Annotated in this window: 106 protein-coding genes and 1 pseudogene (2 of these 107 only partly in view); 55 read left to right on the forward strand and 52 right to left on the reverse strand. The window is 70.5% G+C overall.

Annotated features, from left to right (window positions below):
- Positions 1-684 carry the 5' portion of an N-acetylglucosamine kinase gene (locus ABT294_RS11775; protein WP_350805305.1) on the reverse strand. The gene continues 303 nt to the left of window position 1, outside the view, so the window shows 684 of its 987 coding nt (coding positions 1-684); it begins with the start codon at positions 682-684; its stop codon lies off the left edge, out of view.
- 79 nt (positions 685-763) lie between these two features.
- Between ABT294_RS11775 and ABT294_RS11780 the strand changes: the two genes are divergently transcribed.
- Genes ABT294_RS11780 through ABT294_RS11805 form a run of 6 tightly spaced genes read left to right on the forward strand, consistent with a single transcriptional unit; the run spans position 764 to position 6,235 of the window.
- Complete coding sequence (locus ABT294_RS11780; protein ID WP_350805307.1) at positions 764-1,633, forward strand: MurR/RpiR family transcriptional regulator; 870 nt, start codon at positions 764-766, stop codon at positions 1,631-1,633.
- Positions 1,634-2,368, forward strand: a complete 735-nt coding sequence (locus ABT294_RS11785) for a sugar isomerase domain-containing protein (RefSeq protein WP_350805308.1) — start codon at positions 1,634-1,636, stop codon at positions 2,366-2,368.
- 21 nt (positions 2,369-2,389) lie between these two features.
- On the forward strand, positions 2,390-3,802 hold the full coding sequence (ngcE, locus tag ABT294_RS11790; RefSeq protein WP_350805309.1) for an N-acetylglucosamine/diacetylchitobiose ABC transporter substrate-binding protein: 1,413 nt from the start codon (positions 2,390-2,392) through the stop codon (positions 3,800-3,802).
- Positions 3,802-4,713 (forward strand): carbohydrate ABC transporter permease, encoded by a 912-nt coding sequence (locus tag ABT294_RS11795; protein WP_350805311.1) that lies wholly within the window; start codon positions 3,802-3,804, stop codon positions 4,711-4,713. Before ngcE ends, ABT294_RS11795 begins: the two co-directional genes overlap by 1 nt.
- Positions 4,713-5,630, forward strand: coding sequence for a carbohydrate ABC transporter permease (locus ABT294_RS11800; RefSeq protein WP_350805313.1), 918 nt, complete (start codon positions 4,713-4,715; stop codon positions 5,628-5,630). Before ABT294_RS11795 ends, ABT294_RS11800 begins: the two co-directional genes overlap by 1 nt.
- Positions 5,631-5,680: 50 nt before the next feature.
- Positions 5,681-6,235, forward strand: a complete 555-nt coding sequence (locus ABT294_RS11805) for a GNAT family N-acetyltransferase (RefSeq protein ID WP_350805315.1) — start codon at positions 5,681-5,683, stop codon at positions 6,233-6,235.
- On the opposite strand, the gene ABT294_RS11810 is transcribed toward ABT294_RS11805, so the two are convergent.
- Complete coding sequence (locus ABT294_RS11810) at positions 6,223-6,684, reverse strand: MarR family winged helix-turn-helix transcriptional regulator (protein ID WP_350805317.1); 462 nt, start codon at positions 6,682-6,684, stop codon at positions 6,223-6,225. The two genes, ABT294_RS11805 and ABT294_RS11810, sit on opposite strands and share 13 nt — an antisense overlap.
- A 98-nt stretch (positions 6,685-6,782) precedes the next feature.
- On the opposite strand from ABT294_RS11810, the gene ABT294_RS11815 reads away from it, so the two are divergent.
- Positions 6,783-8,219 (forward strand): MFS transporter, encoded by a 1,437-nt coding sequence (locus ABT294_RS11815; RefSeq protein WP_350805318.1) that lies wholly within the window; start codon positions 6,783-6,785, stop codon positions 8,217-8,219.
- A 5-nt stretch (positions 8,220-8,224) separates the two neighbouring features.
- Here ABT294_RS11815 and metE read toward each other — a convergent pair whose 3' ends face one another.
- The gene (gene metE, locus ABT294_RS11820) at positions 8,225-10,363 is read right to left on the reverse strand and encodes a 5-methyltetrahydropteroyltriglutamate--homocysteine S-methyltransferase (RefSeq protein WP_350805320.1); all 2,139 of its coding nucleotides are present in this window, start codon (positions 10,361-10,363) and stop codon (positions 8,225-8,227) included.
- A gap of 91 nt (positions 10,364-10,454) precedes the next feature.
- Between metE and ABT294_RS11825 the strand changes: the two genes are divergently transcribed.
- On the forward strand, positions 10,455-11,294 hold the full coding sequence (locus ABT294_RS11825; RefSeq protein ID WP_350805692.1) for a LysR family transcriptional regulator: 840 nt from the start codon (positions 10,455-10,457) through the stop codon (positions 11,292-11,294).
- 18 nt (positions 11,295-11,312) lie between these two features.
- On the opposite strand, the gene ABT294_RS11830 is transcribed toward ABT294_RS11825, so the two are convergent.
- Positions 11,313-11,993, reverse strand: coding sequence for a DNA alkylation repair protein (locus tag ABT294_RS11830; protein ID WP_350805321.1), 681 nt, complete (start codon positions 11,991-11,993; stop codon positions 11,313-11,315).
- Between the two features lie 10 nt (positions 11,994-12,003).
- Positions 12,004-12,669, reverse strand: a complete 666-nt coding sequence (locus ABT294_RS11835) for a TetR/AcrR family transcriptional regulator (protein ID WP_350805322.1) — start codon at positions 12,667-12,669, stop codon at positions 12,004-12,006.
- Between the two features lie 98 nt (positions 12,670-12,767).
- Here ABT294_RS11835 and ABT294_RS11840 point away from each other — a divergent pair, with 98 nt between their 5' ends.
- The 3 genes from ABT294_RS11840 (at position 12,768) to ABT294_RS11850 (ending at position 16,554) form a co-directional block, all read left to right on the forward strand.
- Positions 12,768-13,919, forward strand: coding sequence for an acetyl-CoA C-acetyltransferase (locus ABT294_RS11840; RefSeq protein WP_350805324.1), 1,152 nt, complete (start codon positions 12,768-12,770; stop codon positions 13,917-13,919).
- 480 nt (positions 13,920-14,399) lie between these two features.
- Positions 14,400-15,878 (forward strand): glycoside hydrolase family 3 protein, encoded by a 1,479-nt coding sequence (locus ABT294_RS11845; protein WP_350805325.1) that lies wholly within the window; start codon positions 14,400-14,402, stop codon positions 15,876-15,878.
- 4 nt (positions 15,879-15,882) lie between these two features.
- Positions 15,883-16,554: a pentapeptide repeat-containing protein gene (locus ABT294_RS11850; protein ID WP_350805326.1), complete on the forward strand. Its 672-nt coding sequence runs from the start codon at positions 15,883-15,885 to the stop codon at positions 16,552-16,554.
- A gap of 57 nt (positions 16,555-16,611) precedes the next feature.
- Here the strand turns inward: ABT294_RS11850 and ABT294_RS11855 are convergent, their stop codons facing one another.
- From ABT294_RS11855 to ABT294_RS11870, 4 genes are read right to left on the reverse strand one after another with little or no spacing between them, the layout of a single operon-like run.
- Positions 16,612-17,640 (reverse strand): NAD(P)H-dependent flavin oxidoreductase, encoded by a 1,029-nt coding sequence (locus tag ABT294_RS11855; RefSeq protein ID WP_350805328.1) that lies wholly within the window; start codon positions 17,638-17,640, stop codon positions 16,612-16,614.
- A 31-nt stretch (positions 17,641-17,671) separates the two neighbouring features.
- Entirely contained in the window at positions 17,672-18,394 is a 723-nt protein-coding gene (locus ABT294_RS11860) for a CoA-transferase subunit beta (protein WP_350805329.1), read from the reverse strand.
- On the reverse strand, positions 18,381-19,154 hold the full coding sequence (locus ABT294_RS11865) for a CoA transferase subunit A (RefSeq protein ID WP_350805693.1): 774 nt from the start codon (positions 19,152-19,154) through the stop codon (positions 18,381-18,383). Before ABT294_RS11865 ends, ABT294_RS11860 begins: the two co-directional genes overlap by 14 nt.
- An 8-nt stretch (positions 19,155-19,162) precedes the next feature.
- Entirely contained in the window at positions 19,163-19,918 is a 756-nt protein-coding gene (locus ABT294_RS11870) for an enoyl-CoA hydratase family protein (RefSeq protein WP_350805330.1), read from the reverse strand.
- A 46-nt stretch (positions 19,919-19,964) separates the two neighbouring features.
- On the opposite strand from ABT294_RS11870, the gene ABT294_RS11875 reads away from it, so the two are divergent.
- Together ABT294_RS11875 and ABT294_RS11880 are read left to right on the forward strand one after the other, a co-directional pair.
- Positions 19,965-20,705, forward strand: coding sequence for an SDR family oxidoreductase (locus ABT294_RS11875; RefSeq protein ID WP_350805332.1), 741 nt, complete (start codon positions 19,965-19,967; stop codon positions 20,703-20,705).
- A gap of 32 nt (positions 20,706-20,737) precedes the next feature.
- On the forward strand, positions 20,738-21,646 hold the full coding sequence (locus tag ABT294_RS11880) for an SDR family oxidoreductase (RefSeq protein ID WP_350805334.1): 909 nt from the start codon (positions 20,738-20,740) through the stop codon (positions 21,644-21,646).
- Here the strand turns inward: ABT294_RS11880 and ABT294_RS11885 are convergent.
- Both ABT294_RS11885 and ABT294_RS11890 read right to left on the reverse strand, forming a co-directional pair.
- Positions 21,628-22,140: an AAA family ATPase gene (locus ABT294_RS11885; protein ID WP_350805336.1), complete on the reverse strand. Its 513-nt coding sequence runs from the start codon at positions 22,138-22,140 to the stop codon at positions 21,628-21,630. The genes ABT294_RS11880 and ABT294_RS11885 overlap by 19 nt on opposite strands.
- Positions 22,141-22,225: 85 nt before the next feature.
- On the reverse strand, positions 22,226-22,924 hold the full coding sequence (locus ABT294_RS11890) for an NIPSNAP family protein (RefSeq protein ID WP_350805339.1): 699 nt from the start codon (positions 22,922-22,924) through the stop codon (positions 22,226-22,228).
- A 309-nt stretch (positions 22,925-23,233) separates the two neighbouring features.
- Between ABT294_RS11890 and ABT294_RS11895 the strand changes: the two genes are divergently transcribed.
- Positions 23,234-24,031 carry an ATP-grasp domain-containing protein gene (locus ABT294_RS11895; RefSeq protein WP_350805340.1) on the forward strand — a complete coding sequence of 266 codons (798 nt, stop codon included), beginning with the start codon at positions 23,234-23,236 and terminating at the stop codon, positions 24,029-24,031.
- A 230-nt stretch (positions 24,032-24,261) separates the two neighbouring features.
- Positions 24,262-24,603, forward strand: a complete 342-nt coding sequence (locus tag ABT294_RS11900; RefSeq protein ID WP_350805341.1) for an RNHCP domain-containing protein — start codon at positions 24,262-24,264, stop codon at positions 24,601-24,603.
- Positions 24,604-24,686: 83 nt separating this feature from the next.
- On the opposite strand, the gene ABT294_RS11905 is transcribed toward ABT294_RS11900, so the two are convergent.
- The 3 genes from ABT294_RS11905 to ABT294_RS11915 all read right to left on the reverse strand — a co-directional run bounded on the left by ABT294_RS11905 (position 24,687) and on the right by ABT294_RS11915 (position 31,676).
- Positions 24,687-26,285 carry an OmpL47-type beta-barrel domain-containing protein gene (locus tag ABT294_RS11905; RefSeq protein WP_350805343.1) on the reverse strand — a complete coding sequence of 533 codons (1,599 nt, stop codon included), beginning with the start codon at positions 26,283-26,285 and terminating at the stop codon, positions 24,687-24,689.
- A gap of 208 nt (positions 26,286-26,493) precedes the next feature.
- On the reverse strand, positions 26,494-30,453 hold the full coding sequence (locus ABT294_RS11910; protein ID WP_350805344.1) for a ThuA domain-containing protein: 3,960 nt from the start codon (positions 30,451-30,453) through the stop codon (positions 26,494-26,496).
- A gap of 230 nt (positions 30,454-30,683) precedes the next feature.
- Positions 30,684-31,676: a multicopper oxidase domain-containing protein gene (locus ABT294_RS11915; protein WP_350805345.1), complete on the reverse strand. Its 993-nt coding sequence runs from the start codon at positions 31,674-31,676 to the stop codon at positions 30,684-30,686.
- 775 nt (positions 31,677-32,451) lie between these two features.
- Here ABT294_RS11915 and ABT294_RS11920 point away from each other — a divergent pair.
- Genes ABT294_RS11920 through ABT294_RS11940 form a run of 5 tightly spaced genes read left to right on the forward strand, consistent with a single transcriptional unit; the run spans position 32,452 to position 37,196 of the window.
- Positions 32,452-33,108, forward strand: a complete 657-nt coding sequence (locus ABT294_RS11920) for an urease subunit gamma (protein ID WP_350805346.1) — start codon at positions 32,452-32,454, stop codon at positions 33,106-33,108.
- A complete protein-coding gene (locus tag ABT294_RS11925) occupies positions 33,105-34,940 on the forward strand; it encodes an urease subunit alpha (protein WP_350805347.1) in 1,836 nt (611 codons plus the stop codon). Before ABT294_RS11920 ends, ABT294_RS11925 begins: the two co-directional genes overlap by 4 nt.
- 21 nt (positions 34,941-34,961) lie before the next feature.
- The gene (locus ABT294_RS11930) at positions 34,962-35,636 is read left to right on the forward strand and encodes an urease accessory protein UreF (protein WP_350805348.1); all 675 of its coding nucleotides are present in this window, start codon (positions 34,962-34,964) and stop codon (positions 35,634-35,636) included.
- A 37-nt stretch (positions 35,637-35,673) separates the two neighbouring features.
- On the forward strand, positions 35,674-36,345 hold the full coding sequence (gene ureG / locus ABT294_RS11935) for an urease accessory protein UreG (protein WP_350805349.1): 672 nt from the start codon (positions 35,674-35,676) through the stop codon (positions 36,343-36,345).
- Positions 36,342-37,196, forward strand: a complete 855-nt coding sequence (locus tag ABT294_RS11940; RefSeq protein WP_350805350.1) for an urease accessory protein UreD — start codon at positions 36,342-36,344, stop codon at positions 37,194-37,196. The genes ureG and ABT294_RS11940 overlap by 4 nt, the downstream gene beginning before the upstream one ends.
- Positions 37,197-37,447: 251 nt before the next feature.
- Here ABT294_RS11940 and ABT294_RS11945 read toward each other — a convergent pair whose 3' ends face one another.
- The 7 genes from ABT294_RS11945 to ABT294_RS11975 all read right to left on the reverse strand — a co-directional run bounded on the left by ABT294_RS11945 (position 37,448) and on the right by ABT294_RS11975 (position 43,624).
- The gene (locus tag ABT294_RS11945; protein WP_350805351.1) at positions 37,448-38,194 is read right to left on the reverse strand and encodes an SDR family oxidoreductase; all 747 of its coding nucleotides are present in this window, start codon (positions 38,192-38,194) and stop codon (positions 37,448-37,450) included.
- 223 nt (positions 38,195-38,417) lie between these two features.
- Positions 38,418-39,713, reverse strand: coding sequence for a DUF2252 domain-containing protein (locus ABT294_RS11950; protein WP_350805353.1), 1,296 nt, complete (start codon positions 39,711-39,713; stop codon positions 38,418-38,420).
- 52 nt (positions 39,714-39,765) lie between these two features.
- Entirely contained in the window at positions 39,766-40,755 is a 990-nt protein-coding gene (locus ABT294_RS11955) for a hypothetical protein (RefSeq protein ID WP_350805354.1), read from the reverse strand.
- Positions 40,752-41,081, reverse strand: coding sequence for a PadR family transcriptional regulator (locus tag ABT294_RS11960; RefSeq protein ID WP_350805355.1), 330 nt, complete (start codon positions 41,079-41,081; stop codon positions 40,752-40,754). Before ABT294_RS11960 ends, ABT294_RS11955 begins: the two co-directional genes overlap by 4 nt.
- Before the next feature lie 38 nt (positions 41,082-41,119).
- Positions 41,120-41,893 carry an SDR family oxidoreductase gene (locus ABT294_RS11965; RefSeq protein ID WP_350805356.1) on the reverse strand — a complete coding sequence of 258 codons (774 nt, stop codon included), beginning with the start codon at positions 41,891-41,893 and terminating at the stop codon, positions 41,120-41,122.
- Positions 41,894-41,904: 11 nt separating this feature from the next.
- The gene (locus ABT294_RS11970; protein WP_350805358.1) at positions 41,905-43,035 is read right to left on the reverse strand and encodes an acyl-CoA dehydrogenase family protein; all 1,131 of its coding nucleotides are present in this window, start codon (positions 43,033-43,035) and stop codon (positions 41,905-41,907) included.
- Complete coding sequence (locus ABT294_RS11975; RefSeq protein ID WP_502912016.1) at positions 43,022-43,624, reverse strand: flavin reductase family protein; 603 nt, start codon at positions 43,622-43,624, stop codon at positions 43,022-43,024. The genes ABT294_RS11970 and ABT294_RS11975 overlap by 14 nt, the downstream gene beginning before the upstream one ends.
- 122 nt (positions 43,625-43,746) lie before the next feature.
- Between ABT294_RS11975 and ABT294_RS11980 the strand changes: the two genes are divergently transcribed.
- The 5 genes from ABT294_RS11980 to ABT294_RS12000 all read left to right on the forward strand — a co-directional run bounded on the left by ABT294_RS11980 (position 43,747) and on the right by ABT294_RS12000 (position 48,498).
- A complete protein-coding gene (locus ABT294_RS11980) occupies positions 43,747-44,910 on the forward strand; it encodes a thiolase C-terminal domain-containing protein (RefSeq protein WP_350805359.1) in 1,164 nt (387 codons plus the stop codon).
- A gap of 2 nt (positions 44,911-44,912) precedes the next feature.
- Positions 44,913-45,305, forward strand: a complete 393-nt coding sequence (locus ABT294_RS11985; RefSeq protein ID WP_350805361.1) for a Zn-ribbon domain-containing OB-fold protein — start codon at positions 44,913-44,915, stop codon at positions 45,303-45,305.
- A gap of 771 nt (positions 45,306-46,076) precedes the next feature.
- Positions 46,077-46,814 carry a GntR family transcriptional regulator gene (locus tag ABT294_RS11990; RefSeq protein ID WP_350805362.1) on the forward strand — a complete coding sequence of 246 codons (738 nt, stop codon included), beginning with the start codon at positions 46,077-46,079 and terminating at the stop codon, positions 46,812-46,814.
- Between the two features lie 200 nt (positions 46,815-47,014).
- Positions 47,015-47,617 (forward strand): GNAT family N-acetyltransferase, encoded by a 603-nt coding sequence (locus tag ABT294_RS11995; protein WP_350805363.1) that lies wholly within the window; start codon positions 47,015-47,017, stop codon positions 47,615-47,617.
- A 200-nt stretch (positions 47,618-47,817) separates the two neighbouring features.
- Positions 47,818-48,498, forward strand: a complete 681-nt coding sequence (locus ABT294_RS12000) for a copper homeostasis protein CutC (RefSeq protein WP_350805364.1) — start codon at positions 47,818-47,820, stop codon at positions 48,496-48,498.
- 58 nt (positions 48,499-48,556) lie between these two features.
- Here the strand turns inward: ABT294_RS12000 and ABT294_RS12005 are convergent, their stop codons facing one another.
- The 5 genes from ABT294_RS12005 to ABT294_RS12025 all read right to left on the reverse strand — a co-directional run bounded on the left by ABT294_RS12005 (position 48,557) and on the right by ABT294_RS12025 (position 55,150).
- Positions 48,557-49,714: a DUF6986 family protein gene (locus ABT294_RS12005; RefSeq protein WP_350805365.1), complete on the reverse strand. Its 1,158-nt coding sequence runs from the start codon at positions 49,712-49,714 to the stop codon at positions 48,557-48,559.
- Positions 49,715-49,718: 4 nt separating this feature from the next.
- On the reverse strand, positions 49,719-51,035 hold the full coding sequence (locus tag ABT294_RS12010; RefSeq protein WP_350805366.1) for an FAD-dependent oxidoreductase: 1,317 nt from the start codon (positions 51,033-51,035) through the stop codon (positions 49,719-49,721).
- Between the two features lie 400 nt (positions 51,036-51,435).
- Complete coding sequence (locus ABT294_RS12015; RefSeq protein WP_350805367.1) at positions 51,436-52,995, reverse strand: AMP-binding protein; 1,560 nt, start codon at positions 52,993-52,995, stop codon at positions 51,436-51,438.
- 29 nt (positions 52,996-53,024) lie between these two features.
- Complete coding sequence (locus ABT294_RS12020) at positions 53,025-54,083, reverse strand: phenylacetate--CoA ligase family protein (RefSeq protein WP_350805368.1); 1,059 nt, start codon at positions 54,081-54,083, stop codon at positions 53,025-53,027.
- Entirely contained in the window at positions 54,083-55,150 is a 1,068-nt protein-coding gene (locus tag ABT294_RS12025; protein WP_350805369.1) for an LLM class flavin-dependent oxidoreductase, read from the reverse strand. Before ABT294_RS12025 ends, ABT294_RS12020 begins: the two co-directional genes overlap by 1 nt.
- A gap of 151 nt (positions 55,151-55,301) precedes the next feature.
- Between ABT294_RS12025 and ABT294_RS12030 the strand changes: the two genes are divergently transcribed.
- Both ABT294_RS12030 and ABT294_RS12035 read left to right on the forward strand, forming a co-directional pair.
- Positions 55,302-55,724, forward strand: coding sequence for a hypothetical protein (locus ABT294_RS12030; protein ID WP_350805370.1), 423 nt, complete (start codon positions 55,302-55,304; stop codon positions 55,722-55,724).
- A 146-nt stretch (positions 55,725-55,870) separates the two neighbouring features.
- Positions 55,871-56,671, forward strand: a complete 801-nt coding sequence (locus tag ABT294_RS12035; protein ID WP_350805371.1) for a putative protein N(5)-glutamine methyltransferase — start codon at positions 55,871-55,873, stop codon at positions 56,669-56,671.
- Positions 56,672-56,698: 27 nt separating this feature from the next.
- On the opposite strand, the gene ABT294_RS12040 is transcribed toward ABT294_RS12035, so the two are convergent.
- On the reverse strand, positions 56,699-57,661 hold the full coding sequence (locus ABT294_RS12040) for an acyl-CoA dehydrogenase family protein (protein WP_350805373.1): 963 nt from the start codon (positions 57,659-57,661) through the stop codon (positions 56,699-56,701).
- Positions 57,662-57,785: 124 nt separating this feature from the next.
- Here ABT294_RS12040 and ABT294_RS12045 point away from each other — a divergent pair, with 124 nt between their 5' ends.
- The 4 genes from ABT294_RS12045 to ABT294_RS12060 all read left to right on the forward strand — a co-directional run bounded on the left by ABT294_RS12045 (position 57,786) and on the right by ABT294_RS12060 (position 61,698).
- Positions 57,786-58,457, forward strand: a complete 672-nt coding sequence (locus ABT294_RS12045) for a hypothetical protein (RefSeq protein WP_350805375.1) — start codon at positions 57,786-57,788, stop codon at positions 58,455-58,457.
- 70 nt (positions 58,458-58,527) lie between these two features.
- Positions 58,528-60,270 (forward strand): proline--tRNA ligase, encoded by a 1,743-nt coding sequence (locus tag ABT294_RS12050; RefSeq protein WP_350805377.1) that lies wholly within the window; start codon positions 58,528-58,530, stop codon positions 60,268-60,270.
- Between the two features lie 51 nt (positions 60,271-60,321).
- Positions 60,322-60,534 carry a hypothetical protein gene (locus ABT294_RS12055; RefSeq protein ID WP_350805379.1) on the forward strand — a complete coding sequence of 71 codons (213 nt, stop codon included), beginning with the start codon at positions 60,322-60,324 and terminating at the stop codon, positions 60,532-60,534.
- 120 nt (positions 60,535-60,654) lie between these two features.
- The gene (locus ABT294_RS12060; protein WP_350805380.1) at positions 60,655-61,698 is read left to right on the forward strand and encodes an ArsR/SmtB family transcription factor; all 1,044 of its coding nucleotides are present in this window, start codon (positions 60,655-60,657) and stop codon (positions 61,696-61,698) included.
- A 3-nt stretch (positions 61,699-61,701) separates the two neighbouring features.
- Here ABT294_RS12060 and ABT294_RS12065 read toward each other — a convergent pair whose 3' ends face one another.
- Together ABT294_RS12065 and ABT294_RS12070 are read right to left on the reverse strand one after the other, a co-directional pair.
- A complete protein-coding gene (locus tag ABT294_RS12065; protein ID WP_350805383.1) occupies positions 61,702-62,178 on the reverse strand; it encodes a ferritin-like domain-containing protein in 477 nt (158 codons plus the stop codon).
- An 11-nt stretch (positions 62,179-62,189) separates the two neighbouring features.
- Positions 62,190-62,675: a hypothetical protein gene (locus ABT294_RS12070; protein ID WP_350805385.1), complete on the reverse strand. Its 486-nt coding sequence runs from the start codon at positions 62,673-62,675 to the stop codon at positions 62,190-62,192.
- Positions 62,676-62,897: 222 nt separating this feature from the next.
- Here ABT294_RS12070 and rimP point away from each other — a divergent pair, with 222 nt between their 5' ends.
- From rimP to truB, 8 genes are all read left to right on the forward strand, one after another.
- Positions 62,898-63,392 carry a ribosome maturation factor RimP gene (gene rimP, locus ABT294_RS12075; RefSeq protein WP_350805386.1) on the forward strand — a complete coding sequence of 165 codons (495 nt, stop codon included), beginning with the start codon at positions 62,898-62,900 and terminating at the stop codon, positions 63,390-63,392.
- 11 nt (positions 63,393-63,403) lie between these two features.
- Positions 63,404-64,408, forward strand: coding sequence for a transcription termination factor NusA (nusA, locus tag ABT294_RS12080; protein ID WP_350805387.1), 1,005 nt, complete (start codon positions 63,404-63,406; stop codon positions 64,406-64,408).
- Positions 64,392-64,703: a YlxR family protein gene (locus ABT294_RS12085; RefSeq protein WP_350805388.1), complete on the forward strand. Its 312-nt coding sequence runs from the start codon at positions 64,392-64,394 to the stop codon at positions 64,701-64,703. Before nusA ends, ABT294_RS12085 begins: the two co-directional genes overlap by 17 nt.
- A gap of 112 nt (positions 64,704-64,815) precedes the next feature.
- On the forward strand, positions 64,816-67,893 hold the full coding sequence (gene infB, locus ABT294_RS12090) for a translation initiation factor IF-2 (protein ID WP_350805389.1): 3,078 nt from the start codon (positions 64,816-64,818) through the stop codon (positions 67,891-67,893).
- A gap of 124 nt (positions 67,894-68,017) precedes the next feature.
- Complete coding sequence (locus tag ABT294_RS12095) at positions 68,018-68,314, forward strand: DUF503 domain-containing protein (RefSeq protein ID WP_350805390.1); 297 nt, start codon at positions 68,018-68,020, stop codon at positions 68,312-68,314.
- A 41-nt stretch (positions 68,315-68,355) separates the two neighbouring features.
- On the forward strand, positions 68,356-68,793 hold the full coding sequence (rbfA, locus tag ABT294_RS12100) for a 30S ribosome-binding factor RbfA (RefSeq protein ID WP_350805391.1): 438 nt from the start codon (positions 68,356-68,358) through the stop codon (positions 68,791-68,793).
- On the forward strand, positions 68,790-69,833 hold the full coding sequence (locus ABT294_RS12105; protein WP_350805392.1) for a DHH family phosphoesterase: 1,044 nt from the start codon (positions 68,790-68,792) through the stop codon (positions 69,831-69,833). The genes rbfA and ABT294_RS12105 overlap by 4 nt, the downstream gene beginning before the upstream one ends.
- Entirely contained in the window at positions 69,833-70,702 is an 870-nt protein-coding gene (truB, locus tag ABT294_RS12110; RefSeq protein ID WP_350805393.1) for a tRNA pseudouridine(55) synthase TruB, read from the forward strand. Before ABT294_RS12105 ends, truB begins: the two co-directional genes overlap by 1 nt.
- Positions 70,703-70,792: 90 nt before the next feature.
- Here the strand turns inward: truB and ABT294_RS12115 are convergent, their stop codons facing one another.
- Complete coding sequence (locus tag ABT294_RS12115) at positions 70,793-71,803, reverse strand: TRM11 family SAM-dependent methyltransferase (RefSeq protein ID WP_350805394.1); 1,011 nt, start codon at positions 71,801-71,803, stop codon at positions 70,793-70,795.
- Between the two features lie 97 nt (positions 71,804-71,900).
- Here ABT294_RS12115 and ABT294_RS12120 point away from each other — a divergent pair, with 97 nt between their 5' ends.
- From ABT294_RS12120 to ABT294_RS12145, 6 genes are all read left to right on the forward strand, one after another.
- Positions 71,901-72,818, forward strand: a complete 918-nt coding sequence (locus tag ABT294_RS12120; RefSeq protein WP_350805395.1) for a bifunctional riboflavin kinase/FAD synthetase — start codon at positions 71,901-71,903, stop codon at positions 72,816-72,818.
- A 177-nt stretch (positions 72,819-72,995) separates the two neighbouring features.
- Positions 72,996-73,265 carry a 30S ribosomal protein S15 gene (rpsO, locus tag ABT294_RS12125; protein WP_219471539.1) on the forward strand — a complete coding sequence of 90 codons (270 nt, stop codon included), beginning with the start codon at positions 72,996-72,998 and terminating at the stop codon, positions 73,263-73,265.
- Between the two features lie 280 nt (positions 73,266-73,545).
- Positions 73,546-75,882, forward strand: coding sequence for a polyribonucleotide nucleotidyltransferase (locus ABT294_RS12130; RefSeq protein ID WP_350805397.1), 2,337 nt, complete (start codon positions 73,546-73,548; stop codon positions 75,880-75,882).
- Complete coding sequence (locus ABT294_RS12135; RefSeq protein ID WP_350805398.1) at positions 75,879-77,189, forward strand: M16 family metallopeptidase; 1,311 nt, start codon at positions 75,879-75,881, stop codon at positions 77,187-77,189. The genes ABT294_RS12130 and ABT294_RS12135 overlap by 4 nt, the downstream gene beginning before the upstream one ends.
- Before the next feature lie 21 nt (positions 77,190-77,210).
- Positions 77,211-77,948, forward strand: coding sequence for a 4-hydroxy-tetrahydrodipicolinate reductase (gene dapB / locus ABT294_RS12140; RefSeq protein ID WP_350805399.1), 738 nt, complete (start codon positions 77,211-77,213; stop codon positions 77,946-77,948).
- Positions 77,949-78,090: 142 nt separating this feature from the next.
- Positions 78,091-78,576 (forward strand): GNAT family N-acetyltransferase, encoded by a 486-nt coding sequence (locus ABT294_RS12145; RefSeq protein ID WP_350805402.1) that lies wholly within the window; start codon positions 78,091-78,093, stop codon positions 78,574-78,576.
- Positions 78,577-78,618: 42 nt separating this feature from the next.
- Here the strand turns inward: ABT294_RS12145 and ABT294_RS12150 are convergent, their stop codons facing one another.
- From ABT294_RS12150 to ABT294_RS12165, 4 genes are all read right to left on the reverse strand, one after another.
- A complete protein-coding gene (locus tag ABT294_RS12150) occupies positions 78,619-79,620 on the reverse strand; it encodes an adenosine deaminase (RefSeq protein ID WP_350805403.1) in 1,002 nt (333 codons plus the stop codon).
- 70 nt (positions 79,621-79,690) lie between these two features.
- A complete protein-coding gene (locus ABT294_RS12155; protein ID WP_350805404.1) occupies positions 79,691-80,566 on the reverse strand; it encodes a 1,4-dihydroxy-2-naphthoate polyprenyltransferase in 876 nt (291 codons plus the stop codon).
- A 12-nt stretch (positions 80,567-80,578) separates the two neighbouring features.
- Positions 80,579-81,187, reverse strand: a complete 609-nt coding sequence (locus tag ABT294_RS12160) for a GNAT family N-acetyltransferase (RefSeq protein WP_350805406.1) — start codon at positions 81,185-81,187, stop codon at positions 80,579-80,581.
- A 187-nt stretch (positions 81,188-81,374) separates the two neighbouring features.
- Entirely contained in the window at positions 81,375-82,775 is a 1,401-nt protein-coding gene (locus ABT294_RS12165; RefSeq protein ID WP_350805407.1) for an aminotransferase-like domain-containing protein, read from the reverse strand.
- A 262-nt stretch (positions 82,776-83,037) separates the two neighbouring features.
- Between ABT294_RS12165 and ABT294_RS12170 the strand changes: the two genes are divergently transcribed.
- Together ABT294_RS12170 and ABT294_RS12175 are read left to right on the forward strand one after the other, a co-directional pair.
- Positions 83,038-83,949, forward strand: coding sequence for a DMT family transporter (locus ABT294_RS12170; RefSeq protein ID WP_350805410.1), 912 nt, complete (start codon positions 83,038-83,040; stop codon positions 83,947-83,949).
- 43 nt (positions 83,950-83,992) lie between these two features.
- Entirely contained in the window at positions 83,993-85,015 is a 1,023-nt protein-coding gene (locus ABT294_RS12175; protein WP_350805411.1) for a hypothetical protein, read from the forward strand.
- A gap of 353 nt (positions 85,016-85,368) precedes the next feature.
- Here the strand turns inward: ABT294_RS12175 and ABT294_RS12180 are convergent, their stop codons facing one another.
- From ABT294_RS12180 to ABT294_RS12195, 4 genes are all read right to left on the reverse strand, one after another.
- Positions 85,369-85,848, reverse strand: a complete 480-nt coding sequence (locus ABT294_RS12180) for a GntR family transcriptional regulator (RefSeq protein WP_350805412.1) — start codon at positions 85,846-85,848, stop codon at positions 85,369-85,371.
- A 40-nt stretch (positions 85,849-85,888) separates the two neighbouring features.
- Positions 85,889-86,374: a GntR family transcriptional regulator gene (locus tag ABT294_RS12185; protein ID WP_350805413.1), complete on the reverse strand. Its 486-nt coding sequence runs from the start codon at positions 86,372-86,374 to the stop codon at positions 85,889-85,891.
- A 1,275-nt stretch (positions 86,375-87,649) separates the two neighbouring features.
- A complete protein-coding gene (locus ABT294_RS12190) occupies positions 87,650-88,306 on the reverse strand; it encodes a JAB domain-containing protein (protein ID WP_350805414.1) in 657 nt (218 codons plus the stop codon).
- Between the two features lie 730 nt (positions 88,307-89,036).
- Positions 89,037-89,753: a GntR family transcriptional regulator gene (locus ABT294_RS12195; RefSeq protein ID WP_350805415.1), complete on the reverse strand. Its 717-nt coding sequence runs from the start codon at positions 89,751-89,753 to the stop codon at positions 89,037-89,039.
- A gap of 1,179 nt (positions 89,754-90,932) precedes the next feature.
- Here ABT294_RS12195 and dapA point away from each other — a divergent pair.
- Together dapA and ABT294_RS12205 are read left to right on the forward strand one after the other, a co-directional pair.
- Positions 90,933-91,850, forward strand: a complete 918-nt coding sequence (gene dapA, locus ABT294_RS12200; RefSeq protein WP_350805695.1) for a 4-hydroxy-tetrahydrodipicolinate synthase — start codon at positions 90,933-90,935, stop codon at positions 91,848-91,850.
- Positions 91,851-91,904: 54 nt separating this feature from the next.
- Positions 91,905-93,590 (forward strand): ribonuclease J, encoded by a 1,686-nt coding sequence (locus ABT294_RS12205; protein ID WP_350805416.1) that lies wholly within the window; start codon positions 91,905-91,907, stop codon positions 93,588-93,590.
- Positions 93,591-93,699: 109 nt separating this feature from the next.
- On the opposite strand, the gene ABT294_RS12210 is transcribed toward ABT294_RS12205, so the two are convergent.
- The 3 genes and pseudogenes from ABT294_RS12210 to ABT294_RS12220 form a co-directional block, all read right to left on the reverse strand.
- Positions 93,700-94,476: an ABC transporter permease subunit gene (locus ABT294_RS12210; protein WP_350805417.1), complete on the reverse strand. Its 777-nt coding sequence runs from the start codon at positions 94,474-94,476 to the stop codon at positions 93,700-93,702.
- Positions 94,473-95,240, reverse strand: a complete 768-nt coding sequence (locus ABT294_RS12215) for a DUF2705 family protein (protein ID WP_350805419.1) — start codon at positions 95,238-95,240, stop codon at positions 94,473-94,475. Before ABT294_RS12215 ends, ABT294_RS12210 begins: the two co-directional genes overlap by 4 nt.
- Positions 95,241-95,314: 74 nt before the next feature.
- Positions 95,315-95,956: pseudogene (locus tag ABT294_RS12220) on the reverse strand (ABC transporter ATP-binding protein); the annotation flags it as partial.
- Positions 95,957-96,069: 113 nt separating this feature from the next.
- Here ABT294_RS12220 and ABT294_RS12225 point away from each other — a divergent pair.
- Together ABT294_RS12225 and ABT294_RS12230 are read left to right on the forward strand one after the other, a co-directional pair.
- Positions 96,070-97,557: a sensor histidine kinase gene (locus tag ABT294_RS12225; RefSeq protein ID WP_350805422.1), complete on the forward strand. Its 1,488-nt coding sequence runs from the start codon at positions 96,070-96,072 to the stop codon at positions 97,555-97,557.
- Entirely contained in the window at positions 97,554-98,195 is a 642-nt protein-coding gene (locus ABT294_RS12230) for a response regulator (RefSeq protein ID WP_350805424.1), read from the forward strand. The genes ABT294_RS12225 and ABT294_RS12230 overlap by 4 nt, the downstream gene beginning before the upstream one ends.
- Before the next feature lie 961 nt (positions 98,196-99,156).
- On the opposite strand, the gene ABT294_RS12235 is transcribed toward ABT294_RS12230, so the two are convergent.
- Positions 99,157-99,696 carry a P-loop nucleotide/nucleoside kinase family protein gene (locus ABT294_RS12235; protein WP_350805425.1) on the reverse strand — a complete coding sequence of 180 codons (540 nt, stop codon included), beginning with the start codon at positions 99,694-99,696 and terminating at the stop codon, positions 99,157-99,159.
- A 10-nt stretch (positions 99,697-99,706) separates the two neighbouring features.
- Complete coding sequence (locus tag ABT294_RS12240; protein ID WP_350805426.1) at positions 99,707-100,483, reverse strand: hypothetical protein; 777 nt, start codon at positions 100,481-100,483, stop codon at positions 99,707-99,709.
- Positions 100,484-100,567: 84 nt separating this feature from the next.
- Here ABT294_RS12240 and ABT294_RS12245 point away from each other — a divergent pair, with 84 nt between their 5' ends.
- Entirely contained in the window at positions 100,568-101,065 is a 498-nt protein-coding gene (locus ABT294_RS12245) for a DUF402 domain-containing protein (protein WP_350805428.1), read from the forward strand.
- Between the two features lie 108 nt (positions 101,066-101,173).
- On the opposite strand, the gene ABT294_RS12250 is transcribed toward ABT294_RS12245, so the two are convergent.
- Positions 101,174-102,289 carry a hypothetical protein gene (locus tag ABT294_RS12250; RefSeq protein ID WP_350805429.1) on the reverse strand — a complete coding sequence of 372 codons (1,116 nt, stop codon included), beginning with the start codon at positions 102,287-102,289 and terminating at the stop codon, positions 101,174-101,176.
- On the reverse strand, positions 102,286-103,542 hold the full coding sequence (locus ABT294_RS12255) for a glucarate dehydratase family protein (RefSeq protein ID WP_350805430.1): 1,257 nt from the start codon (positions 103,540-103,542) through the stop codon (positions 102,286-102,288). The genes ABT294_RS12250 and ABT294_RS12255 overlap by 4 nt, the downstream gene beginning before the upstream one ends.
- 104 nt (positions 103,543-103,646) lie before the next feature.
- On the opposite strand from ABT294_RS12255, the gene ABT294_RS12260 reads away from it, so the two are divergent.
- Positions 103,647-105,119, forward strand: coding sequence for an aldehyde dehydrogenase (NADP(+)) (locus ABT294_RS12260; RefSeq protein WP_350805431.1), 1,473 nt, complete (start codon positions 103,647-103,649; stop codon positions 105,117-105,119).
- A gap of 71 nt (positions 105,120-105,190) precedes the next feature.
- On the opposite strand, the gene ABT294_RS12265 is transcribed toward ABT294_RS12260, so the two are convergent.
- From ABT294_RS12265 to ABT294_RS12285, 5 genes are read right to left on the reverse strand one after another with little or no spacing between them, the layout of a single operon-like run.
- Positions 105,191-106,150 (reverse strand): 5-dehydro-4-deoxyglucarate dehydratase, encoded by a 960-nt coding sequence (locus ABT294_RS12265; RefSeq protein ID WP_350805697.1) that lies wholly within the window; start codon positions 106,148-106,150, stop codon positions 105,191-105,193.
- Complete coding sequence (locus ABT294_RS12270; protein ID WP_350805432.1) at positions 106,119-106,886, reverse strand: IclR family transcriptional regulator; 768 nt, start codon at positions 106,884-106,886, stop codon at positions 106,119-106,121. Before ABT294_RS12270 ends, ABT294_RS12265 begins: the two co-directional genes overlap by 32 nt.
- Before the next feature lie 60 nt (positions 106,887-106,946).
- Complete coding sequence (locus ABT294_RS12275) at positions 106,947-107,807, reverse strand: carbohydrate ABC transporter permease (protein WP_350805433.1); 861 nt, start codon at positions 107,805-107,807, stop codon at positions 106,947-106,949.
- The gene (locus tag ABT294_RS12280) at positions 107,804-108,730 is read right to left on the reverse strand and encodes a carbohydrate ABC transporter permease (protein WP_350805434.1); all 927 of its coding nucleotides are present in this window, start codon (positions 108,728-108,730) and stop codon (positions 107,804-107,806) included. The genes ABT294_RS12275 and ABT294_RS12280 overlap by 4 nt, the downstream gene beginning before the upstream one ends.
- Positions 108,727-110,034, reverse strand: a complete 1,308-nt coding sequence (locus ABT294_RS12285; RefSeq protein WP_350805435.1) for a sugar ABC transporter substrate-binding protein — start codon at positions 110,032-110,034, stop codon at positions 108,727-108,729. Before ABT294_RS12285 ends, ABT294_RS12280 begins: the two co-directional genes overlap by 4 nt.
- Before the next feature lie 136 nt (positions 110,035-110,170).
- Between ABT294_RS12285 and ABT294_RS12290 the strand changes: the two genes are divergently transcribed.
- On the forward strand, positions 110,171-110,965 hold the full coding sequence (locus ABT294_RS12290) for an NAD-dependent epimerase/dehydratase family protein (protein WP_350805436.1): 795 nt from the start codon (positions 110,171-110,173) through the stop codon (positions 110,963-110,965).
- Between the two features lie 79 nt (positions 110,966-111,044).
- Positions 111,045-112,325 carry a Gfo/Idh/MocA family protein gene (locus tag ABT294_RS12295; protein WP_350805437.1) on the forward strand — a complete coding sequence of 427 codons (1,281 nt, stop codon included), beginning with the start codon at positions 111,045-111,047 and terminating at the stop codon, positions 112,323-112,325.
- 148 nt (positions 112,326-112,473) lie between these two features.
- On the opposite strand, the gene ABT294_RS12300 is transcribed toward ABT294_RS12295, so the two are convergent.
- Together ABT294_RS12300 and ABT294_RS12305 are read right to left on the reverse strand one after the other, a co-directional pair.
- A complete protein-coding gene (locus ABT294_RS12300; protein ID WP_350805438.1) occupies positions 112,474-113,523 on the reverse strand; it encodes a mandelate racemase/muconate lactonizing enzyme family protein in 1,050 nt (349 codons plus the stop codon).
- Positions 113,523-113,572 carry the final stretch of an NAD-dependent epimerase/dehydratase family protein gene (locus tag ABT294_RS12305; RefSeq protein WP_350805439.1) on the reverse strand. Its footprint extends 838 nt past the window's final position, so only the last 50 of its 888 coding nucleotides appear in the window; its start codon lies off the right edge, out of view; its stop codon occupies positions 113,523-113,525. Before ABT294_RS12305 ends, ABT294_RS12300 begins: the two co-directional genes overlap by 1 nt.

Here is a 113,572-nt window from a genome sequence, read left to right on the forward strand (position 1 = left end):
GGCGGCCAGCCGCATGTGGTCGGCCTGCGCGAGCCGCACCACCCGGTCGGCGTCCTTGCGCGGGGTGGGGCCGCGCTCGGCGCCCAGGAAGTGGTCCACGACCAGCTCCACCAGTAGGCCCGCCGCAGCCCCTTCCGCGGCGATGCCACGGGGGCCGGTGGGGCCCGCAGCAGGGCCGCGGTCGAGCGCGGCGACGGCCGCCTTGGCCGCCTCCCGGCCGATCCAGAAGCCGGACCCCTCGTCGCCGAGCAGCCAGCCCAGCCCGTCGGCGATGGCGGCCAGCTGGAAGCCGGAGATCCTGGCGGCCACCGCGCCGGTGCCCGACAGCAGCAGCGACCCCTCCGGCGCGGGGGAGCCCGCGACGTACGCGATCGGCACGTCTTTCGTGACCCGGGGCCCCACGGCGATGCCATGCTCGCCCCAGACCTTGGCCAGCTCGGGTTCCAGCGCCTCGACCGTGCCCGCCACGCCCGCCAGGGACGCGACGACCCGCGACCCGTCGTGCGAGCCGAGCGCCTGCCCGAGAGCCTCGGCGATGGCGCCCACCGCCTTGGCCAGCCCGTGGGCGGTGGGATTGCCCGCGCCCGCGCGGGCGTAGCCGACCCGAGTGCCGTCGAGAGCGTGGACCGCGACGCGGGTGGAGGTCGCGCCGGCGTCAACTCCGACGACCAACGAGTTAGTCACGGTCCGATTTTGGGGGTTGACGTGACCAGGAAGCAAGAATAATTTTCGCCAGAAGACCGAGTATTCGGAAGGAATATTCGTGACTTCAGGAGCTCTCGGGCGCGTCGAGACGGAGTTGCCCGGCTTGCCGGAGGCGCTGCGCCGGGTAGGCGAGGTGATCCTCGGCGATCCCGCCGAAGCCGCCCGATCAACGATCATCGCGCTCGCCGAACGGGCGGGCAGCTCGCCCGCCACCGTGACCCGGTTCTGCCGGGCTTTCGGCTTCTCCGGCTACGCCGAGCTGCGGGTCGCGCTGGCGACCGAGACGGGCAGGGCCGCGCAGGCGGGCTGGGGCGCGGGCGTCGGGCACGAGATCGGCCCCGACGACCCGCTCGACTCCGCGATCGAGGTGATGGCCGCCGCCGACGCCAGGCTCATCCAGGACACCGCCGCCCAGCTCGACTCCGGCATCGTCGCCCAGGTGGCCGACGCCATCGTGGCCGCGCCCAGGGTGCTCCTGGTCGGCGTCTCCACCAGCGGGAACGTCGCCACCATGCTCGAAGGGCGGTTGCGCCGCATCGGCGTCCCCGGCTGGAGCGCGGGCGACGCGCACGTGGCGCTGTCGGAGGCCGCCCTGCTCGGCGCGGGCGACGTCGCGATCGGCATCAGCCACCGCGGACGCACCCGCGAGGTCATGGAGGCGATCGCCGAGGCGGGCAGCCACGGGGCGACCACGGTCGCGGTCACGTCCTTCGCCCGCTCTCCCCTCGCCGAGCTGGCCGACCTGGTGCTGACCACGGCCAGCAGGGAGACGACGTTCAGACTCGGCGGCCTGGCCGCCGTCCACTCGCAGCTGTTCGTGCTCGACGCGGTTTACGTGGCGGTCGCCCAACGCACATACGAGCGTACGAACGAGGCGTTCGAGCTCACGATCAGCGCCGTGGAGAGTCATCGGGTGGAGAGAGGCTGAATGACGTACGCATCCCAGGTGCTGCGGCTGGCCGGCGAGGTCGCGGAGACGCAGCGTGAGCAGGTGGGGCGGGCCGCGGCGCTGCTCGTCGAGTCGCTGAGGACGGGCGGCGTGGTGAACGCCTTCGGCTCCGGCCACTCCGAGGCCATCGCCATGGAGATCGCCGGACGGGCCGGCGGCCTCGTGCCGAGCAACCGGCTGTCGCCGCGCGACCTCGTCCTGTACGGGGGGCAGCCGCCGAGCGTGCTCACCCCGGAGCTGGAGCGCGACCCCGCGGTGGCCCAGCGGATCTACGACCTGGCGCCCGTCGAGCCGCAGGACCTGTTCGTGCTCATCTCCAGCTCGGGCGTGAACGGCACGGTCGTCGAGCTGGCCAGGATCGTCAAGGAGCGCGGCCACCCGCTGATCGCGCTGACCTCGGTCCAGCACAGCACCCAGATGACCTCGCGCCACCCGTCCGGCGCCAAGCTGCTCGACCTGGCCGACGTCGTGCTGGACAACGGCGCGCCGTACGGCGACGCGATCCTCGAGCTGCCGGGCGGCGGCAGTTACGGCGCGGTCTCGACGATCACTTCGGCGCTGCTCGCCCAGATGATGGTCACCGAGGCGGTCGACAGCCTCGTGGCGCTCGGCGAGACGCCGCCCATCTACCTGTCGGCCAACGTGGCCGGCGGCGACGAGCACAACAGAGCCCTGGAGAGCCGTTACGCAGGGCGGATCAGACGTGGAGCTTGACATAAGTCAGGAGTAGTCATAATGCCGAACACCCCCCGCATCACCCGTCGTGAGCTCCTTCGCGGAGCCGCGTTGGTCCCGGTGGCGGGCGCGCTGGCCGCGTGCGCCACCCCCGCCTCCAAGGCGCCCGCCTCGTCGTCGGCCGCGCCGGTCGCGACCAGCGCGGCCAACCCCTTCGGTGTCGCCGCCGACAAGCCGCTGGAGATCTGGATCTTCGACGGCGGCTTCGGCAACGCCTACGCCAAGGACATCCACGAGCCGCTGTTCAAGACCAAGTATCCGAAGGTGGAGATCAAGCACAACGCCACCAAGGAGATCACCAAGGTCCTGCAGCCGCGCTTCGCGGGCGGCAACCCGCCCGACGTGATCGACAACTCCGGCGCGAACGCCATGGACTTCGGCGCCCTCGCCCAGGACGGCCAGCTCCAGGACCTCGGCCCCCTCCTCGACGCGCCCACCTGGGACGATCCCAACGTCAAGGTCAGGGACACGCTCGACCCCATCGTCATCGAGTACGGGACCTACGACGGCAAGTTCGGGGTGCTCGGCTATGTGAACTACATCTTCGGCATCTGGTACTCGCAGAAAGTCTTCAAGGACAACGGCTGGACCGTGCCCAAGACCTGGGATGAGTTCCTCAAGCTCTGCGAGACGATCAAGAAGTCCGGCAAGATGGCGCCCTTCACCTACGCGGGGAAGTTCCCGCAGTATCTCTACGATCCGCTGCTGACGATGGCCGCGAAGATCGGCGGAGCCGAGGTGCTGGTCAACATCGACAACCTCGAGGACGGCGCCTGGACCACCGAGGCGATGAAGCAGTCGGCCACCGCCTGGGCCGAGGTCGGCGCCAAGTACCTCATGCAGGGCACCACTGGTCTCGACCACGTGCAGACTCAGACGGCGCAGAACAAGTACCAGGTCGCCATGCTGCCCAACGGCTCCTGGCTGGAGAACGAGCAGAAGACCACTACTCCGGCTGACTTCGAGTACGGCATGTTCCCGCTACCGGACTTCACCGGCTCGGACAAGATGCCCTACGGCACGCTGCGTTCCCAGCCCGGCGAGACGTTCATCGTCCCGGCGAAGGCCGCCAACCCGCAGGCGGGCATGGAGTACCTGCGTGCCATGCTGTCGAAGAAGGCGGCGGGCGACTTCAGCGAGCTGGTGCGGACCGTGTCGGTGGTCAAGGGCGCGGGCGAGGGGCGAACCCTGTCGCCTGGCGTCCAGAGCGCTACCAAGGCTCTGGCCGACGCGGGCACCAACACCGTGTACTTCCGCTGGGACAGGTGGTACCTCCAGATGAAGGACGAGGCCATCGCCGCCACGGGCGAGCTGATGACAGGCGGCCTCACGCCCGACAAGTACCTGGAGCGCCTGCAGAAGAAGGCCGACGAGGTCAAGAAGGACTCTTCGATCAAGAAGTTCAAGCGCTGATGTACAACCGCTACCGCCGTGGGCTGTTCATCACCGCGTTCCTGGCAGCCCCGGTGGCGCTCTACCTCATCTACGTGATCTCGCCGTACGTCCAGGCGTTCTACATCGCGACGACCAACTGGCGCGGCGTCACCGCCACCCCCGAGTTCATCGGCCTGGAGAACTTCCAGCGGCTGTTCGGCGACGGGATCTTCTGGAAGGCCGTCACGCACAACGCCGCGCTGCTCGTGCTCCTGCCGCTGCTGACGATCGTGATCGCCCTGTTCTTCGCCTACCTCCTCAACGTGGGTGGCGCCGGGCAGGGCGTGCGCGGGATCAGGGGTTCCAAGTTCTACCGGGTGGTGTTCTTCTTCCCGCAGGTGCTGTCCGTCGCGGTGGTGGCCGTGCTGTTCCAGCAGGTGTTCCGTCCGGACGGCAGCGGCATGCTGAACGGGCCGCTGATGACGCTGGGCGTCAAGCCGATCGGGTTTCTGTCGAACCCGGACATCGCCTTCTGGTCGGTGCTCGGCGTGATGGTCTGGCAGGCGGTCGGCTTCTACGTGGTGCTGTTCTCGGCCGGGCTGGCGTCCATCCCGAAGGACATGTTCGAGGCGGCGCAGATCGACGGCGCGGGCCGGCTGAGCCTGTTCTTCCGCATCACGCTGCCCCTGCTCTGGGACACCGTCCAGGTGGCCTGGGTCTACCTCGGCATCATCGCCCTCGACGTCTTCGCGATCGTCTGGGTGATGACCGACCAGCACGGCGGGCCCGACTTCTCCACCACCGTGATGGCCGCCGAGATCTACCGCAACGCGTTCAGCTACTTCCGCTTCGGCTACGCCTCGGCCCTGGGCGTGGTGATGTTCCTGTTCACCGTCGGCTTCGCGATCCTCTCGCTGCGCCTCTCGCGGCGCGAACGAATCGAGTACTGATGACGACCACGACCTCCTGGACGGTGGCGAACTCGCGCAAGCTCGCCCGTGAGGAGCGCAGGAGGCGGCTCGGCCCCCTGTCGGTCCTCACGCACGTCGCGCTGCTGCTGTGGACCGTGCTGGTCGCGGTGCCGATCCTGTGGACGTTCCTGGCCTCGGTCAAGAGCGAGGACGAGATCTTCGGCGACGCCTGGTCGCTGCCGGCCACGCTGCGCTGGGACAACTTCGCCAGGGCCTGGAATCAGGCGCACATCGGGCAGTACACGCTCAACAGCGTCATCGTGGTCGCGTTCAGCGTGTCCGGAACGATGCTGGTCGGGTCGATGGCCGCCTACGTCCTGGCGCGCTACCCGTTCCGCGCGAACCGGGCGATCTACCTGATGTTCGTCTCCGGGCTGGCGTTCCCGGTCTACCTCGCCCTGACACCGCTCTTCTTCGTGGTGCAGAACATGGGCAACGTCCCGCTCATCGGGCCCTTCATCGGCCTGAACACCCACGCGGGCCTGGTGCTGGTCTACATCGCGTACTCGATGCCTTTCACCGTCTTCTTCCTGGCGGCCTTCTTCCGCACCCTGCCGACGGCGGTGGCGGAGGCGGCCATGGTCGACGGCGCCTCCCACACGCGGGTCTTCTTCCAGATCATGCTTCCCATGGCCAGGCCGGGCCTGATCAGCGTCACCATCTTCAACATCCTGGGCCAGTGGAACCAGTACCAGCTCCCGCTCGTGCTTCTCCAGGAACGCGACAAGTGGGTGCTCACGCAGGGCATCGCCGACATCTCCACAGCCGCGGGCTACGACCAGGACTGGTCGGCCCTCTTCGCCGCCCTCACCCTGGCGATCCTGCCCATGCTGGTCGTCTACTCGGTCTTCCAGCGGCAGATCCAGTCGGGGCTGACGGCGGGCGCGCTCAAGTAGCCGCGGAAAACCGTTCGCGGCCGGGGAAAGCGTCTGCTTTGCTGCTGGGCATGACGTCCGCATGGGTGGGGGAGCGGGTCCGGCTGCGGGCCGTGGAGCCGGAGGACTGGGAGGCGTTCCACTCCTTCGAGGAGTACTCCGACGACGTGCGGAACGGCCACCGGCTGCACCCGCCCACCTCGGCGGAGCGGGCCAGGAAGTGGGCGGCCGAGCTGGCCGCCGAGGATCCGGATCTCGACGAGGTCCGGCTGGCGATCGCCACCCGGGACGGTAACGCGGCCGTCGGGATGATCAACACGCACGAGGTCGACCGCCACGCCGGCACGTTCTGCTACGGCATCGCCGTCGGCAGGCCGCACCACCGCAAGGGGTACGCCGGCGAGGCCGTCGTGCTGCTGTTCCGCTACATGTTCGGTGAGCGGCGCTTCCAGAAGGCGGAGGCGTGGGTGTACGCGTCCAACGCCGCGTCGCTGGCGCTGCACCGCAGGCTCGGCTTCGTGCAGGAGGGCGTGCGCAGGCGCAGCCGCTTCGCCGCCGGACGCTACGACGACGAGGTGCTGTTCGGCATGACCGTCGAGGAGTTCGCCGCCCGCTACGGCGACTGATCGGCGGGCCGGCAGTCCTGCGGCGCGCCGATGCTGGCGTTGAAGTGGGCCAGGCCCTCGGCGAAGGAGGCCAGTTCCGCGGGAGTCCAGTCGGCGAGCACCTTGGCCAGGCCGTCGAGGATCAGGGCGCACTCCTGCCGCATATGCCGCAGCCCCTCGTCGGTGATGCGCAGCTTACGGGCCAGCCCTCCATCGGGGTCGGGGATGCGCTCGGCGAGCCCCGAGCGCAGCAGCACCGCGGTCTGCCGGTTGACGGTGGACGTGTCGAGGCCGAACGCCTGGGCCAGTTGCCCGATCGACATGGGCCCCTCGGCCTCCAGCCGCCTGAGGAGGATGTACGTGCTGCGTTCCAGCCGCCCCTCGTGCTGTTTCGCGCGCAGCGTCGCCATCGCCGAGTGACGGCCGATGAGCATGAGCTCGCGCTCGATGCCGACGATCTCTTCGCGCACGCGGGCCTCCTTCCGGCGTCAGCGTATCCCGCGAGAGCGATGTGTAAGATACATATCTTGTGCATGATACATACGGCCCGCGGGTGAACGGAGAGCGCATGGACGCCGCACCTCGCAGCGGGGCCATCGTCAGCGTGCTGGCAGCGGCGGGGATCCTCGTCTCGCTGATGCAGACCCTGATCGTCCCCCTGATCGCGAGCCTGCCGAAGCTGCTGAACACCAGCGCGGCCAACGCGTCGTGGGCCATCACCGCCACCCTCCTGGCGGGCGCGGTGGCCACCCCCGTCGCCGGGCGGCTCGGCGACCTCTACGGCAAGCGCCGGGTGATGGTGGCGAGCGCGCTGCTGCTCGCCCTCGGCTCCCTGGTGTGCGCCCCCGCCAACTCTCTGGCCCCCATGGTCGCCGGGCGCGCACTCCAGGGCTTCGGCATGGGCGTGATCCCGCTCGGCATCAGCATCATGCGGGACGTCCTCCCGCCACGGAAACTGGGGTCGGCCATCGGGCTGATGAGCTCCTCGCTCGGCGTCGGCGGCGCGCTCGGCCTGCCCGCCGCCGCGCTCGTCGCGCAGCACGCCAGCTGGCACGCGCTGTTCTGGGGCTCGGTCGGGCTCGGCCTGCTCATGACCGTCCTGCTGCTCGCGGTCGTCCCCGAATCCCCGGTCAGGGCGGCTGGACGCTTCGACGCCGTCGGCGCCCTCGGCCTGTCGACCGGCCTGATCCTGCTCCTGCTGCCCGTGTCCAAGGGCGGCAACTGGGGCTGGTCGAGCCCCGTCACCCTCGGCATGCTCGCCGCCTCGGCCGTCGTCCTGCTGCTGTGGGGGTGGTGGGAGCTGCGGGTCCCGGCCCCGCTGGTGGACCTGCGGACCAGCGCGCGCCGCCAGGTGCTGATGACCAACCTGGCCTCCGTGGTCATCGGCTTCGCCATGCTCGCCATGTCGCTGATCACGCCACAGCTCCTGCAACTGCCCGAGGCCACCGGTTACGGCCTGGGCAGGTCCATGGTCGAGGCCGGCCTGTGGATGGCCCCCGCCGGGCTGTTCATGATGGCCGTCTCGCCGCTGGCCGCGCGGCTGTCCGCCACGCGGGGTCCCAAGGTGTCGCTGCTGCTCGGCGCGGTCGTCATCGCCTGCGGCTACGCCCTGGCGCTCGTCCTGATGGGCAGCACGTGGGGCATCCTGATCTTCTCGGCCGTCGTCAGCGCCGGCATCGGGTTCGCCTACGCGGCCATGCCGGCCCTCATCATGAGCGCCGTGCCCCGCGCGGAGACGGCCGCGGCCAACGGCCTCAACAGCCTGATGCGCTCGATCGGCACCTCCACGGCCAGCGCCGTCATCGGCGTGGTGCTGGCCAACATGACCGTCCACCTCGGCCCGGTGACACTGCCGTCTGAGGACGGCTTCCGGGCCGGCTTCGTCATCGGCGGGGGCGTCGCGCTGCTGGCCGCGCTGCTGGTGCTGGCCATCCCGGGACGCCCCGCGTCCGACCGGCCGGCCCACGCGCAGAGCGCGCTGACCGAGGCCGAGGCGACGGGCTAGAACAGCTAGAGCTCGGCGCGCAGCCGTCGCGTCGCGGCGACCACGTTCGCCAGCGCCGACTCCACCTGCTCGTACGTGCGGGTCTTCAGGCCGCAGTCCGGGTTCACCCAGACGCGGTCCGCGGGCAGCGCCCCCAGCGTCCTGCGCAGCAGCCCCTCGACCTCGTCCGCGCCGGGCACCCGGGGCGAGTGGATGTCGTAGACGCCGGGCCCCAGGCCGCGCCCGAACGTGCCGACGGCGTCCAGGATGCGCGCCCCCGACCTGGCCGACTCGATCGTGGTCACGTCGGCGTCCAGGCCGTCGATGGCGGCCAGGATCTGGTCGGCGTCGGAGTAGCACAGGTGGGTGTGGATCTGGGTGCGGTCACCGGCGCCCGAGGTGGCCCTGCGGTAGGCGGCCACCGCCCAGTCCAGGTACGCGGCCTGCGACTCGCGGCGCAGCGGCAGCAGCTCGCGCAGCGCGGGCTCGTCCACCTGGATGATCGAGATGCCCGCGGCCTCCAGGTCGCGCACCTCGTCCCGCACCGCGTCGGCCACCTGGAGGACCACGTCCCGCAGCGGCAGGTCGTCGCGGACGAACGACCAGGCGACGATCGTGACAGGACCGGTGAGCATGCCCTTGACCGGCTTGTCCGTGAGCGACTGCGCGTAGCGGGCCCACCGGACGGTGATCGGCTCAGGACGTCCGACGTCGCCGTGCAGGATCGGCGGCCTGGTGCACCGCGACCCGTACGACTGGACCCAGCCGTTCCTCGTCACGGCGAAGCCGTCGAGGTGCTCGGCGAAGTACTGGACCATGTCGTTGCGCTCGGGCTCGCCGTGCACCAGGACGTCCAGGCCGAGCCGCTCCTGCAGCCTGATGACCTGTTCGATCTCGGCCTCGACCCGGCGCTCGTAGTCGGCCTCGGCGAGCGTTCCCGCCACCACCGCCGCGCGGGCCGCACGCAGCTCGCCGGTCTGCGGGAACGACCCGATCGTGGTGATCGGCAGCTTGGGCAGCCGCAGGTGCGCGGCCTGCGCGGCGGCCCGCTCCGCGTACGGGGCGCGCCACTCCGCCGCCACCGAGGACGGCGCCGTCGCCTGCGGCGCCGCGGGCGCGACGCCGTCCCAGTCGGCGCGCGCCAGCTCCACCACCTCGGCCACCTTCTGCTCCGCGAACGCCAGCCGCGCCCGCAGCGCGGGGTCGAGGCCCGGCTCCGCCTCCACGTCGTACGGCACGTGCAGCAGCGAGCAGGACGTGCTCACCACCACCTGCTCGGCCCGCACGGCCCGCAGCGCCGCCAGCGCCCGCTCGGGCGAGGTCCGCCACACGTCCCGCCCGGAGACCACGCCCGCCACCACGGTCTTGCCGGGCAGCGCGGGAACCGGCCCGCCGCGCACCAGGTCCACGCCGATCGCCTCGACCGGGGTGGCGGCCAGCACCGGCAGCGCCTCGCCCAGGCCGCCGAAGTAGGAGGCGACGAACAGTCCGGGCCGGTTCGCCGACGCCCCCAGCCGGTCGTAGGCGGTGGCGACCGCCGCGAGTTCCTCCGACGTCCTGTCGGCCACCAGCGCCGGCTCGTCGAGCTGCACCCAGGCGACGCCCTCGGCGGCCAGCGCCGCCAGCAGCTCCTCGTAGCAGCCGAGCACCTCGTCCAGCCGGTCCAGCGCCGACCCGAGCAGCAGGAACGTCACCGGCCCGAGCACCACCGGCCGGGTCTCGAACCCCAGCTCCCGCGCCTGCCGGACCTCGCCGAGCGGCTTGGACGCGTCCAGCTTGAACACCGTCTCTGAGGTGATCTCCGGCACGATGTAGTGGTAGTTCGTGTCGAACCACTTCGTCATCCGCAGCGGCGCCAGCCCGTCGGTGCCCCGGGCCATCGCGAAGTACGGGTCCGTGGCCTCCAGGTAGCGGGCGGGCACCGCGCCCAGCAGCACCGCCGTGTCCAGCACCTGGTCGTACAGCGAGAACGTGTTGCTCGGCAGCCCGTCCAGGCCCAGGGCGGCGAGCCGCCGCCAGGTCTGCTCGCGGAGCGAGGCGCCCACCGCCTCCAGCTCCTCGCGGGTCGAGTGGCCGTCCCAGTACGACTCCAGGGCCCGCTTCAGCTCCCTGCGCGGGCCGATCCTCGGGTATCCGAGCACGGTGGACTGGGGAAATCGGGACATCAGACTCTTGCTCCCTGCGTCAGCGGGCGGATCGAACGCAGGCATCCTGCCCAGCAGTCGTGATCTGGTGCACCATGTATTGGTGACGCTTATGCTCAAGGAGATCCAGTGCTTCGCGGGCGTGGCCGGGCGGCTCAGCTTCTCGCGGGCCGCGGCCGACCTGGGGATGTCCCAGCCCGCCATGAGCCAGGCCATCACCAGGCTGGAGCGCGCGGCCGGGGTCCGGCTCTTCGAGCGGAACGCGCACCGGGTGCGGCTCACCGCCGAGGGCAGGGCGCTGCTGCCGTACGCCGAGCAGGTGCTGGAGTCCGCCACCGCGTTCTCGGCGGAAGCTGCCCGGCTCGCCCGGCCGATCATTCACCTTGCTTATCCACCGCTCGTCGGCGCGCTCGCGGCACGGATCGCGCGGCGGCTGGCGGGCCGGACCCCGGCCATCGGAGTCGAGCTCACGGTGGCGGGGCGGAGCGCCGCGTCCAAGGCGCTGGCGGGCGGCGAGGTGTCGGCCGCGATCCTCGCCACCCCGGCACCCGCCGCGTTCGTCACCGCGGCCAGGTTCCACGTCACGGTGGACCACCTGGCCGTGCCCGCCGGCCACGCCCTGGAGGGCAGGCCCAGGGTCGGGCCGCCGGACCTGGCAGGGCAGGTGCTGCTGACCCCCGGCAGCCGCCCGTGGCCGGGGCTTCCAGGCCGGGCGCGGATGGTGGCCGACGACGACTTCGCCGCGGCGCTCGACCTGGTGGCGGCGGGTGCGGGCGTGCTGCCCATCCCGCAGCTCCTGGTCAGGACCGTGCGCCGCGACGACGTGCGGTTCGTCCCGCTCGACGCGGGCGGCCTGCGCATCACGTACGCGCTGGCCTGGTCGAAGGAGCGCGTCACGCCCGAGCTGATGGCGCTCGTCCAGGCCGTGCAGGACGCGCTGTGGACCAGATGAGCCGTGTGGCGCCCGTGCCTACGTGACGGGCAGGTTGCGCAGCGCCTCGCGGCGGCTCAGCCCCGAGATGCCCTTGGCCTGCACGTAGCGGACGACCTCGTCCGGGCTCACCTTCGCGTACTCGCGCAGCGCCCAGCCGATCGCCTTGCGGGCGAAGAAGTCGTTGTCGGACAGACTGGGCTCGATGCACGCGTACAGCAGCGCGGTGTCGGTGCGCTCCTTGAAGCGGTTCTGGCACAGGATCGCGGTACGGCGCTTCCACAGGTCGCCGTCGTGCGCCCACTCCAGCATCAGCGGGCGCATCGAGTCGGGGAAGGCCGTGAGCAGGCCGCCCACGCGGTGCGTGGCCAGCTCGTCGACGAGGTCCCACCAGGCGCCGGTGACGATCATCTCCTCGTACATCGGCACCGTGTAGAGCGTCTGGAACTCGCGGTAATGGTGGTAGCCGGTCAGCTCGATCGCCGCGTACCGCTCCTCGCGGTACTCGGCCTCGCGCCACAGTTCGAGCACCGCCCGCCGCCACTCGGGCGCGCTGGGGATGCGGTTGTCGGCGAACACCCGCCGCAGCGCCGCCCGCCGCGGGGCGGCCTGCACGCCGAGGAACGGCATCGCCGACTTCATGTACGCCTGCATCATGGCGGCCTTCTCGGGCTCGGCCGCCTCTCGCAGTGCCTGTCGCACCGCCTTGCCGAGGCTCATCCCTGTCGGCTCATCCCTGCTGGGTGGTCCGCTCGCCGGTGGCGAGGCCGTCGAAGAGCACGGTGATGTAGTGCTCGGCCAGCCCGGCCGTGTTCAGCCGGCCACCGGGACGGAACCAGCGCACCGCCACCCAGATCGTGTCGCGGATCATCCGGTAGGTCAGCTTCGGGTCGACGTCGGCGCGCAGCTGCCCGGCCGCCTGGCCCGCCTTGATCTGCGCGACCCAGAGCTGCTCGACCTCCTCCTCGGCCTTCACCAAGTAGTCGAAGCGCTCGATCTGGCGCAGGTAGTTCCAGTCGTTCTGCATCACGGTGATCGCGGCCCGGTGCGGTTCGAGGGTGCCGAACCCGATGCGCACCATCTCCGACAGCACGCCGCGGGGGTCGGTGCCGGAGTCGATCGCCGCACGGTAGCGGGCGACCAGGTCGTCGAGGAAGGTGGAGAGCACCTCGTCGACGATCGTCTCCTTGGAGTCGAAGTGGTGGTAGAGACTTCCGGAGAGAATGCCGGCCTCGGTGGCGATCTCACGTACCGTCGTCGCCTGGAAACCCTTGCGCGCGAAGATCTCCGCGGCGAGCTTGACGAGGTGGTCGCGGCGCTCAGATGCCGACTCTGAGGTCGCGCGCGGGCGCTTCGCCGGGGTGGCGGTTGCTCCGGAGTTCTTTCGCGTTGTCACGCCTCCCATTATGAGCCCTCGCACAATCGCTTGTTCGTCGAACAGGTCCTGCTCACCCGCCGTTCCGGACTCAACCAAGCGCTTGTTACGATACGAGGATGAACGAGGTGTACATCGTCGGCGCGGTCAGGACCCCGGTCGGGCGCAGGAACGGCGGCCTCGCCCGCGCGCACCCCGCCGACCTCGGCGCGCACGTGCTGAAAGAGCTGCTTGCCCGCACCGGAGCCGACCCCGCGGCCGTGGAAGACGTCCTGTTCGGCTGCGTCGACACGATCGGCCCGCAGGCCGGCGACATCGCGCGCACCTGCTGGCTGGCCGCCGGGCTGCCGGAGGAGGTGCCGGGCGTCACCGTGGACCGCCAGTGCGGCTCCTCGCAGCAGGCACTGCACTTCGCCGCCCAGGCCGTCCTGTCGGGGACCTGTGATCTGGTGGTGGCGGGCGGGGTGCAGAACATGAGCATGGTGCCGATCTCGTCGGCGATGCTCGCCGGGCGTCCGCTCGGCCACGACACGCCCTTCTCCGGCTCCAAGGGCTGGGTCGAGAGGTACGGGACGCAGGAGGTCTCCCAGTTCGCAGGGGCCGAGCAGATAGCCGCGAAGTGGGATATTTCCCGGGAAGATATGGAAGCGTTCGCCTACGAGTCCCACCAGCGGGCCATCGCGGCCATCGATTCCGGACGGTTCGCGCGCGAGCTCGTCCCGTACGAGGGGGTGGCGGCCGACGAGGGGCCGCGGCGTGACACCACGCGGGAGCGCATGGCGGGGCTGAAGACGCTGACCGACGGCGGGCGGCTGACCGCCGCGCTGGCCTCGCAGATCTCCGACGCCGCCGCCGCCCTGCTCGTCGCGTCACCGCGAGCCGTCCGCGAGCACGGCCTGACACCACGCGCCCGCGTGCACCACCTGTCGGCGCGCGGCGGCGACCCGATCATGATGCTCGCCGCCCCCATCGCCGCCACCGCGCACGCGCTGCGCAGGGCCGGGATGACGATCGGCGACATCGACACGGTGGAGATCAACGAGGCGTTCGCGTCGGTCGTGCTGGCCTGGCTCAAGGAGAGCGGGGCCGACCCCGCGCTCGTCAACCCGAACGGCGGCGCGATCGCCCTCGGCCACCCGCTCGGCGCGACCGGCGCCGTGCTCGCCGTGAAACTCCTGCACGAGCTGGAGCGGAGCGGCGGCAGGTACGGCCTGCAGACCATGTGCGAAGGAGGCGGCCAGGCGAACGTCACCATCATCGAACGCCTCTGACCCCCACGCCACCCACGCCACCCACGTCACCCAGTCACTTAGGCCACCCACGCTACGCCACCCACGGCACCCGCGCCGCTGGCGTTCGCGCTTAGGCCGCTCGCCCGCGCGTCCGTGCCGCTCGTGTGCTTGCCTGAGGGTGCGCGCGTCCGTGTGTCTGCGCTGTCCGCGTTCGCGGGTCTGCGCCGCCTACCCGTGTGACTGTGCCGCTCGTGTGCTTGCCTGAGGGCGCCCGAGTCGGCCCGCCCGTAGTGGCCCCTTCCGCGCCCGCGCCGTCCGCGTCTGCAGTCGCGCGCATGCGATCCCTGCGCCGTTCGCGACCGCTCGCCTGAGGCGCCCGCGTCCCGCGTGGTCGCGGCCCCTCGCGTTCGTTCGCCCGTGTCGCCCGGGGGCGCGGGGCTGCGGCCTCGGGGGGTGCGGGTGGTTGACGTTTTGAAATGCCTCTAGAAAATAGGAAACTTTCCTATTAGATTTCTGGTCATGCCCAAGAGCGCTGACCTGCTTCGCCTGGCCGACGCCGTCCTGCTTCCCGGATTCCAGGGAACCACGCCGCCCGACTGGCTACGCCGCCGTCTCGGCGAAGGGCTGGCCGGAGTCGTGCTGTTCTCCCGTAACATCACCGGACCTACCCAGCTGGCCGCCCTGACAGCGGCGCTACGCGCGGAGAACCCCGCGCTGCTGGTGGGCACCGACGAGGAGTCGGGCGAGGTGACCAGGCTGGAGGTCGCCACGGGCAGCAGCCGCCCCGGCGGTTACGCGCTCGGCGTCGTGGACGACGTGGCGCTGACCGAGGCCCTGGCCAAGGACCTCGGGGCGGACCTGGCAGCGGCCGGGATCACGATCGACTTCGCCCCCTCGGCGGACGTGAACTCCAACCCCGACAACCCGGTCATCGGCCTGCGGGCCTTCGGCGCCGACGCCGACCTGGTCTCCCGGCATACCAGGGCGTTCGTCCGGGGCCTGCAGTCCACCGGCGTGGCCGCCTGCGTCAAGCACTTCCCCGGCCACGGCGACACCGCGGTCGACTCCCACCACGGCGTCCCGGTGGTCGCGACCGCCGGGGTCGACCGCGCGCTGCGCCCGTTCCGTGAGGCGATCGCGGAGGGCGTCAAGGCGGTGATGACCGGGCACCTGCTGGTGCCCTCGTACGACCCCGGCCTGCCCGCCACGCTCAGCCCCAAGGTGCTGACCGGGCTGCTCCGCGAGGAGCTGGGGTTCGACGGCATGGTCATCACCGACGGCATCGAGATGGCCGCCGTCTCCGGCGTGTACGGCATCGGCGGGGCCTCCGCCCGCGCCATCGCCGCCGGAGCCGACGCCATCTGCATCGGCGGCGAGCGGTCCGACGAGGCGACCGCCGTGGAGGTGCGCGACGCGATCGCCGCCGCCGTCACCGAGGGCCTGCTGCCCGAGGAGCGCCTGGCAGACGCCGCTCGCAGGGTCCGCGAGCTGGCCGTCTGGACCACCTCCTCGGGCAGCACCACTTCGGCGGACGGCCACATCGGCCTCACCGCCGCCCGCCGCGCCCTCAGGATCACCCGCAGGTCCACCGTCCCCGTCCTGCCGCTGACCGCGGCTCCCCAGGTGATCGAGCTGTCGCCGGAGATGAACCTGGCCATCGACAAGGGCACCCCGTGGGGGGTCGGCGAGCCGCTGCGCGAGCTGCTGCCGGGAACCCGCGTGGCCCGGCTCGCGGCGAGTGAGGCGACCGGTCCCGCGATCGAGCGGCTGATCATGGAGGCGGGTCCGCGTCCGATCGTCGTGGCGGTCCGCGACGCGCACCGCCACCCCTGGCAGGGGGAGGCGCTGCGGCACCTGCTCAGCGCCCGGCCCGACGCCGTGGTCGTGGAGATGGGCCTGCCGGAGCGGTCCGACCTGGGCGCCGTCCACATCGCCACGTACGGGTCGGCCAGAGTCTGCGGGCAGGCCGCCGCGGAGGCGATCACCGGTAGCCTGTGACACCGTGAACTTCGACGGCGAGGACCTCTCCCACACGTCCCTGACCGACCGGCTCTCCGGCGACGAGTCGCACGTCTTCCGCGGCTGCGACCTCACCGAGGCCGAGCTGTGGGGAGCCTCGCTGGCGGGCGCCCGGTTCGAGTCGTGCGTGCTGGAGCAGACCGACTTCCGCAAGGCCGACCTCGACGGCGCCGTCTTCGCGGGCGGCGGCGGGATGCGTGTCAGGTTCAACGACGCCGACCTCGTCGACGCCGTGTTCACCGACGTGGACCTGTCCTCGGCGCAGTTCGGCGGGGCGTTGCTGACCGACACGTCCTTCACCGGCTGCCGCATGATCGGCGCCTCGCTGACCGCGTCGAGGGGCACCGGGTTCAAGGTCGCCCGCTCCAACCTGACCATGGCCAACCTCGGCGGCTGCTCGCTGCGCGGAGAGCTCATCGAGGGCGTCCGCTTCGACGAGGCCGACCTGTCGGGCTGCGACTTCACCGAGGCCACGTTCAGCGACTGCCGGCTGCGCGGCACCCGTATCGTCCGGGCCGTCTTCGCCAAGGCCGACCTGCGCGGCGCCGACCTGGGCGAGCCCGACGACGGCAAGCTGCGGGCCTTCGCGGGCGCGACCATCAACCAGGCGCAGGCCGCCGCCCTGCTCGCCGCCCGCGGCATCACTGTCCTCTGACCGTGTTCCGATAGGCGGTGTTCCGATGGGTGGCGTTCCGATGGGCGGCCCGAGGCGTCAGCCCGCTCCGAGCCGCTCCAGCGTCGTCTCGGCCTCGGCCATGATCCGGGTGATCAGCTCCTCGCACGAGGGCAGGTCGTCCAGCACCCCGACCACCTGGCCCGCCGCCATCACGCCCAGGTCGGCGCGGCCGTCCACCATGGCCGCCCTGAGCAGCACCGGCGTGTTCGCGGCCTGGAGCACCTGGGCCCAGGTCAGCTCGCGGCCGTGCCGCATCCGGCGGCCCTCGCGGATCAGTTCGCCCCACGACAGGCCCGACAGCCGCTTGAACCGCGCGCCGTTGACGACGGCCCGCAGCAGCCGTGAGCGCTCCAGCGACTCGACGAACGGCGTCCGCAGTACCCGGTGCGGAACCCCGTCGACCCTGGTGGTCACCAGCGTGTCGCGGGCCTCCAGGTAGACCTTCTTCACCTCGTCGGGCACGGGCGAGTCGCTGGTCAGCAGGAACCGGGTGCCCATCGCGACGCCGCACGCCCCGTACGCCAGCGCCGCCACCAGCCCGCGGCCGTCGAAGAAGCCGCCCGCCGCCACCACCGGGATGCCCACCGCGTCGACCACCTGCGGGAGCAGCAGCGTGGTCGCCACCGGCCCGGTGTGGCCGCCGCCCTCGCCGCCCTGCACGATCACCGCGTCCGCGCCCCAGCCGGCGACCTTCTCCGCGTGCCTGCGCGCCCCCACGGACGGGATCGTCACCACGCCCGCGTCCCGGAGCCTCGCGATCAGCTCCCGCCTGGGGGCCAGCGCGAACGACGCCACCCGGACGCCCTCGCGGACCATCACCTCGACCCGTTCGCGCGCGTCGTCGGCGTCGGAGCGGATGTTCACCCCGAACGGCGCGTCCGTGCGCTCCTTCACCTCCCGGATCGCGGCGGTCATCTCCGCGACCGACATCGTGGCGGCGGCGATCACGCCCAGCCCACCCGCCGTCGAGGTGGCCGCCGCCAGCCGGGCGCCCGCGACGTACCCCATCCCGGTCTGCACGATCGGATACCGGCAGCCGACCAGCTCGGTCAGGGCCGTCCGCACGCCGCCCCCTCGCGTCGCCGCGGCGCCGCGCTCACGCCGCCACCTCGCGTTCGCGCAGCCCGCCCGGGTCGAGAACCTCGTCGAGCAGCCGCCTCTCCTCGCCGGTGGGCGCCCGCGTCTCGGGGACGTCGTCCGGGACGTGCAACTCGAAGCCGGTCGCCGCCACCACCTCGGCCACGTCCACACCGGGATGCACCGAGACCAGCCGCATGGACCCGTCAGGTGTGCGGAAGTCCAGCACGGCCAGGTTCGTGACCACCCGCCGCAGCTCGTGGGCGCCCCTGTCGGTGCCGAGGCCGCTGACCATGTCCACCCGGGGCACGAACACCCTGGGGGAGTGCCGGGGGATCCAGTAGCTCGTCGGGCCGCATCGGGTGTTGCCCGGCGCCCCGCGCACCCCCAGGAGCTGCTTCTTCGGCCGCGCCCAGTCGCCGATGCAGGAGATGTTCGTGTTGCCGAACCTGTCGATCTGGCTCGCGCCCAGCATCACGTGCCGCCGGCCGTTCAGCACCAGCCACAGGTGGTCGCGGAACGGCAGCCACCCCTCGACCACCTCGGGCGCCTCACCCAGCGCGGGCACGTCGCCGGTCAGCAGGCAGACACCGTCGTGGGTCAGCAGGTCGGGCTCGAACGTCAGCCTGGCCAGCCGCGCGCCCAGCACGGTGACGGCCCCGCCGATCCCGGCCGCCAGGATCTCCCCGTCGCCTCTGAACGCCTCCGCGCACGCGACCACGCACACGTCAGCCCTGCTCATCGAAGTCCTCCCACGGCGTGCTCGCGTAGCGGCGCTGGAGCTCCTCGTCGCGGCCGTAGTCGGGCTCGCACGAGGTGAACCAGGCTCCGCCGGGGGTCTCGACCACGCCGGTCACCATCGACCGGCTGATCAGCAGCGACTGCACCGGGCCCTCCTTCAGCAGGTCGGCCGTGTCCACCAGCCGCTCGCACGAGACGTAGCAGCGGGTGGCGGCCTTGGCGTAGAGGTCGTCGAAGTACGGGTCGGGGCCGAGGTACTGGGCGTTGCCGCGGCGGTCGGCCCGGTTGAGGTGCACCAGCGCGACGTCCAGGGTCAGCGCGGGCACCGCCACCAGTTCCTCGCCGTCGCCGTACGGGGAGCGGACCGTCCGCAGGCCCGGGTTGACCCGCAGCACGTCGGACCCGAGGCCGGCGGGCGTCGGCAGGAACGGCAGCCGGTGCGCCGCCGCCAGCAGGCCGAACATGAACATGCCCTCGTCGTACTCGGTGAACTCGATCTCGCCACGCTGCCTGGCGGCTCTGAAGTGCGGTTCGAGCGGGATCGAGTCGAGCGTGACGAACGGGGCGACCACCCTGCGCACCTTCCCTGCCGCGCAGAGCATGCCCACGTCCGCGCCGCCGTAGGAGACGAGCGTGAGGTCGTCGATCGGCGAGCGCAGGATGCCGCGCACCAGCGCCAGCGGTTTGCGGCGGGAACCCCAGCCGCCGATGCCGATCGTCATCCCGCTCTCCAGGGAGCCGACGACCTCCTCGACGGACATCACCTTCGTCACGCGGACTCCTCCTCGCGGGTGTTCTCCAGGAAGTGGTCGCGGTGCGCGTCGCCCGCGCCCATCAGGTTCAGCTCGAAGGTGAAGCCCTGTTCGAAGCGGTAGCTGCGGTTGATGTCCACCGGGTCGATGCCGTTCAGCGACTCCTTGGCGCGGCGGATCACGTACGGGTCCTTGGCGGCGATCCGCTCCGCCACCTCCATGGCCGCGTCGCGCAGCTTGTCGCGCGGGACCACGTCCAGCACCGAGCCGAACGCGTGCAGCTCGGACGCCGTCACGTTCCTGCACGTGTAGACCATCGCGCGCATCAGGTGCTGGGGCACCAGCCTGGCCAGGTGGGTGGCGGCGCCGAGCGCGCCCCTGTCGACCTCGGGCAGCCCGAAGTAGGCGTCGTCGCTGGCCACGACGATGTCGGCGCTGCCCGCGAGGCCCACCCCGCCGCCCAGGCAGTACCCGTGCACGGCCGCGATCACCGGCACCTCGCACCCGTAGACCGCCGCGAACGCCGCGTAGCAGCCCCTGTTCGCCCCGACCAGCGCGGTGTGCCCCTCGGTGGCCTGCATCTCCTTGATGTCCACGCCCGCGTTGAACCCGCGCCCCTCCGCGCGCAGCACCACCACCCTGGTTCCCGGGTTCCGCCCGGCCTCCTGGACGGCCCGCGCCACCTCGTGCCAGCCCTGGACGGGCAGCGCGTTCACCGGGGGGACGTCCATGACGACCTCGGCGACCGGCCCGTCCCGCAGCGTGATTCCCATCCCGCTCCCTGTTCGCACCTAACGCTTGCTTGGTACGGTAGCATCCGTGACCGCGACTTACGACTACACGGGCAGGACCGTCCTGGTGACAGGCGGGACCCGCGGGCTCGGTGCGGGGATCGCGCGGGCGTTCGCCGAGGCGGGCGCGGACGTGCTGGTGTGCGGCCGGACCCCGCCCCCCACGGCCGAGCCCGGCCTGCGGTTCGTCCGGGCCGACGTGCGCGATCCCGAGGACGTCGAGCGGCTCGTCGCCGGGCTCGACCGGCTCGACGTGGTCGTCAACAACGCGGGCGGCTCGCCGCACGCGCCGCTGGAGGGCACCTCGGGACGCCTGCACGCCCGGGTCATCGAGCTGAACCTCACCGCGCCGCTGCTCGTGTCGCAGCGCGCCCACCCGCTGCTGGCCGCGTCCGGAGGGACGGTCCTGATGATCGGGAGCTCCAGCGGGACGCGGCCCTCGCCGGGCACTTCCGCCTACGGTGCGGCCAAGGCGGGCCTGCACCACCTGGCGCGCTGCCTCGCCGCCGAGTGGGCGCCCGCCGTCCGGGTCAACACGGTGGTCGTGGGGCTGGCCGAGACGGAGAACGCCGCCGACCACTATGCCGGGAAAAATAGTGAGCTGGGGGCGACCATCCCCGCCGGACGGATGGCGACCCCCGCCGACGTGGCCGAGACCTGCCTGTGGCTGGCCGCCGCGCCGGGCTACGTGACCGGCGCGCAGGTGCACGTGGACGGGGGCGGCGAGATGCCGGCCTGGCGATACCTAGTTTCCAGCGAAATTTCCTGATATTTGTGCGTGATCGTTCTCAGGAGGTCTGCGTGGGGATCTGTGACGGCCGAGTGGTGATCGTGACCGGCGCGGGCCGGGGCATCGGCAGGGAGCACGCGCTGGAGTTCGCCAGGCAGGGTGCCCGCGTCGTGGCCAACGACCTCGGGACGGGCCGCGACGGCGACGGCAGGTCCGGCGAGCCCGCGCTGGCGGTCGTGGAGGAGATCCGCGCGCTCGGCGGCCAGGCGGTGGCCAACAGCGACGACGTGGCCGACTGGGACGGCGCGGCCCGCCTGGTGAAGACCGCCGTCAGCGCCTACGGCAGGCTGGACGTGCTGGTGAACAACGCCGGGTTCGTCCGCGACCGGATGCTGGTGTCGATGACCGAACGCGAGTGGGACGACGTGATCCGCGTCCACCTCAAGGGCCACTTCATGCCGCTGCGGCACGCGGGCGCGTACTGGCGCCAGCTCGCCAAGTCCGGTGCCCGCACCGACGCCCGCGTGATCAACACCTCCTCGGGGGCGGGCCTGCTCGGCAGCGTCGGGCAGGCCAACTACTCCGCCGCCAAGGCCGGGATCGCCGCCCTGACCCAGGTGGCGGCGGCCGAACTGGGCAGATACGGCGTCACGGTCAACGCCATCGCCCCCGCCGCCCGCACCCGCATGACCGAGGACGTGTTCGCCGGCGCCATGGCCGCCCCCGAGTCGGGCTTCGACGCCATGAACCCGGCGAACGTCGCGCCGCTCGTGGTCTGGCTCGGCTCGCCCGCGTCCGCGCACGTCACGGGACGGATGTTCGAGGTGGAGGGCGGCGCGGTCGCGCTGGCCACCGGATGGCGGCACGGCCCCCGCGTCGAGCGCGGAACCCGCTGGTCGGTCACGGACGTCGGCGAGGCGGTCGCGGACCTGCTCGAATCGGCCCCCGCACCCGAACCCGTCTACGGCGTCAGCACGTAGCCGCCGCTGTCGAGGCGCTCTCCCAGCTCGCGCGCCGTCTCCTCGGCGGTCAGCCCGGACGAGTCGAAGGCGTGCGGCTCCAGCTCGCCCAGGTTGAGGAACTGCTGGTACATGTGCAGGATCGGCTCCGGGTCGGTGAGCGCGTCGAGCCCGCGCCCGGTCGCCCGCACGAGCGTCGTCTCCTTGTCGGGACGCAGGACGACGTACTGCAGCGGGCCTCTTTCGCGGAAGTAGCCGACGAACCACGGGCCGATGACGCCGTCGACCAGCACGTGGTAGCCGCCGTCCGCGTACCCGAACGCGGCGCCGGCCAGGACACCCATCACGGTCTCGTTCTGCCGCTTGGACTCAGGGAGGTACGGCGGGATGTAGCCCTGCTTGATGCAGCTCCAGAAGTCGTCCGTGTGCAGGTGGACGCTCGGGCCGCGCCGGTCGGCCAGCAGCCGCGCCACGGTCGACTTCCCCGCCCCGGGCGGCCCGGTCACGATGGTCACGCCCATCAGTCCCCCGATCGTCGCGCTCGTCCACCTCTCATTGTCGCGTTCGACGCGTGGCTGCTCGCGGGGGCGTGGCGGAGATTCACCGCAGGGCCGAGCGGGCGGTGGGGGCCAGGCGGAGGCGCTCCGGGGGAGCGGTCAGCCGTCCTTCGAGCGCGGGCAGGCAGGGATCGCGCTCGTCCTCCACGCTGTCGAACCGGGCGAACCACACGAAGACGTTCTCGCCCGTCCGCACGGGCAGCGCCGGGAAGGTGTTCTCCGCGTGCTCGGTCCCGAAGCAGGCGATCGGCGGCACCCCGGCCTCGACCAGTTCCGGCACGGCCCGCTCTGCGAAGAACCCGGCGAACCCGTCCTCGACGTGGTAGATCGTCGCCACGTACAGGGCGGAGGAGGCGGCGCCCTCGCCCAGGCCCGGTCGCTCACGGCTGGGAAACGGGTCGTCGACATCGGCGGGGTTGGTGGCGGGGGAGCGGAGGAGCGCGGCCGGTACTGGGCGCAGGAGGAGCACGTTGTCGGAGTCGAGCATGGTGGCGTTGGCGGCGTCCCGGTTCGCCTTCCAGGTGGGGCCGCCGTAGAAGGTGGTGAGGGCCTGTCGCCTCGCCTCCATATCCGGAAATTTCCTTATCCAGGGATACATGTCGGGGTCGTCCAGGTTGCGGAACTGGCCGACGACACCCATCCCCGCCGCCTCCTGCGACTCGATGAACTCCCGCTCGAACAGCTCGATCAACGCGTCGCGCCGTCCGGGGCGCATGGTGTACTGCCGCAGCTCGTAGATCACGCGCCGGACGGTACGCGTCCTTCACTGACATCTGCCGTCAGCGTCTGCCGACCGAATTATCTTCTGATTACTTAGAGTCGCCAAACGACCACGCTTGGCTATAGGATCGCCTTGCGTCATGATCGCAAGGTCAAGCAAGCGCCAGGGAGCCGAAGTGATCAAGAATCTGTCCGGCCACTCCTTATGCGACGTCGTCGTCGCCTAGCCGCCCACCGGCACGCACCTTCCGCCGATGACGCGTCCGCCTCCCGGTTCGGAATGATCTGGATTGCGTCGTATTAGCATCGCTTAGTGACTATCTGCGCCTATGTGACCTTTGATGACCCCGGCGGCCATGACGACGAACGGGAGGCGGCCCTCGCCGCCTGGCAGGAGGCAGGCATCGAGGGGCGTGCCGAACGCTGGGACGATCCCGCCGTCACCTGGAGCGCGTACGACGCCGTCGTCGTCCGCTCAGTCTGGGACTACCTCGATCGCCGGGCCGACTTCCTGGCCTGGGCCCACCAGGTCGAGAGCGTCTCCAGGCTGCTCAACCCGGCGGCCGTGCTCAAGTCCAACACCGACAAGACCTATCTCAGAGACCTGGGCGTGCCCGTCGTGCCCACCCACTGGTCGTCGCAGGGCCTGCCGCACTGGGAGGAGTACGTCGTCAAGCCCGCGATCTCCGCGGGCGCCCGCGACACGATCAGGACCACCGACCCCGACCGCGCGAAGGCGCACGCCGCCGCGCTCGAAGCCTCTGGCCGAGTCCCCATGGTCCAGCCCTACCTCGACATGGTCGAGTCGGAGGGCGAGACCTCGCTCCTGTACTTCAACCGCCGGTTCAGCCACGCCGTCCGGCGCACTCCGATGCTCTCCGAGGGAATGACCGGCGCGGACCACGTCCGGGCGGAACCGCGCACCCCGGCCCCGGACCAGGTCGATCTGGCGGAGAAGGTGCTTGCCGCCATCCCCCAGGCACTTCTGTACGCGAGGATCGACCTGGTCCGGCTCCCCGACGGCACTCCAGTCGTGATCGAGCTGGAGCTCACGGAGCCGTACCTCTTTCTCCGTTACGCCCCCGAAGCCCCCGCCAACCTGGCCAGGGCGCTCCGCGAGCTGCTGTAAGAAGCCCTGGGCAACCTGCCTGAGGTGCGGGAAATCCAGTTGCGTCGCGGGCGTGGGGGTTGCTTGACTGCGATCGTCGTGAAAGGAGGGGGTTTATGCATGTCGCCACCGAGAGCGCCGTCGCGCGCCCTCGTCCGGACCGACGCCCCCTCCTGGAGGGCTGAGCTCCGCGTGGGCGGACGACGGCATCAGCCGACCACATGCCGTCAGCCCTCTCGGAGGTACCACCCTTGTCACGCGCCCGCTCTTTCCGATGCGTCCGCTGCCGTCTGGACGTCCCGCTGGACGCCCCCGGCACCAGACACAGAAACCACTGCCCCACCTGCCTGTGGTCCAGGCACCTGGACGACACGCCCGGCGACCGGTCGGTGAGCTGCGCCTCGGCGATGGCTCCGATCGCGATCCAGGTCCGGCAGGGCGGGGAGTGGGCGGTCGTCCATCGCTGCACCGGGTGCGGCGAGCTGGACGCCAACCGGATCGCCGGAGACGACAACCCGCTGGCGCTGATGCGCCTGGCAGTGGCGCCACTGGCCCAACCGCCGTTCCCCATGGACTGGTTCGCGAGCCTCTAGCGAGCCGTCCTCCCACGCCGGTTCGCGGGCCTGCCCTTCCGCAGGACAGGCCCGCGACCTTCGCCGCCCGCCGGCTGACGAGTTCACTTGTTCTTGCAGCTGTTACCCTTGCCCGGCTTCGGGCAGTCTGTGCCCGATGTGCCCTTGATGACCATGAACGTGGCCGTACCGACACCGGAGGTGTTTCCGGCCTTGTCGGTGGCTCGGTAGGTCACGGTGTGCCTGCCGGGTTGACCGACCGTGAGCGGCTGCGTGTACACCGCGAACGGCTGGCCGTCGAGCGAGTACTCCACCGTGTCGACCCCGGACTCGGTGTCGGTCGCCGAGATCGTCACCGTCGCGGAGCCCACATAGTTCCAGGCCCAGTCCTGGTTGCCGGTGATCCTCGCCGATGCCTGCGGCGGAGTGGTGTCCTCTCCCTGGGGAGTCACCACGGTGAACGTCACTGAGCCCACCGTCGAGGTGTTTCCGGCCTTGTCGGTGGCTCGGTATCGCACGGTGTGCGCGCCCGCCCGGTTGATCGACACCGGAGCCGAGTACGCCGTGAAAGCCCCGTTGTCGAGCGAGTACTCCACCGTGTCGACCCCGGACTGGGAGTCGGTCGCCGAGATCGTCACCGTCGCGGAGCCCACGTAGTTGCCGTCCTTGTCCTTCTCGCCGGCCACCTGCGCTGTCACCTGCGGCGGAGTGGTGTCCTTCTCCTGGGGAGTCACTACGGTGAACGTCACTGAGCCCACCGTCGAGGTGTTTCCGGCCTTGTCGGTGGCTCGGTAGGTCACGGTGCGCCTGCCGGGCTGACCGACTGCGAGCGGCTGCGTGTACACCGCGAACGGCTGGCCGTCGAGCGAGTACTCCACCGTGTCCACCCCGGACTCGGTGTCGGTCGCCGAGATCGTCACCGTCGCGGAGCCCACGTAGTTGCCGTCCTTGTCCTTCTCGCCGGCCACCTGCGCTGTCACCTGCGGCGGAGTGGTGTCCTTCTCCTGGGGAGTCACCACGGTGAACGTCACCGAGCCCACCGTCGAGGTGTTTCCGGCCTTGTCGGTGGCCCGGTATCGCACGGTGTGCGCGCCCACCTGGTTGATCGACACCGGAGCCGAGTACGCCGTGAAAGCCCCGTTGTCGAGCGAGTACTCCACCGTGTCGACCCCGGACTCGGTGTCGGTCGCCGAGATCGTCACCGTCGCGGAGCCCACGTAGTTGCCGCTCGAGTCCTGGTCTCCCGTCACCTGCGCCGACACCTGCGGCGCGGTCGTGTCCGTACCGCCACCACCCGTGACCACGAGTTCCCCCACCATCTGGTGACCGGGGATCGCGCAGAAGAAGCGGTACTTTCCGGGAGTGAGGTTCACCTGGACCTCGTGCTTTCCTCCACTGGCGTCGTAGGGGCTGGCGATGATGTTGAGATTGACGTCGTGGTTGTAGCCCGGGGTGGAGGTGTCGAAGGTCAGGGTGTGGGTCATACCCGTGGTGTTGCCGGTCGCCGCGCTGTTCTCGAAGACGATGGTGGCAGGTCCCGCCGTCGCCGTGCTCGGCGCCGACTTGTACGCGACCATGCTGTTGTCGGCGGTCCAGGTGAGCACCTGGTCCGCAGCGTTGGCGGCCAGCCGCACTCGGGGCTGCGCGGCTGCCTGGACCGACGACAGAAAGAGCGCCGGAAGAGCCACACTCAGCAGCACCACGGCCAAGCCCCGCGCCGTGGTAGCGGCTTTGAGCGTCCTCCGTAAGGTCTTGATCAGGAGGGCGGGAAGAGATCGGACATGCATGTCTCGTTGCACCTCTCACGGTCTGCGCGCGTGCCAACGGACGGCGCGCTCCGGCTGGGGTCACCTGGATGGGATGCCGGACGCGGGGAATGCCCCCCGCCCGGCACCCGGCCGATGTACCGACTTAGAGTTCGCGCACCCGGATGTTGCGGAATTCGATCAGGTCGTTGTTGCTGTGGTTCTGCAACCCGACGAACCCGCTGATGAACTGGCGCAGATCCGTGGGCGGGTCGCCGGCGCGGGACGACGATTTACCCGGTGTGTTGTCGAACTCGTTGATCACCTTGCCGTTGCGGGTGATCGTGTAGTGCTGTCCGACTACCCGGACCTCGTACTCGTTCCACGTGCCCTTCGGGGTGACCCCGGCCTTGTCCAGCCCGTTGGGCGCGAAGTTGTAGATGGAGCCGGTCTTCTGCGGCTCCCCCGTGTCGCCGTCGTAGATCTGGATCTCCTGACCGCAGTAGATCGCGACCCAGGCGGGGGACGTACGGGCCGAGCCGACCGTTCCACAGCTTCCGGTCGGACGTTGGTCCAGCGGGGTTCTCGGGTCCGGGAACCGCACGAAGACTCCGCTGTTGGCGCGATACCCGTCGGGCGCGACGTCACGGAACTGCAGCCTCAGGGAGAAGTCGGCGTACGCCTTCTTCGAATACCACAGCATTCCGAGACCACCGGAAGCGCGGATCGTGCCGTCCCGCTGGAGGGTGAACTGTCCGGACGGAGCCTGGGACCATCCCTGGAGGGACTCCGCCGTCCCGTCGAAGATGGTCTCGTAGCCGTTCGTCTTGCCGATCTCGGACTGGGCGCCTGCCTTCTTGAGCGTGGTCGCGTCGCTGTTGCTGATGACGCCGTCCTTGCGGAACTGGTTCACCAGGTCGTTGAGGTGGCTCACGAACTCACCGTGGTTCGACCAGGCGCGCTCGTCGTCGATCAGGTCGTTGATCGTGCAACCGCCGCCGACCACGCGGTTGGCCACGCCGGTGTCGCTGTCGAGCAGCCAGACCGTCGGGCGGGTGTCAGGCGCCGGACAATCGACCTTGACGTCGATCGTGCCGGTGGCCACCTCACCGTTGGCGTAGGTGACCTTCAGCGTCGCCTTGTAGGTGCCGAAGCCGGCGTAGGTGTGCGTCGGGTTGGCCTCCTTCGACGGCTTGCTGCCGTCACCGAAGTCCCACTCCCACGACACGCCGCCGGCCTTCGTGTTGGAGAAGGCCACCGTCTTGGGCGTGCTCTGCCGGACGGGACGCGCCACGGCGTCGCTCGGGTTCGGCGTCGCCGGGCCGCCGTGGTAGGTGATGCGGATCAGCTTCTGGTTGGAGTGGAGGCTGAAGAAGCCGCTGGCGTAGTCGAGCATGTAGAGCGCGCCGTCCGGACCGAACTTGGCGTCCATCCATTGCTGGAGTTGGGTGTTGCCGCCGCCGGTCTGGATGATACTGCGCAGATCCTCACCGAAGGCCGGCCGGCCCGCGTCCGGGACGGTCTTCGGGTCGACGGTCACGGCGACGCGGTTGTTGCCGTTGGACTCGTCACCGATGAACCACTTGTTGTCCCAGTACGCCGGCCACGCCACACCGCTGTCGCTGTCGATCTGGGAACGGTGATAGGTCGGCCCCGACATGATCGCCTGGCCGCCGCCTCGGAGGTAGGGCTCGGTGAAGGTTTCGTCGCCCTGCTTGTACGTGGGGAGACCGCTGCCGTCGTTCCGCTTCGGGTAGACCGGGCCGCCGCCCTGCGGCGAGTACCAGATCATGTTGGAGCGCGCCGGCGGGATGTCGACGAGGCCCGTGTTGCGCGGCGAGGTGTTCTTCAGGTGGTCGCAGTCGTACCAGTCGGCGGGCTGGGTGGCGTCGACGTTGCTGCGGTCCCGGTAGGGCTGCTTGTCGCCCATGCAGTACGGCCAGCCCTGGTTACCGGCGGACGTGAGGATCGTCGCGGTCTCGTACTTCGCCGGTCCCCACGTCTCGCTCGGGCCGCCGGCGTCCGGACCGACCCAACCGGCGGTCAGCCAGTTGTTCACGTTGTCCCAGGCGAACCGCGCGATGTTGCGGACACCCATCACCCAGATCTCCGGGCGGGTCTTGCCGCCTCCCTCTTCCTTACCGGTGAACAGGTTGCCCTTGGGAATCGTGTAGGTGCCGTCGGGCTCCGGGTGGATACGGATGATCTTGCCGTTGAGGTCGTTGGTGTTGCCCGCGGTACGGCGGGCGTCCTGGAACGAGAGGCCCTTGTAGTCCTGGGTCCAGTTGTTCCCTGAGTAACCGGACGAGCCGCCGGAGGAGTTGTTGTCACCGGAACCGATGTAGAGGTTGCCGTCCTTGTCGAAGGTCATGGCTCCGCCCGCATGGCAGCAGCTGTGGATCTGGGCGTCCCAGTGCAGCAGGTCCTTGCGGGTGCTCTGGTCGATCGACTGCTTCGCGGCGTCGTAGGTGAACCGGGAGACCGTTCGCTGGCCGATCCGCTTGTCCCTGTCGATCGACTCGTGCGGCATCCAGTAGACGTAGACCCAGCCGTTCTCCGCGAATGTGGGGTCGAGGGTGATGCCGACCAGGCCTTCCTCGTCCTTGACCAGTTCGTCGCCGCTGCCGCGGTTGCCCATGACCGGGAGCGTGGTCAGGAGCTTGACCTGCTTGCTCTTCGGATCCCACTGGTGGATGGTGCCGCAGCCGAGGCCGACCTTGGGGTCGTTCCAGTCGACGATCGGGCCGGTGGGGCAGGCCGCCTTGCCGATGTAGAACACCTTGCCGTCCGGTGCGATGGTCAGGCCGTGGGGCTCGCCGATCTGGTCGAGCTGCCCTGACTGGTTCTGTCCGGTCAGCCGCTCGGTGGTGTAGTTCGACGCGATGGTCGCCTGGCAGTCACCGCGGACCAGACCGGTCGCCCACATGACGGCGCCGCCGAGGTGGCTCTGGAACTGCTTGTCGCCGGTGTAGCTCGCCTTGGTGCCGCCCATGCCGGTGTAGAACGACCGGCCGCCGTCGTAGTCACGGCACCAGGAGATCGGGTGGAACCGGCCATTGCCGTTCAGTCCCGCGTCATAGGTGTTCTCCTCGACCTGCGCCACCGTATGGACCTTGCCCAGCGGGTTAGGGCTCCAGTTCATCCACGTGTCGGTCCGGGTCAAGGTGAAGGGCAGGCCCTTGTTCGCCGGGTGCCCGCGGTCGATGAGGTCGACGACGGCCTTCTGTTCCTGGGTCTCCGGGGGAGGTCCGGCGGTGGGGCCGAACAGCCGCAGCTCGGCCAGCTGGATCAGGGGCTCGCCGCTGTTTGCGGTGATGTTGAGCCGGTAGTACTGGTACGCCGTGGTGTTGTCGAACGTGTATTCCTTGGTCTGGAACCGCTGGGGGAAACTCTCCCCACTCCGCTTGTCCAGGTCCGTCCAGTTCGTCCCGTTCTGCGAGCCCTGCAGGGTCCAGTCCTTCGGGTCACGGCCGGGGAAGTCGTTGGCCGACGTCAACGCATAGTGGGCCACCGCGACCGGCTTTTCGATCTTCGCCTGCACCCATCCGGTCGGCGTCCGGGCCAACCACTTGGTGTCGTTGCTCCCGTCGAACAGCTTGTCCTTGGTCTCGTTCGGCGGGTTCTCCCCGCTCGCCGTGCTCTCCACCACCTTCTCCGGGTTGGGGACGCTGCCGGCGGGGCGGGTGCCGATCAGCTCGGTGAACCAGGCCGAGTCCGCCTGGGCGCGAGCGGCGTCGTGGACTCCGACGAAGCCGCCGCCATCCCTGATGTACGCCTGCAGGGCGGCCAACTGGGCGTCGTTCAGGGCCGCGCCCTTCGCGGACAGGAAGACCACGCCGCGGTAGCGCGCCAGGGTGTCGGCGGTGAAGACGGCCGGATCCTGCGACTTGTCGACGGAGAAGCCGTTCTCCTTGCCCAGCTCTTTGATCGCCGCCGTGGCCTGCTCGACCGGGTCGTCCTGCTGGGCGGCCGGGCCGTGGAAGACGAGCACGTTGACGTCGGCCGGTGCCGGGGCGCCGGCCCTGGCCTGCGCCGGCGTGACCGGGGCTGGTGCCGGTGCGGCGGCGGCCTGTGCCGGTAAGGCAACCGGAGCCGCCAGGCCCAGCATCAGGGCGGCGCCCGACATCGTGATCAGTACGCGGCGCCAGGCGGGTGGTCGGGGCTGTACGAAAAGGCCTCTTCGACCCATCGTTGGCTCCTTCAGGTTGGGGGGTTGGCAAACCTGGTGGAAGTGTTGCGGTCGGTGGTGACCGGTCGCGCCGACGTGGCGCCACCTCGTGATCGCCTTTCGACGCTTTGCCGCTCACGCCCGGGAGCAGCGGGGACGTCCTCCCAGACGGCGACTCATGGCTCGCGTCAGTGATGCATGTTCATGGAGTGACCCGGCATGGAGTGACCCGGCATGTTCCCGTCCGCGTCGGTCACCATGAACACGCCGGCCATCCCCATGTCGGAGTGGCTCTGGACGTGGCAGTGGTACATCCACGCTCCAGGGCCGACGCGCTCGCCGGCGATCACCTGGAAGCCGAATGACTCGGCGGGTCCTGTGATCTTGGTGTCGATGATCCGGCTCGGGTCCTGAGGGCTTTCCAGCAGACCGGTGCGGTTGTCGGCCCAGCGATGTCCGTGGATGTGGAACGTGTGGAAGAAGTCGCCGTGCGTGATCACGATGAACTCCACCCGCTCGCCGAGCTTCGCGACGAATTCGGGTGCCCCATGGGCCGGTCGGTTGTTGATCGACATGTCGTTGAAGACGACGGTGAACTGCTTGTCCGGTATGACATCGCCCTTCCGGCGCACTATCAGCGGTCCGTAGAGCCCCCGCCGGATGCCGCCGGTGCCGTGATCGGTCCCTACGACGTGGTCGTGGTAGTGCCAGTAGCCCGCGCTGCCGGGTTCGATGAGGCCGCCCGGGCGCCGGCCGGGGGCGTGGGTGCGCCAGACGTAGGTACGCCGACCTCCCGGTTCCACCGCGCTGTTGTTCATCCTCGTGCCGTCGCTGGCAGTGTCGTAGTCCACCCCGTGCACGTGCAAGCTGGCCGTCACGTCCAGGTTGTTGACCATCTCGATCTCAAGGGTGTCGCCCTCGACCATTTCGAGGAGGGGGCCGGGGATCGTGGCCTTGCCGGGCTCCAGGCCGTAACCCAGCTGACCGTCCGGCAGTTGCTCGGCGTAGAGGGTGATGCGGCGGAGGTCGCCCTTGCCGCCCGGCTTGTCCGTAGGCTTGTCGACCAGCGCCTTGGCCTGGCTTGATGCGACAAATGGTGCGAACGCGGCTACTGCCGCGGACGTAGTGAAGGCACGCCGGGAGAACAGGCTTTTTGCCATGCCTCTGCCTACCTCAGTCATGGTTCCCCAATCGGTGACGGCACCCCACGTGCGTGAGGGCAGGGTGCAGCTGCTCGTGATGCCGGAAGCGAGCCGGCGTGGACGACGTGGTCGAGCCGGCCAGGAAGAGGAGTGCGTCGGGAGCGTGAGGGTCGGATCGCGTATCACTGCGGGTTGGGGACAGCAGTTAGGTTGACTTCCGTTGGAAGTACGCGCCTTTTTCGGCGAAATGTCAAGAAGTAGCGCCGAAAGAGCCGGGATTTCCGCGTATATCTGGCTAAAGGTCTGCGTAACTCCAGCGCTGCGGCACCCAGCGCGTCCCAGGTCGCGATCGACAGCGGGTAGCCCTTGACCAGTGGAAACGCGAATCAAGGGCGTTGCTGGGGCGTCCGGATGTCACCGATCGTTGAACGGTGCGGGCTCCTGGCCGATCTCGCCGACGCCCCGCCCTGGTGCTCGGCCGCTACTTGGACGTCCCGGCCTGGAACCAGCTCGGCGTCGGCCTGCTCGCCGCTCTGCCGCCGAAACACGCACCTACGTCCGCGTGATCTTCCTGGATCCGAGCCTCGCAGGGTGACCGGCTTGGCTCGCAGAGGATCGGCCTGCCTGGTCCAGGCGTAGCCGTGCATGGGTGTGCGCGCCTTTCCTGAACGCTCTGTTGCGGTGCTGTTTTGGTGAGACCACAGTGGCCGGGCATCCTCTGCCAGCCTTCGTCACTTACTGTAATCATTTGTGTGCACTAAGCGTTTTACCGGCTTGGTGTCAGTACATCGGAGGAAGCCTGCAAGGAGACGATGTGCATCTAACCCCCCACGAGCAGGAACGGCTGCTGATCCATGTGGCCGCCGACGTCGCCCAGAAACGCCGGGCTCGCGGACTGCCGCTGAACTATCCCGAGGTGGTCGCGCTGCTGACCGCGCACGTGCTGGAGGGCGCCAGGGACGGCAGAACCGTCCGGGAGCTCATGGAGTCCGGACGCGAGGTGCTCACCTACCAGGAGGTGATGGAGGGCGTGCCCGAGATGATCGACATGATCCAGGTGGAGGCGACCTTCCCCGACGGCACCAAGCTGGTCACCATCACCGATCCCATCGCGGCGCGCGCGAACATCCTGGGCCCTGGCCAGGTCGAGCACCCCGACGGGGCCGGGCCGGTGCACGTCAACGAGGGACTGCCGGTGACCCGGGTCGAGGTCCGAAACACCGGCGACCGCGCCGTCCAGGTCGGCTCCCACTACCACTTCTACGAGGCCAACCCGGCGCTGGAGATCAGACGGGCCGACGCCTCGGGCCCGCCTGACCGGGCCTGCGCCTACGGCATGCGGCTGCACATCCCGGCAGGAAAGTCCCGGCGGTTCGAACCCAACGAGACGGTCGAGGTCGACCTGGTGCCGCTGCAGGGGGAGCGGATGGTGTGGGGCCTGCGGGGCGAGGTCGGGGGTGCGCTGCGATGAGCGAGGAGCAGCCGTGGCTCGTGGAGCGCGCCGACTACGCCGACCTGTACGGCCCGACCACCGGGGACCGGATCCGGCTCGCCGACACCGACCTGCGGATCGAGGTCACCGAGGACTGGGCGGGCGGCCCCGGCCGCAGCGGTGACGAGATGGTGTTCGGCGGCGGCAAGGTGATCCGGGAGTCGATGGGCCAATCCTGCGTGCGCCGGGTGGACGGCGCGCCGGACACCGTGATCACCGGGGTGGTGATCCTGGACCACTGGGGAGTGGTCAAGGCCGACGTCGCACTGCGCGACGGCCGGATCCACGCCGTGGGCCGGGCGTACAACCCCGACACCATGAACGCGCGCCACGGTCGCGACACCACCGGCGACATCAGCGGCGCCGCCTCCGGCCCGCCCAGGCCCGCCGACATCGTCGTGGGACCGGAAACCGAGATCATCTCCGGTAACGGCAAGATCCTCACCGCGGGCGGCGTGGACACCCATGTCCACTTCATCTGCCCCGAGCAGATCGACGAGGCGCTCGCCTCGGGCGTCACGACGCTGATCGGTGGCGGCGCCGGCCCGGCCGAGGGTACCAAGGCCACCACCGTCACCTCCGGCGCCTGGCACATCGCCTCCATGTTCCAGGCTCTGGACGCCTGCCCGGTCAACATCGGGCTGCTCGGCCAGGGCGCGACGATGTCGCGCGAGTCGATGCGGGACCAGCTGCGCGCCGGCGTGCTCGGGTTCAAGGTCCACGAGGACTGGGGCGCCACCCCGGCGGTGCTGGACGCCTGCCTGCAAGTGTGCGAGGAGTCCGGCGTCCAGCTGGCCATCCACGCCGACACCCTGAATGAGGCCGGCTACCTGCACGACACCGTGGCGGCCATCGGCGGTCGCTCCATCCACGCCTTCCACGTCGAGGGCGCCGGCGGCGGGCACGCCCCCGACATCATCAAGCTGGCCTCCTACTCCAACGTGCTGCCCGCCTCCACCAACCCCACCCGGCCGCTGACGGTCAACACCGTCCCCGAGCACATCGACATGGTGATCGTCTGCCATCACCTCAACCGGCTGGACCCGGCGGACCTGGCCTTTGCCGAATCCCGCATCCGTCCCTCCACCATGGCCGCCGAGGATGTCCTGCACGACATGGGCGCCATCTCGATCATGTCGTCCGACGCCCAGGCCATGGGACGCATCGGCGAGATGATCCTGCGCACCTGGCAGACCGCGCACGTGATGAAGCGCCAGCGCGGACTCCTGGACGGCGACGGGCCCGCCGACAACCTGCGCGCCCGCCGCTACGTCGCCAAGTACACGATCAACCCGGCCATCGCGCACGGCATCGGCCACGTCGTCGGCTCCGTACGACCCGGCCTGCTGGCCGACCTGGTGCTGTGGGAGCCCAAGTTCTTCGGCGTCAAGCCGCACCTGGTGATCAAGGGCGGGCAGATCGCCTACGCGCAGATCGGCGACGCCAACGCCTCCATCCCCACTCCCCAGCCGATCCTGCCGCGTCGCATGTTCGGCGCCCTCGGGCACGCCCCCGGCGGCAACGCGGTCAACTTCGTCTCCAGCCACTTCGCCGGCCTGCCCGGCCTGCGCAAACCGTTCACCGCCAGCACCGACACGCGCGGGCTGACCAAGGCCGACATGCGCGAGAACGACGCCACTCCCGAGATCGACGTCGACCCCCGCAGCTTCACCGTCACCATCCCGGGCAGCGGCGGCACCAGCCGCCCCGACGACAAGGCCAAGGACGTCAGGGCGGTGGTCGAGGAGGACCGGGTGACGCCGGAGTACCGTGCCGAACTGCCCATGGCCCAGCGGTACTTCCTGTTCTGACCGCCTGAACGAGGAGCGACGATGAGTCCTGCGGCCCTGTTGGTGCTCGGTGACGGCCGCTTCCCCTCCGGCGGGCACGCGCACTCCGGAGGGGCGGAGGCCGCCATCGCGGCCGGCCGCGTCCACGACGCCGGCACCCTGGAGCGGTTCTGCCGCGGCCGCCTGCACACTGCCGGCCTGGTGGCCGCCGCCCTGGCCGCGGCGGCGGCCGACGGCTGCGACCCGCTGCTGTTGGACGCCGCCGCCGACGCCCGCACCCCCGCACCGGCGCTGCGCCAGACCGCCCGCAAACTGGGGCGCCAGCTGCTGCGCGCGGTTCGCGTCGCCTGGCCCGACCCGAGGCTCGACGAGCTGGCCGCGGCCCGTCCCGGCGGCGTCCACCAGCCGATCGTCTTGGGCCTGGCCGCGCGGGTGGCCGGGCTGGGCCCGGAAGAAGCCGCACGGGCCGCCGCCTACGACAACGCGAGCAGCCCTGTCACCGCGGCGGTGCGGCTGCTGGGCCTGGACCCGCTGCGCGCCGCCGCCGTCCTGGCGCGCCTGGCCGGCGACATCGACCAGGTTGCCCTCCGTGCCGTCCGGCAAGCGGCGCGGGTGGCGGCCGACGGGCCAGGTGTCCTGCCCGCCGCCTCGGCGCCGCTGTTGGACATCACCGCCGAGCAGCACGCCGCCTGGCCGGTACGGCTGTTCGCGAGCTGACCAGCGCTCACTCCCACAACGGCATCTGGAGGCCGCCATGCACCTGCACCATCTCGACACCCTGCCCTGCGGAGGTGGCGCCCCCGACGGGCGACGCGCCTTGCGCATCGGCCTGGGCGGCCCCGTGGGCTCCGGCAAGACCGCCACCGTCGCCGCTCTGTGCCGGCAGCTGCGCGACAGCCTGTCCCTGGCGGTGGTCACCAACGACATCTACACCCGCGAGGACGCAGAGGCCCTGCTCCGCCAGGCCGTCCTGCCGCCCGAGCGGATCATCGGCGTCGAGACCGGCGCCTGCCCGCACACCGCCATCCGCGACGACATCTCCGCCAACCTCGAAGCCGTCGAAGACCTCCAGGCCCGGATCGACCCGCTGGACCTCATCCTGATCGAATCCGGTGGCGACAACCTCACCGCCACCTTCTCCCGGGGCCTGGTCGATCACCAGATCTTCCTCATCGACGTCGCCGGCGGCGACGACATCCCACGCAAGGGCGGCCCTGGACTGACCACCGCCGACCTGCTCGTCATCAACAAGACCGACCTGGCTCCTTACGTCGGCGCCGACCTGGAGGCCATGGAGCGCGATGCCAAGGCCGCCCGCGGCACCCGCCCCGTCGTCCTCGCCAGCATCCGGGCCGACGACGGCGTCCGGCCCGTCGCCGACTGGGTCACCCGCCGCGTCGCCGAGTGGGCTGCGGCACGGGTATGACGGCCCTCGTCCAGGGCTCCGTCCACGCCATGGCCCAGGCCGGCACTCCGACCGGCGCCACCGCCTCACCCGGCCCTCAACCGTCCCGATCCCACAGCGTGCACGCCACCGCCCGCATCACCGCTGTCGCCGATGCCGGAGCCACCCGCTGCACCGTCCTGCACGGCGACGGCCCCTTCGACCCGCGACGGCTGCGGCCGCGCGGCGGCCGGGCCCGTGTGTGCGTCCTGGGTGCCATGAGCGCCCCGCACAACGGCGACCGGCTGCGCATCGAGGTCGTCGTCGGCCCGGGCGCCGACCTGGAGATCATCACCGCCGCGGCCACCATCGCCCTGCCCGGCCCCACCCCCGGCCCCGCCACCTGGGACCTGATCGTCTCCGTGGCGGACGACGCCTGCCTGCGTTGGCTGCCAGAACCACTCATCAGTACCGCAGGCAGCGATCTGCGCCAGAGCACTCACATCGACCTGGCCCCCAGCGCCCGCCTTCTGCTCACCGAGCGGCAGATCCTCGGCCGCGCCCACGAACCGCCGGGCAACCTGACCAGCCGACTCACCCTCCGCCGCGACGGGCACACGCTTTTGGACCAGCAGACCGACTACGGGCCCAGCGCGCCCTGCTGGGACGGGCCCGCCGTCCTGGTCGGCTACCGCACCATCGGCCAGACCCTCCTCATCGACCCGAAACTCGACGACCCGATGCCCCACACCCAGATCCTCAGCGACAGCCCTGACAACGGGCACGCCGTCGTCACCGCGCTCCCCGGCCCCGGCCGGCTCCTGACCGCCGTCGCCCCCGACGCGCGCGTCCTGCACCGCCACCTCCACACCGAGCTGCGTCGGCATGCGTGAGGCGCCTTGCGGTGGGGCACACGGTGCTGTCGTCACAGTGCACCCTGGGCATTGCCCGGCACCCGTCGCGCCATCCGCCAAACCCGAGCAGCTTCGCCTTCTCCCTGGAGAGCGCGGACCTTTCGCCCTTGACCGGCTCACGGGCCTTCGGCTTTCGTGCTGGGCCGCGCGGGCGTTCGGGACCGGCTTGCGGGCCTGCGGCTTTCGTGCTGGACCGGGCTGTTTGTTTCGGGAGTTCGGTTCGGAGAGTTCTAGCTGGAGACGCCGCCGTCCACCGGGATGACCGCGCCCGTCAGGTAGGCGCCGGCGCGTGAGGCCAGGTAGATCGCCGCCCCGGCCATGTCGTCGGGGCGGCCGATCCGGCCCAGGGGGACGCCGGCGGCGACGGCCTCGCGGGTGGCGGGGTCGTCCAGGGCGAACGCCGTCATCTTCGAGTCGAACGGCCCGGGCGCGATGGCGTTGACCGTGATGTGCTCGCGCGCCAGCTGCCTCGCCAGATGCCGGGTGAGCATGTGCACCCCGGCCTTCGCGGCGGAGTAGGCGTAGTTCTCCATGGGCGGCACCCTGATCCCGTCGATGGACCCGATGTTGATCACTCGCGCGGGGTCGTCGGCGCTGGCGCTGGACCGCAGCTGCGGCAGGAACCGCTGGGTCAGGTAGAAGACGCCCTTGACGTTGATGTTCCAGAGCTTGTCGAAGGCGTGCTCCGGATACTCCTCCAGCGGCGCGCCCCACGTGGCGCCGGCGTTGTTCACGAGGACGTCCAGCGGCCCGTCCACGGCGGACACCAGCGTGGCCACCCCCTCGGACGTCGACAGGTCGGCGGGCACGGCGACGCACCCCAGTTCGGCAGCGGTCTTCTCGACCTCGGCCGTCTTCCGCGCGGAGATGTAGACCGTCGCCCCCGCCTCGACGAACCCGGCCGCGATCATGCGCCCGATGCCCCGCGACCCGCCGGTGACGACGACCGTCTTGCCTTCCACCGAGAACAGACTCATGCCGAGAGCATGCCATACCAACCGGTCGGTCCCAAGGGCGCCAGGGTTCGTCCGGGCGGGGCCGGCGGCTCGCTCGGGCTGCCGCCCTCGATCGTCAGGACCGTCAGGGCCCCTTCGGGACGGCGCGGGGCGGCGGGCCGTGGCGAGCCCGGCCGCCGTTCGGAACGGCCACGGGGCGGCAGGGTCGTCGGAACCCGGCCGCCGCCCGGCCTGTCCGGCTGAGTCACACCCCCGGCAGGCGGCCGTTGCGGAAGAGGTCGACGAAGCGTTGATGGTCCTCGCGCGCCTGCGCCCCGTACCGGTGCGCGAAGTCGACGAGCATCGCGACGAATCCCGGCCTGTCGCCGTTGACCACCGCCACGATCGCCTCCTCCGTGGAGAAGTTCACCAGGTCGTGGCTGGACTCGTCGTCGGCCACCGAGTGCATGCGCGCCACCGCCCGCCCCAGGTCCCGCATGATGGCCCGCACCTCGGCGGGCTCGTTGACGTCCTCCCAGTCCAGGTCGGCCGAGTACGGCGAGACCTCCGCGACGAGCTGCCCCACCCCGTCGAGGGTGGTGTAGCCGAGCCAGGGGTCGGCGTACGCCTGGAGCGCCCGCTGTGACTCCGCCGTACGGTGCCCCTGGTGGTGGAAGTACTTCACCACCTTCTCGTCGGTGACGTACCGCGCCACCGCGGGCACCTGGGCCTGCTTCATGTAGAGGATGACGTCGTTCTCCAGCGCCTGCGAGCGCCCCTCCAGCAGCAGGTTGTACGACGGCAGCCCGGCCGACCCGATGCCCACGCCCTTGCGCAGCGCCACGTCCTTGATGACGTGCTCGGCGGGGTTCGACTGGACGGGCAGCGTCGTCAGGTAGTCCTCGAACGCCGCGAGCACGGCGGCGCGTGTCGGCGGATCGACGGGCTCGCGGCCCTCCATGATGGCGAAGCGCCGGTCGTAGTCGTCTATCACCGTCTCGACGTCCAGCATCGCGACGCGGGTGTTGAGGCGGGCGGTCTGCAGCACGCGGTGCAGCACGCCGGAGGTGGTGTCGAGCGTCAGCGAGCCGATCGCGTCGTCCCCGCCGTGCGCGATGCCGGTCAGTTCGTCCAGGTACGCGCCGGCGAAGTCGGTGACCAGCATGCTGATCGCGTCGTCCGACAGCGCCTTGGCGTAGCCGATCAGTGCCACGCTGGCCGCGAAGCGCTTGAGGTCCCAGACGTACGGGCCGACGTACGCCTCGTCGAAGTCGTTGACGTTGAACACGAGCACGCCGGAGGCGTTCATGTAGGTGCCGAAGTTCTCCGCGTGCAGGTCGCCGTGGATCCACACCCGGCTGGTCGGCGGGTCCAGGTAGGAGTCGTCGGCGAACAGGTTCGTCAGGTCGGAGTAGAAGACGCAGGCGCTGCCTCGGTAGAACGCGAACGGGGAAGCCGCCATTTTCCGGAATTTCCGCCGGAAAGCGGCGGGGTCCCGCTTGATCGACTCGCCGAACTCCGCCATCAGGACGTCGAGCAGGTAGGTGGAGCGTGTGCTCATAGACCGGACAGTAGATCCCGGACGCGTCCGCGCCTACCCTGGACTTTCCCTGTCAGGGTCGCCCGGCCGCGACCGCCCGCCCGGAGGGGACCGCCCGGAGGCCGGCGACGGTGAGCGTCACCGTCATCACGCCCAGCGCCACGCACTGGATCAGCGTCGAGGTCCAGTAGATCCCGCCCTCGGAGCCGGGGAAGTTCCAGCGCAGTTCCGGCAGGACGTTGCTCAGCGCGACGGCCCCCAGGACGGCCAGCGCGAGCGGCAGGGACGGTGACCCGCCCCTGAACAGCCAGTGCGCCCCGGTCACCATGATGGCCGTGATGGCCAGGCCGACCGAGGTGATCCAGGGCCACAACCACGGCGTGTGCTCGGTCATGGTCAGGAAGGTGAGCACCTCCTCGACCGCCACCACCCCCGTCAGCGGCAGCAACGCCACCCACCAGGGACGGCGGGCGGGCGGGGCGTCGCCGTGGAAGCCCAGCACCACGGCCAGCACCGGCACCGCGACGAGCAGCACGGAGGGCACTGCCTCCGACAGGGCCCCGTGGCTGTCGAACAGGTAGAGCGACCAGGCGCCGCCCAGCGCCGCCGTCACCTTGGCCGGCCGGGCGTGACCGCGCATGAGCGCCACGAAGGCGACGATCCACAGGCAGGACAACGCTGCGTAGCCGATCCTTGACAGCCGTTCCGCGGAGCCGGGCGCGCCGATGAACTGCGGATCTCTCAGGACGGTGACGCCGAGCACCAGGTGCGCGACGCTGGACAGGGCGAGCACCGCGTGGAAGGCCACTCCGAGCACCGCGACGAGCCGTACGGTCTCGCCCCAGGTGGCGTACCGGGGCGCGGTGCCGAGCCGGATCCGGACGGACAGTGCCAACACGCTGGCGATCTCGCCCCAGCGCGGCCGGGGGTTCAGCTCGTCGGGCACCTCGCCGGACATGTCCATGAACTCGGCCACCATCTCCTCCTCGCGCTCGGCGCGGTAGGAGGCGGGAAGCAGCCGCAGCACGTGGCGGTAACGCTGTTCGAGCAGAGACGCGGTCACGCGGCGCCTCCGGCGGTCCTGGCCCGCAGGCGGGTGATCGCGACGCTCGCGGTGTCGGCGAGCCGGGTGGCGTCCTCGTGGAGGGCGCGTGCGCCGGAGTCGGTCAGCCGGTAGTAGCGACGCAGCCGCCCCTGCTGGACCTCCTCGCGGTCGAGTTCGACCAGCCCTTCCGCCGCCAGCCGGTCGAGCACGCCGTACAGGGAACCGATCTTGAGCTGCACCCGCCCGCCGGAGAGCCGATCGACCTCCTGGACGATGCCGTAACCGTGCCGCGGCTCGTCGACCAGGGCGGTGAGCGCCAGGAACATGGGCTCTGTGATGTTCACGGCCACACTATATCTTGCAAGACAGGATATAGGGAGGATCAAGGGTGCTGGCTGGAGACCGAGACCACCTCGCCCGTCATGTACGACGAGTAGTCGCTGGCCAGGAAGACGATCACGTTGGCCACCTCCCACGGTTCGGCCGAGCGGCCGAACGCCTCCTGGGCGGTGAGCTCGGCCAGCAGGTCCTCGCTGGTCACCTTGGCGAGGAACGGGTGCACGGCCAGCGACGGCGCGACCGCGTTCACCCTGACCCCGTGCTCGGCGGCCTCCAGGGCGACGCACCTGGTCAGCGCCATCACCCCGGCCTTGGCGGCGGCGTAGTGCGACTGCCCGCGCTGCGCCCGCCAGCCGATCACCGACGCGTTGTTGACGATCACCCCGGACCGCTGGGCGGTCATCTGCCTGAGCGCGGCCCTGGTGCAGCGCATGGTGCCGGTCAGGGTCACGTCGACGACCGCGTGCCACTGCTCGTCGGACATCTCCGCCAGCTCCGCCGTGCCGCCCAGCCCGGCGTTGTTGACGACGACGTCCAGCCTGCCGTGCGCCTCGACTGTCGCGGCGAACAGCGCCCGCACCTGCGCCTCGGACGTCACGTCGCACGGGACGGCCAGCGGCTTGACGCCGGTCAGCTCGGCCAGCGCCTCGGCGGCCTGCTCCAGGCGACGCTCGTGGCGGTCGGAGACGACGACCGTGGCGCCCTCCTCGGCGCAGCGCCTGGCGGTGGCGTAGCCGATCCCGGCTCCCGCCGCGGCCGTCACCAGCGTGACCTTCCCGACGAGCAGGCCGTGCGCCTGCGGGTAAGGCGGTGCCATCCGTACTCCCATCACTCGCGGGGCAGTCCGAGGGTGCGCTCGGCGATGATGTTCCGCTGGATCTCGCTGGACCCGGCGTAGATCGTGTCGGCCCGGCTGAACAGAGAGAGCCGCTGCAGGTCGTTCAGCTCGCCGCCGTGCGCGACGAGCCCCGACCTCCCCTGGACGGCCTGCGCCAGCTCGCCCAGCCTGCGGTGCCACTCCGACCAGTAGAGCTTGGCGATCGACACCTCGGGCCCCGGCTCGCCCGCGCCCAGTGTCCGCAGCGCGTTCAGCCGCATGATCTCCAGCTCCAGCCAGGACCTGACGAGCCTGTCGCGCAGGACCGGGTCGTCCGCCGCGCCCGTCCGCTTGGCGGTCTCGATCACCTTGGCCAGCTCGCGCTGGAACCCGATCTGCTGGCCCAGCGTGGAGACGCCCCGCTCGTAGCCGAGCGTGGCCATCGCGACCCGCCACCCCTCACCGGGCGCGCCGAGGAGGTTGCGCCTGTCCGTCCTGGCGCCGTCGAAGAACACCTCGTTGAACTCGGACGTCCCGGTGAGCTGCACGATCGGCCGGACCTCGACGCCCGGCTGGTCCATGGGCACGAGCAGGTACGACAGGCCCCGGTGCCGCTGCGTTCCCGGCTCGGTGCGGCAGAGCACGAAGCACCAGTCGGCGACGTGCGCCAGCGACGTCCACACCTTCTGCCCGGTGACGACCCACTCGTCGCCGTCCAGGTACGCCCTCGTCTGGACGTTCGCCAGGTCGGACCCGGCCTCGGGCTCGGAGTAGCCCTGGCACCACAACTCGTCCCCGCGCTGGATCGGGGGGAGGAAGCGGGCCTTCTGCTCGTCGGTGCCGAAGTCCAGGATGGTCGGGCCGATCAGGCCCTCGCCGATGTGGCCGACCCGGGCCGGAGCGTCCGCCCTGGCGTACTCCTCGTGGAAGGCCACCTGGTCGTCGAGGGAGGCGTCGCGCCCGCCGTACCGTGGCGGCCAGCCGAGGCAGGTCCAGCCGGCCTTGCCGAGGTGGCGCTCCCAGGCCTGCCGCAGTTCGTGGCCCTCGTGCTCGCGGCCGGGACCGCCGAGGCCCCTGGCGTGCGCGAACTCGCCGGTCAGGTTCGCCTCCAGCCAGGCCCGCGCTTGTTCACGCAGGCTCAACGAAGCCTCCGTAGCCGCCGCGGAAGAACACCAGCGGGCCGCCCTCGGCGTGCGTGTCGAGCTGGAGCACCCGGGCCACCACGATCACGTGGTCGCCGGCCGGATGCTCGGCCTCCACGGCGCAGTCGAGCCAGGCCAGCGCGCCGTCGAGGACCGGATTGCCGCCGGGGGAGCCCGTCCAAACCAGGCCGGCGAACTTGTCGCCGCCCTTGGCGGCGAGCTGGGCGCAGACGGGCTGCTGGTGCTCGGCGAGGACGTTCACCGTCACCACCTTCGCGCCGCGCACCCTGGGCCAGCTCGTGCTGGTGTGGGCCACGCAGAAGCCGACCAGCGGCGGGTCGAGCGAGACCGAGGTGAAGGAGTTGGCGGCCAGGCCGCAGGGCTCGCCGCTGACGGGGTCGAGAGCGGTGATCGCGACCACCCCGGTGGCGAATCTGCCGAGGACCTGCCTGAACCGCCGGCTGTCGAGGTGGCCGTTCGCGCGTGGGCCGTTCGGCATGGCGGCTCCGTTGAGGGTCCTGCGCTGCTGGGGGGCCGGAGGGGCGGCACGGCCGTCCGGCGCGATGAGCCGGGCAGCGTGTGCGGTCATGAGGGCCTCCTCCGTCGCCGGATACACTCTACCTTACCAAGCGCTTGCTTGGACGGTAGGCGGGCGGCCGAGAGGGTGTCAACCGTTGACAGCCTTTCGGCGGCCCGCTTAGCGTGAATTGCGTGGCCAAGCGCTTGCTCAAATTTCGTGACCGGACCGCCGTCGCGGGCGTCGGCTACACCGCCTTCAGCAAGAACTCCGGAGTCAGCACGCTGACGCTCGCCTGCCGCGCCGTGCTCGCCGCCCTGGAGGACGCCGGCCTGACCCCCGACGACGTGGACGGCCTGGCCACCCACCGGGTGGGCGACTCGGCGCCGCCCTCGCTGGTCGGCCCGGCCCTCGGCATCCACGACCCCACCTGGTACCTCGACCAGTTCGGCGGTGGCAGCGTCTCGCACGCGGTGGTGGCCCAGGCGGCGCTGGCGGTGGCGGCGGGAGTGGCGGAGACGGTCGTCTGCTACCGGGCGATCAACGCCCGCTCGGAGTTCCGCATGGGCGGCACCGGCCGCGGCGTCCCGCAGACCCCGGAGACCCAGTACCAGGCCCCGTACGGCTACTCCGCCCCGCCGCAGCAGTACGCCATGTACGCCCGCGCCCACATGCTGAAGTACGGCACCCGGGCCGAGCACTTCGGCCACCTGGCGGTCACCCAGCGGGCCAACGCGGTCAAGAACCCCCGCGCCCTCATGCGCACCCCCATCACGCTCGACGACTACCTGGCCAGCCGGTGGATCGCCGAGCCGTTCCGCCTGCTGGACTGCTGCCTGGAGACCGACGGAGCCTGCGCCCTGGTCGTCACCTCGGCCGAGCGGGCCCGCGACCTGCGCCGGCCTCCGGTCCTGATCACGGCGGCGGCCTGGGGCGGCGGCGACTCCTTCCTGTCGGGCGCCGACCCCACCACCACCTCGGCGGCGGCCCTGGCCCCCCGCCTGTACGCGCAGGCGGGGCTCGGGCCGCAGGACGTCGACGTGGCGGAGCTCTACGACTGCTTCACCTACTCGGTGATCGTCCAACTGGAGGACTACGGCTTCTGCGCCAAGGGCGAGGGCGGCCCGTACGTGGCGTCGGGGGCCACCGCCCTGGACGGCCCGCTCCCGGTCAACACGCACGGCGGCTTCCTGTCGGAGGGGTACGTCCACGGCATCAACCACGTCGCCGAGGCGATCTCGCAGCTCCGCGGCGACGCGGGCGACCGGCAGGTCCCCTCGGCGGAGGTCGCCCTGTCCACGGCCCAGCCCGGCTACATCCTCCCGGCCACCTCGGCCCTGATCCTGAGCAGGGGCTGACCATGATGCGACCGAACGTGGACCGGGACTCCGCCGCATGGTGGGAGCGGGTGGCCGGGCACGAGTTCGCCGTGCAGCGCTGCGACCGGTGCGGCACGAGACGCTGGCCCGCGCGGGCGTTCTGCCCCGCCTGCCGGACCGAGGCGTGGGCCTGGGAGGCCGTCGAGCCGATCGGGACGGTGGTGAGCTGGATCGTCAACCACCAGCCCTTCATGCCGGGCCTCGGCACCCCGTACGTCGTGGTGATGGTCCGGCTGGCGGCCGTGCCCGGCGCGCTGGCCTGGGGGAACTGGCACGGCGACGGCGAGCCGCAGGCGGGTCAGCTGGTCGAGGCCGTCTACACGGACGTGGAGAACGGCGTCACGCTGGTGAACTGGCGCCCGTACACGGCGTGACAAATTCTGCCTTCTCGCGCGAAACCGCCACAAAAATGGGCGCGGAGGCTCAGGCTTGGACTATGGCAAACGACGCCTGGACAGAGCCCGGCCACGGCCGGACTGTGGAAAAGGCGGCCTACCGCGCGATGACTGCCCGTGAAGCCCCATAGCGGACAGAAAGGGCGCAATAGCGACAAAGCCCCTAAACACAACTGAACATGTCACCGTAAAAAGAGGAACGCGCGCCCTGGCGGGCGTGGGGGACCCGCCAGGACGCGCTTCCTGCCCCGTACGCGGTGGTTCAGGACTCCGGCGAGGGATGGAGTCCTGCACCGATATTTCGCGTACGGAGTCGGTGGGGGAGTGAACCTCTTGCGAGGGCTCCAGGTGTCGGTGGCTCGCACCGGTCGGGTCGTCGATGGGGTGTGAGACGGTGGCGCCTTCCTCGTGTCAGACGAAGAAGCCGTCCTCGCGCCGCACGGTCAGCTCGGTCGGCACCGTCAGCACGGACGCACCATTCCCCTGGCTCTGATAGGTGTGGGTGAACCCTTGGCGAGGCAACGCGTAACGCAGTAAACGTGGTGCTTCGCGGGGGTCGTACCAGGGCAGGTAACGGCTTACCCGTGCGGACCGGCAACACCGGGCTTCACCCCCTCACCGGCCTTTCGATGGATTTGTACCAACGATTGGATGATGAAGGCGTGAAGGCCGTTCGGTCAAGGGGTTGTGGCTAGCTAGAACCAGATCGTCTAAATTGTTGGAACAAAAGGGGTGAAAGTGGCAAGGTCGGTGCTGTATCAGCTGGTTGCTTCGGAGCTACGAAGGGCCATCTACTCCGGTGCCCTGGGTCCCGGATCGCAGCTTCCGACCGAGGCACAGCTCATGGAAGACCATGGGGTGAGCCGCAACACCGTCAGACTGGCCCTCGGGGAGCTGGTCAACGAGGGGCTCGTCACGCGCACCCCCCGGCGCGGCACCGTGGTCAGAGACCGCAGGCCGCTGCTCATGTACCCGCAGCGCGAACTCGAGCCTCAGCCAACGGATGAGGTTCGCGAGGCCTTCGCCTTCGCCGTCTCACAGGAAGGCCGGGAGCCCAGCCAGCTCATCGAGGTTCTCACCGTGTCTCCTGTGGAGGAGATCGCGAGCAGGCTGGAACTGGCCGAGGGAGAGCTGGCGGTGGTGCGCCGGCGCCTGCGGTTCGTGGACGGCCAGCCGTACAACACCAACGACTCCTACTTCCCTCGGGAGCTCGTCGCCGACACCGAGATCGCCAGGCCGGGCGACATCGCGCGAGGAGCGAACAGGGTGCTGGAGGAGGTCGGTCACGGGCAGGTCCGCGTGGTGGACGACATCTGGGCTCGGATGCCCAACCAGGAGGAAGCCGAGCGTTTGCAGATGGAGTCAGGCACGCCCGTGATGGTGTACCTGCGGGTCGGATATGACAGGGACGATGTGCCAGTGCGTGTCGCGGTGTCAGTGCTCCCCGCCGACAAGCACTTGATCAGATACGAGCTCGACCGCCGCTAAGCGAGCTCGGTTGGGGGTGATCCAACCGGCCGCGCGCAGCGAGCACCGCGCCTCGCTGGGCGGGGGGAACCCTGCGCGTTCCCCCGATTTCGTCATCCATCCATAGCTCGAACCGGTCGCCTCCGGTCCGAGTCTCGCGTGCCGCTGAGTGAGCACGCTCCGTGTTCACTCCGACACAACGTGTAATGAAGGAGTGTAGCATGTACCCGAATACCCTGCTCCACCCGCTGACTCTGCGCCGGGCGGAAGCCGCCGATCTGGAGGGTGTTCTCACCCTCCTCGCCGACACGGCCGAGTGGCTGTACTCCCGAGGGGTCCGGCAGTGGCCCCGTGGAGGTTTCGGCCCGGAGCGGATCGAACCGCTCATCGAGGAGCGGGTGCTGTTCCTGCTGGACGACGAGCTGAGCTTCCTCAGCCCCGACGAGCCGACTCCTCCGGTGGCCACCATAGCGATCGACGGCCACGCCGACCCGGAGTTCTGGACTCCCGCTGACGACCCGGCAGCCGGGCTGTACGTGCACAAACTGGCCGTCTCCCGCGCCTGGTCGGGCAGCGGCCTTGGAGAGGCCCTGCTCGACTGGGCGGGGGCGATGGCCTACGGCTCCGGCCTGACGTGGCTGCGCCTCGACTGCGCCAAGGCGAACCCGCGCCTGCAGGGCTACTACCGCCACTGTGGATTCCGCCACCTGCGCACGGTGGACCTCCCGCACCGCGCCTCGGGCGCGCTCTTCCAGCGTCCGGCCGAGGACGCCGCGATCACCGCCTTCCGCGACCTCAGCTCGGCCGAGCTGATCGTCGCCTAGCCGCGCCCCCGTCCGGACGGGCCCCGCCGCCCGTCCGGCGCGGGACTCCGACCGCCGCGAGGGGCCGCTCGCGCAGGCCGTCGCGGCGGGTTTCCGCGCGCACGTGGCCCTGTCCGGCCTGGGGGAGCGCCTGGTTGGGGTGGGAGGTTCTCTCTGCATTTGGGTCGGAAAGGGGCAGAGCACCATATAACCTCTCCTGCATGACCGGATCCCTCCTCGAGGTGATCGCGCTGAACGTGCGCGACGCCGTGGCCGCCGAGCAGGGCGGCGCCGACCGCCTGGAGGTGGTCGCCGACATGGCGGCCGACGGCCTCACCCCCGCGCCGGAGACGGTCGCCGCGATCGCCGCGGAGTGCCCGCTGCCCCAGATGGTGATGCTGCGCTGCGACGCCGGGTTCGCGTCCGACGCGGACGTGCTGGAGCGGCTGCGGCGCGACGCCAAGGCGCTGGCCCAGGCGGGCGCGGCGGGCTTCGTGTTCGGCTTCCTGGACTCCGCCGGCGCCGTCGACCTGGCCGCCACCGAGGCGCTGATCCACGCCGTCTCGCCGCTGCCCTGGACGTTCCACCGCGCCGTCGACCACGCGGCCGACGTACAGGCGTCCTGGCGGGCCGTGCGGCTGCTGCCCAACCTCGCCACCGTGCTGACCGCCGGCTCGCCCACCGGGGTGGGCGACGGGCTGGACGTGCTCAAGGGACGTGCCGTGGCCGGTGACGGGTCGATCATCCTGGCCGGTGGCGGGCTCAGGCCGTCGCACGTCCCGGCGCTGCTCGACTACGGCATCCGCGCCTTCCACGTGGGGTCGGCCGTGCGGCAGAGCTGGTCGGAGCCGGTCGAGTGGCGCATGGTCCGGCAGTGGCGGGCGCTGGTCGACCGCGACTGAGCCCCAGGGCAGGCGGCGTCGGCCCGGTGGCCGCGCGCTGCGTGACCGCGCCTGAGACTCAGCGTAGGGCGGCGTCGGCCCGGCGCAGGGCGGCCGCCATGGTCTTGACGGTGGCGGGCTCGTCCATGACGCCGCCGCCCGCGTCCCGCTGCTCCTCCCACGCGCGCACCCGTCGGCTGTAGGAGTCGTAGCGGGCCAGGTGGAAGGCGTACACGGTGGCGAAGCGGCTCACCAGGTGCGACGAGTGCATGTCCCAGCCCTGGTAGAAGCCGTGCGCGAGCGAGTGCCGCACCAGCTCGGCGTGCCGCCTCCACAGCGCGTGGACGTCCGCGGCCGAGTCCGAGGCGGGGGAGGCGGCCAGGGAGCCGTCGGAGAGCTCCACGCCGGTGCCCGCGAACGCCGTCTGCATGGCGTGCCGCGCGTGGTCGCAGGCGGGGTGGTCGAGCCGCTGCTCGTGCGGCGCCAGCCCGAGCGACGCGGTGTAGTCGAACACGCCGAAGTGCGCCGCCGCCAGCCTGCCCTGGAGTGACGCGGCCAGCTCGCCGCGCAGGAACCGCACGGTCTGCGGGGCCTCCACCTGGATCTCGAACCGCAGCCGCGGCAGCGCGAGCGCGCCCTCCAGCCGGGCCAGGAACGCCGCGAACTGCCCGAGGTACTCCTCCATCAGCACCTTGGGGAAGGTCACGGTGAACCCGCCAGGAAGCTCGCCCAGCCGCTCGGCCACGCCCGTGACGAACCCGTCGAGCGTGCGCAGCGACCGTGCCGGGTCGCCGTCGGCGAACGACTTCACCCGCAGCCCCCACCGCCGCGGCAGCGTGCCCGCGGCCCGCATCTCGGCCACGGCCAGGACGGCCAGCTCGACGTGGCCGTCCTCCTCGGCAGGGCGCACGCCGTACCCGTCCTCGAAGTCGACCCGAAGGTCCTCCACGGGCTCGCGGGCGAGCTTGCGCAGCAGGCGTGCGTGCACCTCGGCGGCGAGCGCCTCCGGCAGGCCGAACACCTCGGCCACCTCACGGGGGCCGGCCAGGTGCTCCTTGACCAGTTCCAGCGCCTGCCCGCCCCAGTCGGCCACGGTGCCCGCGGAGAAGCGGTCGGCGGGCACGTACACGGTGTGCACCGGCTGCCACGCCACGCCGTCTCCGGGGTAGCGCTCCCGCTGGAGCCGGTACGCCTCCTCGAACCCCGGCACCGTCTGGCCGGTCACGGTGACGCGCATCCTGTTACGGCAGCGGCTGGACGGGCCGGCAGGCGGCGAGCATGGCGTCGAGGCCGACGAGCTTGACCCGCTCGCCCCGGCCGAGGGTCCTGGCGAGGTCCGCCTCGGCCGCCTCGATGGCGAGCCAGTCGTCGTAGGTGACCGGCCGCACGCCCTTGGCCTCGAGCAGCGCGTCGATCGGCGCACGTGGCGGACGCTCCTCGCCCTCCAGGTCCGACAGCAGCGTGCGGACCGTTTCGGCCGCGTCGGACTTGTTGGTGCCGATCACGCCGGTCGGGCCGCGCTTGAGCCAGCCGGAGACGTACTCGCGCTCGCGCACCCGGCCCGCCTCGTTCGGGACGGTCTTGGTCGCGTCGGAGAACGGCACGCCGGGCAGCGGGACGCTCTGGTAGCCGACCGAGCGCAGCACCATGCCGACGGGCAGCGTCTCGAACTCGCCCGTGCCCGTCACCCGGCCCTCGGGCGACAGCCGGGTGCGTTCCAGCCTGATGCCCTCGACGCGGTCCGTGCCGAGGATCTCCACCGGGCGCAGCCAGAAGCGGACGTCCAGGCGGCGGGGGCGGCCGACCGGCTCGCGGGCGGCCCACGACTGCAGCACGTCGATGTTGCCGCGGATCTGCCTCGGGAAGTCGCCACCGAGGACGGCCGCCTCGTCCTTGCGCACGCACACGTCGGCGTTGGCCAGCTCGCCCAGCTCGCGCAGCTCCTTCAGGGTGAACTTGGCGTGCTCGGGGCCCCGGCGGCCGATCATGTGGACGGCCTTGACCTGGCTCTCCTCCAGGCGCTCCAGCACGTCACGCGGCACGTCGGTGGAGCTCAGCTCGGCGGCCGTCTTGGCCAGGACGCGCACGACGTCCACGGCGACGTTGCCGACGCCGATGACCGCGACCTCGGGGCTGTCGAGGGTGAACCGGCCGGGGTCGACGTCGGGATGGCCGCAGTACCAGTTGACGAAGTCGGTGGCTGCCACGCTGCCGGGAAGGTCCTCGCCGGGGATGCCGAGCTTCCTGTCGACCATCGCGCCCGTCGCGTACACCACCGCGTCGTAGGCGCGGAGCATCTCCTCGACCGACAGGTGCGCGCCGAGCGCGACACCGCCCAGGAAGCGCACCTGCGGGAGCTCCAGCACCCGCTGCAGGTAGTTGGCGATCGACTTGATGGACGTGTGGTCGGGCGCGACGCCGTACCTGACCAGCCCGTACGGCGTGGGCAGGCGTTCGAGGACGTCCACCTCCACCGGCTCGGCCGACTGTTTGACCAGTGCCTCAGCCGTGTAGATCCCGGCCGGCCCCGAACCGATGACCGCCACACGCAACGTCACGCTGCCTCCCTATGCCGGCGCTACTGTCTCACGGAGTACTGGGTGTAACCGGCCAGTTCGATCGATGTATCCCCGATCACGGGTGCGAACGAACTCGTCCTTCGTGAATACCGCAAGATCGCGATTTTTCCCGTTATATCCGCCCATGAGGGCGCGCGAACAGAGCGGGAACCCTCCGGGTCCGCCATCGTCCGGCACCCGCCCTTCCCCGTCGCGGATCGGGACATCCACGCCACCACGGGGCCTGTCGGCGTCCTCCGCCGGGCCCGGGGGAGCGGTGCTCGGACCCGGTCCGGCTTCTGTGCAGACACACCGGTTGCGCACGGGCACGCCGTACCTGTCGCGCGATGCCCTGACCAGCTCCGGCGAGAAGGCCCACTTCCAACCTACTCGCCGAGGGTCACTCCGCCACCCGGGCGCGCAGCGCGATCTTGTCGATCTTGCCGTTGGCGTTGGTGGGCAGGGCGTCCACCAGGATCAGCCGTTTCGGCACCTTGTAGTTGGACATGTTGGCCCGCGCCCAGGCGTGCAGGGCCTCGACGTCCACCGTCACGCCCGGCCTGGGCACCACGTACGCCCAGCCCGCCTCCCCCGAGCCGGGGTCGGGCACGCCGACCACGGCCGCCTGCGCCAGTGAGCCCTCGCGCAGCAGCAGCGACTCGACCTCGGCAGGAGAGACGTTGAAGCCGTTGACGATGTAGAGCTCCTTCTTGCGATCGACAATGGCGAGATTTCCGGACTTATCCAGCACGCCGATGTCGCCCGTGTGCAGCCATCCGGCGGGATCGATCACCTCGGCCGTCTTGTCGGGCTCGTCCCAGTAGCCGCGCATCACGCCGTAGCCGCGCTGCAGGATCTCGCCGCGCTCCCCGGCCGCGACCTCCCCGCCGTCGTCGTCCACGATCTTCACCTCGATGCCCGGCACCGGGCGGCCGGTGGTCGCGGCGATCACCTCGACGGGGTCCTCCGCCCTGGTCATGGAGACGACCGTGCCCTCCATCAGGCCGTAGGCGTTGATCACGCGCTCCAGGCCGACCCGCTCGACCAGCCGGGTGATCAGCGCGGCGGGCACGGCCGCGGCGCCGCAGATGGCCACCCGGAGCGACGACACGTCCGGCTCGGCGCGCTCCAGCTCGTCCAGCAGCCGGGAGAAGAGCGTGGGCGGGCCCGCGAGGACGCTCACCCTGCCGGACGCGATCAGCGACACCAGGGCGTCCGGGGTGAACGCGCGGATCGGCAGCATCGTGGCCCGGCGTAACAGGCAGGCGATCAACCCGGCGTTCAGCCCGAAACCATGGCTGAACGGGGCGATCACCGGGTAGCGGTCGTCCTCGCCCAGCGTCACGATCTCGGCCCAGTCCCAGTAGCCGCGCAGGACCTGGGCGTGGTCCAGCATGACGCCCTTGGGGGCGCCGGTCGTCCCGGACGTGGACATGATCTCGCACAGGTCCCCCGGCCGCACCGCCAGCGCCCGCTCCTCGCCGGTGGTCACGTCCGCGCCGAGCGCGCGCAGGTCCGAGGCCGCCAGCCACGAGCCGTCCCGCAGGCCGTCCGGGACGATCACGTGGCGCAGCGCGGGCAGCGGCGGCAGCAGGCCCGCCAGCACCGTCCCGCCGTGGCCCTCGCCCGTGAGCAGCATCTCCGCGCCGGTCCTGGCGATGAGCCCGGCGGCCTCGATGCCCTTGTACCGGGACGAGAGGGGCACGAGCACCCCGCCCGCGTCCCAGATGCCGAGCGCGTGCGCCACCCAGTACGGGTCGTTCACCCCCCACAGGGCCACCCGGTCGCCCGGCCTGACCCCGAGCGCGATCAGCCCCCGGGCGATCCCGGCCGCGCTCTCCCTGAGCCCGGCCATGGTCAGGCGCAGCCCGCCGTCCTCGACCACGGTCGCGTCGGGATGGCGGTCGGCCTGGTCGCGCAGCATGCGGGGGAGCGTCCCCCAGTCCGGCATCGGTCCCATCGGTCGGCGCCTCCTGGTGGGTTCCGCTCCTAGGTGATCAGCGCGCGGTCGCGGCCCAGATGGTGGCCGCGCAGGTCGGTCACGACGCCCGGCGTGACCGTCTCGGAGGTCTCGGACGCGACCTCCACGCCCAGCGAGATCGGCGTCAGCGACCGGACCGCCTGCTGGATCCGCGCCTTCCACATCGGGTTCGCGACCAGGCTCTCCCGGTTGAAGGTGACCGTGAGGACCGCGGCGTCCAGCGTGCCCTGCCTGCTGATCGTCAGCTCCCAGCCGGACACGCCGTCGATCTTCGCCAGCGCCTTGCCGATCCGGGGCAGCGAGAGCCACACGCCGCGCACCAGGACGTGCTCGCCGACCGTGTGCGCGGGTGCGGGCACGTCGTCGCCGTCGGCGCGCGCCGCCTGCCCGGTCCGCAGCACGGCGTCGCCGAGCGTCGCGTGCCGGTGCGGCGTGACCACCAGCTCGGCCAGGCCGGGGCCGGACGCGAGCTCGTCCTTGGCGAGCGCGGCCAGCCCCAGGACGCCGTCGGCGAGCGGTGTCAGCGGCGCGTCCTCCGAGTCACGCCAGGCCAGCGCGCCGCCGCCGAAGGGGCTCGCGTACACCTCTGTGACGCGTGCGGCGAACTCGCCCGCCAGGTGGCCGAGAGTCCGCTTCGTGGCGATCTCCCCGGTCAGGACGATGTGCCGGAGGCCCAGATCCAGCGGGTCCAGGAGGAACTCCAGGTGCAGGCGGGCCAGGAAGTCCATCGCGCCCGTCGGGGTCGCGACCAGCGTCGTCGCCTTCAGCGTCGACAGCGCGTGATGCAGGCGCATGCGCCCGCGCGGGCCGACGGACGCGGCGGCGTGGGCGATGTCCGCGGCGGCCGACGCCCAGAGCGCGCCCGCCGGTTCGGCCAGCGCCACCACGACCCGGTCCCGCTCGCCGACGCCCGCCGCGCGCAGCGCCGACCGGGTGAGCTCCGCCGCGACCGCGCGGTCCTCGGAGCCCATCGGGAAGACGCTGGCGGCGTCGGGGGAGACGAGCAGCAGCCCGGCCGCCGAGCCGCCGGCCGCGCCCAGGTCGTCACGGGTCAGCCAGCGAGCCATCACGCCGTCACCTCGGTCATGAACAGCTTCATCGAGTCGCACACCCGCTCATGCGCCAGGCCGCCCACCTGGGCCTGGATGATCAGATCCGTGGCGCCCGCCTCCGCGATGCGCGCGAGGGCCTTGCGCGAGCCCTCCACGTCGTCCACCACGACCATCAGGTGCTCGCGCAGCGTGGCCATCGACTCCTCCGGCGGCAGCCCGGCCGCGAGCTGGCCGAGCACCCGGTGGGTGGCGTGGCGGGCGTCGTAGTAGTCGGGCGGGGTGACCAGGTTGACCTGGCGGCGGATGTACCACAGGACGGCGTCGGCGGCCGTCGCGGTGGCCTCGTCCCTGGTGGGGGCGACGTACCAGGGGATCATCAGCGCGATCCGCCGGGTGGCCGGGTCGAAGCCGCTGGCCGCCAGGCAGTCGCGGTACTGGGCGATGTCGGCCGCCACGTCGTCGATGCCCTTCAGCATGGTCATCCCGAGCAGGTTGTAGCCGTGCCTGGCCGCGGCCAGGTAGCCCTCCAGGGACGTGGAGGCCACCCAGACCGGCGGGTGCGGCTCCTGCACCGGACGCGGATAGACCGCCACGTCCGGGATCTCGAAGAACTCGTTGGAACGGCTGATCGGCTCGCCGTCGGCCTCCCAGATGGCGAGCGTGGCCTCCAGGGAGTCCTCCCAGATCTGCCGCGACTTCTCGAACGGTCGCTGGAAGGCCTGGTACTCCAGCGGGGACGCGCCCCTGCCGGTGCCGAACTCCACCCGCCCGCCGCTGAGGACGTCCAGCGTGGCGATGCGTTCGGCCGTCCTGATCGGGGACTGGAACGGCAGGAGCACCACGCCGAGCCCCAGGTGGATGCGCTCGGTGCGCTGGGAGATGGCGGCGAGCACCAGGTCGGGGGCGGAGGAGTGGGAGAAGCCGCGGGTGAAGTGGTGCTCGACGAACCAGGCCGTGTCGAAGCCCAGCCTGTCGCCGAGCACCACCTGGTCGATCACGTTCTGGAACGCCTGTCGTTCGACCTCGCGGGTTCGCCCGCGAACCTCCAGCTCGTATCCCAGGCTGATCCGTAGGGACGTCATCGCGCCTCCGGCTAGTTGATGAACCAAGCGCTCGCTTGGGAGAGCGTATCAGCGCCCGGGACTTGCGGGAAGGGCGCGTACGCGATCAGAGTGGATGCTCGTGAGGCGAAAGCACGCGCCACGGCGGCCGAAAGATGGCACGCTCCCTGGCATGGGGGACGACGAACTCTCGCCCACCAGCGCGCGCCGGTACGAAGCCCTCGGGCGGGTGATGGCCGCGCTGGCGTCCGAGGCCGAGTTCATCGAGACCTGCCGCGACCTGACCTGGTGGCGCGCCGCCGACCAGTCCTGGCACGTCGAGTGGCGCGACGGGCCCTACGCCTCCGAGGTCGCCGCCCTCCTCGTCGAGCAGGTGGGCGCGCCCGACGGCTCCCTCGCCACCGCCGCCGGGCCCGGTGGCAGCGCCTCGGCCGTCCTCGACGTCATGGGCGTCCGCTTCGAACTGCGCGCCATCGACCCCATGGGCAGGGCGCGGGTACGCACGCGCCCCGGTTTCTGGCGGCTCGCCGAGGCCCTCGACACCACCCGCCGCACCAACGCCCGCCAGCCCTGGGAGGAACTGCTGGGCGGCTAGGCGTTCTGGTACTGTTGCCGCCGCATGTCGCGCACGACCTAGGAGGTGAGACCCATTACCGCTGTAGCAGGCCGGGTGCTCTCACCTGAGGTCTCCTCGACATAGGGGCCGTGGGGGCGCCCGACGGCATCCCGAAAGGCTTCCCCGTGTCACCTTCCCCCTCTTCGCTCTCCCCGTCCGCCATCGTCGCCAGGCTCCGGGCCGTCGGCTGCGTCTTCGCCGAGGACGAGGCGCGGCTGCTCCTGTCCACGGCACAGACCCCCGACGACCTCGCCGCCATGGTGGACCGGCGCGTCGCCGGCCTGCCCCTCGAACACGTCCTCGGCTGGGCGGAGTTCTGCGGGCTGCGCATCGCCGTGGACCCCGGGGTCTTCGTCCCCCGCCGCCGCACCGAGTTCCTCGTCCACCGGGCCGCCGCCCTGGCCGGCGAGCCGGCCGGGGCGGTGGTCGTCGATCTGTGCTGCGGCTCGGGGGCGCTGGGCGTCGCGCTGGCCGTCGCCCTCGGGCGGGTCGAGCTGCACGCCGCCGACATCGACCCGGCCGCGGTGCGGTGCGCCCGGCGCAACCTCGCCGACGTCGGCGGCCACGCGTACGAGGGCGACCTGTACGAGCCGTTGCCCGCCACGCTGCTCGGCCGCGTCGACGTCCTGCTCGCCAACGTGCCCTACGTGCCCACCGGGGAGGTCGGCCTGCTGCCGCCGGAGGCCCGCGTCCACGAGGCGCGGGTGGCGCTCGACGGCGGCGCGGACGGGCTCGACGTCCTGCGCCGGGTGACCGCCGAGGCGTTCCGATGGCTGGCGCCCGGTGGCCACCTGCTGTTCGAGACGAGCGAGCGCCAGGTGCCGCAGGCCGTCGAGATCGTGACCGGCGACGGCCTGACCGCGACGGTCGCGACCTCCGACGAGCTGTACGCCACGGTCGTCATCGGAACCAGGCCCGCCGCCTGAAAGCGCCGGGCCCTGGAGAGGGGCGGTTCAGCCGGCCCCCTCCAGCACGGTCGCGGCCAGGCGGGCGCGGTGCGCCTGGGGCGGGCCGAACAGCTGCGCGTCCGAGCCGGCCCGCTTGAGGTAGCGGTGTGCCGGGTGCTCCCACGTCACCCCGATCCCGCCGTGCACCTGGATGTTCTCGCCGGACGCCGTCAGGTACGCCTCCGTGCAGTACGAGCCCGCGACCGCCGCGTGCGCCGCCGAGCGGTGCGCCGCCAGGGCCGCCGACCTGGCCGACTCCACGAGCAGCAGGACGTCCGCCAGCTTGTGCTTGATCGCCTGGAACGACCCGATCGGACGGCCGAACTGGCGCCGCCGCCTGGCGTGCTCGGTGGCCATCTCCAGGCACCGCTGCGCCCCGCCCACCTGCTCGGCCGCCAGGGCGGCGACGCCGAGGTCGCGCACCCGTTCCCAGCCCCGCCCGTCGCCCGCCCGCCGCACCGGGACGCCCTCGAAGACCAGCTCCGCCAGCGGCCTGCTCTCGTCCACCGTCCGGTACGGGACGCGCCCCGACGGCGCCGCCTCCACCAGCCGGCCGCCGGCGTAGACGAGCACCACCTCGCCCTCCAGCGCGTACGGCACCCGCCCGGTGAGCCGTCCCGACTCCAGCCGCAGCTCACCGTCGCCGGGCAGCACCACGGTCGCGGTCACCGCCCCCTCGGCCAGTGCGGGCAGCAACCGGGACATGGCCGCCTCGTCCCCGCCCGCCTTGACCGCCTCGACGGCCAGCACGGCCGTCTGCAGGTAGGGGTGCGGCGACAGGGCCCTGCCCAGTTCCTCGGCCACCACCCCCGTTTCGGCCGGACCGCATCCCGCTCCGCCGTACCGCTCGGGGACGGCCAGCCCGGCGACCCCCAGATCCCGGGCGAACGCCTGCCACGGCGCGCCGGGCCGGTCGGCGAGATAGGCGCGGACAACGGCGCGCAATTCCTCGGTGTGATCCACCGACATAGCTTAACCAAGCGATTGTTCAACTTAAATACGGTTAACCGGAATTTGCCTTTTCTGTAGGGCCACATAATCTGGGCATGGCCATCCCCAAAGGTTCGCGGGGGATGGATGACCTGGGATGGAGATGGACGAAACCGCAATCGACTATGCCGACTTCGCCGAATACGACCGGCGACAGCGCGGCATAGAACGTCATGTGCTGGTGGCCTTTGTAGGAGGACTGGTCGTCGGCCTCGTGGGCATGCTCATCTCCGGTAAGGGCCCGGGCTGGCTCGGGCAGCTTTACGACCCCTACGCCTATCTGGCGCTGGCGGTGGCCGTGGGGGTGAGCGCGTCGGGCTTCGGCTGGGCGCTGCTGACCACGTTCCTGGCGGCCGTGTCGACGCTCGTCGCGGCCATGGGCGGCAGCGCCCTGCGCGGCGACCTGGCCTTCGACGTCGTCGGCGGCAGCGCCGCCGGGCTGAACTGGACCCTCGCGATGCTGGTCGGCCTCGGCCTGCTCGGCAACGTGACCCGCCGGATGGACCGCTGGGGAGACCTCGCGGCAGGAGCCGTCGGGGCCGCGCTGCTGGTGGACGTGATCGACCGCGCGACGCCGGGCTTCATCGACACCGAGCGGGCGTTCTGGCCGGGCCCCGCCATGGTGGTCGGCGCCCTGTCGCTCGCCACGGTGATCGCGCTGCGCCGCGACACCCGCGGCCGGGCCCGCGCGCTCTTCCTGTCGATCGGCTGCGCGGGCCTGTTCGCCGTCGGCCTGGCGGCTGTGCTGGCAGGATGGCTCCACGTCGGGGGATAACGCCGCGCGACAGGCCGCCCCGAGTCGATAGCCTGTAATCCTCACATCCGGGCTCGAGCAAGGAGTAGCCGTGTTGCTGCGCATGTCGTCGTTGTTTCTTCGCACCCTGCGGGACGACCCGGCAGACGCGGAAGTGCCGAGCCACAAGCTCCTGGTCCGCGCCGGTTACGTCCGGCGGGTCGCGCCCGGCATCTACTCGTGGCTGCCCCTCGGCAAGCTGGTGCTGGAGAACGTCGCCCGCATCGTCCGCGAGGAGATGAACCGGATGGGCGGCCAGGAGGTGCTCTTCCCCGCCCTGCTGCCCCGCGAGTACTACGAGGCCACCGGCCGCTGGACGGAGTACGGCGACACGCTCTTCCGCCTCCACGACCGCAAGGGCGCCGACTACCTTCTCGGCCCCACGCACGAGGAGCTCTTCACCGACATGGTCAAGGGCGAGTACTCCTCGTACAAGGACTACCCGGTCACGCTCTACCAGATCCAGACCAAGTACCGCGACGAGGCCAGGCCCAGGGCGGGCATCCTGCGCGGGCGCGAGTTCGTCATGAAGGACTCCTACTCCTTCGACCTCGACGACGACGGCCTCAAGCACTCCTACGAGCAGCACCGCGACACCTACATCCGCACCTTCGACCGGCTCGGCGTCAACTACAAGATCGTGTTCGCCACGTCGGGCGCGATGGGCGGCTCGGCCTCGGAGGAGTTCCTCGCGCCGACCCCCACCGGCGAGGACACCTTCGTCGCCTGCCACTCCTGCGGCTACGCGGCCAACGCCGAAGCCGTCACCACCACGCCCCCGGCCGCCCGCTCCCTCGACGGCCTGGAGCCGCAGCAGGTCCTCGACACCCCCGGCACGCCCACCATCGAGAGCCTGGTGTCGTACGTCAACGAGCACCACGGCCTGTCGATCACCGCCGCCGACACGCTCAAGAACGTCGTCGTCAAGGTCGCCACCCCCGGGTCCGACAAGGTCGAGACGCTGGTCATCGGCGTGCCCGGCGACCGCGAGGTCGACTTCAAGCGCCTGGAGGCGTCGCTCGCCCCCGGCGAGCCCGCCATCTTCGAGGCCGAGGACTTCGCCAAGCACCCCGGCCTGGTGCGCGGCTACATCGGCCCGCAGGTCCTGCGCGCCCTCGGCATCCGCTACCTGGTCGACCCCCGCGTCGTCACCGGCACCTCCTGGGTCACCGGCGCTAACGAGCCGGGCAGGCACGCCGCCAACGTGGTGGCCGGGCGCGACTTCGTCCCCGACGGCACGATCGAGGCCGCCGAGGTGCGCGCCGGAGACCCCTGCCCCCGTTGCGGCTCCCCGCTGTCGATCGACCGCGGCATCGAGATCGGCCACATCTTCCAGCTCGGCCGCAAGTACGCCGACGCCGCCGGGCTCGACGCGCTCGGCCCCGACGGCAAGCCGATCCGCATCACGATGGGCTCGTACGGCGTCGGCGTGTCACGGGCCGTGGCGGTCGTCGCCGAGCAGCTGCACGACCAGCTCGGCCTGGTGTGGCCGCGCGAGGTGGCCCCCGCCGACGTGCACATCGTCGGCACCGGCAAGGAGAACCAGATCGAGGTGGCCCTGGAGCTGGCCGGCGAGCTGGAGTCGCGCGGCCTGCGCGTCCTGGTCGACGACCGGGCGGGCGTGTCGCCGGGCGTCAAGTTCAAGGACGCCGAGCTCCTGGGCATGCCCACCATCCTCGTCATCGGCCGCGGCCTGGCCTCGGGCGTCGTGGAACTGCGCGACAGGGTGTCGGGCTCCAAGGAGGAGATCCCGCTCGCCGAGGCCGCCGACCGCATCGTCGCCGCCTGCTCCTAGCCACGCGGGCCTGTACGGCGGGGCACCCGCCGTACAGGCCCGTCGAGGCGCGTGGCGTCAGTCCATGGCGGCGGGCAGCGCGATCCTGCCCCGGCGGCGCAGCAGCGCCGGGCCGACCAGGCAGGCGGCCGCGACCAGCAGGATGACACCGGACGGGTGACGAACACCGTCGGATCGCCCTCGCTGAACGCCGGCGCCCGCCGGAACTGCACCTCCATCAGCGGCCCGAGCACCGCGCCCAGAATCAGCGGCGCCACCGGGTAGCCCGCCGCCGCAGCGCGTTGACTCCGCTGTCTTCGTGTAGTGCCTTGGGCATGGCGCCACAGCCTGGACATATATCCCGTCGCGGACAAGAAGATTGACGCCAGCGCGGTAATGTGCAGGGTGCCCGTCACGCTCCTCCTGCCCTCCCCCGACTCGAACTCGATCACCGTCGGCGTATCACCGCTCGCCGAGCTCAGCGCCTGCCTGCACGCCCTCGACGAGCCAGGTCACCACCCCGCCGCGGCGCGCTGGGTGGCCAGGGCGCACACGGAGATCGACGAGGACCTCCTGGTCAGGGCGACCGCGTGGGCGCCGCTGTGGAGCGCCTTCCGGGCCCGGTACCTGCTGCCGCTGTCGCCTGGCCGAGCCAGGTCGCTCGCGGGCGAGCTGGCCGAGATCGAGGCCCTTCCGATCGGCGACTTCACGGCCATGACCCTGCAGGCGCTCATCGGCAAGAACGGCGCCGGGGTCGGCGAGAACGTGCTGCACCGGCTGAGGCTGATCTCCTCCAGCAGGGTGGAGCTGGGCACCCGGTTGTACGACGACCCGCAGGGCTTCAGGCGGGAACTGACCGCCTTCCTCGAGGCGTTCGCCGCCGCGGCGTTCGACGCGGAGTGGCCCGCGCTGCGTGCGGCCCTCGCGGCCGAGGCCGCGGTCCGCGAACGCGCGCTCGACCAGCGTGGCGCGATGGTGATCGCCGACTTCCCCGCGGCCAGGGCCGTCGACCGGCGCCGGATCGTCCTGGACAAGCTCTACAACGCCACCGCGCGCATCGACGCCGACCGGCCGTGCCTGCTCGTGCCCACCCTTCACGGCCGGCCGCATCTCGTCGTCAAGCACTATCCGGGCTACCCCGTCGTCATCCAGTACGGCGTCGGCACCTCGGCCGGACCGTCACTGGAGACCGCGCGGCACCGACTGGCCGTCCTGCAGGACCCGACCAGGCTCAAGCTCTGCTACGCCATCCTGCGCAACCCGGTGGCCACGGCCGAGCTCGCCACCCAGCTCGGCATGACCGCGCCACAGGTGTCCAGGCACCTGCGCAAGCTCAGGGAGGCCCAGCTGGTGCACGTCCACCGGCGGGGTTCGGTGGTCTACTACCAGCTCGACGCCGAGGCGATCGAGCGGCTCGGCTCCGACCTGCTGTCGGTGCTCCACCGATGATCGTCAGGTGCCCCCCGGCATCCCGGGGAACGCCGTGGTGATCTTGGGCTGGAGGGCGTACGACCTCCCGGTCGACTCCTGCATGGCCAGGGCCGCGTACTTGCGCAGGGAGAGATCCTGGGCCGCGGCCAGTTCCAGATAGGCGGCGGTGACGCCGGTCTCCACTTGGACCGCGAGGGTGATCGCCTGGCTCGCCGTGGAGGGGATCAGCGGGAGGGCGTAGGAGGCGGCCGGCTCCGCGGGCCTGGCGCCGCGCGAGGTGAGCAGGGTGCGGAGCTGGTCGCGGCGGGCCCGGTGGGCGTCGAACGCGGTGGTGACCCTGGCGCGGAGCGCACCCGTGGTGCGGGCGCCGATCAGCCCGTACGCGAACACCGCCGCGTGCTCGGCGGACAGCGCCTTGCCGAGCTTCTCGACGTCGCCGGCGTTTCCGGGCGCCCGCGCGGCGTCGGCGCTCACGGCGGCGTCTCCGGGCGTCCGCATGCGGCCGGCGCTCACAGCGACCTCGGCAGGGCCAGGACGTGGGCCGCCTCGCAGGCGCCGATGCTGGCGATCAGCTGCGCGAGGGCGGGAGAGGCGTCGGCGAGCTGGCGGGTTCTCTGGGCCGCCGATCTGCGCTCGAGGTCGCGGAGTTTGGGGAGGGACGTCTTCGGGGTGGCGGTGGGGGTGGGCTGCGAGGGGGACGGGGTCGTGGGCTTCGCGGAGGGCGTCGCCGGGCGGCGGTGCTTGCGGAGTTCGTCCAGGTGGGCCTGGTGGCGGTCGCGGAACGGGGCGAGCGCGTCGTGGCCCGCCGCGACCAGCGAGGAGTACAGCGCGACCGTGCGCTCCTTGTCGGCGATCAGCGTGCGCAGCAGGACCTGCTCGGGAGGCTCCGTGACGGGAGAGGGCCGCGGGGAGCCTGAGGTGCTGCAGGCCGTGACCGCTGCGGCGGCCGCTCCGCCCGCCAGCACGGCTCGCCGGGTGAGGGAACGCGGGCGCACGAGCGAGGACCTCCAGTGATACGGAACGCAGATAGCATCGTAAGGGCTCGGGCCCGCACAGGCCGTCAGGCGACGCTCGGCGTTCGACCGCGCCGAGTGGCGCTCTTCGCGTGCCTGCGTACAGATAGGGTGTCAACTGTCGTCGCTGGCTGAACGGCCAGGCGGCGGGAGAGCCCGTGGCGAGGTCCGCCCGGCTGAGACATGACAATAGGGGAGGTCGATATGGGCAGCGCATCACCCCGCGACCACCTGATGAAGCTCCTTGAGCCCGTCGTCGGCGCGGAGGGCCTCGATCTGGAGGACGTCACGATCACCCAGGCCGGCAAGCGCCGGTTGCTGCGCGTGATCGTCGACCGCGACGGGGGCGTGAGCCTCGACGACGTGGCCGAGGTGAGCCAGGCTGTGTCCACGGCCCTCGACGAGGACGACGCGATGGGTCACGTGGCCTACACGCTCGAGGTCTCCTCGCCGGGCGTCGACCGTCCGCTGACCGAGCCGCGCCACTGGAGACGCGCGGCCAAGCGGCTGGTGAAGGCCGAACTGAAGGACGGCACCGTGGTCGAGGGCCGGGTGCGGTCCGCCGACGACAGCGCCGTCGAGCTCGACGTCGACGGCGCCGTCCGCGCACTCGACTATCAGGACCTGACCCGCGGACGGGTACAGGTGGAGTTCCGCCGCTTCGACGACGACACCGACGTCGACGGCGACGAAGGCTAAGGGGGAGCCTCGTGGACATCGACATGAGCGTCCTGCGCAGCCTGGAGCGGGAGAAGGACATCTCCTTCGACCTCGTCGTGAAGGCGATCGAGGATGCGCTGCTGATCGCCTACTTCCGCACTGACGGCGCCGCCCAGAAGGCCCGCGCCGAGCTCGACAGGACCAGCGGTCACGTCATGATCTGGGCGGCCGAGCTCGACGAAGAGGGCGAGGTGGTCAGGGAGTACGACGACACCCCGGGCAACTTCAGCCGGATCGCCGCCACCACCGCCAAGCAGGTCATCCTGCAGCAGCTCCGCGACGCCGAGGACGAGATCAACTTCGGCGAGTTCGCCAGCCGCGAGGGCGAGCTGGTCTCCGGCGTCATCCAGCAGGGTAAGGATCCCCGGGTCGTGCTGGTCGACCTCGGCAAGATCGAGGCCGTGCTGCCGCACAACGAGCAGGTGCCCGGCGAGGAGTACGCCCACGGCGAGCGCATCCGCGCCTACGTGGTGCAGGTGAAGAAGGGGCACAAGGGGCCCTCGGTCACGCTGTCGCGTACCCACCCGGGGCTGGTCAAGAAGCTGTTCGCGCTGGAGGTCCCCGAGATCGCCGACGGCACCGTGGAGATCGCTGCGGTGGCGCGCGAGGCGGGCCACCGCACGAAGATCGCGGTCAGGTCCCGCAAGGCGGGCGTCAACGCCAAGGGCGCGTGCATCGGCCCGATGGGCTCGCGGGTCCGCAACGTGATGACGGAGCTGCACGGCGAGAAGATCGACATCATCGACTGGTCGGAGGACCCCGCCGAGTTCGTGGGGAATGCCCTGTCGCCGGCACGTGTTTCCCACGTAGAGGTTCTCGATCTCGAGGGGCGCGTCGCGCGGGTGACCGTGCCCGACTACCAGCTCTCCCTGGCCATCGGCAAGGAAGGGCAGAACGCGCGGCTCGCCGCCAGGCTCACCGGGTGGCGGATCGACATCCGCCCCGACACCCAGGCCGAGGATCCCGCCGGTTCCGTAGATGCGTCAACACGGTAGTCTGGAATATGGTGGCCACGCGGCCCCACAGCGCACCTGTGTGGGCTGCAGGGTTCGCACGGCTAAGTCCGAGCTGCTCCGCCTGGTGCGGGTCGAGGATCAGGTGATCCCTGACCTGCGCGGACGACTCAGCGGGCGCGGTGCATCGCTGCATCCGTCCATGAGCTGTCTGGAGCTTGCCGAGCGTCGCCGAGCGTTTCTGCGCGCGTTCCGCGTGCCGGGGCCGCTTGACGTCTCGCGCGTGCGGGCGCACCTGGAAGAGGAGAACCACATGTCATGTAGGACGCCGAGTTGATGGGCGGAGTCAGATTGCTATGAGCGCCTGATGAGCACGCGGCGATGAAGACGTCAAGTTAACGACGGTCCGGACGGCACAGCCAGCCTCCCGGGCCGAGTAAGGGAGTGCAGTGGCGAAGGTCCGGGTATACGAGCTCGCTAAGGAGTTCGGCGTAGAGAGCAAGGTCGTCATGGCCAAGCTCCAGGAGATGGGAGAGTTCGTCCGCTCGGCGTCCTCGACCATCGAGGCGCCGGTGGTCCGCAGGCTCACCGAAGCTCTGGGCGCATCGAAGGGTGGGCCCTCCAGGGGCGGCGGTTCGTCGTCCAAGCCGCAGCCGCCAAGGGCTGCGCCCCGGCCGGCCGAAAGCCAGGCCGGCAACGGCGCCGAAGCGGCGCCGATCCCTCAAGCACCGCGTCCGGGTCCCAGGCCCGGCCCGCGTCCTGGCCCCGCGAGCGCCCCGCGCCCGCCGGCGCCTCAGCAGCAGCCGCCTCAGCAGCCTGAGGCCGCTCGTGGCGAGCCGACCTCAGGGGCTCCGCAGGCCCGTTTCGAGAGCGGCGCGCGTCCCACTCCGGGTCCGCGTCCCGGGCCTGCCGCGCGTTCGGGTCCCAAGCCCGGCCCCGCGGCCCGTCCGGGTGGCGCGCCCTCCGGTGGCGGTACCCCGTCGGCTCCGCGTCCCGGGGCTCCCGCCGGTGGCGGTCCTCGTCCGGGGCCCGGGCCCAAGCCGGGTCCGCGTGGCCCGCGTCCGGGCAACAACCCGTTCTCGTCCAACGCCAGCGGCATGGGGCAGTCCCGGCCGCCGCGTCCCGGTGGCAACCGCGACGGTGGCGGTCCCGGGCAGCGTGAGCGCCGTGACGGCCCGCCGCGCGAGGGCGCTGGGCCGCGTCCGCCGCAGAGCCGTGGTGGCGGCGACGCCAGGCCGGGCACGCCCGGTCCGCGTCCGGGTCCGCCCGGTGCCGCCGGTCCGCGTCCCGGGCCCGGCGCCGGTGGTCCCCGTCCTGGTGGGCCGCGTCCCAACCCGATGATGATGCCGCAGGGCCGTCCTGCCGGTCCCGGTGGCGGCGGTGGTCGTCCCGGTGGCGGTGGCGGCGGTCGTCCCGGCGGTGGCGGCGGTGGCCGTCCCGGCGGTGGCGGTGGTCGTCCCGGTGGCGGCGGCGGCTTCGCCGGTCGTCCCGGCGGCGGTGGCGGCGGTGGCCGTCCTGGCACCAGCACCGGTGGTCCCGGTGGTGGCGGCGGCGGTTTCGCCGGTCGTCCCGGCGGCGGTGGCCGCGGTCGCGGCGGTGGCACGGCGGGCGCGTTCGGTCGCCCGGGTGGCCGTCCCGCGCGTGGTCGCAAGTCCAAGCGCCAGAGGCGCCAGGAGTTCGACAACATGTCGGCGCCGGCGATCGGTGGCGTGCAGGTCGCTCGTGGCAACGGCGCGACGATCCGCCTTCCGCGCGGTGCGTCGCTGTCCGACTTCGCCGACCGCATCGGTGCGAACCCGGCCTCGCTGGTGCAGATCATGCTGCACCTCGGCGAGATGGTGACCGCCACGCAGTCGGTCAACGAGGAGACCCTGCAGCTGCTCGGTCAGGAGCTCGACTACAACATCCAGGTCGTCAGCCCGGAGGAGGAGGACCGCGAGCTTCTCGAGGCCTTCGACATCGAGTTCGGCGAGGACGAGGGCGACGAGGGCGACCTCGCCGCGCGTCCGCCGGTCGTGACCGTCATGGGTCACGTCGACCACGGTAAGACCAAGCTGCTCGACGCCATCCGCAAGACCAACGTGGTGGCGCGCGAGGCGGGTGGCATCACCCAGCACATCGGCGCTTACCAGGTCGCCACCGAGCACGAGGGCGAAGACCGGAAGATCACCTTCATCGACACCCCGGGTCACGAGGCGTTCACCGCCATGCGTGCCCGAGGCGCCAAGTCCACCGACATCGCGGTGCTGGTGGTCGCGGCCGACGACGGTGTGAAGCCGCAGACCATCGAGGCGCTCAACCACGCCCAGGCGGCCGACGTGCCGATCGTGGTCGCGGTCAACAAGGTCGACAAGGAGGGCGCCGACCCCAACAAGGTCAGGGCGCAGCTCACCGAGTACGGCCTGGTGGCGGAGGAGTACGGCGGCTCGACGCTGTTCGTCGACATCTCGGCCAAGAACGGCACGGGCATCGACCAGCTGCTCGAGGCGATCCTGCTGACCGCCGACGCCGAGCTCGACCTGCGGGCCAACCCGACGATGGACGCCCAGGGCATCGCGATCGAGGCGCACCTCGACAAGGGCCGCGGCCCCGTCGCGACCGTCCTGGTCCAGCGCGGCACGCTCCGCGTCGGCGACTCGATCGTGTGTGGCGAGGCCTTCGGCCGCGTCCGCGCGATGCTCGACGACAACGGCGACGCGGTCGAGGAGGCCACGCCGTCCCGTCCGGTCCTGGTGATGGGTCTGACGGCCGTGCCGAGCGCCGGTGACAACTTCATCGTCGTCACCGACGACCGGATGGCCCGGCAGATCGCCCAGCAGCGCGCGGCGCGCAAGCGCAGCGCCGACATGGCGAAGTCGAGCCGTCGCCGCACCCTCGAGGAGCTGTTCAGCGACCTCGAGAAGGGCCGCGTCGACGAGCTCAAGCTCATCATCAAGGGTGACGTGTCCGGTTCGGTCGAGGCCCTGGAAGACGCCCTGCTCAAGATCGACGTCGGCGACGAGGTCAGGCTCCGTGTCCTGCACCGCGCCGTCGGTGCGATCACCGAGTACGACGTCAACCTGGCCGTCGCCGACGACAACGCGGTCATCATCGGCTTCAACGTCCGCCCCGAGCCTCGGGCGCGCGACCTGGCCGAGCGCGAGGGCGTCGACATCCGCTACTACTCGGTCATCTACCAGGCGATCGAGGAGATCGAGGCGGCGCTCAAGGGCATGCTCAAGCCCGAGTTCGAAGAGGTCCAGATGGGCACGGCGGAGGTCCGCGAGATCTTCAAGGTGCCGAAGATCGGCAACATCGCCGGTTCGCTGGTCCGCTCCGGCCTGATCGTCCGCAACAGCAAGGCCAGGGTGATCCGCGACGGCGTCGTCATCGCCGACAACCTGACCGTCTCGTCGCTGCGGCGCTTCAAGGAGGACGCGACCGAGGTCCGCGAGGGCTTCGAGTGCGGCATCGGGGTCGGCTACAACGACCTCAAGATCGACGACGTCATCGAGACGTTCGAGATGCGGGAGAAGCCGCGCGGCTGACAACAACGCGGCCGGGCGCCCGGCGGGACATCCGCCGGGCGCCTCTCGTACGCACCGCCCCGGTCCCCACCGCACCGGGGCGGGCGTGCCTTTCACTCACCAGTACAAGCGGTGGTCGCCAACGATGTATGTGGGTGCCCTTACCCTGGACATCCTGCTCGGCGATGTCAGGTCGCTGAAGCAGAAGAGAGCCGTCGTGCGTCCCCTGGTCGCCGAGGTGCACCGGCGCTTTCCCGGCGTCGCCGTGGCCGAGACCGGCCATCTCGACCTGCATCGCAGGGCTGAGATCGGCATCGCGGTCGTCTCAGCCTCAGCCGGCAACTGCAAGGAGGTCCTGGACGCCTGCGAGCGGCTGGTGGCCTTCCGCCCGGAGATCGAGCTGCTGTCGGCCAGGCAGCGGCTCTACAACGACGAAGACTGAACGAAGCACGACCCGCCCGTCGTGCGTGAGGGGGAGCGAACATGGTGGATGTAGCACGAGCGCGCAAGCTCGCCGACCGCATCCAGCAGATCGTCGCCGAGATGCTGGAGCGCCGGATCAAGGACCCGCGCCTGGGCTTCGTCACCGTGACCGACACGCGCATCACCGCCGACCTGCGTGAGGCCACGGTCTACTACACGGTGTTCGGTTCCGAAGCGGAGCGCGCCGACAGCGCTGCCGCCCTTGAGAGCGCGAAGGGGATCATCCGCTCCGAGGTGGGCCGCCAGACCGGCGTGCGTTTCACCCCGACGCTGACGTTCAGGCACGACCCGCTGCCCGACAGCGCGCGCCAACTCGACGACCTGATCAACGCCGCCAGGGCGAAGGACGAAGAGGTCGCCCGCAAGGCGGCGGGCGCCGAGTACGCCGGCGACGCCGACCCGTACCGCAAGCCTGAAGAGGACGAGTCCGAGACGTGACTCCCGACGTGCGCGACAGAACGGGCCGCCCGTCCCGCAGGCAGGCGGCGCGGGGCGGCGTGATCCCCGAGGCGTCCTGGCGGCGGGCGGTCGAGCTGGTCCGGCAGGCTGACGAGGTGGCGCTGGCCTGCCACGTCACGCCCGACGGCGACGCGCTGGGCTCGATGCTGGCCACCGCGCTCGTCCTGCGCGCCACGGGCAAGCGGGTGGTCGCGTCCTTCGGCGACCACCACTTCGACGTGCCCCGCCTGCTGCGCTTCCTGCCCGGCCAGGACATGCTCGTACCGCCCGACGCCTACCCGTCGGCGCCCGAGCTGATGATCGTGTTCGACTCGCCCACGGTGGAGCGGCTCGGCCTGCTCGCGCCGAGCGCCTCCCGGGCGCGCGAGGTCATCGTGGTCGACCACCACGCGTCCAACGCCGGGTTCGGCACGCTCAGGCTGGTCGACCCGTCGGTGGCGGCCACCGCCATGCTGGTCGAGCAGCTGGTCTACCGGCTGGGCGGCGTCCTGGACCGTGACATCGCCACCTGCCTGTACGCGGGGCTGGTGACCGACACCGGGTCGTTCAAGCACTCTTCGACCACGCCCGCCGTGCACCAGATGGCCGCCAGGCTGGTCGCCACCGGGCTGCGCACCGACGAGATCGCCCGCGAACTGTGGGACCGGTCTCCGTTCGGCTACCTGAAGGTGCTCGCCGCCGGGCTCGATCGGGTGAGGCTGGAGGACGACCTGGTGTGGACGTACATCACCCGGGTCGACAGGGCCGCCTACGGCCTGCCGTACGCGGAGCTGGAAGGCATCATCGACGTCATCCGCCGCACCGACGAGGCGCAGGTGGCGCTGGTGATGAAGGAGGACGACCAGGGCGCCTGGCAGGTGTCCACGAGGTCGAAGGGCGCTGTGGACGTGGCGGCGATCTGCGCCGCGCTGGGCGGCGGCGGCCATCACAACGCGGCGGGGTTCACCTCGCACGACAGCGTCGAGGAGACCATCGGCCGGTTCCGGGGGCTGCTCGCAGAGACGACTGGAGAGGCTTGATGGCCGAAAGCGGCTTGATCATCGTCGACAAGCCGGCCGAGTGGACGTCCCATGACGTGGTGGCCAGGCTGCGTCGGCTCGCGGCGACCCGGCGCGTCGGGCATGCGGGCACGCTCGACCCGATGGCGACGGGCGTGCTGGTCATCGGCGTGGAGAAGGCGACCAGGCTGCTCGGCCATCTGGCGCTGACCGAGAAGGTCTACGAGGCGACGATCCGGCTCGGCGTGACCACCAACACCGACGACGCCGAGGGCGAGGTCGTGGCGACCGCGTCCGCCGCGTCGGTGCCGTCCGAGGCGGTGCTGAAGGGCGTGGCCGCGCTCACCGGGCCGATCATGCAGGTCCCGCCGCAGGTCAGCGCGATCAAGGTGAACGGCCAGCGGGCCTACAAGCTGGCGCGGGCGGGAGAGGACGTCGAGCTGGCGTCCAGACCGGTGACCGTGCACGAGTTCGCGGTGACGGCCGTCCGGCCGAATGGTGACATGGTGGACGTCGACGCGACGGTCCGCTGCTCGTCCGGCACCTACATCCGGGCGCTGGCCCGCGACCTCGGCGCCGCGCTGGGGGTGGGCGGCCATCTCACCCACCTGCGCCGTACTCGGGTGGGCCCCTACGACCTGTCGCTGGCCCGCACGCTCGACCAGCTCGCCGAGGAGTGCGTGGTGCTCCCCATCGCCGACGCCGTCTCGGCGGCGTTCCCGCGCCGGGACGTGACTCCCGAGGAGGCCAGGGTGGTCCAGCACGGCGGCAGGCTGCCCGCCGCCGGCCTGGGCAAGGGCCCGATCGGCGTGTTCGGCCCCGACGGGGCCCTGCTCGCCCTGGTGGAGGAGCAGGGCCGGATCGCCAAACCGCTCGCGGTGTTCGTCTAGGAGCCGCACCGGTAGGCGCGCACCTCGGTAGGGGCCGCTGGTGAGTGTGACCTCGACCGGGGTGGTGAAGTGCCGTCAGAGATCGGACGTCTAGGGCTTGCGGGCGACCATCACGTCGCGGACGATCGCCTGGTCCACCCAGTGCTCGAAGTCGGGATAGTCGACGACCTCCAGGCCCGCCGAGGCGAGGATCTTCGCCAGGTCGTCGCGGCTGCCGCCGTAGGTGTTCCACGCGACGCCCAGCGCCCCGCCGGGACGCAGCAGCTCCGCCCAGACCGGGGCGGCCTGCCTGATCAGCTCCAGCGGGCTGCGTGACAGGCCGCTGCCGCCCTTGCTGCCGTGCTGCACGCCATAGGGGGCGTCGGTGACCAGGACGTCGAACGAGCGCGGCTTGAAGAAGTCGCGGCTGCGCAGCGTGTCGGCGTTCACCACCGAGACGTGCTGCACGTCGCCCGCCTTGACCGCCTCCTTCGACAGGCCGAACGTCACGTTCAGCCGCCGCCCGACCAGCGCCCGCTCGCGCCGCACCGGCACGGTCTCGGCGGTGTGCTTGAGCCGCTTGTTCTTCAGCCAGGTCTTCAGGAAACCCGCGTACGCCTCGAAGTCCTTGCCGTCGATGTCGATGCCGTAGGCGTCGTATCCGTACATGAGGGCCTGGTTGAGCGTCGTGCCGCGCCCGCACAGCGGGTCGAACACCGCCAGCCGCTCACCCAGCCGCCGGTCGCCGGCCAGCGCGGTGACGTTCAGCAGCAGCTTGGTGAAGTGCTCGTTCGTCTTGCCCGCGTACTTCTGGATCGTGATCAAATCGCTGCTCAGCCGGTCGAGCGGCGTCATCGCCAGCGGGCGCAGCAGCTCGCCCTCGACGCCGAACAGCGCGTACACCGACGACAGGTTCGACAGCAGCGCGATATCGCCGGGGGTCAGCGACCCGTCGAAGGTCACGTACGGCACGCCGCCTATCGACGTCTCCTCGATCCCCGAGATCTCGCCTTCCAGGCCGTATCGGCTGAAGACGGTCAGCTCGCTGCGGGTGAGCCGGACCGAGCTCTCGCCGTACACACGGTTGAAAGCGGGCAGGATGAGAAGCGCGTATCGAGACATGGTGCGACCGATGCTACCCCCCTCGGTTGAAGGGAACGCCGGGGCGCATGGCAGGCTTGGGGGAGATCGATCCGCCACAAGCGAATGGGGCCGGGGCGTGCAGGGTTCGGGAAGGTCCGTCGTCACGATCGGTGTGTTCGACGGCGTTCACCGTGGGCACCAGCGGGTGGCCGGGCGAGCCGTCGCCGCCGCTCGCGAGCTGGGGCTGCGCTGCGTGGCCGTCACGTTCGAGCCGCATCCCGCCGAGGTCGTGCGGCCGGGCTCACATCCGGCCCGCCTCACCAGCCCGCGGCGCAGGGCCGAGCTGCTGACCGGGCTCGGCGTCGACGAGGTCCACACGGTGGAGTTCACCCTGGAGCTGTCGCGGCTCAGCCCCGCGGACTTCGCCCAGTCCGTGCTCGCCGACCGGCTCCGCGCCGCCGTCGTCGTGGTGGGCGAGGGCTTCCGGTTCGGCCACAGGGCGGCGGGCGAGGTCGAGACGCTGCGCGCGCTGGGGGAGAAGTACGACTTCACGGTCGAGGAGGTACCGCTGCTCGACGCGGTCTCGTCCACGCTGGTCCGCGAGCGGCTGGTGGCGGGCGACGTCGAGGGCGCCGCGCTCCACCTCGGCAGGCCGCACCGGGTGGAGGGCGTGGTCGTGCGCGGCTACCAGCGCGGACGCCAGCTCGGCTTCCCCACGGCCAACGTCGAGACGCTCGCGCACACCGCGATCCCCGCCGACGGGGTCTACGCGGGCTGGCTGGAGTGCGTGCCCGTGGCCAACCTGCCCGCCCTGTACGAGGGGGAGCGCTGGCCCGCCGCGATCTCGGTCGGCACCAATCCCACGTTCGAGGGCGTGCCGCGTACAGTGGAGGCGTACGCGCTGGACCGCGACGACCTGGAGTTGTACGGCGCGCACGTGGCGGTGGAGTTCAAGGCCAGGCTGCGCGGCAACACCAGGTTCGACTCGATCGACGCGCTCATCGAGCAGATCCACGCGGACGTGGCCGACACGCGCCGCCTGACCTCCGGTTAGACCGGCGGGGTTCCCTGGTCGCACGGGCGCTTGACTCGTGGTGGTAACCTAGCATGTCGGCTCTGTAACGGTGGCGCTGTGCGCTGCCCTGATAGGCCTTCGTCGCGGCGACTGTAGGCACGCACGGTCGTTCGCATCCAGTCTCATTCGCGCGTGTCCGTAGATCGAAGGAGAGCCGTGTCCCTCGACACCGCTGCCAAGAAGACCATCATCGCCGAGTACGCGACGGCCGACGGCGACACCGGGTCGCCCGAGGTGCAGATCGCGCTGCTCAGCAAGCGCATCAGCGAGCTCACCGAGCACCTGAAGACGCACAAGCACGACCACCACAGCCGTCGTGGTCTGCTTCTGCTCGTCGGGCGCCGGCGCCGCCTGCTGAAGTACCTGCAGAAGGTCGACATCGCGCGTTACCGTTCGCTCATCGAGCGGCTCGGCCTGCGCCGATAGCATGGAAGGGAGTGGCGTCCGCGCCGCTCCCTTCTCCATAAGGGTCCGGCGCGTCGTGGGGTCAACCACCGCGCGCCTGACGTACAACTGAAGATCGAGACACTTTGAGCCCCCGCGTCCGTCAGCACCATGCGACCCGCGACGCTTGCGGGCCGGTCCTCGGTAGTGGCTTCCGGTAGGAAAGACCGGGCGCTTCGATCGAAGACCGGCGCTGCACCTAACGAGGGTGCGGGTGAAAGAAAGAGAGGGCGCGGGCGACCGACCGAAAAGGAGGTCCCCCGTGGAGGGTGTCCACACCGCCGAAGCCGTTATTGACAACGGCGTGTTCGGCACGCGCACGATTCGGTTCGAGACCGGGCGCCTCGCCCGCCAGGCGGCTGGTTCCGCCGTCGCCTATCTCGACAACGACACGATGGTCGTCTCCGCGACCACCGCGTCCAAGCAGCCCAAGGAGAACTTCGACTTCTTCCCGCTCACGGTCGACGTCGAAGAGCGCATGTACGCCGCGGGCCGCATCCCCGGCTCGTTCTTCCGGCGTGAGGGCCGTCCCTCCGAGGACGCCATCCTCACCTGCCGCCTGATCGACCGGCCGCTGCGCCCGTCGTTCGTCAAGGGGCTGCGCAACGAGGTGCAGGTCGTCGCCACCGTGATGGCGCTCAACCCCGAGCACCTCTACGACGTGGTCGCGATCAACGCGGCCTCGCTGTCCACCCAGCTGGCGGGCCTGCCCTTCTCCGGCCCGATCGGCGGCGTCCGCGTCGCCCTGATCGACGGCCAGTGGGTCGCCTTCCCGACCCACCACGAGCTGGAGCGGGCCACGTTCGACATGGTCGTCGCGGGCCGCGTGCTCGCCGACGGCGACGTCGCGATCATGATGGTCGAGGCCGAGTCCACCAAGGACACGCTGAAACTGGTCGCCGAGGGCGCGGTCGCGCCCACCGAGGAGACCGTGGCGCAGGGCCTGGACGCCGCCAAGCCGTTCATCAAGGTGCTCTGCGAGGCGCAGTCGCGCATCGCGCAGGTCGCCGCCAAGGAGACGGCCGAGTACCAGGTCTTCCTCGACTACCAGGAGGACGTCTACAACGCGGTCGAGGCCGCGGTGAAGACCGAGCTGGCCGCCGCGCTGACCATCGCCGGCAAGCAGGAGCGCGAGACCGAGCTCGACAAGGTCAAGGCGCTGGCGGGAGAGAAGCTGCTGCCCGAGTTCGAGGGCCGCGAGAAGGAGATCTCCGCGGCGTTTCGCTCGGTGATGAAGAAGCTCATGCGCGAGCGCGTCATCAACGAGGGCATCCGCATCGACGGCCGCGGCACCAAGGACATCCGCGAGCTGTCGGCCGAGGTCCACGTGGTGCCGCGGGTGCACGGCTCGGCCCTGTTCGAGCGCGGCGAGACCCAGATCATGGGCATCACCACGCTGAACATGCTGCGCATGGAGCAGGTCATCGACACGCTCAACCCTGAGCGCACCAAGCGCTACATGCACAACTACAACTTCCCGCCGTACTCCACCGGTGAGACCGGCCGCGTGGGCTCGCCCAAGCGGCGCGAGATCGGCCACGGCGCGCTGGCGGAGCGGGCGCTGATCCCGGTCCTGCCGACGCGCGAGGAGTTCCCGTACGCCATCCGCCAGGTGTCGGAGGCGCTCGGCTCCAACGGCTCGACCTCGATGGGCTCGGTCTGCGCGTCCACGATGGCGCTGCTCGACGCCGGTGTGCCGCTCAAGGAGATGGTCGCGGGCATCGCGATGGGCCTGATCGGCGAGGGCGACACGTACGTCACGCTGACCGACATCCTCGGCGCCGAGGACGCCATGGGCGACATGGACTTCAAGGTCGCCGGCACCAAGGACGTCATCACCGCCCTGCAGCTCGACACCAAGCTCGACGGCATCCCCGCCAGCGTGCTCGCCGGCGCGCTCAAGCAGGCGAAGGGCGCCCGTCTGGCGATCCTCGACGTGATGCAGGAGGCGATCGCCTCTCCGGCGGAGATGAACCCGACCGCGCCGCGGATCATCACGATCAAGGTCCCGGTCGACAAGATCGGCGAGGTCATCGGCCCGAAGGGCAAGATGATCAACCAGATCCAGGACGACACGGGCGCCGAGATCACCATCGAGGACGACGGCACGATCTACATCGGCGCCACCGACGGCCCCGCGGCGGAGGCCGCACGGTCGGCGATCAACGCGATCGCCAACCCGCACATGCCGGAGGTCGGCGAGCGCTACCTGGGCACGGTCGTCAAGATCGCGGCGTTCGGCGCGTTCATCTCGCTGATGCCCGGCAAGGACGGCCTGCTCCACGTCTCGCAGATCCGCAAGCTGCACGGCGGCAAGCGTATCGAGAACGTCGAGGACGTCATGAGCGTCGGCGAGAAGATCCAGGTCGAGATCGCCGAGATCGACGGCCGCGGCAAGCTCTCCCTGGTGCCCGTCGAGGTCATCGAGAAGGAGGCCGCGGAGAAGGAGGCCAAGGGCGAGTCGGGCGACACCTCGTCCGAGGATGACGGCGCTCCCGCCGCGTCCGACGACAAGCCGCGCGACGAGCGTCCGCGCCGCACCCGTACCCGCGTCCGCGCCACTCGCGGCGAGAACGAGGGGGACGACCGCAACTCGTGACCACGACCACGCTGCACCCCGGCAAGGACGGAGCCGGGGTGGTAAGGCGCACCGTCCTCCCGGGTGGGCTGCGCGTGGTGACCGAGACCATGCCGACCGTGCGCAGCGTCGCGGTCGGCATGTGGGTCGGCATCGGCTCGCGTGACGAGGCCCCCGAGCACATGGGGGCCACCCACTTCCTCGAACACCTGCTGTTCAAGGGCACGCCCACGCGCGACACGATGGAGATCTCCGCGTCCATCGAGGGCATCGGCGGCGAGATCAACGCCTTCACCGCCAAGGAGTACACCTGCTACTACGCCAGGGTGCTCGACGAGGATCTCCCCGTCGCGGTGGACGTGCTGGCCGACGTCGTGACCAGCTCGCTGATCACCGCTGAGGACGTCGAGTCCGAGCGTGGCGTGATCCTGGAGGAGATCGCCATGCACGACGACGACCCGTCCGACGTCGTGCACGAGCAGTTCGCGGCGGAGCTGTACGGCGACTCGCCGATCGGGCGGCCCATCCTCGGCACGGTCGAGTCGATCAACGCGCTCGGCCGCGAGCGCATCGCCGAGTACTACCAGCGCTACTACCAGCCGCCTCGCACGGTCGTCTCGGTCGCCGGGAACATCCGGCACGAGGAGGTCGTGGAGCTGGTCGCGCGGGCGTACGAGCGGGCGGGCGCGCTCGGCGGGCCGCTGGAGTCCGACCCGCCGCGCACGAGCGGCCCCGGCGCGCTGACCCGGTCCGGGGTCAGGGTGCTCGACCGGCCCACCGAGCAGGCCAACCTGGTGCTCGGCACCACCGGCATGTCCCGCACCGACGAGCGCCGCTTCGCGCTCGGGGTACTGAACGCGGCGCTGGGCGGCGGCATGTCGTCCAGGCTGTTCCAGGAGATCAGGGAGAAGCGCGGGCTGGCGTACTCCGCCTACAGCTACACCTCGGCCTACGCCGACACCGGGCAGTTCGGCATCTACGTCGGCTGCCTGCCGTCGAAGATCGACGACGTGCTCAAGATCTGTCGCGACGAGGTGGCCAGGGTCGTCACCGAGGGCCTGTCCGCCGACGAGATCATGCGCGGCAAGGGGCAGATGCGCGGCGGGCTGGTGCTCGGGCTGGAGGACACCGGCTCGCGCATGTCCAGGATCGGCAAGAACGAGCTGGTCTACGACGAGCTGCTGTCGGTCGACGACGTGCTCGCCCGGATCGAGGCGGTCACACCCGACGAGATCGCCGAGGTGGCCACCGACGTCCTCAACCGTCCCCTGACGCTGGCCGTGATCGGCCCGTACGGCGACAAGGACTTCTCGGGTGCCATCTCCTGACCTGGGTATAGGGTTGACCGTGTGATCAAGGTAGGTGTGCTCGGCGCCCGCGGCCGCGTGGGCGTCGAGGTGTGCAAAGCGGTCGAAGCGGCCACCGACATGGAACTGGTGGCCGCGCTCGACAAGGACGACCCGATCGACCGGCTCGAAGGGGCCGAGGTGGTGGTCGACTTCACCCATCCCGACGTGGTGATGGGAAATCTCGAATGGGCGATCGCGCACGGCGTCCACCCGGTGGTCGGCACCACCGGCTTCGACGCCCAGCGGCTCGACACCGTGCGCGGCTGGCTGGAGCGATCGCCCGGCACCAGCGCCCTGATCGCCCCCAACTTCGGCATCGCGGCCGTGCTCATGATGCACTTCGCGCAGCAGGCGGCGAAGTACTTCGAGTCCGTCGAGATCGTCGAGCTGCACCACCCGAACAAGGCCGACGCTCCGTCCGGCACCGCCCGGCGCACCGCCGAGCTGGTCGCCCAGGCGCGTGCCAAGGCCGGGCTCGGCCCGATGCCCGACGCCACCAGCGCCGAGCTCGACGGGGCGCGTGGCGCCGACGTCGACGGCGTGCACGTGCACGCGGTACGGCTGGCCGGGCTGATCGCGCACCAGGAGGTGCTGCTCGGCGGCGACGGCGAGACCCTCACGATCAGGCACGACACGATGAACCGGGCGGCCTTCACGCCTGGCGTGCTGCTGGGCGTGCGGCGGGTGCGCCAGCTGCCCGGCCTGACCCTCGGCCTGGAACCGCTGCTCGACCTCTGACAGGACACGACGTGCCCACCACCACCGCACAGGTCGTGGGCACGTCGTGTAAGGAGGGGGTCTCGACTCCGCACAGCCGAGCCTGTGAGAATCACCCTAATACCAGCGGCGGCGTCCGCCCGAAACATGAGATCGTGTTGCCATGGTGCGATGGGCTGACCCCAGTGAGCTTGCCGGTCTGGTCGCCGTCGAGCTGGCCGCCGACAGGCTGTTCGAGCAGGTGGGCATCGTCTTCCCGGCCGGCACGACGATGATCGAAGAGGTCACCGACCCCGACACCGTGCTGGTCGAGGGGCGCCCGCCCGCGGGGTTCGCGCTGGTCGGCTGGGTCGACGGCAACCTGCACCTGGAACAGCTCGCTGTGCGTCCCGAGAGCATGCGGCGGGGGATCGGCGGCAGGCTGGTCGCGGCGGTGGGCGACCACGCGCTCGCCAGCGGCGCGCCCGCGGTGACCCTGACGACCTACCGCGACGTCCCGTGGAACGCGCCCTGGTACGAGCGGCACGGCTACTCGGTGCTGCCTCCGTCGGAGTGGGGGCCGGAGCTGGAGAAGCTGGTGGAACACGAGCGCGAGCTGGGCATCGAGGTGGCGCCGCGCGTGGTGATGCGGCAGCGGTTCGGCGGGTGAGCCCCTCAGGCGGCGGCGGGTACGGGCTCTTCACGTGATCCCCTAGCGGGAGGTGTAGGCGTCCAGCTCGGACAGGTAGGCGTCCTTGAGGTGCTGCGGCAGCCAGGCGATCTCGAAGGCGTTGCGCTCCAGCCGCACCAGCTCGTCGGCGGTGAGCTGCAACGCGTCCTGGATGGCCTCCAGGTTCTCCTGGACGTAGCCCCCGAAGTACGCGGGGTCGTCGGAGTTGATCGTCACGCGCACGCCCAGGTCCATCAGCTTGCGGATGCCCTCGGCGTGCATCGAGTCGGTGACGTACCCGTTCGAGATCGGGCAACACGTCAGCCCGACCCCCCTGGCCAGGACCAGTTCCACCAGCCGCTGGTCCTCCAGCACGTTCACGCCGTGGTCGATCCGGTCGACGCCGATGTCCTCCAGAGCCTGGCGGATGTGCTCGGCGGAGTCGTCCTGGTCCACGTCGCAGTGCATGGTCAGCAGGTAGCCCTCCCGCCTGGCCCGCGCGTAGACGGCGGCGAACTTGGCGGGCGGGTTGCCCTTCTCGTCGGAGTCGAGGCCGACGCCGACGATCCACTCCCGGTACGGCAGCGACTCCAGCAGCGTCGCCATCGCGTACTCGGCCTGGAAGTCGCGCAGGAAGCACATGATCAGCTGCGCCCGGACTCCGAGCTGGTCGTAGCCGTCCATGAGCGCCCGGCGCAGGCCGCGGATCACCAGGTCGAACGGGACGCCGCGCGACGTGTGCGCCTGCGGGTCGACGAAGATCTCCGCATACCGGACGTTCTGCGCCGCGGCCCTGCGCAGGTAGGCCATGCCCAGGTCGTAGAAGTCGGGCTCGGTGCGCAGCACCGCCATGCCCTCGTAGTACACCTTCAGGAAGGACGGCAGGTCGTCGAACGCGTACGCGTCCCGCATCTGCGCCACGGACGCGTACGGCAGGGACAGACCGTTGCGGAGGGCCAGCGCGAACTTCAGCTCCGGCTCCAGCGTGCCCTCGATGTGCACGTGCAGCTCGCACTTGGGCAGCCCGGCGATGAACTCTTTCATGATCGTCCCTTCGCTGCGGCGGCGCGGGTCTACCCCACCAGAATCGCACGCCGCCCGCGCGGGGGACCGGCTACAGGGTGATCGCCAGGCCGATGGAGAGAAGCAGCCCGTACGCCATCTGGAGCTTGCCCGTCTGCTGCAGCACGCCGATCAGCGCGGGCCCCACGGCGCCGCTCCGGACGGTCCGGACCGGCGCGATCGCCAACGGCAGCGCCAGCACCGCGAGCACCGTCAGCCAGGCCAGCGGGATCATGGCCAGCGCCACCACGAACGGCACGACCAGGCAGACCGCGTACAGCGTGCGGGTGCGCTCGGCGCCCAGGACCACGGCCAGCGTGCGCTTGCCCGACTGCCCGTCGGTGCCCACGTCGCGCAGGTTGTTCACGACCAGCATCGAGCACGACAGCAGCCCGACGGGCACCGACGCCACCAGCGCCGCCCACGAGAGCTGCTCGGTCTGCACGAACGCGGTGCCGACCACCGGCACCACGCCGAAGAACAGGAAAACGGCGGCCTCGCCGAGCCCGCGGTAGCCGTACGGGCGCTTGCCGCCGGTGTAGAACCAGGCGGCGGCGATCGCCGCCGCGCCCACCAGCAGGATCCACCACGCCTGGGTGGCCAGCACGAGCGTCAGCCCCAGCACCGCGGCGACCGCGAAGGAGCCCAGCGCGGCGGCCAGCACCTGCGGCGGCGTGGCCACCCGCGAGCCGACCAGGCGCATCGGACCGACTCGCTGGTCGTCGGTGCCGCGAATGCCGTCGCTGTAGTCGTTGGCGTAGTTGACGCCGATCTGCAGCGACAGCGCCACGAGCAGCGCGACGATCGCGCGCCACCAGACGAACCCGCCCTCTCCGATCGCGATGCCGGTGCCGACCATGACGGGCACGACGGCGTTGGGCAGGGTACGGGGACGCGCGCCGGCAATCCACTGACCGGGGGTAGCCATGTGACGATTCCTCTAGCTGATGTCCGTGGTGAGCCTGACCATCCGGATCGGACGGCCCATGTCGAGGACGCGCTCGGCCATGTCCTCGCCCCACCCGGCCGACTCCAGGAAGCCGAGCACCGCGTAGTTCTCGGCGAAGACCCAGGTGACGATCTGGCGGAAGCCGTCCTCGCGCAGGTAGTCGACGGTCGCGTTGAGCAGGCGGCTGCCGTGGCCGCGCCGGACGAAGTCGGGGTCGACCAGCAGCGTCAGCATCTCCGCCACGACGGTCGGGTCGAGGTCGGGATCTTCGGCGGGGGCGTGCGACGCCAGCCCGACCACGCGTTCACCACCGCGCGGTGTGGCCAGGGCGGCGCTGCCGCCCGCGCCGAGGGCGGGAAAGCCCTCGGTGTCGAGGATGGTCTCCACCGCGACCAGCACCCGGTGACTGCGGGTGGGCGGGGAGGTGATCGCCTCGTCCCATTGGCGCAGCCACATCTTCTCGGCCGCCGGCCCTGTCATCTGCTCGAGCGGCCCCTCGGGGAGGAAATCCCGATAGCCGTAGCGCCAGGCGCGGACCTGAGTGTTCGCAACCTGGAGCACATCCTCGCGCCGGGCCGCCCGGACGCCTACGTCTGCCATCTCGGCCCGCTCCTTCGCCTGCCGTCATGCCACAAGGCACGAGTTACACCGTATCGGTCTTTGAGCCTTGGGGATGACGCGAACCCTGCTTCCGCGCCCGGTAGGCACGCGTTTTGGGGCGCTTGGCGCACCCGCGCACGAACATCACGAGCGTGAATGGTTCTTGAACGACTTTTTTCGGTCCTGGTCACCGCGTGACCACCGCCAGGGCCTGCGCCAGCCGTCGCACCCCCTCCATCAGCTCCGCCAGATGCGTGGCCGCCATGTGGGTGACCCGGATGCGCGGCCCCGGCGGCTCCGACGGGTAGTAGATCCGGCCGGGGCTGACCAGCACCCCGGTTCGCTTGGCCTCCTCGACCAGTACATGCTCGTCCGTACCCGCCGGGAGCCGCAGCCACAGGTGCATGCCGCCCCTCGGCAGCAGGTGCGGCTCGGCCTCGGGGATCCGCGCGGCCAGCGCGGCCGCCAGCGCGTCGCGGCGGGTGGCGATCTCGGCGTGGACGGCCTTCAGGTGCCGCGCCCAGGCGGGCGACCCGACGAACTCGAGCGCCGTCTCCTGCAGCGGCCTGGCGACGAAGAACGACTCGACCAGCTGGCTGGCCCGCAGCCGGTGCGCCGCCGGCCCTCTCGCGATGACCGCCGCCACCCGCATGCTCGGCGAGAGGATCTTGGTGAGCGAGCCGATGTGGACGACCGTGCCGTGCGCGTCCATCGAGACCAGCGGCGGAGGCGCCTGCTCGGTCAGATACCGGGCGAAGTCGTCCTCGACGACGAACGCGCCCGCCGCCGCGGCCACCTGGAGCACCTGCTCGCGGCGCTCCTTGGTGAGCGTCGCGCCGGTCGGGTTCTGCGAGGTCGGCTGGCAGAAGAAGACCCGGGCGCCGGTGACGGCGAACGCCTCAGCCAGCATGTCCGGGCGCACGCCGTCCCTGTCCATGGGGACGGCGTGCGGACGCAGCCCCGCCGCCCTGGCCGCCGCGAGCGCGCCCGGATAGGTGGGCGTCTCGACCAGCACGGGCGCGTTCGGGGCGGCCAGCGCCCTGAACGCGTGCGTCAGGGCCGCCTGTCCGCCGCTCACGATCAGCGTGTCGGACGCGGTCACGTCGCCGCCGGCCTGCCTGGCGAACCAGCGGCGCAGCTCGTCCAGGCCGTTGAGCGGCGGCATCGCCCACGCGTCGGGCCTGCGCACGGCCCTGGCGCCCGCGGCGGCGAGTTGCTTGTCGGGCCTGAGCCCGGGAGGCAGGTACCCGCCGGTGAGCGGCACGACCCCCTCTGGGGGGCCGCTGAGCAGCGAGGTCACGACCGACTCGTCCACCACCCTGTCGCCCAGCGCGAGCGTCTGCCAGGACAGGTCGGCGGTGTCGTTGACCCTCGCCGGCTGCCGCGCCACGAACGCCCCGATCCCCGGCTTCGTGACCACCCTGCCCTCGGCGGCGAGCTGTCCGATGGCCCGCGAGACGGTCACCGGGCTGACGCCGTGCCGCCGCATGATCTCCCGGCTGGCCGGCAGGCGGTCCCCGGGCCGCAGCCTGGAGGCCTCCTCGCGCAGTATCGCGGCGATATGGGCGATACTGCTATCGTTTTCCATGAAGGACAACGATAGCGCTACTTATTGGGATCCAGTAGCGGTCCCCACCGCCGCCACCGGGCCGCTGAACGCGGTAGACCTCCCGATACCCGCGCAGGACGGGACCCGTCCGAGTGCCGCGCAGTCCGCGAATCCCTCGGCCCCCGCGCAGGGCGTGAACCCCACAAGAGCCGCACAGGCCACGAATCCCCCCTCAGCCGCGCGGGCCGCGAACCCCCCAAGTGCCGCGCAGGTCACGGATCCCTCCGCAGCCGCGCGGGCCGTGAACCCCCCGAGCGCCGCGCAGGCCGTCAACCCGCCCTCAGCGGGTGCCCGTGGGGGAACGGCTCTGGCGTTCCTGGGAGTTCTGGCGTTCTCCGGCTCCTTTCCCGCCACCGTCTACGCGATGCAGGGCTTCGACCCCTGGCTGGTGGCGATCGGCCGGGCGGTCATCGCCGGGGCGATAGCCCTGGCCTGCCTGAAAGCCGCCAAACTCCCCTTGCTGCCGCCGCGACGCCACTGGCCCGCCTACGCCGCCATCTCCGTGGGCGTGGTCTTCGGATTCCCCGTCTTCAGCGGCCTGGCCCTGGACCTCGGCGCGTCCACCGCCCACTCGGCCGTGGTGATCGGCCTGCTCCCGGCCGCCACGGCCGCGTGCGCCGTCCTGCGCGCGGGCGAGCGTCCGCGTCCCCTCTTCTGGGCGGCCTGTACGGCGGGCGCCGTCGCCATCACCGCCTTCACTTTCGCCCAGTCCGCCCAGGGCACCCCCACCTGGCCGGACCTGCTCCTGGTCGGCGCGCTGCTGTCGGCGGCGGTCGGCTACACGGAGGGCGGCAGGCTCTCCAGGGAGATCCCGGGCTGGCAGGTCATCTCGTACGTTCTCGTCCTCTCCCTGCCGCTCACCCTCCCCGCGACGACCGTCCTGGCGCTGACGACCCCGATCAATCCGACCCCCGCGTCCTGGGCAGGTCTCGCCTACGTGGGTGTGATCTCGATGTTCCTGGGCTTCGTCCCGTGGTACGCAGGCCTGGCCAGGGGCGGCATCGCCAGAGCGGGGCAGACCCAGCTCACCCAGCCCCTGCTCACCTTGCTCTGGGCCTGGTTCCTGATGGGGGAGCGGTTCGGCCCAGCAACCGTGGCAGGCGCGTTGGCTGTCCTGGTATGTGTGGCTATCACCCAGCGCGCCCGTACTTGAAAGCCGTGACGCCACCACGCAGGATGAGGGGTGGAGGTGTCACATGGCGGACCTCACGATCCCCGAGGGCGGCTTCTGGCCTGCCCCCGAGATCCCGCAGCCGAACATTTACCCGATGGAATGGCGCGTCGAGACCGAGAAACTCGCGGCGATCTACGAGAAGTCCAAGCGGATGGTCTGGAACCCGGCCGACCTCCCCTGGGACGGCCTGAACCCCGAGGACTTCACCCGGGAACAGCGCCTGGGCATCATGTACTGGTTCGCCGTCCTGGCCAACTTCGACGCCTCCGGCCCCGCTGTCTTCGCCCGCGCCACCATTCAGGCATTCGAGAAACACGAAGAGGACCCCGTCAGGAAGTGCTTCTTCTCGATCACCAGAGACGAGATGAACCACGAGGAATGCTGCCAGCGCACCATCGCCAGACTCTGGCCCGGCGGCCCCCTCGACTGGAAACCCGCCGACGACCTGGAGAAAGCCGCCCACAACAACATCGGCTGGCTCTACCACAACGGCGGACGCTACTGGACCGGCTACACCGCGGCCGTCGGCAAATACAGCCTGCCGGTGCTGTTCACCAGCTTCATGATGGGTGAGATGGCCGCGTCCACGCTGTTCAGAGGCATGGCCTCAGGCACGCAGCACCCCGTGTTCGCCGAAATGTTCCAACGGATAGGCCGCGACGAATCCCGCCACCTCCAGATCTGCATGACGATCCTGGAAAACGAATGGCCCGGCCTGACGGATGAAACCCGCACCCTGATCACCCGTCAGCTCAGAGCGGGTTTCGTCTTCCTGTCCATGATTCTCTGGGAGCCTCCGGAAGGGTTCTGGGAACTGCCGCCGTATTTCCTGCCCAACCATCGCGTCCTCATGGACCACGCCCGGCAGGCGGGCCTGGGGGTTCTTTCGTACGAGGAGCAGGCGGAGAACTGGCGGGTGGCGATGGCCCGCATCCGGGCGATCGTGGAACGCTGGGGAATCGCCTTCCCCGCCATTCCCGAACTGGACCTGGAAGGCGTCCCCGTCGATTTCATCGACCCCGAGGAAATCATCCCGGTGTTCTGACAGTACGGGCCATCCCGGTGTTCTGACGGTGCGGGCCCTCGAACCGGCCGCGCCCGGAGAACTCCGCGCCCGCCATCCGCCACCGCCGGCCCGCTCAACTCCTTCGGCCGCCGCGCGGAGCGCGGAGACTTCCGCTCAGCGGCCACGTGCCGGCCCGTCTCCTGGCCGTCCATCACCCGGTCTCGACCTCCCGGCGACCGCTCCCGTACGGCTACGTACGTGCCTCGCCGGGGCCGTGAACACCCGGCTCTGCTTACTCCAGTACCTGACCGCGCTTCGTGCGGTGGCCGTGGCGGACCCTCACGATCGATCGCGTGGTGGCCGGCCGCCCATGTGCCACCAGTAGTTCGAGGTCAGATCTCGGGCCACGACTCTTTCGGTGACACATAGCTGCCGCGCTGCGGCACCGTGTAGATCCAACCCTGCTCGCGTAGCAGCGCCATGGCCCGGCGTACGGTCTCCCGGGCCACCTCGTACTGCTGCAGCAAGGTGGATTCGCTGGGTATCGAGCGTCGGGGCTGATACCGGCCCGCTCCGATTTGCTCGACGATATCCGCCGCAATCTGCTGGTACATCGGCATATAGCGCGATTTCCGGGGCGCTGCGTCTGGTGCCCCGACGAAAGTGCCTTCGCCCTGGACGGTGTAGATGAGCCCTTCCGCGCGCAACACGCGGATGGCTCGCCTGGCCGTGCTCCTGGCGACACCGAACTCGCTCTGCAGGCCTACCTCGCTGGGCACCGGATCGCCTTGGGAAAGAGTGTGGATGATGCGTGACCGGATGACCTCGCTGATCTGGAGGTAGAGAGGAGTGTCACCTCTGGGGTCGAGCATGACCTAAAGGTATACGAGCTCTAGACAAGAGGAGGGGGAATCAGCTCTTGTTGGTTGGCCAGTTCTCCGGGCTCGTCACATAGGTGCCGCGATAGGCAACGGTGAACACCCACCCCTGCTCTCTGAGGTGGGCCACGGCTTGGCGGGCCGTGACCTTGGCGACGCCGAACTCCTGCATCATGACCTTCTCGCCGGGGATCGCCCGGTTCGGGGCTATCTCGCCGCGCTGAATGCGCCCTGCGATCTCCTCCGCGATCCGCTGGTACAGCGGAGTCTTCTGTCGCACGCGGGGTGCGCCGGGCTGGCCGACGAAAGTGCCCTCGCCCTGGATCGTGTACGCCATGCCCTGTTCGCGGAGCTCGCGAGCCACCCGTCGGGCGGTTGTCCGCGCGATGTCGTAGTCGCGCTCGAGCTTGGCCTCGCTCGGCACGGGTTCGCCGGCCTTGAGTTCGCCACTCTCGATCTGTTCGCGGATCAGATCGGCGACCTGTTTGTAGATAGGTACGGGCCCGTCACGATCAAGCACGCTCGGAGTATAGACCAAACCGTACATGAGCGCACAAAGCAGACGTTCACTTGAGTATATAGATACGGACTAGACCTACAGAGACTGCCTGACCTATAGTGACGATGTGAGTGCGGACCTCGACAGGCGTCACAGCCTCCACGTGGCGCAGTTGCGAAGTGATCACGTTCCTATCGAATGGGAACTGGCAACGCAGCGGTCGCATCGCGTGCGAGTGCTTGAGTACACCTGTGACTGCCAGTCGGTCTTCTATGAGCTCTGTCAGGCGGGTGGTTTGCGGTTTATCCGTAGAATGTCAAGGATGAAGGGGCGAATATTCATCTACGAGTCGCCTTGGGGTAGGGCAGGAGTGGTCAACGAAATGTGGCGGCGCTTGTTGGAAGGGGAAGCACGGTGATTCGACCGGGGTAGGGCTGTGTTCGCAGGTCTGTTCCATAGGCGCGTTCGAGCGCTTCGATCCGCGAATTGTCGCAAACGGAGATTGTTGCCCTTCTGTTGGTTTAGTCCGCATTCCCGCCTGCTGATCAGGTTCCCGCCTTGTTGGTGGCTGGGCTGCCTGTCCCCGGATCTTCACATGCCTATGACTCCCCGGCGCGCTTGGCTGCCACGAACAGCCGCGGGCGCGCTGGGGTACTGGCTCCGATCTGGAGCCAGGATCACGGATCGCGTGTAAGCCCACCGCGATCCGTTGCCTGGACAGGCACTGGTCCACGCCTGTCCCTCTCCCGGTAGGCGTCATCCCGCATCAGCTCGCCTACCGGGATTCCCCCTCGCAGGCCCCAGGATGGGGACGCCGGAGAGGGCCTGCGAGGGGCTGGGATATGCCTGTTTCGGGGGGATGCTTGGAGGTCTGTGTTTCGTGACCGATGCTTTCCCGGTGAGTCCGCTCGAGCGGAAGCCCTTCAGACGGGCATGGTTGGAGCCCCGATCTCCGCCGCCTGGACCGGTTTCCGCTCGTAGGTCGCCGCAGGTTCCGGAGGGCCGTCCGTCCAAGCGGACTCACCGGCATCGCCCCGGTATCGCCCGGCGTTGCCTTCAGCTGGGGGAGTGGGGCTGACGTGGTCCCGCACCTTCCGGGAAGCGCGGGACCACGCCGTTGCGAGTCGTTGGCCGCTGGAGAACCCACCGGCCTGCCCGCGGGAATAGAGTCTCACGGTCTTCGGCCTCAGGACTCCCGTTCTGCGCTTTCAGCGGGATCATGTGCTTTAGCGTCAGTTGAGCCTTAGGCCCTGATGGTCGTAGCCGGAAATGGTTGCCTTGTTGCCGAAGGACGAATCACGGCTGAACGCGCCTCCACTCTGTGTCGGTGATGATCAGATGGTCGAGAAAGCGCAGGCCGACGGTTTCGGCCGCCTGTGCGAGGCGGCCCGTCGCCGCCAGGTCGTCGCTGCTGGGAACGAGGGACCCGCTCGGATGGTTGTGGGCGACGCCGAACGCCGTGCCATGCGAGGCGAGCACCGCCGTGATGACGTCCCGGATCGGGACCGTGGTGTGATCGGAGCCGCCTTCGGTGAGGACCATGCGCCTGAGCACCGCGCCCCGCGTGTTGCACACCACGACGACCAGCCGCTCGCGGGAGTGCCCCCGAAGCAGCGGTGCCGCGACCGCGGCCAGGTCGGCGGTGCTGGTGACCCTGGCCCGCTCGGGTTCCGCCTGCGCTCGGCGGACGAGATGGAACGCCGCGGCGACCCGAGCTGCCTTGGCGGGACCCACGCCCGGTACGGCGAGGAGCCGGTGCGGCTCGGAACGGGCGAGACCATCGAGATCGCCGCAGTGCTCGATGACCTGGGCGGCCAGGTCCATCGCACTCGATCCGCGGAAACCCGAGCCGAGCAGCACGGCCAGCAGTTCCCGATCGGCCAGCGCTGCCGGGCCGCTGGACATCAGCCGCTCCCGTGGACGCTCGCGCCGGGGCAGGTCTTTGACTCGCATCCGCAACCTCCGCACCCGTTGTATCAGCGAGCACCGACAACCTGAGCTTGATCGTTTGGACGAGAATTCCTGGCTGGAGGACGGCGCCTGGGTCGCCTCGGCCATGAGTTCGCGCAGGCGGGCGGCCAGGTTACGGTCCTCGTCGAAACGCAGGCCGTCACCGCCTGATCGCCGCCAGAGCCACAGCTGGACGTCCTGTGCGCTCCCGGGAAACAGCGGCCTGGCCCTTGCTCTCGACTGTGGACGTGCTTCGCTCGACTCCGCAGACGATCACAGGCGCACTGTTCTGCGACGTGGCCGTCCCGACAGAGGGCGTGGCCGTCTCGGCCATGGGGATGCTCATATCCGCTCCGGGCGTGACTATCTCGGTCGCAGGGGTGCTTGGTCGAGTTCCGGGCTTGGTCACGGCGGTGCTCGGTGGGGCTGGCTGAGTGTCAGGCGAACGGTCAGCGGAGGCGGTCTGCCATCTGCGAGAACGACCCTGTCGGTCAACTGGCCGTTCATCAGCGGACATTCCTCGTACTGACCGCTTGGCGTCACCGCGACGGCCTGCGGGGTGGCGCTGGCGGACCCCTGGATGCCGGGAGTTTCGGGTGTTTGTGGACGTCGAAGGGCGCCCAGGGCTTTGAGAGGCCGGGGGGTGCTGGACGAAGACCTTGAAGATGGGGATTTCTGGCGAGGCTCCGGGCAGAGGCGCGGTGTCGCCCGGAGCCTTGGCGACGTCCCGGGATCAGACGGGCATGCTGTACATGATCCTGAAGCGGTCGCCGGGGATCACGATGTCGCTCGTCTCTACCGGACGATCGCCTGCCCAGTGGGTGCGTTCGACGTGCAGGACATGCACGCCTGCCGCCATCTGGAGAGCATCGATCTCGGCCGGACGCGGGACCCGAGTGTGCACGCTCTCGACGATCTCTGTGATCTTGATGCCGTGCGCGTACATCCTGGCGACCAGACTGCGCCGCTCCTCCTCCGTGTGCGCGGCGAACTCCAGGGACTCGTAGGAAGTGACGAGTTGGAGCGGTTTGCCGTCGCTGCGGAAGATGTAATGCGTTCTCGTCAGCGTGGCCGTCTCGTCCACGCGCAGGCGCCTGGCGATGTCGGGGCCGGCCTCGGCGGGCTCGCTGTGCCAGTCCCACGTCACGCGCCGCCCCTGAGACTGCAGGTCGGCGGCGAGCGGGGCGGGATGGTCGAGGAAGCGCCAGCGGTGCAGCGGTGCGAGGATCGGCCGTTCCCTGACGTAATGACCCGATCCGACGCGGCCGACGATGAGCCCCTCGCTGGCGAGCACGCGGAGGGCGTGGCGGGCGGCGGTCTCGCCGACCTGGTACTTACGGGTCAGCTGCGCCCTTGACGGAATGGGCGCACCTGGGGGCAGGGTGCCGTCGTTGATCTGTCGCCGGATGTCTTCGACGACACGCAGGTAGACCGGATCTGAGGTGGCCACTAGTCCATCCCTGGGGGTTCGTGTGAGGCGTTGCCCCATGTTGCCGTATTCGGCAGGTAACCGACCGTCATCGATGACTGCTGGAGCCCCAACTTTGCAGTGGCGCAAAATTATCGGAGAAACCCTGTAACACCCATGTAAGGGGCACCGATTGTTCGGTAGAGGTCGTCGATGTGTGTACCCCCGAGCACATATCGGCGACCTCTTCCAATGCGCGCCGAACACTCTCACGCCGATGCGGGCACCTGGTCTGCCGGAGACACGCACTACGGTCCCGCCGTGAAACGGCCGCCCACAGACACGCCGACGGGGCCGCGCGACGTCCGCGTCGCAGCGCGCGGATGAGCGCCGGCAGCCGACGATGCGCCACTGCCTCCTGGACGCATACGCGCGCTGTGAGAGCAGACAAGTGGCGAGCACACGCACGCTGTGAGGCGCGAGCCCTGCGACGGCAGACGTACGACTGGCAACACGCACGCTGTGAGGGCAGGCGTGCGGCAGAGAGCGCACGCGCGCAGCGAGGGCACACGGCGGCGAAGGCAGGTGTGTTACGCGAGAACGTGTGCACGTGAGGGACGTGCGTTGTGACAGTTGCGGAGGCTGCGAAGTGTTGCGTTGGCAGGGCCCCAACGTGCCCCCGTGCGCCCACATGCGGGCACGCGCCTTGGCAACCGCGCCACAAGGGTCCACCTGTGTCGCGCTGCAGGGCACGCGACCTCCTGGACGTACCCGGAGGGCAGGCGGGGATTCCGCCCTGCCAAGCGCCCGAAGAGGGCAGCCTGTTGCGTGGGAGTCAAGCAGCGACGTGGCCGCGCCCGACGTCATGAGGAGCAGGCCGCGAGCGGGGTCATCTGTTCGAGCGACCAGGGTGCGGCTCCCATCATTCGGACGGCTGGGGGTCGGCTCCGGTCGTTCGGCTGGCCGAGAATGTGGCGTCGGTCCGGACGGATGGGCGGGGGATGTTCGGCTGGGATGACCGAGGAGTCGAGTCGCGTTTGCCCCTGCAGAGCGGGGCGCAGCCTGGGTTGGCGGCCCGCTCGATCCGCCCGCGGCCCGGTGCCGGTGTTGGTCAGATGTGTCGTGAGATGGTGGGGGACGGTGTGACAAAGGGCGGCCCCAGGCTGGCGAAACGGGGTGGCGGCGTCCATGGGATTTGTGAATCCAGGTAGCGTTCGCACTATGGCATCGCCAACTGGAACCACTGACGCGCCCTTCGGCCGCATGCTGACCGCCATGGTCACGCCGTTCACCGCCGATGGTGCGGTCGACTACGCAGCTGTTCGGCGCCTCGCCGGTTACCTGGTGGATGAGCAGCGCAATGACGGCCTGATCGTCAGCGGGACGACCGGCGAGTCGCCCACCACCTCCGACGTGGAGAAGGAGCGGATCCTCAGCGCGGTTCTGGAGGCGGTCGGCGATCGGGCCACCGTCGTGGCTGGTGCCGGTAGCAACGACACCCATCACAGTGTCGAACTCGCCAGGGCGGCGGCACGCGCGGGTGCGCACGGGCTGCTCGTGGTGACGCCTTACTACAGCAAGCCCCCGCAGGAGGGCCTGTACCAGCACTTCACCGCCGTGGCCGACGCGACGGGCCTGCCGGTGATGCTCTACGACATCCCGGGACGCGCCGGTGTGCCGATCACGACCGAGACTATGATCAGGCTGGCCCAGCACGAGCGCATCGTGGCCGTGAAGGACGCCAAGGGCGACCTGTTCGCCGGCGGTCAGATGATGACGGTCACCGATCTCGCCTTCTACTCGGGTGACGACCTGCTCAACCTGCCGTGGTTGTCGATGGGTGCGGCCGGGTTCGTGAGCGTCGTCGGACACGTGGTGGGCGCCCACCTGGCTCGCATGATCGAGCTGTACCGCAATGGCGACGTCAGCCAAGCGCTGGCCGTGCATCGCCAGCTTGCGCCCGTGGTCGAGGGGATCATGATGAGCGCGGGTGGCGCGATCATGGTGAAGGCGGCTCTGGCCATGGTTGGAGTGCCGGTCGGCCCGGTACGCCTGCCGCTGGTCGCCGCAACGGAGAGACAGATCGCCGAGCTGCGCACTTGCCTGGTAGCCGGCGGAGTGAAGTTGACAGACACATAGGAACGGGGAGGAACCGGGAGTTTTGAGAACACGATTTGACCATGGGGGCCGGGCATGAGCCATCCGCATCCCGAGCTTGGCCCCCCACCGCCGCTGCCTGAGGGCGGCCTGCGCATCGTCGCGCTGGGCGGGTTGGGGGAGATCGGCCGGAACATGGCCGTCTTCGAGTACGAGGGCCGCCTGCTGATCGTCGACTGCGGGGTGTTGTTCCCCGAGCCGGACCAGCCGGGTGTCGACCTGATCCTGCCCGACTTCGAATACATCAGGGGGCGGCTCGACGACGTCGAGGCCGTGGTCCTGACGCACGCCCACGAGGACCACATCGGGGCTGTGCCGTACCTGCTGCGCGAGCGGCGTGACATCCCGCTCGTCGGATCCAGGCTGACGCTTGCCCTGATCGAGGCCAAGCTCACCGAGCACCGGATGCAGCCGGCCAAGGTCGAGGTCGTCGAGGGAGAGAAGCACAGGTTCGGGCCGTTCGACTGCGAGTTCCTCGCCGTCAACCACTCGATCCCCGACGCGCTGGCGGTGGCCATCAGGACGCCTGCCGGCATCGTCCTGCACACCGGCGACTTCCGGATGGACCAGCTGCCGAGCGACGGTCGCCTCACCGACCTCGGCGGTTTCGCCAGGCTCGGCAGCGAGGGCGTCGACCTGCTGATGTCGGACTCGACCAACGCCGAGGTGCCCGGGTTCGTCACCAGCGAGAGGGAGATCGGCCCGGTCATCGACGAGGTGATCCGCACTTCCGAGCAGCGGGTCATCGTGGCCAGCTTCGCCTCGCACGTGCACCGCATCCAGCAGGTCATGGACGCCGCGGCCAAGCACGGCCGCAAGGTCGCCCTGGTCGGCCGGTCGATGGTGCGCAACATGGGCGTGGCCCGTGACCTCGGCTACCTCAAGGTGCCGCCCGAGCTGATCGTCGACTCGCGCGACATCGAGCAGTGGCCGCCGGAGGACGTGGTGCTGATCTGCACCGGCTCTCAGGGCGAGCCGATGGCGGCGCTGTCGCGCATGGCCAACAGGGACCATCCGATCCGGATCGCCGGTGGCGACACCGTGCTGCTGGCCTCCTCGCTGGTGCCGGGCAACGAGACCGCCGTCAACAAGGTGATCAACGGCCTGACCCGCTGGGGTGCCCGCGTCGTGCACAAGGGCAACGCCAAGGTGCACGTCTCCGGGCACGCGGCCGCCGGTGAGCTGCTCTACGTGCTCAACCTGACACGCCCGTCGAACTTCATGCCGGTGCACGGAGAGTGGCGGCACCTGCGGGCGCACGCCAAGCTCGCCGAGCTCACGGGCGTGCCCCACGACCACATCGTGATCGCCGAGGACGGCGTCGTGGTCGACCTGGTCGACGGTCGCGCCAGGATCGTCGGTGCGGTTCACGCCGGGTACGTCTACGTCGACGGCTCGTCGGTCGGTGAGATCACCGACACGTCGCTGAAGGACCGCAGGATCCTCGGCGACGAGGGATTCATCTCGGTGATCGTCGTGGTCGACTCCAACACCGGGAAGCTCACCGGAGGGCCGGAGATCCACGCGCGTGGCTCCGGCATCGACCCGGCCCAGTTCGACGAGTTCATTCCCCAGATCGAGAAGGCGCTCGAGGCCAAGGCCGCCGACGGGGTCGTCGACATGCAGGAGATCCGCAGGGTGGTGCGCCGCACGGTCGGCCGCTGGGTGAGCGACACCTACCGCCGCCGTCCGATGATCATCCCAGTGGTGCTCGAGGTCTGAGTTCTCCGAGGGTACGACAGGTGCCGCAGCCTGTCGTACCACTCGAAGCCAGATGGCAGCCGCCACGCGCCACCACCGGCGGGACACCGTCACGAAGGCGGCCGTCATGTCAGGCGTCCCGTCGGCGGAGCAGCCATGTCCCCGCGACAACGGGGAGCACCGCGTAGGCGGCCATCACGAGGGCCGCCGCGACGGGCGGGAGTAGCGAGCCGTACACGGTGTGGGTGAGATCGTTGCCCGTGATCTCGCGGGGTAGGGCGCCGATCATCACCGAACCGAGGCGCTCGCTCCATGGCTCGGGCAGGTTGCCCACGACGATCGGGACCACGTACACCAGCCCGACGAGGACGGCGATCGCACCCGCGGCTGACCGCGTGATGGCGGCTAGGCCGAGCCCCAGCAGCGCGAAGACCACGACTGAGAGGCTGCTCGTGATCAGCGTCGGCAGTCTGTCCATGACCGGTTTCGTGTACACACCGGAGAAGCGGGCGCCGACTATCCAGCGGGAGACGAAATACGTCCCGAATACGACCGCCGGACCAGTGATCAAGGCAAGGGCGCCCACGATCGAAGACTTCGCCGCGAGCAGGGGCCAGCGTTTCGGCACGACGGTGAGGCTCGTACGGATGAGGCCCGTCGTGAACTCCGACGTGATCGCCAGCACGCCCAGGATGCCCATGCAGAGCTGCGGCACGATCACCACGACGTCCTCCAGCTCGGCGAGGGCGGCGCGCGGGCGCACATCGGGCGCGGCACGGTCGTACATGCCGACGGCTGTCCACGCGAGCGCCATGCCCAGCAGGATCGCGGCGAGGCTGAGGCCCACGACGAGATGGCTGGAGCGGACGGAACGGATCTTCAGCCATTCCGAGGCGAGGATGTTCATGCGTCCCTCTTCCTGAGCATGTGGAACCCGACGGCGAGCGCTGCGACCGCGTACGCCGCGAAGGCGATGACCGCGGCCCAGGGCGGCAGGAAGCCTTCGCCGAGCCGCGTGGCGAGATGCCTGCCCGCGATCTGCGGCACGAGGTTGGGCAGCAGCAGTGCCGAGACCCGGGCGTTCCACGGGGAGGGCAGGTAGTTGGCGATGCCGGGCAGCACGAACAGCAGTGCCACCACCGAGACCACGGCGGCGGCCGTTGACCGGGTGGCGAAGCCGAGGCCGAGACCTACCAGCGCCAGCACGGTCACCGACAGAGCCGAGGCGACCAGCATCGGCAGGTCGTCGGTGAACGAGGCGTCGTTGAAGCCGAGCCGCCGGTCGCCGGCTATCAGCCGGCTGGAGGCGTAGGTGACGAGCAAGATGGCGCAGCCCGCCGTGAACGTCGTCATGGCGACGACCGCGGTCTTGGCCAGCAGCAGGGTGCTTCGCTTGGGGACGGCGATGAGAGTGGCCCGGATCGTGCCGGTGGCGTGCTCCGACGTGATCGCGAGCACGCCGATCATTGCCAGGCTGACCTGGGTTAACGGCAGGAAGCCCTGTTCGGGGGCCGCTGCCCGGAGCGCGCCGCCGCGGTCCTCCGCGACACCGCTGACGTAGAACGTCCACAACACGCCCGCGAGCACCGTGGCGGCGGCGGCACCGATGGCGGTGCGGGTCGAGTCGACCGAGCGCAGCTTCAGCCACTCGGAGGAAAGGACTTCTTTCACCGCGACGCTCCGTACTGCACGCTGCTCGCCGTGAGCGTCAGGTAGGCCTCCTCAAGGGACGTGTGGCGCGCGGTGAGCTCGTCGACGGTGGCCTCGATGATCAGCTTGCCACGCCCCACGATGACGATGCGGTCGGCGGTCAGGGCCATCTCGCTCATCAGATGGCTGGAGAGCAGGATCGTGCGCCCGTCGGCGGCCAGTGAGCGCATCAGCTCGCGGATCCACCGGACCCCGTCGGGGTCGAGCCCGTTGACCGGTTCGTCGAACATCAGCACGCCGGGGTCGCCGAGCAGCGCGGCCGCGATGCCGAGCCGTTGCTTCATGCCCAGCGAGAACCCGCCCACCCGTTTGCGCGCCACCCCAGCCAGCCCCACCTGCTCGAGCACCTCCGCCACGCGGAGCGGGCCGATGTCGTTGGTGCGGGCCAGGCTGAGCAGGTGGTTGTAGGCGCTGCGGCCGGGGTGAACCGCGTTCGCGTCGAGCAGCGCGCCCACCTCTCGCATCGGCCGGCGTGACAACGCGTAGCGGCGCCCGTTGACCAGCGCCTCGCCCGAGGTCGGGGCGTCGAGGCCGAGGATCAGCCGCATCGTGGTGGACTTGCCGGCACCGTTGGGGCCGAGGAAACCGGTCACATGGCCCGGTTCGACCCGGAAGGACAGCTCGTCTACGGCGAGCGTGTCGCCGTAGCGTTTCGTCAGGCGTCTGAGTTCGATCACGTCGTAAACGATGGGACACGGCGGGGTTCTGGCACATCGGACCAGGGTCCGAACTGCAACATCAGACTCCGGGCTGACGTGCGGAACTCCGCTCATTGGCTACGGTTCAACGCGTGAACGAGACGCACCCCCTCTTCGTCAGGCGCCTGAGCCGCCGCCAGTTGATCCTGCTGGACTTGGTGGCCGGGCTGGGCTTCTCGCTCGTTTTCCTCACGGCCACGGCACAGGCCGACGGCCTGCCGCCCTGGGCGAGGCTGGCCTTTCCCCTCGGGCTGGGGTTGCCGCTGGCCGTGCGGAGACTGTGGCCGTTCCCGGTCTTCTGTTTCCTCCTGGCGCTGTCCATCGCGGCCGTCATGGCCGACCTGGTCAGTTTCGCCTACGTCTCGCCCGCGTACGCGCTCTATGTGGTCGCCTTGGCCGACGGCACCCGCAGAACCTGGGTGCCGACCTCGGCGATCGCTGTGCTGACCCTGGTCACGGGGGTGGGGTTGGTCGCGGTGGGCGGATCGCCGCGAGAGGGGGCGCCCGAGTGGCTGCTGAGTCTGGACAAGCCGCTCATCGGCATCGCGGCGCTGGGCGGCGCCTGGACGGTGGGGCGGGCCGTGCGAGAACGCAGAATCTACGCTGCCCGCGACGCCGAGCGGCTGGCAGGGCAGGCGGTGACGGAGGAACGTCTGCGTATCGCGCGTGAGTTGCACGACGTGGTCACGCACAGCGTGGGCTTGATCGCGGTCAAGGCCGGCGTGGCCAACCACGTCATGCAGGCGAGGCCTGACGAGGCGCGCGACGCGCTGCGCGTGATCGAGACGGTGAGCCGGGGCGCGCTGGTGGAAATGCGCCACCTCCTCGGCGTGCTGCGCTCCGCCGAGGCGCCGGAGTTCAGCCCCACTCCGGGCATCGCCGACCTGCGTGCGCTGGCCGAACGGGCCAGTTTGGCGGGGGTGGAGGTGGAGCTCGATGTTCGCATTCAGGGCGTAAGGAGCGAGGGTGAGCCCGTCGGCACCTGCGCTGGGGAGGAGCAGGCCGGACGAGACGGCGCTCGGCCGGGTGGTGCTCAGCGGGCTGATCGAACAGAGGGGGCACGGCGGGGTGGTGCTCAGTGGGCTGAATCAGAGGGGGCACGATGGGGCGATGTGCGGGGCGATGGAGCCGATGGTGTGCGGGGTGATGAAGATGCAGGTGGCCGGTGGGGTGATGGGGCCGGTCGTGACGGCCTGTTGGGCGATCGCCGTGGCGTCCAGCAGGTGTCGGGGCCTGCTGCTTACACGGCAGGAGGGGGCGGATCGTCAGGTGGAATGAGGCTGCCGGACGGCGTGGAGTTGTCGGTCTACCGGATCGTCCAGGAGGCGCTCACGAACGTCGTCAAGCACGCGGCCCCCGCCCGCTGCAGGGCATCGGTGGTCGCCGACGAGAGGGAGGTCCGGATCGAGGTGGTCGACGACGGGCCAGGGCGGCGTACGCTACCGACCGACGGCGCAGGGCACGGGCTGATCGGGATGCGGGAGCGGGTCATGATGTACGGCGGGGCGTTCGAAGCCGGGCGCATCCCGGGGCAGGGCTTCAGGGTCTCAGCCCACCTGCCCTACGGGGACGCGCCATGATCCGGGTGCTCGTCGCTGACGATCAGGCGCTGCTCCGAGGAAGCTTCAAGGTACTGGTCGACTCCGAGCCCGACCTGACCGTGGTGGGCGAGGCGGCGACGGGCGCGGAGGCCGTGTCCATTGCCTTGGAGGAGCGGCCCGACGTGGTGCTCATGGACGTCCGCATGCCGGTCATGGACGGGATCGAGGCGACCCGGCTCATCGGCGACGCGTCCCGCGTTCTGATCGTGACCATGTTCGATTTGGATGCTTACGTCTATGACGCGCTTCGTGCGGGCGCCAGCGGCTTCCTGCTCAAGGACACCCCGCCTGCCGACCTGCTTGCGGCCATTCGGGTGGTCGCTGCAGGTGAGGCGCTGCTGGCTCCCAAGGTGACGCGGAGGCTGATCGAGGAGTTCGCGCGCACGCCTGTGCTGCCGCCGGTGAGAGGGCTCGACGGGGTGACGGAGAGGGAGTGCGAAGTGCTGGCCCTGATCGCCCGCGGGCTGTCCAACACAGAGATCGCCGCCCACCTTCAGCTGAGCCTCGCCACGATCAAGACGCACATCAGTCGCCTCCTGGCCAAGCTCGACGCACGCGACCGGGCTCAACTCGTTATCGCGGCCTACGAGAGCGGCTTAGTCTCCGCGACTCGGTAACCGTCACATGTGCATGGTCGCGGTGGCTGGCCCTTCCTGTGGCGGTCTGAACCTGCCCTTGGCGGTCTGGTCCCGCCCTGCGGGTGCCGGGCAATGGCCATTGGCACGCTTACGGCGGCGGTTGGGGGGAGAACCGGGCGAACGTGGTCGCCACCGCACCTGCCCTTGGCGGTCTGGTCACGCCCTGAGGGCGCCGGGCAATGGCCACTGGCACGCCAATGGCGGCGGCTGGGTGGAGAACCGGGCCGACGTGGTCGCCACCGCCTACGTCGGCCTTCGAGTCGCCGTGTAGGGCAACAGCACGGTCAGCGGCAACGCCCGTTCGAGGACCTCGCCTGGGTCAGCAGCGGCGCGACCGTCACCGGCAACGCCGCGGTGAAAGAACAGCACGCTGGCCCAGGGCGGCGCTAACCTCAGCGGCTGCGTGGTGATCGGCGGCGACGCCGAGCCCGCCACGGCCTGCGGCCCCTGACGTACTTTGATGGTCAACCCTGATCGCGGCCGAAACCTACGACCGGGTCACGGTCAACGCCGTCAACGCCACCCGACTCCGGGTCGTGCTGCAGAGCGGCCGGGGGCTGTCGGACTGCTGGAGGTGCGCCCGTTCGGCTGGCGAGCAGGGACGGAGCGCCCATCCAGGGCGGCGCGCCTTGCGCCGCCAGCGTGCGCCAGCCGCCGCCCAGGTGGGCGCCCAGCCAGGGTGCCCCCTATCGCGGTCACCGCAGCGCCAATCCGACCAGGCCGTTGTCGCGGCGGCCCTGGCGCGGCTCGCCATCGTGGGCCGCGCTCGAGCTGAGCCCAGGATTCAGCGCCGAGCTGAGCCCAGGACTTGGCGGTCGGGCTGGGTTCGGGGCTTGGCGGTCGGGTTGGGTTCGGGGTTTGGTTGTTGGGTTGGGTTCGGGGTTTGGCCGTGTCGCCCTGGCCCTGGTGGGCGCGGGATCGAGGGCATCGGGCCCGGTGGCTAACCCGTCGGGAACGCCGGCGACGTACGTGCCCACATGAGGACCTGTGCAGCGATGTCGGCAGCGTCGCCGCCACCGTTGTCGAACACGGCTGGGATCAGCGTGCGGCCCTGCGCGGCGTCCGCCATCGCGTTCTCGATCCACTCCTGCGCGTAGCCGCGTCCGCGTAGCCGGTGTTCCCGCACGTCATCGGGGCAGTCCAGGAGCGCCCAACGGACCGGGCCGTCCCATCGCATGCCTGCTGCGAGCTCGTCAGGGTCGGGGACGGGGCACAGGAGCAGCACCGGGTGCCCCGCTCGCCGCACCATGGTCACGATGCGTTGCCACATGCGGTCGTAGGCCGGCCACACCGGCGCCGCGTCCGGTTCGGCGATGGGCACCCCGATCAGGGCGCCGTCTTCGAGCAGTTCGTCCATGTCCATCACGACCAGCCCGTCCGCCGCCCGCACCAGGTGTGGCAGCAGGGTCGTCTTGCCCGCCCCAGGTGCGCCCGCCAGGAGGTAGAGGGGTGCGGTTCCATCCACGAGTCGATCTTGCATCTGCTTGACCTTAGTGGCTGGTGGGTTGTGTTTTGTCGGATGGTCTGGCCGCGTCCCAGAGATGGTCGAACTGTTGCACCCAGTACGCGTACCAGCGGTCGTTCTGTTCGCGGGTCAGGTTCAGATGCATGCGGGCGAAGGTGGACGTGTTATGGAACCCATGGATCTCGACGATCGCGCGGCCGTGTGCGGTCTCTGGGTCGATGAGTACGAGGCTGAATCCCGGGTTGTAGGGGAACAAGCGGTAATTCAACTCTCCCGGCATTTCCCAGGTGGCTATGTGTGCCAGTCGTTCGAGCGTGATTGCCAGCGCGGCGGGGAGTGACTGAAGTTGGTGTTCCACCGATTCGTCGAGTTGGCGTGAGGCCAGTCTGATCGCTTCCGGCTCCTCGGGGTCCAGGGTGACGATGCGGACGGAACCGCCTTTGTGGCGTAGCACCCGGGTGCGCAGCGTCTCGCAGGTTTCTGGGGAGAGGAGGTTCACGGCGGACGGGGCGAACACGCGGACGTCGCGGGCGTTGGCGAACAGGACCGTGGCCGGCAGGGTGTCGAAAGCGGAGCGGTCGCGGAGGAGGTCGCCCGGGGACGTCCGGCGCTGCTCGGGGAGGGTGAGGCGGTAGACGAGGAGGCCGACGGCCGCGAACAGGGCGGACCATTTGAGCTGGTCGGGCACGATGTCGTTGATTATCGAGACGACGGCGAAACAGATGACCACCAGGGCGACCACGTAGGCTTCGACGTTTCTGCGAGCCAGTAAGTCCGCTTTCACCTGCCGCAGCATTGCCATATTGCCCCCTTGCCTCCGACTGGTCTTACCTTCATTGTCAGGTGTTGACCCGGTGTGAGCGGGGGTTCGGTAACTTTTCCTCTCGTGAGCGATGTGAAGATAGTCTTCCGTAAGTACGGCGGGGCGTTGCACTGGAACCATGCGGGGAGGATCCTCGGAGAGGACGAGCACGGCGTCTGGGTCGCGGTGGCTGCGGGCACGCTCGCCAGGAAGGGCGCGGAACCGCCCATCGCCTGGGACTTTCCGAGCAGCATGCTGTTCCCGCGTGACGCCTGGTGGACCGCGTCCTTCAACGGGCCGCAGCACCGTGCGGCGATCTACATCGACGTCACGACCGTCCCCGAGTGGCGTGAGGGCGAGGTGACCATGGTGGATCTCGACCTTGACGTGATCAAGATGCGTGACGGGCGGCTGATCCTGGACGACGAGGACGAGTTCGTCGAGCACCAGGTGTCGCTGGGGTATCCGGCCGAGGTGATCGAACGGGCCGAGGAGACGGCCCGCTGGCTGCTCCGGGCGGTGGAGGAGCGGCAAGGCCCGTTCGGGGGCGCGCACGTCCGCTGGCTGTCCCAGGTCGTGTGACTGAGGCGCGCCCCGGTAGGTCAGCGATAAAGCAGGTTGCGTGAGTGAGGCGCGCCCCGGTAGGTCAGCGAGAAGGCAGATTGTGTGATCGAGGCGCGCCCCGGAAGGTCAGCGAGAAAGGCGGAGCGCCTCCGCCAGCGCCGCCAGCCGCCGGGGGGAGGCCAGGCCCGCGTGGTACAGGTGGAACTCGGCGGCGCCTGCCTTGGCGTACGTCCGCAGGAGGTCGGCGAGGGCCGCCGGGTCGGCGGGGCGCGGGGGCAGGGCCAGGACGTACGCTCCGACGCGCTGCCCCGGCGTGCGGAGGTCTCCCAGCTGTGTCAGGCGGGCGCTGTCGGAGGACGGCTCGCCCCAGCAGTTGCCCACCAGGACGTCCGCCCCGGGCTCGCCTTCGGGGAGGGCGGCGAACGAGCTGGCCGCCCACGGGTCGGGGTTGGCGTGCAGGGTGATGGGCACGGTGGGGGCGACCTCGCGGGCCGTGGCGATCAGGCGGCGACGGAGGGCGGCGGACAGTTCCACGCGAACGGCCTGCACCTCGTCGGTGACCGGGCCGAGGGCCTCGGCCATGGACGCGGTCGCCGGATCGTCGATGGCGGCGCGCACCCGGTCCCGGGTTCCGGGCGGGTAGCGATCGGCGCAGGTCGTACAGAAGCAGAGCGTGAGCAGGTCGCCGTGGACGGACGACCAGTCGGCGCCTGCGGTCTTCTCGTGCATGCTCTGGTGCCCGAAGCCCATCGGCCCGCAGGCTTCCAGGATCAGCCCGTCGGGGGCGCCGACGGTCAGGATCTCGCGGACCATCCGCTCGCAGTACTCGACCACGTCGGCGTGGGCGGGACAGAGGGCGTGCGGGTACGGGTCGCCGAAGGCGTTGCGGACCACGACCTCGGAATGCGCGGCGCCGAGCAGGGAGTTGTGCGTCAGTACGGTCCACGCCTGCACCCGCAGGCCTGCCGCCTTGAGGGCGTCTCGTGCGCGGAGGTAGGCGTCGGGCGCGGTCCAGGTGGGGGACGCGGGAACGAGGCGACCCCACGCCTCGGGACGTACCGGGAGGTAGAACGCCGAGTGGGGGACGTCCAGGACGCGATGGGAGGGGTGGTGCGGCGTGGCCGCGCGGGTGGAGTGGTAGCCGGCCGCCAGGGCGACGGCCTCGACGCCCAGTGCGGCCAGGCGCTCGGGGGCCGAGGGGTCGCCGACGACGTCCCAGGGGTAGACGTAGGCCACGTTCACCAGCGGGGTCTCCTGACAGAGAAGGACGGGTCGAAGCGTCGCATGTAGGTGGCGTCGTCGCGGGAGGTGAGTCCGCACTTCAGGTACTGCTCGTGCATCACGGCGAGGGCGTCGCGGTCGAGTTCGACGCCCAGTCCGGGCGCCGAGGGCACGACCACGGCGCCGTCGGCGAAGCGCAGCGCGCCGGGCGCGACCACGTCCTGGCCGTTCTGCCAGGGGGTGTGCGTGTCGCAGGCGTGGGTGAGGTTCGGGGTGGCGGCGGCCAGGTGGGTCATCGCGGCCAGGCTGATGCCGAGGTGGGAGTTGGAATGCATGGACAGTTCGATGCCGAAGGCGGCACAGAGGGCCGCGACGTGCGAGGTACGTACCAGGCCGCCCCAGTAGTGGTGGTCGAGCAGCAGCACGCCGATCGCCCGCTGGGCGATGGCAGGGGGGAGGTGCTCGGGGGTCACGACGCACATGTTGGTGGCCAGCGGCATCGAGACCTCGGCGGCGACCTGCGCCATGCCGGAGATGGCCGGTGTGGGGTCCTCGAGGTACTGCAGGACTCCGTCGAGCGAGCGTCCCACCCGGATCGAGGACTCCACGCTCCAGGCGGCGTTCGGGTCGAGCCGGAGCGGCACGCCGGGGAACGCCTCGCTCAGTGCCAGGATCGCCTCGACCTCCTGCTCAGGAGGGTGGACGCCGCCCTTGAGCTTGATCGACGTGAAGCCGTACTCCTTGATGAGCAGCGACGCCTGCGCGACCAGCCCGGCGGGGTCGAGGGCCGCGCCGAACCTGTCGGGCTCGGCGCCGGGGTGACCTGCCCATTTGTAGAAGAGGTAGGCACTGTACGGTACGGCTTGACGGACCCGGCCGCCGAGAAGGTCCACCACGGGCACCCCGGCCGCCTTGCCGCGAATGTCCAGGCAGGCCACCTCGAAGGGGGAGAACACCCGGTCGATGCTCTTCTCCTGGGTCGCCACGCCGGTCAGCCCGTGCAGGTCGCTGACCACGTCGCCGACGATCGCGGTGATCCTGGCGTACATCTCGTTCGTCGCGTGCACGTCGAGGCCGACGAGGGCTTGGGCGCACTCGCGGACCTTGTTGAGGTGGTCCAGATCGCCGTAGGTCTCGCCGAGGCCGGTCAGGCCCTCGTCGGTGATCACCTCGATGATCGTGCGCAGTGCCCAGGGCTCGTGCACCCCGGCGGCGTTCAGCAGGGGCGGATCTCGGAAGGCGACAGGGGTGACGAGGATCTGACGGATGATCATATGACTGCCGTCCATATATGTGAACGAGTGCCAGGTTTGTAGACAAGTTGTCGCAACTGTAAGAATCGAGCTGAGAAAGTGTCAAGACTCCGAAGGGCCATTCGATGATCTACGGACACGACCCCAGGACGGGCGAGACCATTGGCGCCGCCCTGAACGAAACGGACAGCGCCGGGGTCGACATGATCGTTTCCGCGGCCGCCGCCGCGGGTGCCGGCTGGCGGGCGACCCCGGCGGCCGAGCGGGCGCTCGCACTCGAGGCCGTCGCCGACGCGCTCACCGCACACACGGACGAGCTGTGGGAGCTCGCCGACCGCGAGACCGCCCTCGGCGAGGTACGGCTGCGCGGAGAGGTGGCCCGGACGGCGGGGCAGTTCCGGCTCTTCGCCCAGGTGATCAGGGACGGCGGCTATCTCGACGCGATCATCGACCACGCCGACCCCTCGGCCACCCCGCCGAGGCCGGACGTGCGCCGGATGAAGCACCCGCTGCCGGGCGTGGTGGCCGTCTTCGCGGCGAGCAACTTCCCCTTCGCGTTCTCGGTGGCGGGCGGCGACACCGCCTCCGCGCTGGCGGCGGGCTGCCCCGTCGTGGTCAAGGCCCACCCGGGGCACCCGAACACGTCCGAGCGGGTCGCACGCATCGTCCGCGACGCTCTGCCCTACCCCGACCTGCTCGGGCTGGTGCAGGGCCTGCAGGCGGGCGCCGACCTGGTGCAGCATCGCGCGGTGGTGGCGGCGGGCTTCACCGGGTCCATCGCCGGCGGCAAGGCGATCAAGGGGCTGATCGACCAGCGCGAGGTGCCGATCCCGTTCTTCGGCGAGCTGGGCAGCGTCAACCCGGTGGTCGTGCTGCCGTCCGCGCCCAAGGCGCAGGTGGCGACCGGGTTCGCCGCCTCCCTCACGCTGGGTGTCGGCCAGTTCTGCACCAACCCGGGCCTGATGTTCGTGCCCGACGACGACGAGCTGCGCAAGGCGCTGGCCGCCGCCGTCGAGGCAACCACGGGCGGTCCGATGCTGGACGAACGGATCAGGGACGGATACGTCGGCGGCGTCGAGCGGCTCGGTGAGCTGTCGCTGCTGGCCGAGGGCAAGCCGGGCGAGGGCAGCTGGGCGGTTACCCCGAAGGTGTTCACCGCGGATCTCGGGACGTTCTCCGACAAGCTGCCGCGCATCGCCGAGGAGTGCTTCGGCCCGGCGTCCGTTGTCGTGACCTATCAGAAGGTGTCCGACCTGCGGCCCGTCCTGGAGCGGCTGGAAGGGTCGCTGACGGCGACCGTCCACGGCACCGACGCCGACGAGGCGAGCGAGGTCGCCGAGGTGCTCGGCCGCAAGGCCGGCCGGCTCATCTGGAACGGGTGGCCCACCGGGGTGGCCGTGTGCTGGGCGATGCACCATGGCGGGCCGTGGCCAGCTTCGACCGCGGCCGCGCACACCTCCGTCGGCGCGACGGCGATCGACCGGTGGCTCGCGCCGACCGCGTACCAGGACTGGCCCGCTGAGCTGCTGCCCGAGGAGCTCAGCGACGAGAACCCGCTCGGCGTCCCGCGCCGCGTCGACGGCGTCCTGCACGGCTAGCCGGAAGGCTGGACGGGTGCCGCCGCGGCCTGCTGAGCGGGCCGCGGCGCCTCCGCCCGACGTGGACGCCGTCAGGCTCCGGCCAGTTCCAGGCCCGTCGCGAGAATGGCCTCCAGCTCCGCCAGGTGCTCGGGTGACGGGTCCACCAGCGGTGCCCTTACCCCGCCCACGTCCAGGCCGCGCAGCCGCACTCCCGCCTTGACCAGCGACACCGCGTAGCCGGGAACGCGGTCGCGCAGGTCCACCAGCGGCAGGTAGAAGCCGGTCAGCAGACGCTGCACCAGCACCTCGTCGCCACCCGTCACCGCCTTGTAGAAGGCCAGCGCGATCTCCGGCGCGAACGCGAACACGGCGCTGGAGTACAGGGTGACGCCGAGCCCGCGGTAGGCGGGGACGGTGAGTTCGGCCGTGGGCAGCCCGTTGAAGAAGGTGAACTCGCGGTCGGTCTCCCGCCGCACCGTGAGGATGATGCGCTGGAGCAGGTCGAAGTCGCCGAGACCGTCCTTGAAGCCGATCACGTTCGGCACCGTGGCCAGTTCGGCGACGGCGGCGGGGGAGAAGCGGGCGGTGCCGCGCTGGTAGATGATCACGGGCAGGCCGCCGGCCGCCGCCACCTCGCGGACGTACCGCACCAGCCCCTCGGGCGGGGCGCTGACGAGGTACGGCGGCATGAGGAGCAGCCCGTCGGCGCCCTGCTCGGCCGCGGCGCGGGCGATCGCCCTGGCCGCGGGGAGCGTGCCTCCCGCGCCCGAGAAGACGGGCACTCTGCCGCCGGTGGCCGCCACCGAGGTGGCCACGACCCTGGTGTATTCGTCGAGGTCGAGGGCGTTGAACTCGCCTGTGCCGCACGCGGTGAACACTCCTCCCGCCCCGGCCGCGACCCCCCGGGCGACGTGCTCGGCCAGTACCTGTTCCGCTAGGTCGCCATCGTCCCCGAAGGGGGTCACCGGAAAGAAGAGAACACCATCTAGCCGCATATGTCGTCCTTTCGAGGGTGTACTAGCGGATGCCCTCCCGGCGAAGAGTGGCAGCCAGCTTTCGGGTGTGCCTGATGATCGCCTCGGTGATCCTCTCGACCTCGGCGGGTGGCAGGCTCGCCGGCATGGAGCAGCTGATCGCGTCCGTGGCCGGGATGCGGTAGTCGACCGCGACCGCCACGCAGGCCACGCCCGGCGTGCCCTGCTCGCGCTCGTAGGCCCAGCCCCTGGTGCGGACCTGGTCGAGTTCGCCGATGAGTTTGGCCACGTCGGTGATCGAGTGGTCGGTGAGCGCGGGCAGCGGGTCGGGCAGCAGGGCGGCGACCTCGTCGTCGGTCAGCTGGGCGAGCAGCACCTGGCCCAGGGCGGTGACATGGGCCGGCAGCCGCCTGCCCACCCTGGGGATGACGTGGTGCGCCTCCCGCGACTCCCTCGTGGCCAGGTAGAGGACGTGCGCCTCGTCGCGCCGGGCGAAGTGCGCGGTCTGCCCGATCTCCGCGCGCAGGTCCTCCAGCGTCTCCTGGGCGAGCGGCAGGGCGGGGTCCTTGTCCAGGTAGGCGGTGCCGGTGAGCAGGGCGTGCGGGCCGATGCCGAACGCCGACCTCGCCGAGTCGGTCTCCACCCAGTTCAGCTCGACCAGCGTGCGCATGAGGGCGTGCAGGCTGCTGCGCGGGAACCCGGTGCACTGCTGGAGCTCTGACAGGGTCAGGGTCTCGTGGGAGGCCGCCAGGGCCTCCAGGATGCGGACCGTGCGCTCCGCTGACTTGACCAGCTGGGGCTCCATACTCATCCCATCTCGACGGCGGCTGCAAAATGTCAGGATATGGGATACCGTCCAGATACATGGACACTAGCCTTTGATGGCGCCGCTGGTGAGCCCGCGCATGAACTGCCGCTGGAACGCCAGGAACGCGATGATCGACGGCAGCAGCGCCAGCAGCGACGCCGCGAGGAGCACGCCGATCCCGACCTCCTCGTCCGAGCGGAGCGAGCGCAGCGCGATCGGCAGCGTCCACATGCTCGACTCCGGCGCGACGATCAGGGGCAGCAGGTACTGGTCCCAGATCATGGTGAAGCCGAAGACACCGATCACGCCGAGCGCGGGACGGCAGAGCGGCAGGATGATCGTGAAGAACGTCCGCATCTCGCCCGCGCCGTCGATGCGCGCGGCCTCCTCCAGCTCGACCGGCACCTCCTTCATGAACTCGGTCATGACCAGGATGGAGAAGCCCCAGGCGCCGACCGGCAGGATCATCCCGGCGTACGTGCCGATCAGGTTGAGGTGGAGCAGCGGCATGTCCGCCAGGACGAGCGAGAGCGGGATCGCGATGATCTCCTCGGGCAGCATCATCGTGGCCAGCATGAGCAGCATGACGATCGTCATGCCCCGGAACTTCTTGCGGGCCAGTGAGTACGCGGCGAAGACGCTGACCAGCATCTGCAGGAGCAGCCCGAACCCCACCACCACGAACGAGTTCAGCAGGTAGAGGTAGACGTTCTTCTCCTTGGCCTGGATGAAGTTCTCCAGGGTGAAGTCGTCCGGCCAGAGGGTGAACGACGTCGGGTCGAGCGTCTTGCTGAAGGCGCTGACGAGGAGGCCGACCAGCGGGCCGGTGAAGACCAGCACCATCACGCCGTAGACGACGACCTTGGTGGTGATCGCGATCGGCCCCCTGCGGGACTCCAGGCCCAGGGCGCTGTCGAATCTCATGTCCGCTGCCTCCTGCGCAGGATCTGCGTGAGCAAGGTGAGCACCAGGGTGACCGCGAACAGCACGATCCCGCCCGCGGACGCGACCCCCAGCTCGTTCTTCTGGAACCCGAGCTTGTAGATCAGCGTCATGAGCACCTCGGACGAGCCATTGGGCCCGCCGTTGGTGAGGACGTACACCTCGACGAAGACCCGCAGGCCGCGGATGGCGGCCAGGGTGAACAGGATCCAGAACACCGGGCGCAGCGCGGGCAGCGTGATGTGGCGCAGCCGGTGCCAGGTCGAGGCCCCGTCGACCGCGGCCGCCTCGTAGAGCGTCCTGTCGACGCCCACCAGCCCGGCCAGGAAGATCATCATGTCGTACGGGGTGCCGCGCCAGATGCTCATCAGCATGATCGACCCCAGCGACGAGTGCTCGCTGGCCAGGAACGGCTGCGGATCGACGGCGAACCAGCCGAGGACGCTGTTGAGCATGCCGGTGTCGGCCGGGTGGAACATGATCCGCCACACCTCGGCCACCGCCGCCATGGTGGTGACGACGGGCAGGAACGCCGCGGTCCTGACGAACCAGAGGTACTTGGCCGGGCCCTCGATGAGCAGCGCGAACCCGAGGCCGAGCACGAGCGAGCCCGCCGTGGTGCCGACGGCGAGCACCACGCTGTGCCACATGGCGGAGGCGAAGTCGCTGTCGGTGACGATCGTCCGGTAGTTGTCCAGGCCGACCCATTCGTCCCCGAGGAACGTCTGGACCTTGAAGAAGCTCTTCCACAGGCCCACGAACATGGGGATGAACTTGAAGTACAGGAACAGCAGCAAGGCCGGCGCCAGGAACAGCCAGGCGATCAGCGTCCCCTGCCGCAGCTTCTTGGGGCGGCGGCGGGGGGTCACCGAGCGGCTCCGCGCCTGAGTCAGCGTCGGAGTCATGATGCTTTCTGGCTCTGCAGTTCCTGGGTGAGCTTGGTGTTCAGGGTGTCCATGGCGGACTTGACGTCAGCGGAGCAGTCGGCCCACACGGCGTTGATGGAGTCGGCCGAGTCCTGCCTGATCGGGGCCCAGTTCGGCACCGGAGGCGCGTAGACGGCGTTGGCGTAGGACTCCTGGAAGACCTTCCACCGCGGGTCCTGGCGCTCGGCGGCCATGTCCACGGTGGTGTTGACCGGCAGTCGGACGATGGCGCCGTTGGCGTCCTTGTTCATGCCGATCCGCTGGCCGTCGGGGGAGATCGCGAACTCGGCGAACTTCTTCTGTGCGTCCTGCTGGTCGGAGCCGGCCATCAGGTAGACGTTCTCGCCCTCGCCGAGGGTGCCGGGGCCGCCGGACGGTCCCTTGGGCACCGGGTCGACCTCGAGCTTGTCGGTCCCGATGCTCTTGACGAACCGGGCGAGCACGTACGGGCCGACCAGGTAGATGCCGCCCTGGCCCTTCTCGAACACCTCGTGGGTGACGGTCGTGTCGTTGCTGACCGCGCCCGGGTTGACCGTCTTGGCCTTGCAGAACTGGTCCTGCAGGAACGTGACCGCCTCCACGGTCTTGGGGTCGTTCACCGTGGCGCTGAACTTGCCGCCGCCGCTGGCCTTGATGAAGTCGCCGCCGTTGGCGTAGATCAGCGAGGACGCGTACCAGGAGGCGTAGCCGCGCTTGGTGCCGGCCGGGATCACGAAACCGGCGGTGTCCTTCTGGCCGTTGCCGTCGGGGTCCTTCTCGGTGAAGGCCTGGGCCAGTTTGGCCAGGTCGTCCCAGGTCTTGGGCGGCTCCATGCCGACCTTCTCCCGCCAGTCCTTGCGCACGATCAGGGCGAAGGCCTGGGCGGAGAAGGGCGCGCCGTAGTACTTGCCGTCGCTGCCCTGCGCAGCCTTCCATGCCGTTTCGGCCAGTTTGTCGCCGCCCGCGAGCGCCGCCTTGTCGACCTCGCGCAGCCAGCCCTGGCTGTGCATGTTGCCGAGTTGGGCGGTGTCGTTGATGACGATGTCGGGAAGCTTCTTCTGTGCCGCCTGCTGTTGGAGCTTGGTCTCGAAGTCGTCGAAGAGCGCGACGACCTTCGTCTTGACCCCGCTGGCCTTGGTGAATGCGTCGGCCAGCTTCACGGCCGTTTTGGCGGAGTCGGATTCGGGCGCCTGCCTGATCCAGATCTCCAGTGCGTTGTCAGAACTCGATCCCCCGGAGCCGCAGCCTGTCAGCGTTACGGCCAGGGTCGTGGCGATGGCGACCCCCAGCAGCTGGCGTGACATCAGACCGCCTCCCGTTCACATACGTGGACACATGGCGTGGATGTGGAACTCGTTCAGGTGAACGTAACGACGAGGGCGCGTCACGGTCAATATTCAAGGATGTGAATTTCGATCGGATTTGTGTACAAGTTGAGCCATGCGCATTCTGATGACCGGCGCGGCCGGAAAGGTCGGCACGCTCCTCCGTCCCCGCCTCGCCCGAGAAGGCCGCATCCTGCGCCTTTCTGACATACAGCCGCTCGAAGCCGGCCCAGGCGAGGAGATGGTGACGGCCGACCTCAACGAAGAGGAGGCCATGGCCACGGCCATGAAGGGCGTGGACGCGGTGATCCACCTGGGCGGGCAGAGCCGTGAGCACCCATGGGCGGACATCGTCCAGGCCAACATCAACGGGCTGCACGTCCTGATGGAGGCGGCCCGCCGGGAGGGGGTCGGCCAGCTCGTGCTGATGGGCAGCCACCACGCGGCGGGCTTCCACACCAGGCCCGCCTCCGGCGAGGACCTGCCCGACTACGCCTTCCCGCGTCCCGACACGTTCTACGGCGTGAGCAAGGTCGTGATGGAGGCCATGGGCAGCCTGTACCACGACCGGTTCGGCATGAACGTGACCGTGGTCAGGCTCGGCACCTGCAACGAGGGGTCGGGCGACACGCGCGGGCTGGCGACCTGGATCTCGCCCGACGACCTGACCCGCCTGCTGGAGGCCGCGCTGACGGCGCCCGGCTACCACGTCGTCTGGGGCGTCTCCGACAACGCCCGCCGCTGGTGGTCGCTGGACGAGGCCAGGGCCATCGGCTACGTCTCGCAGGACGACTCGGAGCCCCAGGCCGCCGCCCTCATCGCCGAGCAGGGTGAGCCCGACCTGAGCGAGCCGCTGCACCACCGGGCGGGCGGCGTCTTCACGCTCAAGGAGCTGGGCGGCGCCTGGTAGCAGCGAGTGCAACCGGTTGTAGTCGGTGCAGAATTCTAGGCGCGCACCCAACCCGCCCATCCGCGACTCGGGAGAGAAGTTGAGCACCAGGTACGCCTTCGTCGGACTCGGCCACCGCGCCCAGATGTACGTCGACGCCCTGCTGGGCGACTGGCAGGACACCGGGACGATCGTCGGCCTCTGCGACGTCAACCAGACCCGCATGGACTACTACGCCGAGCGCATCGGCGGCGAGGTGCCGCGCTTCCACCCCGACGCGTTCGGCAGGCTGCTGGAACTGGCCGACGCGGTCGTGGTCTGCACGGTGGACGCGACGCACGCCCGCTACGTCTGCGCCGCCCTCGACGCGGGCCTCGACGTCATCGTGGAGAAGCCGCTCACCGTGGACGCCGAAGGCTGCGCGGCCATCGCCGCCGCCGCCGAGCGCAACCCGGGCAAGCTGGTGGTGACCTTCAACTACCGCTACTCGCCGCGCAACTCGGCGGTGAAGCGGCTGATCAGCGCGGGCGAGATCGGCCAGGTCACCTCGGTCCACTTCGAGTGGACGCTCGACACGATCCACGGCGCCGACTACTTCCGCCGCTGGCACCGCGACCGGGCCACCTCGGGCGGGTTGCTCGTGCACAAGTCCACCCATCACTTCGACCTGGTCAACTGGTGGCTCGGCGCGGCGCCCGAACTCGTCTTCGCCCAGACCGACCTGCGCTTCTACGGCCAGGCCCTGCCCAGGGGCCCACGCCCCGCACGCGGCCAGGGCGCGCCCGGCCTGGGCACCGACCCCTTCATCCTGGACATCTCCGCCGACCCGCGGCTCAAGCGCCTCTACCTGGACGCCGAGCACGAGGACGGCTACCTCCGCGACCAGGACGTCTTCGGGCCGGGCGTGACGATCGACGACAACATGTCGGTCCTGGTCCGTTACGCGAACCGGGCCATGCTCACCTACTCCCTCACCGCGCACGCCCCCTCCGAGGGGTACCGCGTCGTCTTCAACGGCACGGCCGGGCGCATCGAGCTGGAGGTCTGCGAGCGGGCCTGGACACCGCCGAACGCCGCGATCGACCCGGGCGCCGCCGCCAAGGAGCACGCGGCGGGAGCCTGGGAGCGGCTCGCCCTGCACCGGCACTGGCAGGAGCGCGAGGAGCTCCCGATCGAGCAGGGGGAGGGCGGGCACGGCGGCGGCGACCGGCTGCTGCTGAACGACGTCTTCCGCGGCCCGGGCGACGACCCGCTCGGCCGCCCGGCCGGGTACCGCGACGGCATCCGCAGCGTGCTCGTCGGGGTCGCGGCCACCCGCTCGGCGTCCTCCGGCCGCGCCGTCCGCCTGGCCGACGACGGCACCCGGCTCGCCGACGCCTGAGCTGCGCGCTCCCGGCGGGGACGGCCGCGGAGCCCAGGCTCTGGAAGCCCACCTGGCAGGCCAGGCCCGCCTCGGCGGCGGCTCGCTGCATCCGGTCGAAGTCCGCTGGTGGAGAAGCCGGCGGCGGCCACGGTGCGCCCCCGCGTGTTCACCTCCAGTGGAGCCCGAGGCCCCGGTGCTCGCCGACGTGCAGTTCCCCGCCGCTGACCCGCGCCGGGTACGGCTCGGCCAGCAGCCCGAGCGCGGCGAACGAGGCGTCCTCGACCTCCTCGGCCATGCACGACAGCGGCAGCGCGAGCGCCAGCTGCGACGACAGGTCGGGCAGCAGGTGCGGGTAGACCGGCACGTCGAAGGCGCGGGCCAGCTCGGCGATCCGCAGGAACGGGGTGATCCCGCCCACCCTGACCACGTTGGGCTGGACGATGTCGCAGGCCCCCGCCGTCAGCAGGTCGCGGAAACCGTAGACGGTGTAGACGTTCTCGCCCACCGCGATGGGCACCTCCACGGAGCGGCGCAGCTCGACGTGGGCGGCGACGTCGTCGGCGGGCAGCGGCTCCTCCAGCCAGTGCAGCCCGTACGGGCCCAGCGCCGCCACGGCGCGGCGGGCGCGGTGCAGGTCCCAGCGCTGGTTGGCGTCGACCATCAGGAGCGTGTCAGGCCCGATCACCTCCCGGACGGCGGCCACCCGTTCGACGTCCTCGCGCAGGTCCGGCCTGCCGACCTTCATCTTGACCGCCGGGTAGCCCGCCGCCTTCCACCGCTCGGCCTGGGCGACCAGCTCCTCCAGTGAGTAGTGCAGGTTCACGCCGCTGCCGTACACCGGGACGGTGTCCCTGCGTCTGCCCAGCACCTCGACCAGGCCGCGCTCGCCGCAGCGCAGGTCCCACAGCGCCAGGTCCAGCCCCGCCAGCGCGACCGTGGTGACGCCGCCGGGGCCGGCCTCGCGCAGGTGCCGCCAGAGCCGGTCCCACACCACCTCGGGGTGCGGGTCCAGGCCGATGGCGGCCTCGCGGATGTCGTGCTCCAGCAGGGCCTGCACGGCCCGCGCCCCGATCTGGGGCGTCCAGGAGAAGCCGGTGCCGGTGCGGCCGTCGTCCAGCGTGACCTCGACGACCAGGACGTGGTTGGCGGGCACGTCGGGCCCCCACGGGCGGGGCAGCGCGGCCGTGTGAGCGCTCACCTGGAGGTCACGAATCATCAGATCTCCAGTTCGGTACGCCAGCTGCGGTTGGGCGTCCAGCCGAGCA

The organism is Nonomuraea sp. NPDC000554 (genome assembly GCF_040300065.1).
Lineage (GTDB): Bacteria > Actinomycetota > Actinomycetes > Streptosporangiales > Streptosporangiaceae > Nonomuraea.

What these genes read in the sequence shown, in the direction of transcription:
- ABT294_RS11785 (WP_350805308.1), top strand. Translation starts at nt 1,634, where the DNA reads ATGACGTACGCATCCCAGGTGCTGCGGCTGGCCGGCGAGGTCGCGGAG.
- ngcE (WP_350805309.1), top strand. Translation starts at nt 2,390, where the DNA reads ATGCCGAACACCCCCCGCATCACCCGTCGTGAGCTCCTTCGCGGAGCC.
- ABT294_RS11795 (WP_350805311.1), top strand. Translation starts at nt 3,802, where the DNA reads ATGTACAACCGCTACCGCCGTGGGCTGTTCATCACCGCGTTCCTGGCA.
- ABT294_RS11800 (WP_350805313.1), top strand. Translation starts at nt 4,713, where the DNA reads ATGACGACCACGACCTCCTGGACGGTGGCGAACTCGCGCAAGCTCGCC.
- ABT294_RS11805 (WP_350805315.1), top strand. Translation starts at nt 5,681, where the DNA reads ATGACGTCCGCATGGGTGGGGGAGCGGGTCCGGCTGCGGGCCGTGGAG.
- ABT294_RS11815 (WP_350805318.1), top strand. Translation starts at nt 6,783, where the DNA reads ATGGACGCCGCACCTCGCAGCGGGGCCATCGTCAGCGTGCTGGCAGCG.
- metE (WP_350805320.1), bottom strand. Translation starts at nt 10,363, where the DNA reads ATGTCCCGATTTCCCCAGTCCACCGTGCTCGGATACCCGAGGATCGGC.
- ABT294_RS11825 (WP_350805692.1), top strand. Translation starts at nt 10,455, where the DNA reads ATGCTCAAGGAGATCCAGTGCTTCGCGGGCGTGGCCGGGCGGCTCAGC.
- ABT294_RS11830 (WP_350805321.1), bottom strand. Translation starts at nt 11,993, where the DNA reads ATGAGCCTCGGCAAGGCGGTGCGACAGGCACTGCGAGAGGCGGCCGAG.
- ABT294_RS11840 (WP_350805324.1), top strand. Translation starts at nt 12,768, where the DNA reads ATGAACGAGGTGTACATCGTCGGCGCGGTCAGGACCCCGGTCGGGCGC.
- ABT294_RS11845 (WP_350805325.1), top strand. Translation starts at nt 14,400, where the DNA reads ATGCCCAAGAGCGCTGACCTGCTTCGCCTGGCCGACGCCGTCCTGCTT.
- ABT294_RS11860 (WP_350805329.1), bottom strand. Translation starts at nt 18,394, where the DNA reads ATGAGCAGGGCTGACGTGTGCGTGGTCGCGTGCGCGGAGGCGTTCAGA.
- ABT294_RS11865 (WP_350805693.1), bottom strand. Translation starts at nt 19,154, where the DNA reads ATGTCCGTCGAGGAGGTCGTCGGCTCCCTGGAGAGCGGGATGACGATC.
- ABT294_RS11870 (WP_350805330.1), bottom strand. Translation starts at nt 19,918, where the DNA reads ATGGGAATCACGCTGCGGGACGGGCCGGTCGCCGAGGTCGTCATGGAC.
- ABT294_RS11910 (WP_350805344.1), bottom strand. Translation starts at nt 30,453, where the DNA reads ATGTCGGGCGCCGCCCTGATGCTGGGCCTGGCGGCTCCGGTTGCCTTA.
- ABT294_RS11915 (WP_350805345.1), bottom strand. Translation starts at nt 31,676, where the DNA reads ATGACTGAGGTAGGCAGAGGCATGGCAAAAAGCCTGTTCTCCCGGCGT.
- ABT294_RS11925 (WP_350805347.1), top strand. Translation starts at nt 33,105, where the DNA reads ATGAGCGAGGAGCAGCCGTGGCTCGTGGAGCGCGCCGACTACGCCGAC.
- ABT294_RS11930 (WP_350805348.1), top strand. Translation starts at nt 34,962, where the DNA reads ATGAGTCCTGCGGCCCTGTTGGTGCTCGGTGACGGCCGCTTCCCCTCC.
- ureG (WP_350805349.1), top strand. Translation starts at nt 35,674, where the DNA reads ATGCACCTGCACCATCTCGACACCCTGCCCTGCGGAGGTGGCGCCCCC.
- ABT294_RS11940 (WP_350805350.1), top strand. Translation starts at nt 36,342, where the DNA reads ATGACGGCCCTCGTCCAGGGCTCCGTCCACGCCATGGCCCAGGCCGGC.
- ABT294_RS11945 (WP_350805351.1), bottom strand. Translation starts at nt 38,194, where the DNA reads ATGAGTCTGTTCTCGGTGGAAGGCAAGACGGTCGTCGTCACCGGCGGG.
- ABT294_RS11950 (WP_350805353.1), bottom strand. Translation starts at nt 39,713, where the DNA reads ATGAGCACACGCTCCACCTACCTGCTCGACGTCCTGATGGCGGAGTTC.
- ABT294_RS11965 (WP_350805356.1), bottom strand. Translation starts at nt 41,893, where the DNA reads ATGGCACCGCCTTACCCGCAGGCGCACGGCCTGCTCGTCGGGAAGGTC.
- ABT294_RS11975 (WP_502912016.1), bottom strand. Translation starts at nt 43,624, where the DNA reads ATGACCGCACACGCTGCCCGGCTCATCGCGCCGGACGGCCGTGCCGCC.
- ABT294_RS11985 (WP_350805361.1), top strand. Translation starts at nt 44,913, where the DNA reads ATGATGCGACCGAACGTGGACCGGGACTCCGCCGCATGGTGGGAGCGG.
- ABT294_RS11995 (WP_350805363.1), top strand. Translation starts at nt 47,015, where the DNA reads ATGTACCCGAATACCCTGCTCCACCCGCTGACTCTGCGCCGGGCGGAA.
- ABT294_RS12000 (WP_350805364.1), top strand. Translation starts at nt 47,818, where the DNA reads ATGACCGGATCCCTCCTCGAGGTGATCGCGCTGAACGTGCGCGACGCC.
- ABT294_RS12005 (WP_350805365.1), bottom strand. Translation starts at nt 49,714, where the DNA reads ATGCGCGTCACCGTGACCGGCCAGACGGTGCCGGGGTTCGAGGAGGCG.
- ABT294_RS12015 (WP_350805367.1), bottom strand. Translation starts at nt 52,995, where the DNA reads ATGGGACCGATGCCGGACTGGGGGACGCTCCCCCGCATGCTGCGCGAC.
- ABT294_RS12020 (WP_350805368.1), bottom strand. Translation starts at nt 54,083, where the DNA reads ATGGCTCGCTGGCTGACCCGTGACGACCTGGGCGCGGCCGGCGGCTCG.
- ABT294_RS12025 (WP_350805369.1), bottom strand. Translation starts at nt 55,150, where the DNA reads ATGACGTCCCTACGGATCAGCCTGGGATACGAGCTGGAGGTTCGCGGG.
- ABT294_RS12030 (WP_350805370.1), top strand. Translation starts at nt 55,302, where the DNA reads ATGGGGGACGACGAACTCTCGCCCACCAGCGCGCGCCGGTACGAAGCC.
- ABT294_RS12040 (WP_350805373.1), bottom strand. Translation starts at nt 57,661, where the DNA reads ATGTCGGTGGATCACACCGAGGAATTGCGCGCCGTTGTCCGCGCCTAT.
- ABT294_RS12045 (WP_350805375.1), top strand. Translation starts at nt 57,786, where the DNA reads ATGGACGAAACCGCAATCGACTATGCCGACTTCGCCGAATACGACCGG.
- ABT294_RS12065 (WP_350805383.1), bottom strand. Translation starts at nt 62,178, where the DNA reads ATGCGGACGCCCGGAGACGCCGCCGTGAGCGCCGACGCCGCGCGGGCG.
- rimP (WP_350805386.1), top strand. Translation starts at nt 62,898, where the DNA reads ATGGGCAGCGCATCACCCCGCGACCACCTGATGAAGCTCCTTGAGCCC.
- ABT294_RS12085 (WP_350805388.1), top strand. Translation starts at nt 64,392, where the DNA reads ATGCGTCAACACGGTAGTCTGGAATATGGTGGCCACGCGGCCCCACAG.
- ABT294_RS12095 (WP_350805390.1), top strand. Translation starts at nt 68,018, where the DNA reads ATGTATGTGGGTGCCCTTACCCTGGACATCCTGCTCGGCGATGTCAGG.
- rbfA (WP_350805391.1), top strand. Translation starts at nt 68,356, where the DNA reads ATGGTGGATGTAGCACGAGCGCGCAAGCTCGCCGACCGCATCCAGCAG.
- truB (WP_350805393.1), top strand. Translation starts at nt 69,833, where the DNA reads ATGGCCGAAAGCGGCTTGATCATCGTCGACAAGCCGGCCGAGTGGACG.
- ABT294_RS12115 (WP_350805394.1), bottom strand. Translation starts at nt 71,803, where the DNA reads ATGTCTCGATACGCGCTTCTCATCCTGCCCGCTTTCAACCGTGTGTAC.
- ABT294_RS12145 (WP_350805402.1), top strand. Translation starts at nt 78,091, where the DNA reads ATGGTGCGATGGGCTGACCCCAGTGAGCTTGCCGGTCTGGTCGCCGTC.
- ABT294_RS12150 (WP_350805403.1), bottom strand. Translation starts at nt 79,620, where the DNA reads ATGAAAGAGTTCATCGCCGGGCTGCCCAAGTGCGAGCTGCACGTGCAC.
- ABT294_RS12155 (WP_350805404.1), bottom strand. Translation starts at nt 80,566, where the DNA reads ATGGCTACCCCCGGTCAGTGGATTGCCGGCGCGCGTCCCCGTACCCTG.
- ABT294_RS12160 (WP_350805406.1), bottom strand. Translation starts at nt 81,187, where the DNA reads ATGGCAGACGTAGGCGTCCGGGCGGCCCGGCGCGAGGATGTGCTCCAG.
- ABT294_RS12165 (WP_350805407.1), bottom strand. Translation starts at nt 82,775, where the DNA reads ATGGAAAACGATAGCAGTATCGCCCATATCGCCGCGATACTGCGCGAG.
- ABT294_RS12175 (WP_350805411.1), top strand. Translation starts at nt 83,993, where the DNA reads ATGGCGGACCTCACGATCCCCGAGGGCGGCTTCTGGCCTGCCCCCGAG.
- ABT294_RS12180 (WP_350805412.1), bottom strand. Translation starts at nt 85,848, where the DNA reads ATGCTCGACCCCAGAGGTGACACTCCTCTCTACCTCCAGATCAGCGAG.
- ABT294_RS12190 (WP_350805414.1), bottom strand. Translation starts at nt 88,306, where the DNA reads ATGCGAGTCAAAGACCTGCCCCGGCGCGAGCGTCCACGGGAGCGGCTG.
- dapA (WP_350805695.1), top strand. Translation starts at nt 90,933, where the DNA reads ATGGCATCGCCAACTGGAACCACTGACGCGCCCTTCGGCCGCATGCTG.
- ABT294_RS12205 (WP_350805416.1), top strand. Translation starts at nt 91,905, where the DNA reads ATGAGCCATCCGCATCCCGAGCTTGGCCCCCCACCGCCGCTGCCTGAG.
- ABT294_RS12210 (WP_350805417.1), bottom strand. Translation starts at nt 94,476, where the DNA reads ATGAACATCCTCGCCTCGGAATGGCTGAAGATCCGTTCCGTCCGCTCC.
- ABT294_RS12230 (WP_350805424.1), top strand. Translation starts at nt 97,554, where the DNA reads ATGATCCGGGTGCTCGTCGCTGACGATCAGGCGCTGCTCCGAGGAAGC.
- ABT294_RS12235 (WP_350805425.1), bottom strand. Translation starts at nt 99,696, where the DNA reads ATGCAAGATCGACTCGTGGATGGAACCGCACCCCTCTACCTCCTGGCG.
- ABT294_RS12240 (WP_350805426.1), bottom strand. Translation starts at nt 100,483, where the DNA reads ATGGCAATGCTGCGGCAGGTGAAAGCGGACTTACTGGCTCGCAGAAAC.
- ABT294_RS12255 (WP_350805430.1), bottom strand. Translation starts at nt 103,542, where the DNA reads ATGATCATCCGTCAGATCCTCGTCACCCCTGTCGCCTTCCGAGATCCG.
- ABT294_RS12260 (WP_350805431.1), top strand. Translation starts at nt 103,647, where the DNA reads ATGATCTACGGACACGACCCCAGGACGGGCGAGACCATTGGCGCCGCC.
- ABT294_RS12270 (WP_350805432.1), bottom strand. Translation starts at nt 106,886, where the DNA reads ATGAGTATGGAGCCCCAGCTGGTCAAGTCAGCGGAGCGCACGGTCCGC.
- ABT294_RS12275 (WP_350805433.1), bottom strand. Translation starts at nt 107,807, where the DNA reads ATGAGATTCGACAGCGCCCTGGGCCTGGAGTCCCGCAGGGGGCCGATC.
- ABT294_RS12280 (WP_350805434.1), bottom strand. Translation starts at nt 108,730, where the DNA reads ATGACTCCGACGCTGACTCAGGCGCGGAGCCGCTCGGTGACCCCCCGC.
- ABT294_RS12285 (WP_350805435.1), bottom strand. Translation starts at nt 110,034, where the DNA reads ATGTCACGCCAGCTGCTGGGGGTCGCCATCGCCACGACCCTGGCCGTA.
- ABT294_RS12290 (WP_350805436.1), top strand. Translation starts at nt 110,171, where the DNA reads ATGCGCATTCTGATGACCGGCGCGGCCGGAAAGGTCGGCACGCTCCTC.
- ABT294_RS12300 (WP_350805438.1), bottom strand. Translation starts at nt 113,523, where the DNA reads ATGATTCGTGACCTCCAGGTGAGCGCTCACACGGCCGCGCTGCCCCGC.